Source organism: Spirosoma taeanense (assembly GCF_013127955.1).
GTDB classification, from domain to species: domain Bacteria; phylum Bacteroidota; class Bacteroidia; order Cytophagales; family Spirosomataceae; genus Spirosoma; species Spirosoma taeanense.
Genome location: NZ_CP053435.1, coordinates 3,110,363 through 3,225,705 on the forward strand (window position 1 = coordinate 3,110,363; position 115,343 = coordinate 3,225,705).

Annotated in this window: 96 protein-coding genes and 1 pseudogene (2 of these 97 running past the window's edge); 58 read left to right on the forward strand and 39 right to left on the reverse strand. The window is 53.1% G+C overall.

What is annotated here, in order from left to right:
• Both leuS and HNV11_RS13050 read left to right on the forward strand, forming a co-directional pair.
• Window positions 1-2,405: the 3' portion of a leucine--tRNA ligase gene (gene leuS / locus HNV11_RS13045; RefSeq protein WP_171740082.1), read on the forward strand. The gene continues 490 nt to the left of window position 1, outside the view; only the last 2,405 of its 2,895 coding nucleotides appear in the window; the start codon falls outside the window, past its left edge; it ends in the stop codon at window positions 2,403-2,405.
• 930 nt (window positions 2,406-3,335) lie between these two features.
• Complete coding sequence (locus HNV11_RS13050) at window positions 3,336-3,590, forward strand: hypothetical protein (protein ID WP_171740083.1); 255 nt, start codon at window positions 3,336-3,338, stop codon at window positions 3,588-3,590.
• A 157-nt stretch (window positions 3,591-3,747) separates the two neighbouring features.
• Here HNV11_RS13050 and HNV11_RS13055 read toward each other — a convergent pair whose 3' ends face one another.
• Window positions 3,748-4,659 (reverse strand): DUF4932 domain-containing protein, encoded by a 912-nt coding sequence (locus HNV11_RS13055; protein WP_171740084.1) that lies wholly within the window; start codon window positions 4,657-4,659, stop codon window positions 3,748-3,750.
• 495 nt (window positions 4,660-5,154) lie between these two features.
• Window positions 5,155-5,559 (reverse strand): hypothetical protein, encoded by a 405-nt coding sequence (locus HNV11_RS13060; protein WP_171740085.1) that lies wholly within the window; start codon window positions 5,557-5,559, stop codon window positions 5,155-5,157.
• Between the two features lie 230 nt (window positions 5,560-5,789).
• Between HNV11_RS13060 and HNV11_RS13065 the strand changes: the two genes are divergently transcribed.
• The 12 genes and pseudogenes from HNV11_RS13065 (at window position 5,790) to cobA (ending at window position 18,264) form a co-directional block, all read left to right on the forward strand.
• The gene (locus HNV11_RS13065) at window positions 5,790-6,878 is read left to right on the forward strand and encodes an acyloxyacyl hydrolase (protein ID WP_171740086.1); all 1,089 of its coding nucleotides are present in this window, start codon (window positions 5,790-5,792) and stop codon (window positions 6,876-6,878) included.
• A 24-nt stretch (window positions 6,879-6,902) separates the two neighbouring features.
• A pseudogene (locus HNV11_RS13070) lies at window positions 6,903-7,759 on the forward strand (glycerophosphodiester phosphodiesterase family protein).
• 157 nt (window positions 7,760-7,916) lie between these two features.
• Entirely contained in the window at window positions 7,917-8,996 is a 1,080-nt protein-coding gene (locus HNV11_RS13075) for a sulfite exporter TauE/SafE family protein (RefSeq protein WP_171740087.1), read from the forward strand.
• 109 nt (window positions 8,997-9,105) lie between these two features.
• On the forward strand, window positions 9,106-10,311 hold the full coding sequence (locus HNV11_RS13080) for a trans-sulfuration enzyme family protein (RefSeq protein WP_171740088.1): 1,206 nt from the start codon (window positions 9,106-9,108) through the stop codon (window positions 10,309-10,311).
• A gap of 49 nt (window positions 10,312-10,360) precedes the next feature.
• A complete protein-coding gene (locus tag HNV11_RS13085) occupies window positions 10,361-11,425 on the forward strand; it encodes a Gfo/Idh/MocA family protein (protein WP_240163414.1) in 1,065 nt (354 codons plus the stop codon).
• A 76-nt stretch (window positions 11,426-11,501) separates the two neighbouring features.
• The gene (locus HNV11_RS13090; RefSeq protein ID WP_171742171.1) at window positions 11,502-12,233 is read left to right on the forward strand and encodes a phosphoadenylyl-sulfate reductase; all 732 of its coding nucleotides are present in this window, start codon (window positions 11,502-11,504) and stop codon (window positions 12,231-12,233) included.
• Window positions 12,234-12,331: 98 nt separating this feature from the next.
• The gene (gene cysD / locus HNV11_RS13095; protein WP_171740090.1) at window positions 12,332-13,234 is read left to right on the forward strand and encodes a sulfate adenylyltransferase subunit CysD; all 903 of its coding nucleotides are present in this window, start codon (window positions 12,332-12,334) and stop codon (window positions 13,232-13,234) included.
• Between the two features lie 12 nt (window positions 13,235-13,246).
• Entirely contained in the window at window positions 13,247-13,483 is a 237-nt protein-coding gene (locus tag HNV11_RS13100; RefSeq protein ID WP_171740091.1) for a hypothetical protein, read from the forward strand.
• Window positions 13,480-13,908, forward strand: a complete 429-nt coding sequence (locus tag HNV11_RS13105) for a type II toxin-antitoxin system VapC family toxin (RefSeq protein ID WP_171740092.1) — start codon at window positions 13,480-13,482, stop codon at window positions 13,906-13,908. The genes HNV11_RS13100 and HNV11_RS13105 overlap by 4 nt, the downstream gene beginning before the upstream one ends.
• Before the next feature lie 3 nt (window positions 13,909-13,911).
• Window positions 13,912-15,162, forward strand: a complete 1,251-nt coding sequence (locus tag HNV11_RS13110; RefSeq protein ID WP_171740093.1) for a sulfate adenylyltransferase subunit 1 — start codon at window positions 13,912-13,914, stop codon at window positions 15,160-15,162.
• A gap of 159 nt (window positions 15,163-15,321) precedes the next feature.
• Complete coding sequence (locus HNV11_RS13115) at window positions 15,322-17,451, forward strand: nitrite/sulfite reductase (protein ID WP_171740094.1); 2,130 nt, start codon at window positions 15,322-15,324, stop codon at window positions 17,449-17,451.
• Between the two features lie 60 nt (window positions 17,452-17,511).
• Window positions 17,512-18,264 carry a uroporphyrinogen-III C-methyltransferase gene (gene cobA, locus HNV11_RS13120; protein ID WP_171740095.1) on the forward strand — a complete coding sequence of 251 codons (753 nt, stop codon included), beginning with the start codon at window positions 17,512-17,514 and terminating at the stop codon, window positions 18,262-18,264.
• A 64-nt stretch (window positions 18,265-18,328) separates the two neighbouring features.
• Here cobA and HNV11_RS13125 read toward each other — a convergent pair whose 3' ends face one another.
• The 3 genes from HNV11_RS13125 to HNV11_RS13135 form a co-directional block, all read right to left on the reverse strand.
• Window positions 18,329-19,030 carry an SDR family NAD(P)-dependent oxidoreductase gene (locus tag HNV11_RS13125; protein WP_171740096.1) on the reverse strand — a complete coding sequence of 234 codons (702 nt, stop codon included), beginning with the start codon at window positions 19,028-19,030 and terminating at the stop codon, window positions 18,329-18,331.
• A gap of 97 nt (window positions 19,031-19,127) precedes the next feature.
• Complete coding sequence (folE, locus tag HNV11_RS13130) at window positions 19,128-19,889, reverse strand: GTP cyclohydrolase I FolE (RefSeq protein WP_171740097.1); 762 nt, start codon at window positions 19,887-19,889, stop codon at window positions 19,128-19,130.
• Window positions 19,852-20,283 (reverse strand): 6-pyruvoyl trahydropterin synthase family protein, encoded by a 432-nt coding sequence (locus HNV11_RS13135; protein WP_171740098.1) that lies wholly within the window; start codon window positions 20,281-20,283, stop codon window positions 19,852-19,854. Before HNV11_RS13135 ends, folE begins: the two co-directional genes overlap by 38 nt.
• 236 nt (window positions 20,284-20,519) lie before the next feature.
• On the opposite strand from HNV11_RS13135, the gene HNV11_RS13140 reads away from it, so the two are divergent.
• The 5 genes from HNV11_RS13140 to HNV11_RS13160 all read left to right on the forward strand — a co-directional run bounded on the left by HNV11_RS13140 (window position 20,520) and on the right by HNV11_RS13160 (window position 27,833).
• Window positions 20,520-21,647, forward strand: a complete 1,128-nt coding sequence (locus HNV11_RS13140) for an MBL fold metallo-hydrolase (protein WP_240163416.1) — start codon at window positions 20,520-20,522, stop codon at window positions 21,645-21,647.
• A 133-nt stretch (window positions 21,648-21,780) separates the two neighbouring features.
• A complete protein-coding gene (locus HNV11_RS13145) occupies window positions 21,781-23,859 on the forward strand; it encodes a PAS domain-containing sensor histidine kinase (RefSeq protein ID WP_171740099.1) in 2,079 nt (692 codons plus the stop codon).
• Between the two features lie 109 nt (window positions 23,860-23,968).
• Window positions 23,969-25,351 (forward strand): Gfo/Idh/MocA family protein, encoded by a 1,383-nt coding sequence (locus HNV11_RS13150; protein WP_171740100.1) that lies wholly within the window; start codon window positions 23,969-23,971, stop codon window positions 25,349-25,351.
• 96 nt (window positions 25,352-25,447) lie between these two features.
• Entirely contained in the window at window positions 25,448-26,671 is a 1,224-nt protein-coding gene (locus tag HNV11_RS13155; RefSeq protein ID WP_171740101.1) for a sugar MFS transporter, read from the forward strand.
• Between the two features lie 94 nt (window positions 26,672-26,765).
• Window positions 26,766-27,833: a mevalonate kinase family protein gene (locus HNV11_RS13160; RefSeq protein ID WP_171740102.1), complete on the forward strand. Its 1,068-nt coding sequence runs from the start codon at window positions 26,766-26,768 to the stop codon at window positions 27,831-27,833.
• 11 nt (window positions 27,834-27,844) lie between these two features.
• Here HNV11_RS13160 and HNV11_RS13165 read toward each other — a convergent pair whose 3' ends face one another.
• On the reverse strand, window positions 27,845-29,053 hold the full coding sequence (locus HNV11_RS13165) for an ABC transporter permease (RefSeq protein WP_171740103.1): 1,209 nt from the start codon (window positions 29,051-29,053) through the stop codon (window positions 27,845-27,847).
• 90 nt (window positions 29,054-29,143) lie between these two features.
• Window positions 29,144-29,527, reverse strand: a complete 384-nt coding sequence (gene rbfA / locus HNV11_RS13170) for a 30S ribosome-binding factor RbfA (protein WP_171740104.1) — start codon at window positions 29,525-29,527, stop codon at window positions 29,144-29,146.
• Window positions 29,528-29,833: 306 nt separating this feature from the next.
• On the opposite strand from rbfA, the gene HNV11_RS13175 reads away from it, so the two are divergent.
• Together HNV11_RS13175 and HNV11_RS13180 are read left to right on the forward strand one after the other, a co-directional pair.
• Window positions 29,834-31,243 (forward strand): hypothetical protein, encoded by a 1,410-nt coding sequence (locus tag HNV11_RS13175; protein WP_171740105.1) that lies wholly within the window; start codon window positions 29,834-29,836, stop codon window positions 31,241-31,243.
• Window positions 31,244-31,322: 79 nt separating this feature from the next.
• Window positions 31,323-32,114: a queuosine precursor transporter gene (locus HNV11_RS13180; RefSeq protein ID WP_171740106.1), complete on the forward strand. Its 792-nt coding sequence runs from the start codon at window positions 31,323-31,325 to the stop codon at window positions 32,112-32,114.
• 3 nt (window positions 32,115-32,117) lie between these two features.
• Here HNV11_RS13180 and HNV11_RS13185 read toward each other — a convergent pair whose 3' ends face one another.
• Window positions 32,118-32,891, reverse strand: a complete 774-nt coding sequence (locus tag HNV11_RS13185) for a TrmH family RNA methyltransferase (protein ID WP_171740107.1) — start codon at window positions 32,889-32,891, stop codon at window positions 32,118-32,120.
• A gap of 31 nt (window positions 32,892-32,922) precedes the next feature.
• Here HNV11_RS13185 and tamL point away from each other — a divergent pair, with 31 nt between their 5' ends.
• A complete protein-coding gene (gene tamL, locus HNV11_RS13190) occupies window positions 32,923-35,547 on the forward strand; it encodes a translocation and assembly module lipoprotein TamL (RefSeq protein WP_171742173.1) in 2,625 nt (874 codons plus the stop codon).
• 37 nt (window positions 35,548-35,584) lie between these two features.
• Here tamL and HNV11_RS13195 read toward each other — a convergent pair whose 3' ends face one another.
• Complete coding sequence (locus tag HNV11_RS13195; protein WP_171740108.1) at window positions 35,585-36,190, reverse strand: class I SAM-dependent DNA methyltransferase; 606 nt, start codon at window positions 36,188-36,190, stop codon at window positions 35,585-35,587.
• Between the two features lie 192 nt (window positions 36,191-36,382).
• Here HNV11_RS13195 and HNV11_RS13200 point away from each other — a divergent pair, with 192 nt between their 5' ends.
• A complete protein-coding gene (locus HNV11_RS13200) occupies window positions 36,383-37,948 on the forward strand; it encodes a M81 family metallopeptidase (RefSeq protein WP_171740109.1) in 1,566 nt (521 codons plus the stop codon).
• A gap of 85 nt (window positions 37,949-38,033) precedes the next feature.
• Here the strand turns inward: HNV11_RS13200 and HNV11_RS13205 are convergent, their stop codons facing one another.
• The 4 genes from HNV11_RS13205 to HNV11_RS13220 all read right to left on the reverse strand — a co-directional run bounded on the left by HNV11_RS13205 (window position 38,034) and on the right by HNV11_RS13220 (window position 42,725).
• A complete protein-coding gene (locus tag HNV11_RS13205; RefSeq protein WP_171740110.1) occupies window positions 38,034-38,237 on the reverse strand; it encodes a hypothetical protein in 204 nt (67 codons plus the stop codon).
• A 532-nt stretch (window positions 38,238-38,769) separates the two neighbouring features.
• Window positions 38,770-40,077, reverse strand: coding sequence for an ImmA/IrrE family metallo-endopeptidase (locus tag HNV11_RS13210; protein WP_171740111.1), 1,308 nt, complete (start codon window positions 40,075-40,077; stop codon window positions 38,770-38,772).
• A 56-nt stretch (window positions 40,078-40,133) separates the two neighbouring features.
• On the reverse strand, window positions 40,134-41,531 hold the full coding sequence (locus HNV11_RS13215) for a cyclodeaminase/cyclohydrolase family protein (RefSeq protein WP_171740112.1): 1,398 nt from the start codon (window positions 41,529-41,531) through the stop codon (window positions 40,134-40,136).
• Window positions 41,532-41,864: 333 nt separating this feature from the next.
• Window positions 41,865-42,725, reverse strand: coding sequence for a hypothetical protein (locus HNV11_RS13220; RefSeq protein ID WP_171740113.1), 861 nt, complete (start codon window positions 42,723-42,725; stop codon window positions 41,865-41,867).
• 601 nt (window positions 42,726-43,326) lie between these two features.
• Here HNV11_RS13220 and miaB point away from each other — a divergent pair.
• From miaB to secG, 5 genes are all read left to right on the forward strand, one after another.
• Window positions 43,327-44,814, forward strand: coding sequence for a tRNA (N6-isopentenyl adenosine(37)-C2)-methylthiotransferase MiaB (gene miaB, locus HNV11_RS13225; protein ID WP_171740114.1), 1,488 nt, complete (start codon window positions 43,327-43,329; stop codon window positions 44,812-44,814).
• An 89-nt stretch (window positions 44,815-44,903) separates the two neighbouring features.
• The gene (locus HNV11_RS13230; protein ID WP_171740115.1) at window positions 44,904-46,256 is read left to right on the forward strand and encodes a sigma-54 interaction domain-containing protein; all 1,353 of its coding nucleotides are present in this window, start codon (window positions 44,904-44,906) and stop codon (window positions 46,254-46,256) included.
• Window positions 46,257-46,305: 49 nt separating this feature from the next.
• A complete protein-coding gene (gene lptE, locus HNV11_RS13235; RefSeq protein WP_317167996.1) occupies window positions 46,306-46,812 on the forward strand; it encodes an LptE family protein in 507 nt (168 codons plus the stop codon).
• A gap of 117 nt (window positions 46,813-46,929) precedes the next feature.
• Entirely contained in the window at window positions 46,930-47,775 is an 846-nt protein-coding gene (locus HNV11_RS13240) for a hypothetical protein (RefSeq protein WP_171740116.1), read from the forward strand.
• Between the two features lie 60 nt (window positions 47,776-47,835).
• Entirely contained in the window at window positions 47,836-48,240 is a 405-nt protein-coding gene (gene secG, locus HNV11_RS13245) for a preprotein translocase subunit SecG (RefSeq protein ID WP_171740117.1), read from the forward strand.
• 95 nt (window positions 48,241-48,335) lie between these two features.
• Here secG and HNV11_RS13250 read toward each other — a convergent pair whose 3' ends face one another.
• Window positions 48,336-49,043: a hypothetical protein gene (locus HNV11_RS13250; protein ID WP_171740118.1), complete on the reverse strand. Its 708-nt coding sequence runs from the start codon at window positions 49,041-49,043 to the stop codon at window positions 48,336-48,338.
• 249 nt (window positions 49,044-49,292) lie between these two features.
• On the opposite strand from HNV11_RS13250, the gene HNV11_RS13255 reads away from it, so the two are divergent.
• Both HNV11_RS13255 and groL read left to right on the forward strand, forming a co-directional pair.
• On the forward strand, window positions 49,293-49,589 hold the full coding sequence (locus HNV11_RS13255; protein WP_012925587.1) for a co-chaperone GroES: 297 nt from the start codon (window positions 49,293-49,295) through the stop codon (window positions 49,587-49,589).
• A gap of 53 nt (window positions 49,590-49,642) precedes the next feature.
• Window positions 49,643-51,280, forward strand: coding sequence for a chaperonin GroEL (gene groL / locus HNV11_RS13260; RefSeq protein ID WP_171740119.1), 1,638 nt, complete (start codon window positions 49,643-49,645; stop codon window positions 51,278-51,280).
• 284 nt (window positions 51,281-51,564) lie between these two features.
• Here groL and HNV11_RS13265 read toward each other — a convergent pair whose 3' ends face one another.
• The 3 genes from HNV11_RS13265 to HNV11_RS13275 form a co-directional block, all read right to left on the reverse strand.
• On the reverse strand, window positions 51,565-52,905 hold the full coding sequence (locus HNV11_RS13265; protein WP_171740120.1) for an ammonium transporter: 1,341 nt from the start codon (window positions 52,903-52,905) through the stop codon (window positions 51,565-51,567).
• Window positions 52,906-52,971: 66 nt separating this feature from the next.
• Window positions 52,972-54,180 (reverse strand): porin, encoded by a 1,209-nt coding sequence (locus tag HNV11_RS13270; RefSeq protein WP_171740121.1) that lies wholly within the window; start codon window positions 54,178-54,180, stop codon window positions 52,972-52,974.
• A gap of 331 nt (window positions 54,181-54,511) precedes the next feature.
• Window positions 54,512-54,862 carry a 4Fe-4S dicluster domain-containing protein gene (locus HNV11_RS13275; RefSeq protein ID WP_171740122.1) on the reverse strand — a complete coding sequence of 117 codons (351 nt, stop codon included), beginning with the start codon at window positions 54,860-54,862 and terminating at the stop codon, window positions 54,512-54,514.
• Between the two features lie 135 nt (window positions 54,863-54,997).
• On the opposite strand from HNV11_RS13275, the gene HNV11_RS13280 reads away from it, so the two are divergent.
• The gene (locus HNV11_RS13280; protein ID WP_171740123.1) at window positions 54,998-56,047 is read left to right on the forward strand and encodes an aldehyde dehydrogenase family protein; all 1,050 of its coding nucleotides are present in this window, start codon (window positions 54,998-55,000) and stop codon (window positions 56,045-56,047) included.
• 60 nt (window positions 56,048-56,107) lie between these two features.
• On the opposite strand, the gene HNV11_RS13285 is transcribed toward HNV11_RS13280, so the two are convergent.
• From HNV11_RS13285 to HNV11_RS13295, 3 genes are all read right to left on the reverse strand, one after another.
• Window positions 56,108-57,826, reverse strand: a complete 1,719-nt coding sequence (locus HNV11_RS13285; protein WP_171740124.1) for a hypothetical protein — start codon at window positions 57,824-57,826, stop codon at window positions 56,108-56,110.
• Between the two features lie 337 nt (window positions 57,827-58,163).
• Window positions 58,164-59,021: a glycoside hydrolase family 16 protein gene (locus HNV11_RS13290; RefSeq protein ID WP_205402732.1), complete on the reverse strand. Its 858-nt coding sequence runs from the start codon at window positions 59,019-59,021 to the stop codon at window positions 58,164-58,166.
• A gap of 32 nt (window positions 59,022-59,053) precedes the next feature.
• Complete coding sequence (locus HNV11_RS13295; RefSeq protein WP_171740126.1) at window positions 59,054-59,893, reverse strand: alpha/beta hydrolase; 840 nt, start codon at window positions 59,891-59,893, stop codon at window positions 59,054-59,056.
• A gap of 145 nt (window positions 59,894-60,038) precedes the next feature.
• Here HNV11_RS13295 and HNV11_RS13300 point away from each other — a divergent pair, with 145 nt between their 5' ends.
• The 3 genes from HNV11_RS13300 (at window position 60,039) to HNV11_RS13310 (ending at window position 62,466) form a co-directional block, all read left to right on the forward strand.
• The gene (locus HNV11_RS13300; RefSeq protein ID WP_171740127.1) at window positions 60,039-60,743 is read left to right on the forward strand and encodes an esterase family protein; all 705 of its coding nucleotides are present in this window, start codon (window positions 60,039-60,041) and stop codon (window positions 60,741-60,743) included.
• Between the two features lie 169 nt (window positions 60,744-60,912).
• Complete coding sequence (locus HNV11_RS13305) at window positions 60,913-61,152, forward strand: hypothetical protein (RefSeq protein ID WP_171740128.1); 240 nt, start codon at window positions 60,913-60,915, stop codon at window positions 61,150-61,152.
• A 183-nt stretch (window positions 61,153-61,335) separates the two neighbouring features.
• Window positions 61,336-62,466 (forward strand): ATP-grasp domain-containing protein, encoded by a 1,131-nt coding sequence (locus tag HNV11_RS13310; protein ID WP_240163419.1) that lies wholly within the window; start codon window positions 61,336-61,338, stop codon window positions 62,464-62,466.
• 89 nt (window positions 62,467-62,555) lie between these two features.
• Here the strand turns inward: HNV11_RS13310 and HNV11_RS13315 are convergent, their stop codons facing one another.
• Window positions 62,556-62,771, reverse strand: a complete 216-nt coding sequence (locus HNV11_RS13315; RefSeq protein ID WP_171740129.1) for a hypothetical protein — start codon at window positions 62,769-62,771, stop codon at window positions 62,556-62,558.
• Between the two features lie 222 nt (window positions 62,772-62,993).
• Between HNV11_RS13315 and HNV11_RS13320 the strand changes: the two genes are divergently transcribed.
• The 9 genes from HNV11_RS13320 (at window position 62,994) to HNV11_RS13360 (ending at window position 75,613) form a co-directional block, all read left to right on the forward strand.
• Window positions 62,994-64,637: a TldD/PmbA family protein gene (locus tag HNV11_RS13320; RefSeq protein ID WP_171740130.1), complete on the forward strand. Its 1,644-nt coding sequence runs from the start codon at window positions 62,994-62,996 to the stop codon at window positions 64,635-64,637.
• Between the two features lie 41 nt (window positions 64,638-64,678).
• Entirely contained in the window at window positions 64,679-66,004 is a 1,326-nt protein-coding gene (locus HNV11_RS13325) for a TldD/PmbA family protein (RefSeq protein WP_171740131.1), read from the forward strand.
• Between the two features lie 116 nt (window positions 66,005-66,120).
• Window positions 66,121-67,761: a TldD/PmbA family protein gene (locus tag HNV11_RS13330; protein ID WP_171740132.1), complete on the forward strand. Its 1,641-nt coding sequence runs from the start codon at window positions 66,121-66,123 to the stop codon at window positions 67,759-67,761.
• A 221-nt stretch (window positions 67,762-67,982) separates the two neighbouring features.
• Entirely contained in the window at window positions 67,983-68,600 is a 618-nt protein-coding gene (locus HNV11_RS13335; RefSeq protein WP_171740133.1) for a DUF4159 domain-containing protein, read from the forward strand.
• A gap of 46 nt (window positions 68,601-68,646) precedes the next feature.
• Window positions 68,647-69,630 carry an AAA family ATPase gene (locus HNV11_RS13340; RefSeq protein WP_171740134.1) on the forward strand — a complete coding sequence of 328 codons (984 nt, stop codon included), beginning with the start codon at window positions 68,647-68,649 and terminating at the stop codon, window positions 69,628-69,630.
• Window positions 69,631-69,677: 47 nt separating this feature from the next.
• Entirely contained in the window at window positions 69,678-70,544 is an 867-nt protein-coding gene (locus HNV11_RS13345) for a DUF58 domain-containing protein (protein WP_171740135.1), read from the forward strand.
• A 1-nt stretch (window position 70,545) separates the two neighbouring features.
• Window positions 70,546-71,751 (forward strand): BatA domain-containing protein, encoded by a 1,206-nt coding sequence (locus HNV11_RS13350; RefSeq protein ID WP_171740136.1) that lies wholly within the window; start codon window positions 70,546-70,548, stop codon window positions 71,749-71,751.
• Window positions 71,748-73,961 (forward strand): hypothetical protein, encoded by a 2,214-nt coding sequence (locus HNV11_RS13355; protein ID WP_171740137.1) that lies wholly within the window; start codon window positions 71,748-71,750, stop codon window positions 73,959-73,961. Before HNV11_RS13350 ends, HNV11_RS13355 begins: the two co-directional genes overlap by 4 nt.
• 20 nt (window positions 73,962-73,981) lie before the next feature.
• The gene (locus tag HNV11_RS13360; protein WP_171740138.1) at window positions 73,982-75,613 is read left to right on the forward strand and encodes a hypothetical protein; all 1,632 of its coding nucleotides are present in this window, start codon (window positions 73,982-73,984) and stop codon (window positions 75,611-75,613) included.
• Window positions 75,614-75,642: 29 nt separating this feature from the next.
• Here the strand turns inward: HNV11_RS13360 and HNV11_RS13365 are convergent, their stop codons facing one another.
• The 3 genes from HNV11_RS13365 to HNV11_RS13375 form a co-directional block, all read right to left on the reverse strand.
• The gene (locus tag HNV11_RS13365; RefSeq protein WP_171742175.1) at window positions 75,643-76,842 is read right to left on the reverse strand and encodes an FG-GAP repeat domain-containing protein; all 1,200 of its coding nucleotides are present in this window, start codon (window positions 76,840-76,842) and stop codon (window positions 75,643-75,645) included.
• Window positions 76,843-76,935: 93 nt separating this feature from the next.
• Window positions 76,936-79,806: a PVC-type heme-binding CxxCH protein gene (locus tag HNV11_RS13370; protein WP_171740139.1), complete on the reverse strand. Its 2,871-nt coding sequence runs from the start codon at window positions 79,804-79,806 to the stop codon at window positions 76,936-76,938.
• Window positions 79,807-79,859: 53 nt separating this feature from the next.
• Window positions 79,860-80,549: a 3-keto-disaccharide hydrolase gene (locus tag HNV11_RS13375; RefSeq protein WP_171740140.1), complete on the reverse strand. Its 690-nt coding sequence runs from the start codon at window positions 80,547-80,549 to the stop codon at window positions 79,860-79,862.
• Between the two features lie 275 nt (window positions 80,550-80,824).
• Between HNV11_RS13375 and HNV11_RS13380 the strand changes: the two genes are divergently transcribed.
• From HNV11_RS13380 to HNV11_RS13415, 8 genes are all read left to right on the forward strand, one after another.
• The gene (locus tag HNV11_RS13380; RefSeq protein ID WP_171740141.1) at window positions 80,825-81,925 is read left to right on the forward strand and encodes a carboxylate-amine ligase; all 1,101 of its coding nucleotides are present in this window, start codon (window positions 80,825-80,827) and stop codon (window positions 81,923-81,925) included.
• Window positions 81,926-81,973: 48 nt separating this feature from the next.
• Window positions 81,974-82,810, forward strand: coding sequence for a type 1 glutamine amidotransferase (locus HNV11_RS13385; protein ID WP_171740142.1), 837 nt, complete (start codon window positions 81,974-81,976; stop codon window positions 82,808-82,810).
• Between the two features lie 47 nt (window positions 82,811-82,857).
• Complete coding sequence (locus HNV11_RS13390; protein ID WP_171740143.1) at window positions 82,858-84,054, forward strand: hypothetical protein; 1,197 nt, start codon at window positions 82,858-82,860, stop codon at window positions 84,052-84,054.
• 41 nt (window positions 84,055-84,095) lie between these two features.
• The gene (locus HNV11_RS13395) at window positions 84,096-85,301 is read left to right on the forward strand and encodes an aspartate aminotransferase family protein (protein ID WP_171740144.1); all 1,206 of its coding nucleotides are present in this window, start codon (window positions 84,096-84,098) and stop codon (window positions 85,299-85,301) included.
• 558 nt (window positions 85,302-85,859) lie between these two features.
• Window positions 85,860-86,729 (forward strand): hypothetical protein, encoded by an 870-nt coding sequence (locus HNV11_RS13400; protein WP_240163423.1) that lies wholly within the window; start codon window positions 85,860-85,862, stop codon window positions 86,727-86,729.
• A gap of 102 nt (window positions 86,730-86,831) precedes the next feature.
• Window positions 86,832-87,164, forward strand: coding sequence for a tellurite resistance TerB family protein (locus HNV11_RS13405; protein ID WP_240163425.1), 333 nt, complete (start codon window positions 86,832-86,834; stop codon window positions 87,162-87,164).
• 123 nt (window positions 87,165-87,287) lie between these two features.
• On the forward strand, window positions 87,288-87,971 hold the full coding sequence (locus tag HNV11_RS13410) for an MCP four helix bundle domain-containing protein (RefSeq protein ID WP_171740146.1): 684 nt from the start codon (window positions 87,288-87,290) through the stop codon (window positions 87,969-87,971).
• 334 nt (window positions 87,972-88,305) lie between these two features.
• Window positions 88,306-91,005, forward strand: a complete 2,700-nt coding sequence (locus HNV11_RS13415; RefSeq protein ID WP_171740147.1) for an outer membrane beta-barrel family protein — start codon at window positions 88,306-88,308, stop codon at window positions 91,003-91,005.
• 145 nt (window positions 91,006-91,150) lie between these two features.
• Here HNV11_RS13415 and HNV11_RS13420 read toward each other — a convergent pair whose 3' ends face one another.
• Window positions 91,151-92,737, reverse strand: coding sequence for an acyl-CoA carboxylase subunit beta (locus tag HNV11_RS13420; RefSeq protein ID WP_171740148.1), 1,587 nt, complete (start codon window positions 92,735-92,737; stop codon window positions 91,151-91,153).
• A gap of 209 nt (window positions 92,738-92,946) precedes the next feature.
• On the opposite strand from HNV11_RS13420, the gene porQ reads away from it, so the two are divergent.
• Complete coding sequence (gene porQ / locus HNV11_RS13425) at window positions 92,947-93,978, forward strand: type IX secretion system protein PorQ (protein WP_171740149.1); 1,032 nt, start codon at window positions 92,947-92,949, stop codon at window positions 93,976-93,978.
• Window positions 93,979-94,106: 128 nt separating this feature from the next.
• Window positions 94,107-95,492, forward strand: coding sequence for an ATP-dependent protease ATPase subunit HslU (gene hslU, locus HNV11_RS13430; RefSeq protein WP_171740150.1), 1,386 nt, complete (start codon window positions 94,107-94,109; stop codon window positions 95,490-95,492).
• Here the strand turns inward: hslU and HNV11_RS13435 are convergent.
• The 5 genes from HNV11_RS13435 to HNV11_RS13455 all read right to left on the reverse strand — a co-directional run bounded on the left by HNV11_RS13435 (window position 95,482) and on the right by HNV11_RS13455 (window position 100,050).
• The gene (locus tag HNV11_RS13435) at window positions 95,482-95,931 is read right to left on the reverse strand and encodes a hypothetical protein (RefSeq protein ID WP_171740151.1); all 450 of its coding nucleotides are present in this window, start codon (window positions 95,929-95,931) and stop codon (window positions 95,482-95,484) included. The two genes, hslU and HNV11_RS13435, sit on opposite strands and share 11 nt — an antisense overlap.
• Before the next feature lie 27 nt (window positions 95,932-95,958).
• On the reverse strand, window positions 95,959-97,065 hold the full coding sequence (locus HNV11_RS13440; RefSeq protein ID WP_240163427.1) for an MFS transporter: 1,107 nt from the start codon (window positions 97,063-97,065) through the stop codon (window positions 95,959-95,961).
• A 187-nt stretch (window positions 97,066-97,252) separates the two neighbouring features.
• Complete coding sequence (locus HNV11_RS13445; protein ID WP_171740153.1) at window positions 97,253-98,338, reverse strand: sensor histidine kinase; 1,086 nt, start codon at window positions 98,336-98,338, stop codon at window positions 97,253-97,255.
• Window positions 98,335-99,408 (reverse strand): sensor histidine kinase, encoded by a 1,074-nt coding sequence (locus HNV11_RS13450; protein WP_240163429.1) that lies wholly within the window; start codon window positions 99,406-99,408, stop codon window positions 98,335-98,337. The genes HNV11_RS13445 and HNV11_RS13450 overlap by 4 nt, the downstream gene beginning before the upstream one ends.
• Window positions 99,409-99,708: 300 nt before the next feature.
• Window positions 99,709-100,050, reverse strand: coding sequence for a hypothetical protein (locus HNV11_RS13455; RefSeq protein ID WP_171740154.1), 342 nt, complete (start codon window positions 100,048-100,050; stop codon window positions 99,709-99,711).
• A gap of 547 nt (window positions 100,051-100,597) precedes the next feature.
• Here HNV11_RS13455 and HNV11_RS13460 point away from each other — a divergent pair.
• Window positions 100,598-101,149: a cupin domain-containing protein gene (locus HNV11_RS13460; protein WP_171740155.1), complete on the forward strand. Its 552-nt coding sequence runs from the start codon at window positions 100,598-100,600 to the stop codon at window positions 101,147-101,149.
• A 246-nt stretch (window positions 101,150-101,395) separates the two neighbouring features.
• On the opposite strand, the gene HNV11_RS13465 is transcribed toward HNV11_RS13460, so the two are convergent.
• The 3 genes from HNV11_RS13465 to HNV11_RS13475 all read right to left on the reverse strand — a co-directional run bounded on the left by HNV11_RS13465 (window position 101,396) and on the right by HNV11_RS13475 (window position 103,369).
• Window positions 101,396-101,953 (reverse strand): RNA polymerase sigma factor, encoded by a 558-nt coding sequence (locus tag HNV11_RS13465; protein ID WP_171740156.1) that lies wholly within the window; start codon window positions 101,951-101,953, stop codon window positions 101,396-101,398.
• 660 nt (window positions 101,954-102,613) lie between these two features.
• On the reverse strand, window positions 102,614-102,904 hold the full coding sequence (locus HNV11_RS13470) for a hypothetical protein (protein WP_171740157.1): 291 nt from the start codon (window positions 102,902-102,904) through the stop codon (window positions 102,614-102,616).
• A 27-nt stretch (window positions 102,905-102,931) separates the two neighbouring features.
• Window positions 102,932-103,369 carry a hypothetical protein gene (locus HNV11_RS13475; RefSeq protein ID WP_171740158.1) on the reverse strand — a complete coding sequence of 146 codons (438 nt, stop codon included), beginning with the start codon at window positions 103,367-103,369 and terminating at the stop codon, window positions 102,932-102,934.
• 337 nt (window positions 103,370-103,706) lie between these two features.
• On the opposite strand from HNV11_RS13475, the gene HNV11_RS13480 reads away from it, so the two are divergent.
• Both HNV11_RS13480 and HNV11_RS13485 read left to right on the forward strand, forming a co-directional pair.
• Window positions 103,707-104,426: an outer membrane beta-barrel protein gene (locus HNV11_RS13480; RefSeq protein ID WP_171740159.1), complete on the forward strand. Its 720-nt coding sequence runs from the start codon at window positions 103,707-103,709 to the stop codon at window positions 104,424-104,426.
• A gap of 963 nt (window positions 104,427-105,389) precedes the next feature.
• A complete protein-coding gene (locus HNV11_RS13485; protein WP_240163431.1) occupies window positions 105,390-105,695 on the forward strand; it encodes a LytR/AlgR family response regulator transcription factor in 306 nt (101 codons plus the stop codon).
• Between the two features lie 67 nt (window positions 105,696-105,762).
• Here HNV11_RS13485 and HNV11_RS13490 read toward each other — a convergent pair whose 3' ends face one another.
• From HNV11_RS13490 to HNV11_RS13505, 4 genes are all read right to left on the reverse strand, one after another.
• The gene (locus HNV11_RS13490) at window positions 105,763-107,250 is read right to left on the reverse strand and encodes a serine hydrolase (RefSeq protein WP_171740160.1); all 1,488 of its coding nucleotides are present in this window, start codon (window positions 107,248-107,250) and stop codon (window positions 105,763-105,765) included.
• Window position 107,251: 1 nt separating this feature from the next.
• On the reverse strand, window positions 107,252-108,313 hold the full coding sequence (bla, locus tag HNV11_RS13495) for a class A beta-lactamase (RefSeq protein ID WP_171740161.1): 1,062 nt from the start codon (window positions 108,311-108,313) through the stop codon (window positions 107,252-107,254).
• Between the two features lie 37 nt (window positions 108,314-108,350).
• Complete coding sequence (locus HNV11_RS13500; protein ID WP_171740162.1) at window positions 108,351-109,535, reverse strand: cystathionine gamma-synthase family protein; 1,185 nt, start codon at window positions 109,533-109,535, stop codon at window positions 108,351-108,353.
• Between the two features lie 770 nt (window positions 109,536-110,305).
• Complete coding sequence (locus tag HNV11_RS13505) at window positions 110,306-110,965, reverse strand: phosphoribosyltransferase (RefSeq protein ID WP_171740163.1); 660 nt, start codon at window positions 110,963-110,965, stop codon at window positions 110,306-110,308.
• Window positions 110,966-111,294: 329 nt separating this feature from the next.
• Between HNV11_RS13505 and HNV11_RS13510 the strand changes: the two genes are divergently transcribed.
• Both HNV11_RS13510 and HNV11_RS13515 read left to right on the forward strand, forming a co-directional pair.
• Window positions 111,295-111,822: a hypothetical protein gene (locus tag HNV11_RS13510; protein WP_171740164.1), complete on the forward strand. Its 528-nt coding sequence runs from the start codon at window positions 111,295-111,297 to the stop codon at window positions 111,820-111,822.
• A gap of 62 nt (window positions 111,823-111,884) precedes the next feature.
• Window positions 111,885-112,253, forward strand: a complete 369-nt coding sequence (locus HNV11_RS13515; protein WP_171740165.1) for a T9SS type A sorting domain-containing protein — start codon at window positions 111,885-111,887, stop codon at window positions 112,251-112,253.
• 72 nt (window positions 112,254-112,325) lie between these two features.
• On the opposite strand, the gene HNV11_RS13520 is transcribed toward HNV11_RS13515, so the two are convergent.
• Both HNV11_RS13520 and HNV11_RS13525 read right to left on the reverse strand, forming a co-directional pair.
• Window positions 112,326-113,219, reverse strand: a complete 894-nt coding sequence (locus tag HNV11_RS13520; RefSeq protein ID WP_171740166.1) for an FHA domain-containing protein — start codon at window positions 113,217-113,219, stop codon at window positions 112,326-112,328.
• A gap of 92 nt (window positions 113,220-113,311) precedes the next feature.
• Window positions 113,312-115,343, reverse strand: partial view of an FtsW/RodA/SpoVE family cell cycle protein gene (locus HNV11_RS13525; RefSeq protein WP_171740167.1) — the 3' portion only. The gene runs 1,973 nt beyond the window's last position; the window shows 2,032 of its 4,005 coding nt (coding positions 1,974-4,005); its start codon lies off the right edge, out of view — the gene reads right to left on this strand; its stop codon occupies window positions 113,312-113,314.

Below are 115,343 nucleotides of genomic sequence, written 5' to 3' on the forward strand. Positions count from 1 at the left end.
TTGCCACGAATGGAACGACCGACGTCAACGCGATCTGCGATGAAGACGCCCCAACCTTCACAGCCGCCGAGTGGAACGCGATGTCAAAGCAGGAATCGTATGCGATTACGCTGAAGTATCGCCTGACGTTTCTGGCCGATGCGGTCGTGAACTGGTGCCCGGCGCTCGGTACAGTACTGGCCAATGATGAGGTCAAAGACGGCGTTTCGGAGCGGGGCGGCTACCCCGTCGAGCAGAAGCTGATGCGCCAGTGGATGATGCGCATCACGGCCTATGCCGACCGGCTGCTGGCGGGTCTGGACGTCATCGACTGGACCGAATCCCTGAAAGAACAGCAGCGCAACTGGATCGGCAAGTCGGTCGGCGCCAGCGTGCGGTTTCCAATAATGAAGAATGATGAACGATCAATGATCAATGTGGAGAATAGCACGCATCATTCAACACTCATCACTTCTGATTACATCGAGGTCTTCACGACCCGCGTGGACACCATCTACGGTGTTACGTTCATGGTGCTGGCACCTGAACATGAACTGGTGCCGGACCTGACGACGCCTGAGCAGCGCGAAGCCGTTGAGGCTTATGTAAACGCGGCCAAACTGCGTTCCGAGCGCGACCGCATGGCCGATACAAAAGCCGTTTCGGGCGTGTTTACGGGCAGCTACTGCATCAACCCCCTCAATGAAGAGAAAGTCCCGATCTTCCTGGCCGACTACGTGCTGGCGGGTTACGGTACGGGCGCGGTTATGGCCGTTCCATCGGGCGATCAGCGCGACTGGACATTTGCCCGGCACTTCAATCTGCCGATTGTGCCGGTGCTGGATGCCCAGAAAGATATGGACCAGCAGGCCGATAATACCAAAGAGGGCCACTACATCAACTCGGCCATCATCAACGGTATGACCTATGCCGAAGCGACCGCTACGCTGATTGCCTGGCTGGAAGAACGCGGCCTGGGTAAAGGCAAGGTCAACTTCCGGATGCGCGACGCCGTATTCAGTCGCCAGCGGTACTGGGGCGAACCGGTGCCGGTGTACTTCAAAGACAATGGCAACGGCCAACCGCTACCCTATCTGATTGACGAAAGCGATTTGCCGCTGGAACTGCCCGCCGTGGATAAATACCTGCCGACCGAAACCGGCGAACCTCCGCTGGGCCGCGCCGAAGGCTGGAAATACAAAGGTGAGTATGACTACGAGCTGAGCACCATGCCCGGCTGGGCGGGGTCGTCGTGGTACTGGTACCGCTACATGGACCCGCAGAACGACAGCCGGTTTGCATCGCCGGAAGCCATTCAGTACTGGCAGAACGTAGACCTGTACATCGGCGGTACCGAACACGCTACGGGGCACCTGCTCTACAGCCGTTTCTGGAATAAATTTCTGAAAGACCGGGGTTACGTCCCGCAGGAAGAGCCGTTCAAAAAGCTCATCAACCAGGGCATGATTCAGGGTCGGTCGAATTTTGTGTACCGTGTTAAAGGAACGGGTATGGATGGCGTTAAGCCGGTTTTTGTCTCGCTGAATCGCGTAGACGATCAGGAGGTAACTCCCCTGCACGTAGACGTCAATATCGTGGAAAACGACGTCCTGAACGTTGACGCGTTCCGAAAAGCCCGGCCGGATTTAACCGAGAATGCCGAGTTCATAATGGAACCCGACGGCCGTTACCTGGTCGGGGCGGAAGTGGAAAAAATGTCGAAGTCGAAATTCAACGTCGTCAACCCCGACATGATTGTGGAGAAATACGGAGCCGACGTTTTACGTCTCTACGAGATGTTCCTTGGTCCGCTTGAACAGGCCAAGCCCTGGAACACCAACGGCATCGACGGCGTGTATCGCTTCATCCGCAAGTTCTGGCGGCTGTTCTACAAGGATAATGCTGCCGGGGCATCAGATGCCGGGTCGAGCCAGTGGATCGTAACCGATGAGCAGCCAACCCCTGCCGAGTTGAAAGTTCTGCACCGGACCATTCAGAAAGCCGAGAGCGATATTGAAGCGTATTCATTCAACACTTCGGTATCGGCCTTTATGGTGTGTGTGAATGAGCTGACTAGTCTGAACTGCCACAAGCGGGCGATTCTGCAGGACCTGGTTTTGATTCTGTCCCCTTACGCTCCGCACATCACCGAAGAACTCTGGGCAGCTCTGGGCAATGAACCGGGCACGGTTTCTTACGCGGCCTTCCCCAAATTCAACCCGAACTATCTGGTTGAGGATGCCTTTGAATACCCGATTCAGATCAACGGAAAAGTTCGTACGACGATCAGTTTTGCCATTGACCGCGCCCCGACCGAGATCGAGCGGGAGGTGCTGGCCGACGAGATCGTTCAGAAGTGGCTGGAAGGTAAGTTACCGAAGAAAGTCGTCGTCGTTCCGAAACGGATTGTGAACGTCGTGATTTAAGCCTTCGGCGTAAAACATGGGCATTTAGTCCAACCAAATGGAATGTAAATGCAGGAGACCTTGGGCTTGCTTCATGTAGCTTGTGGGGCTGTCAACCCTGTTGGCGTTGTAATCATCCAGAAACCGGAGACAGTAACAGTTTCCGGTTTCTGCATATCAGGCCCGCTACGGATAAACCGACGCATTACAGGAACCTCGAACGTAAACTCCGTTCGGGTTTTCACGCTTATAATCCCCGACCCCAATGAAAACCAAAAGCCTCCCCACCAACACGGCCAGTAGCAAACCTTTTTTACCGCAGCCACGACCGAACGAGCAGTTACCGTTTACATGGGGTGATGGAGCGATTGACCTGATAACACCGATACGACAACTAACGCTGCCGCAGAGGTAAACCTAAGCCAACCGATAGCGGGCTTTTTGTTGTCGATCGTCGCTGCCGAAGCCTTGAAAACGCCTAATTTTACCCTACAGTCAGGGGCGGTGGATGCCTGAGAAAACCTACGGAGTTTATGACAGTCGGCCCCAAGCATTAACATAGCGTTGCAGACCTCGATGAATATAACATTTGATTATACAACAGATATAAGAGATTGGCAAACTATCCTTGACCGAACGTACCTCCATTCTGGAAACAGGTGAAGGAAGCATACTGCTCTCTTTCGGTTTACTAATTAAACTACCTGCTGACTCGTTAGGAGGCATTGTTGTTTGTATGATTCCTAATACGCTGCTCTGGGCAATACTTATAATGATGCTACAAACACGTATCTTTCGCAAGTAGTGGTTAAATTGAGTAAGAGCCCAGTTACTTAACCTATCGGCACTTATACAACAGCCCTAAGAATAGTTTTAGCTAATTCAGGAAGAATGATGTGGTAATTCTAGTACTTTCGCTTTCAGTTGTTTAACCTATCTCATTTTTTCCTTATGAACTCTAAAATAGCGTTCGTGGCAGGCTTTGCCAGCATCTTTTTTATTGGTTACGCTCTAGTTTGGTACGGGCTTAATTTGGTTAGTGCTTTTTCGTTCTATGGGAACTTGGCTCAAGCTTTAGGCGATAGCCGATTCCATTTAGCAGCCATCACTGATACCTACGAAATGGCTACTCGGTTGATTATGGGAATTGGTTTAGGTCTATTAATCTGGAAAGTGAGAAAGCAAAAGCAACAGACGATAGCTTAATGGGAAGCCACTAACTTAGGGATGTTTTTTTATAACTTAGAATATGTAAAGGGAGTAAAGTAAGAAATCAAAATGTACGAGTCAGCAGTGTATTCTCAAATTATTCCTAAAACAAAAAGCTTCCTAAAACGCCAATTCCTTCGTGTAACTGTCGGATTTATGGCGTAAATCGTAGCTTTTCCAGTGAGCTAATAAGATCAGGAAGAAAATCTGTGAAGGCTGGGTATTTACTCCGATTACTTTCATAATAAGCTAACTGGGTAGTGAAGTGATCGAGGTAAGGCCAATCTTTATACAACTCTCGAAGACGCTGGCTCTCGCTGGGCAACCTCATTTTTAGCGCAATCCGTATTTCACCTGCTCGTACTGTCAATTCATTGAAAAGAGTTAGCCAGTCCGTATACTGAGCCTGATTTGGTACGGGTTTAAATAAGTCTTTATACTGATTGATACGCTCCCTCAGTACCGGTTGCATCGTGTATGGATTGACAAAGGAGTGGCCAAATTCATGTACACAAAGCGTACGAACTGCTTCAGGATCGTTGAAGCCAGGATCGACTACTCGTTGACCTTGTACTTGTTGATCACGGTAAGGGGCGCTAATATTGAAAAGTCGAGCCGCCTGTCCTTCCCCAGTTTGCCAACCCATACCCCATTGAGTAATAAAGAAAGGCATTACCACTATTGTATAGGCCTGCTTTCGACTCCCATAGTACTCTTCCATGGTTGGAATAAAGGCAACAGAAGGACGGTTTCGGCTCACTTGACCTATAGCTTTTTGGTACATTCTGCCTTGCTGAGCTAAAAACCTTGGTATGTGAGCATCTCGATAAAAACGCGCTACTTGGGCCATGTAAGCATTGACTATATATTTCGCCGAATCGGGATTAGAATGGACAGCTGTTAATAGTAAAGGTGACACGGATGACTGCCATCCGGTGGCTGGTAATGGGCGGGCATAAAGCCCTAGTAAATACACACCAGTTCCTATTTTGTCGGATAAAGCTTTCGTCCCCGTAATAGCTGGGTGATTTGCATAGCGCCGAAAAGCATTGTAGTTGATGCGCATTAACCGTGAACGTCGGTAGCCAGCGGGGTCCTTGGCTGAGTCCGGAAGAAATTCCGGAGACAACTGATTCATTAAAGTAGCGATGGTTTCGAGAGTGGGGCTGGCTTGGACGGTAACTTGCCTAGCGATTGGTTGAGCTGTCGCTACGCTACTGATAAGCAGTAGACAACATATAGAACGCATACCGTAATACTTCACCTGTATAACTTACTGTTAGAGTTTTGGTATAAGTGGCTTTTATGTAAAGTTAGCCGTTACATTACAAACTAATCGCTGAATTTCGCTTCCATTATTGAAACTGAGATATAAATAGCTTTGCTCTTCCTAATCATAGGTGGCAAGCAGTTATTCTTACCTTTTCAAAGCGACCTCGATAAAAATCGAGTTAGCTAGTAATGCTGACACGTTAGGCGGTTTGCCGGGTACGCTCACTATCTGGTAGTGAGCGTACCCGGCCCGGTGTTTTAAAGCCATTAACGTAACAATCCGTTACCGTTACTCGCATAAATACATTTCCTCTCTCGATGCCAGGCCCGCCAGAATATAAAGCGTCAGCGAATTGGATGTGGCGGCCCTGATCTCGAAAAAGCTCAAGTTACCCGCTCCGAAAACGAGTCTAACCCGGCAACCCTCTAAGGACCAGCGACCTTGCTGCATCGTCTGGGGCGTGTCGCCGGTGCAATCCACAAGCTTGTAGTTACCATCCGGCATAAAGAACAGCCGTTCACAGGCTTTACCGGTGCTTCCATTGCCGGTTTTACTGAGCCAGCCCGTGGCGCATCGGGTCAGGGTTTCGGCACTGCAGAGCGGTGGTTCTTTATGATCCTCCAGCTCCATGCACGACCAGGGCAGCGATAGCAGCAGGCCACCCGCCACTACCTTTCGAATAAGCGTTTTCATACCTGGTTTTGTTGTTAGGTTCAGAAATATCCGGGCGCAGACTATTGTCTGATTAGTCGCTAATCATCGCTCAATACATCGCCAACAAACTGATAGACAACCAATAAGAAACCGCCGTTGTCAGCTTCCTTATACAAATCAGGTGGTCAAACCTAACTTTATTATTCGGTCAGAATGCTCGCTCAGAACTTATTTATTGTTTATTTGTATCGTCAACTTTTAAGTTCTGAATGCAGGTAATACGTTTACTTCCCGTTTTCTTTTTCCTCTCTCTATCATCTTTCGCTCAACTCGATACGCTCGTTAACGGCCGACAAGCTGGGGTAATCCTGCACCGGGGGCTGTCGGCACCCGACCAGATTATTCCGGCTACGGGCAAGGTGCCACTAGGGGCCGAGCTGACGTATAGCTGGTTACTGCGGAATCGCCGGGCGTGGGAACAGTGCAGTTGCTTTGCCAATGTGGGTGCGTATGCCAACTATTTCACCTTTCGCAACCCAGTTGCGCTGGGGCGTACGGCAGGAGCCGGCCTGTTCTTTGAGCCACTAATATTTCCCCAGCGCCGAACCTTCTATTCGGTGCGGTTTGCCGCCGGCCTAACGTATCTGACTGATGTTTATGATCCGGTAAGCAACCCAACCAACCGCTATTTCAGCCTGCCGCTAAGCGCCCAGATTGGCGTAGCCGCTACGGCAAATCACCGCCTGACCGAACAGGTCCACCTGACGCTTTCGGGTTATTACAACCACATTTCCAACGCCGGGAGCCGTCAGCCCAACCAGGGTCTGAACATCCCTACCCTGGCGATTGGTCTGGCGTATCTGCCCGTGCCCGTCAGCTATCCTAATGTACGCCACTGGCGGTTAAGCGAACCCGCCCGGCGCTGGATGGCGCGCGCATTGCTGCTGGGCTCTGTCCGGGTTATGCCCAGGACGGATAAAAACCTGGAAATGGCCCTGCCGATGTACGGCTTGAACCTCGTGGGTGGCTACCACCTGAGTCGGTCGCACGTCCTGTCGGGGGGTATCGAGCTGGCCGACGACCACTATTTCCGGGAACAGCTCCGACGCTGGTCTTACTCCGATCAGCGGTATCAACAGGGCAGTCTGCTGGCGGGCTATGAATTCTGGCATGGCCGGTATGTCTTTACGGCGCACATGGCCTGGAACGTAATTCGTCCCCGCCCCTACCGCCCGGCAACGTACCAGAAATACGGGTTGCTGTACCGCTTCGGCAATGGTCTGACAGTTGGTTTTAACGTAAAAGCCTATGGCGAAGACACCAAAGGTTTTCAGGTAGCGGGAGGCTGGAGTTTTTAGCCAATCCAGCCCTACTTTTGGGGCATGAAAATTCGTTTGCTGTGTAGTGCCATCGTTGTTATGTTGGCGGCCTGTTCGCCTAAAACCTATACCAACATTAGGGCTGGCGGGGCCTCTGCGTTATTTAAATACCAGCCTGACCAGACCGCCCGCATTTCGGCCCACCGGGGCGGGGGCGACCTGATAGGTTATCCCGAAAACTGTATTGAATCCTTTGCGTATCTGGCTAAGAACCTGCCCGTCATCATCGAATGCGATATTGATCTGACCAGAGACAGCGTGATGGTAATGATGCACGACGCCACCCTCGACCGCACCACCACGGCACGGGCAAACTCATCGACAAGACCTACGCCGAAATCCGGCAGTACCGGCTGGAAGATAACCTGGGCAACGTAACCCCCTACCGGGTTCCGACGCTGGAAGATGTGCTGCGCTGGGGTAGAAACAAGGTTGCCTTTACACTCGATGTTAAACGCAACGTCTCGTTCGAGAAGGTCGTGGACATGATTCACCAGACTAATGCCGGCGACTACGCGGCCGTTATTACCTACAATGCGCAGGATGCCGCCAAACTGCACCGGCTTGACCCGAATCTGATGCTTTCCGTTACGATGCGGAACCAGGCCGAATACGACCGTCTGCGCGAACTGGGCGTGCCGGATAACCGGATGATTGCCTTCGTCGGTGTCAAAGAACCCGACGCTGAACTGTATCAAATCCTGCACCAGAAAGGGATTGCCTGCATCCTGGGGACGCTTGGCAACCTCGACAAACAGGCTATTGCCAAAGGCGATCAGGTTTATAAACAGTTCGCCAGGAAAGGCGCTGATATCATGTCTACCGATCGGCCACTGGAAGTCTGGCAGGCCGTGCAGTAAACATTCAGCAGCAAAACAGGGAGGCCGAAACCGAGTTTGCATCTTTTCCAGTTGTTTTCGTACCTTTGCCCATTCCTTCATCCGAATTAAGGCGGCACTTCAATGTGCCGTTTTTCATAAGAAGATTAATCTATTAAATCTATAGAATATAAGCATTATGGAAAGTCGGGACGAAACAGCGCTGGCATCACTTAATGAACCGGTGCCAGTGACCACGCTTCCACTTAATCTGAACGGCCTGAAAATTAGCCTTCAGGGCGATTTAGCGACCACCTCCCAGCAGGCCGAGGCCATTCGGGCCGCCTTTCCAAAGGCGCATGTTATCACCGATTCCTCGACCGTAAACCCGTTGCTTCGTCGGCGCACCCGCACCGAACTGGCGATATACGTGTTTGCAGCCCTGGCGCTGATGATCGTCGGGCATCTGCTGTTCAGCTACTTTACGCTGGACCGGCTGACGCTCATTGCCGGAACCATTGACATCACCCCCGACATCTTTTATTTCCTGATGGCGGGCTTTGTTGCGCAGATGATTGATGGTGCTTTAGGCATGGCTTATGGCGTTACGGCCACCACCTTTCTGACGAGCGTCGGCATTAGTCCCGTATTCGCCACCGCCAGCGTGCACAGCTCCGAAATCTTTACGTCGGGCGTGTCGGGGTATATGCACCTGAAGTTTGGCAACATAAACAGCCGTCTGTTCAAAGCCGTCCTGATTCCGGGCGTAATTGGCGCTGCGCTGGGTGCATTCCTGATTACAAAGCTGGCCGATCTGGAAGTCGTCGCCAATTACCTGAGTCCCGCTATTTCCGTTTATACGGCCATTCTGGGTATTCTGATCATCCAAAAAGCGCTGGTCAAACGTGCCAAGAAGAAACCCGTCCGGCGCATTGGTCTGCTAGCGTGGTTCGGGGGGTTTGTCGATGCCATTGGCGGGGGCGGCTGGGGGCCGATTGTTAACTCTACGCTGATTGCTGCCGGTCGGCATCCACGCTATACAATCGGCTCGGTCAACCTGGCGGAGTTTTTTGTATCGTTTGCCTCATCGGTGGTCTTCGCACTCTTCGCGGGGCTGGGTAACTACGGTATGGTTATCCTGGGGCTGATTCTGGGTGGTATGATTGCGGCCCCCATTGCGGCTCATCTGTCGCGCCGACTACCAGTTAAAACCATGATGGTACTCGTCGGAATCGTGGTTATCCTCGTAAGTTTGCGAAAAATTATCAAGTTCTTCTAGTTATTCACGGTATGTCATTCACCCGTCACTCGTTGACACCCAGTTCGTATGTGCCTGGAATGGGAATGATCAAGAACTAACCGGAATGACGTTTAATGCCAATCGATCGATGAAAAAACAAACCAAGGCGATCCGCACCCAGGCGAAAAAATCGCTGAACCGGGAGCACTCTGTTCCGCTTTATCTGACCTCCAGTTTTGCCTTTGATAGTGCTGAACAGGGCAAAGCGCTGTTTGATGAAACCGAAGAAGGCAATATCTATTCCCGCTTCTCGAACCCGAACGTAACGGAGTTTGTCGAGAAGGTCTGCATGCTTGAAAACGCCGAAGACGGTATTGCTACCGGCACCGGCATGGCGGCTGTATTCGCCAGTATGGCCGCACTGCTGAAATCGGGTGACCACCTGGTGGCCTGCCGTGCCCTGTTCGGGTCAGCGCACCAGATCATCACGCAGATTCTGAGCAAATGGGGTATAACGCATACCTATGTAGATGCCAGCGCCACCGAAGCCGAGTGGGAAGCCGCCATACAGCCCAACGCTGGAAGGCCGGCCGCCCGTATGGTTTATCTGGAAACGCCCTCTAATCCGGGTCTGGAACTGGTTGACCTCGAGATGCTGGCGCGGCTTAAAGCGAAATATGGCTTCATCCTGAACGTCGATAATTGCTTTGCCACGCCGATCCTGCAAACGCCCATTGATTACGGCGCGGATCTGTCGGTTCATTCGGCCACGAAGTTCATGGACGGTCAGGGGCGCGTACTGGGCGGTATTGTAGTCGGTCGGGCCGATCTGATCCAGCCCATCCGCTTTTTTGCCCGGCATACGGGTCCGTCGCTTTCGCCCTTCAACGCGTGGGTGTTGTCGAAAAGCCTGGAAACGCTGGATCTACGCATGGAACGCCATTGCCGGAATGCCCAGCAACTCGCCGAAGCCCTCGAAGCCCTGCCCGACGTAGGCCGGGTCCTGTATCCGTTCCTGCCCTCCCACCCGCAGTATGATCTTGCCAAACGGCAAATGAAGGCAGGTGGAGCGATCATTACGATTGAGCTGGAAGGCGGATTCGAACGCGTAAAAGCGTTCTTCGACGCGCTGACCATCCCGACGCTTTCGTCGAACCTCGGCGACTCGCGCACTATTGTTACCAACCCCAACACGACGACCCACGCCAAGCTGAAGGCCGATGAAAAAGCTGCGCTGGGCATAACCCCCGGCCTGATCCGGATTTCGGTTGGTCTGGAAGCGGTGGAAGACCTGATTGAAGATTTCACCCAGGCCGTTGAGAAGTCGGCAGAAGTTGTGAACCAAAATGCCTGATATTGATATGAGTCCCATCCAGTACATAGCCGTTCTCCTATTCGTATCTATGCAGCTTGCCAGCGCTCAGGCCTCTCAGAAACCGCTCCGCGTTGGCGTGGTCGGCCTGGTACATTCGCACGTGAACGGCATACTGGGCCGGGCTAAAAAAGGCGATATCGAGATTGTTGGCATTGCCGAGCCGAACCGCGACCTCGCCGAACGGTTAGCCAAACGATACGGCTACAGCATGAGTCTGGTGTACCCGACCATTGAGGAGATGCTGGACAAGACCAAACCAGAAGCGGTTACGGATTTTGGCCGGATTGTCGACCACCTGCAAACTGTTAAAATCTGCGCGCCACGGGGTATTCACGTCATGGTCGAGAAACCCCTGGCGGTGAGCTTCGATCACGCCAAACAGATGGAGGCCCTCGCTAAAAAGCATACCATTCAGTTGCTGACGAACTACGAAACAACCTGGTACGGCAGCAACCACAAAGCCTATGCGCTGGCCAACACCGACAAAGCCATTGGCGACCTGCGCAAGATTGTTGTTCACGATGGTCACCAGGGTCCGAAGGAGATCAATGTCAACAAGGAGTTTCTGGAGTGGCTGACCGATCCCGTTACAAACGGCGCGGGTGCGTTGTTCGACTTTGGCTGCTACGGCGCGAACCTCTCGACCTGGCTCATGCACAACCAGCGTCCGCTGTCAGTCATGGCCGTTACGCAGCAGATCAAGCCCGACATTTACCCGAAAGTAGATGACGAAGCAACGATTATTCTGACTTACCCAAAAACGCAGACCATCATTCAGGGCTCTTGGAACTGGCCATTTGCCCGCAAGGATATGGAGGTTTACGGGCAGCATGGTTACGTCAATACCATCGACGGCACCCGAATGCGCATCCGGCTCAAGGAGGACAAAACCGAACGAACAGCCGAAGCGACCCAGACGGATGCGCCTGCTACTGACCCATTTGCGTATCTGGCGGGCCTGCTGCGTGGTGAAACTAAACCGGACGAATTGACGTCATTAGAGAATAATATGATTGTCGTAGAAATCCTGGATGCTGCCCGCCAGTCGGCAAAAACTGGCAAAGCTGTAACGTTACAGAAACCCATGAAGTAGTATCGAGTAACCTCCTCCTACACCTTGCGGGGCAGGCCCACAAGCGACTACGGATTGACGATTAATGACCCAACACATGATTGCCGAACCTACTCACACGCTCCCGTCACTGACCGAGCAGCTACGGGGCCTGACCAATGTCGAAGCGCTACGCTCACTGGCGGAGACCTTCCCCGGTGAGGTCATTTTCTCGACCAGCCTGGGTTACGAAGACCAGGTCATTACCGATCTGATTCTGGCCAACGATATTCCCATCAAGATTTTCACCCTCGATACGGGCCGGATGTTTTCAGAGACCTACTCGGTCTGGAAGAAAACCAATGACCGCTACGGTTCGAAGATTGAAGCGTATTTCCCTCGTCAGGAAAAAGTAGAAAACCTGATGACCGAAAAAGGACCGTACAGCATGTATGAGTCGGTTGAGAACCGGAAAGAGTGCTGCTTCATCCGTAAGGTTGAGCCGCTGAACCGGGCACTGTCGGGCCAGAAAGTCTGGATTACGGGCATCCGCGCCGAGCAGTCGGCTAACCGCCAGGGCATGACCCAGCTCGAATGGGACGACGCTCATCAGTTGGTTAAATTCCACCCGCTGCTGGACTGGACGTTCGAGGAAGTAAAGCAATACATCAAAGGCCACAACGTACCGTATAACCCCCTGCACGACCGCGGCTTTGTCAGCATCGGCTGCCAGCCCTGCACCCGGGCCATTCAGCCCGGCGAAGATTTCCGCGCTGGCCGCTGGTGGTGGGAAGACAACTCCAAGAAAGAGTGTGGGCTACACACCCACGAAGAAGTATTCAAACCTTAATGAGCGAAAGGCAAAATAGGGATACAACGGACGCGGAAAGAGCGTTTCTCCGGCGTTTATCACTCTTTCGCTCATTCACTCATCCACTCGTTAACTTTATGAAACTCGATTATCTAGACCAGCTCGAATCCGAGGCCATCTACATCATGCGGGAGGTGGCCGGGCAATTCGAACGCCCTGCCCTGCTGTTTTCGGGCGGTAAGGATTCCATTACGCTTGTTCATCTGGCGTTGAAAGCCTTCCGGCCGGGCAAATTCCCGTTCCCGCTGGTCCATATCGACACCGGACATAACTTCCAGGAGGCCCTCGATTTCCGGGACGATCTGGCCAACCGAATTGGTGAGAAGCTGATCGTTCGCTACGTAGAAGATACCATCCGCGAGAAGAAATTGAAAGAGCCGACCGGACGTAACGCCACCCGCAATGGCCTGCAGACGTTCACGCTGCTTGACACCATCGAAGAATTTGAGTTTGATGCCTGCATCGGCGGTGCGCGTCGGGATGAAGAGAAAGCCCGTGCCAAGGAGCGCGTATTCTCGGTGCGCGACGAGTTCGGCTCGTGGGACCCCAAACGCCAGCGGCCCGAACTCTGGAATCTTTACAACGGCCGTATTCACAAAGGCGAAAACGTCCGGGTGTTTCCGATTTCGAACTGGACCGAACTGGACGTCTGGAACTATATCCGTCGCGAAAAAATCGCTCTGCCAAGCATCTATTTTGCCCATGAGCGCGAGCTGATTGTTCGCGACGGGAAGCTGATGGCAACCGCCGGTGGCGTGATCAAACCCGAAGCCGACGATCAGATTGTGACCCGCCGGGTGCGGTTCCGTACCGTTGGCGATATTTCCTGCACAGCCGCTTCGGAGTCGCAGGCTGATACGCTCGACGCCGTCATTGACGAAATTCAGGCTACCCGTATCTCTGAACGTGGCGAAACCCGCATGGACGATCAGTTGTCAGAAGCCGCCATGGAAGACCGGAAAAAAGGCGGCTATTTTTAACGGGAAACGTGTATGCAAATTGTCATCGAAGTTGCCGATACCAAAGCGGATTTTGTACTGGAATTGCTCGAAAGCCTGCCTTTTGTTGCTATCCAGGCCAATCAAAGTGCACCCAGTCAGCAACAGGTAGATTCTAACAAATCCCTGTCGCCTAAAACTGCCCGATTACTGGGAACCTTTCCCCAGTTGGCAAGTCAGGATGATAAACAAAGCAGACAACAGGCTATTCTGGCTAAACACGCACGATGAAGCCAGTTGTTCTGCTCGATACAAACGTAGTTATTGATCTGCTGGCGAAGCGAGAGCCTTTCTGGCAGTCGGCGGCATCGATTTTTGATCTGGCTGAACAAGCCAAAATTGATGCCTACGTGAATTCGCTCACTATGGTAACGGTTTATTACATACTCCGCTCCTATTACAAGATTCCTCACCAGCAGATTATAGACACCTTTACGCTATTAATCAGCTACATTGGGATTTCTGACGTAACAGCAACACATATCCGGCAGGCAATAACATCAGCCTTTACTGATTTTGAAGATGCTGTCATGTACAACAGCGCCACTGGATTGCCTGCTATAACCAGTATCATTACCCGAAATATTGATGATTTTGCGACTGCTGATATACCCGTTCTAACGCCGGATCAGTGGCTCCGCAACTACCATAACTAATCAATGGATCTTCTCCGATTTATAACCGCCGGTTCGGTTGACGACGGCAAAAGCACGCTCATCGGGCGACTTCTCTACGATTCCAAATCCATTCTGGCCGACCAGCTCGAAGCCATCGAGCGCGCCAGTAAAAGCCGCGACGACGGTGAGATTGACCTCGCGTTGCTCACGGATGGACTGCGGTCGGAGCGTGAGCAGGGTATCACGATCGACGTAGCCTACCGCTATTTTCAGACGCCAAAGCGTAAGTTTATCATCGTCGATGCACCGGGGCATATCCAGTACACCCGCAACATGGTAACAGGCGCATCGAACTGCCAGCTGGCGATTGTACTCGTCGATGCCCGGCATGGTGTCGTTGAACAGACCCGCCGGCATTCGCTCATTGCCTCCCTGCTGGGGATTCCCCATATTGTTGTAGCGGTCAACAAAATGGACCTCGTTAGCTACTCGCAGGATGTCTTCTCCGATATCTGCATTCAGTATGCTGAACTAGCTAAAAACCTGAACGTAAACGAAGTGACGTATATTCCGCTGAGTGCGCTCAACGGCGATAACGTAGTCGACAAATCCGGCGCGATGCCGTGGTACGAAGGTCCGGCCCTGCTGGAGCATCTGGAGTCTGTTACCATCGACGACGATGTAAATCTGGAGCAGGCCCGGTTCCCGGTGCAGTACGTCATCCGTCCGCAAACGCCCGAACTGCACGATTACCGGGGCTACGCCGGTAAAATCACCAGCGGTCTGTTCCGCAAAGGCGATGCCGTAACGGTACTGCCCTCGGGTGAAACCTCAACGATTGACGCGATTGAAATTGCCGATAATCACTATGACGAAGCGGTTACACCGATGTCGGTTGTCCTGCACCTCGCTACGGACGTAGACATCAGCCGGGGCGATCTGATCGTTCGGTCGGACAGCCAGCCGGTTAGCAGTCAGACCGTCGAAGCGATGCTGTGCTGGATGGATACCAAGGAATTTAAAGTGGGCAATAAATATGTGCTGCAGATTGGCACGGCCCGTACGCGCTGCTCAGTGCGCGAGATTGTTTATCAGGTAAATGTAAATACCTACGAAGAGACAGAAGGGGTTGAAAGTTTAAAACTAAATGATCTAGCCAAAGTTATTCTCAGGACGGCACAACCGATCAGTTTTGATCCGTACCGGCAGAACCGGGCAACGGGTGGAGCTATTCTGATCGATGAAACGTCGAACGTAACGGTGGGTGCGCTTATGTTGGTGGGCGAAGCATAACTTCTGGTTATGGACGATAATCAATAGCTATCCATTCAGCGAACTGAATCGCCCGAAAATTCCTTTATTATTGTACCTGAATGCCATAAACAGACGCCGGATTTCACCGGCGTTTAGTTTTAATAAATTAGTCTTTTAATTCTATAGACAATATACCTCATGTCTATCCAACTGACCGATAATGTAAGTGCAGCCGCCCGGCGCGACATTCTGGACCTTGAACAAAGGATCAGTTCATTCCGGTCGGGTGAGATTCCTGATGAGGCCTTCCGTAAGTTTCGTCTGACGCGGGGCGTGTATGGACAGCGGCAGCCGGGCGTCCAGATGATTCGTATCAAGCTGCCGCACGGTCGTATCACGGCCGATCAGCTGGTGCGGATTGCCGATTTGTCGGATAAGTACGCAACGGGTAATCTCCACGCCACAACCCGTCAGGACATTCAGTTGCACTTTGTTAAACTGGCTGATTCGCCCCAGCTCTGGGCCGACCTCGAAGACGCGGGCATTACGCTGAAAGAAGCCTGCGGAAACACCGTTCGGAACGTAACGGGTTCGGCGCGTGCCGGTGTTGACCCATTGGAGCCGTTCGATATTACTCCTTACGCTTACTCGATTTTCGATTACTTCCTGCGCAACCCGATATGTCAGGATATGGGTCGTAAGTTCAAGATTTCGGTATCGTCAAGCGAAAAGGATTCAGCGTACGGCTTCATGCACGACGTTGGTCTGGTTCCACGGATTCAGGACGGCAAACGGGGCTTTAAGGTGATGCTGGGTGGCGGTTTGGGCGCGCAGCCCTTCCCGGCGCAGACAGCATCGGAGTTTCTGGAAGAAGAGCGGATTATTCCGTTCATCGAGGGCGTCATCCGCGTATTTGACCGCTATGGCGAACGCCAGAAACGGCACAAGGCCCGGATGAAATATCTGCTCAATGACATTGGGCTGGAAGAACTGCTCCGGCGCATAGCTGAAGAGACACCGGCTTTACGTAATAAAGAGTTTGTTGTTGATCACAACCCGGAGAATCTCCCAGCCGAGCGCCCGGAAGTGAGCAACTACCAGCCGGCGCTTGACAATCCGAAGTTTCAGACCTGGTTTAAAACTAACGTTTTTGAGCAAAAGCAGGCCGGCTGGTATGCCGTTCAGTTGCGGGTTCTGCTGGGCGATATGTCGTCAGATACGGCGCGGGCGCTGGCACAGGTGGTCAGGCAGTACGCGGCCGATGATATCCGCGTAACGGTTAACCAGGGTTATCTGCTCCGGTTTATCCGGCCGGAAGACCTGCCCGCCGTTTTCGAGGCACTCGACGCACTCGGTTTAGCCCAACCGGGCTTCGACACCACCGCCGACATTACGACCTGCCCCGGTACCGATACCTGTAACCTCGCCATTTCGAGCAGCTACGGCATCACCCGGGCGCTGGAAAAAATGATGCATGACGAGTTTCCCGATCTGGTATTCAACGATGACATCAAAATCAAGATTTCGGGCTGTATGAACGGTTGCGGCCAGCATTCGGTCGCCAATATTGGCTACCACGGCTCGTCGCTGAAGAATGGTGCGTTCGTCCTGCCCGCTCTGCAGGTTCTGCTGGGTGGCGGTTTCAACGGCAAAGGCGAAGGCCTGATTGCCGATAAAGTTATCAAGATTCCGAGCAAGCGCGGCCCCGACTCACTGCGGCTGTTGCTACGCGACTTCGAAGCCAATAGCTTCGACGGCGAGTACTATAGCGACTACTACGCCCGGCAGGGTAAGAATTATTATTACCAGTTGCTGAAACCGCTGGCCGACCTGAAAACATTGGTCGACAGCGATTATATCGACTGGGATCATACCGAGCAGTACGTAACGGAAGTGGGTGTTGGTGAGTGCGCGAGTGTCCTGATCGACCTTGTGGCAACCACGCTGACCGAAGCGACCGAAAAGCTGAGCTGGGCGCAGGAAGCGCTGGCCGAAAGCCGCTGGGCCGACGCCATCTACCATGCCTATAACGTGTTCATTACCGGCGGCAAAGCGGCTCTGATGAGCCGTGACATCCCGACGAACACGCAGCACGGGATTGTCAGTGATTTTGACCGGACGTTCGCGGGCGATTTCCACGAAGCGGAGGGCGACTTCAAGACGCTGGTCTTCAGCATCAATAAGCACGAGCCTTCGGAAGACTTTGCCCGCCAGTTCATCGCGCAGGCTGACGCCTTCCTGCAGGCTATTCAGGCGTACCGCGACGCCCAGCTCGAACTGGAAGGCGCACCTGAACTCCAGGAGTTAACCCAGGCGCAGGATAGCTAAATTAAAGAGTGAATAAGTGATGCTGAACACCAGCGTCTTTCGCTCATCCACTCTTTATCCATGAAACTAACCCTCGTAGGCGCCGGTCCCGGCGATCCGGATCTGATAACGCTTAAAGGCGTTCGGGCACTGCAGCAGGCTGATGTGGTCATGTATGATGCGCTCGTGCACCCTGATCTGCTTGAGTATTGTCGTCCTGACGCGCTGAAGGTATACGTAGGTAAACGGCGGGGCGCTTATTCCTGCATGCAGGAAGATATCAATCCGCTCATCGTGCATTACGCCCAACAGCACGGCCACGTGGTGCGGCTGAAAGGGGGCGACTCGTTTGTATTCGGACGGGGCTGGGAAGAAATGGATTACGCCCGGCAGCACGGCATTGAGACGGAAGCAATTCCCGGTATTTCGAGTAGTTACGCCGTACCGGCTTCGGCGGGTGTACCGCTGACAACGCGGGGCGTTTCCGAAAGCTTCTGGGTCGTGACGGGCACCACTAAAGACGGACAGCTTTCGGCCGATCTGCGGCTGGCGGCTCAGTCGTCGGCAACAGTCGTTGTCCTGATGGGCATGCATAAACTGGCCGAGATCATGGCCACCTTCGATCAGACCGGCAAAGCGAATACGCCCGTCGCCATTATTCAGAACGGCACCCTGCCTGACGAACAAATTGTAACCGGCCAGGTAAGCAATATTGTGCAGCGCGTAAGCGAATCCGGCATTGGCAATCCGGCCATCATCGTGGTTGGCGAAGTAGCTGCGCTGGGTGACGCCAGCCGACAGGTAGCTATGCAGGCTCTGAGCGCCGACGAATAACCGACAGCACTTCGGCTTTTCATACAAACACAGCCCACGAGCCTGGCTCGTGGGCTGTGTTGTTTTATTTCAAACTGCCCATCCCACCATCGACGCCGATGATCTGACCAGTAATCCAGCTCGCCTTATCGGAAAGCAGATAAGCCGCCATGCTCGCAATATCCTGTGGAGTACCGTACCGGTTCAGGGGGTGACGCTTATTACCGGATTCGCGTTTTGCTTCATCGGCCAGCAGGAACTGCGCCAGGGGCGTATCGGTTAGGGACGGCGCAACGGCGTTGACGCGGATATTAAACGGAGCAAACTCAGCTGCCAGCGACTTCGTCAGGCCCTCAACGGCCGATTTCGCGATGGAAATGGACGAGTGAAGTCCCATGCCCAGCTTGACCGCTACTGTGCTGAATAGCACTATACTAGCACCTTTTGCTTTCTTAATGGCCGGAAAGGCCGCGTGGATGGCCGCAACAGCGCCTAGTACGTTAATTTCCAGATCAGCGCGGTAGTCATCAACCGTAAGCCGTTGAAACGGCTTGAGATTGATGGTACCAGGACAATATACCAGCCCATGCAGGACATCGGGAAGGGGGCTAAGCGCTTCCTCGGCCGGAGTTCGGGTTACGTCCCACGTCAGGTGGGTAGACTGGATACCTTCGGGTTGACGACGGCCCGCCGTAATGAGGGTAGCACCCTGGGTCTGGAGCTGTTCGGCGAGGGCATGGCCAATACCCGAACTAGCGCCAATAATCAAAATCGTTTTACCTTGCATTCTGCTGAGTTCTAAAGCTTGAAGGGTTGCAGACATACCGGGCGACGGACGTATCCGCTCCACTGCGTATGCCTACAACCCTTCAACCAGCGAACTCTTAAATAGTTACGCCGGGCTGTGCCAGATAGCGCTGCAGTTCCTGCCGGGTGGCTTCCTCCTGAAACTTACCGCCGTAAGAGGCCGTAATCGTCGAGGAGTTGACATCATGCACCCCCCGCGTCGAAACGCATAGGTGCTTGGCATCGATAATCACCGCTACGTCTTCAGTTTCCAGTACCCGCTTCAATTCATCGGCAATCTGAACCGTCAGGCGCTCCTGCACCTGCGGCCGCTTGCTGAAATACTCCACAATCCGGTTCAGCTTCGACAATCCAATCACTTTACCGCTGGAAATATAGGCCACGTGCGCTTTACCAATGATTGGAACAAAGTGATGTTCGCAGTACGACTGAACGGTAATATCTTTCTCCACCAGCATTTCGTTGTACCGAAACTTGTTGTCGAACAACGTAGACTGAGGCTTATTGGCGGGATTCAGACCCCGGAAAATTTCCTTTACGTACATCTTGGCCACGCGCCGGGGCGACCCTTTCAGGCTGTCGTCGGTCAGGTCGAGGCCCAGAACGCTCATAATCTCCCGAAAATGCTCTTCGATGAGATCAATCTTCAGATCATCATCCAGGTCGAAAGCATCGGGGCGCATCGGGGTATCAATCGAAGACGCGCCGTGTGCCTCACCGATTTCATCGGCCAGTAGCTCATCAACGGCTTGCGCGTTATAGTGACCGTTCAGATGGACACCATTCGCCTTGAGGCCATTGTCAGACGGGGTATTCGACGAAGTTCCGTTCAGTTTCATACAATCTGATTTTAAGATCTAAGCCCTCGCTTAGCTGGTTACGTAAAATATTGTAGATGACGATTGCAATGTTTTCCGCCGAAGGATTCAGATCGGCAAACTCTTCCGTATCGAGATTGAGGTTTTTATGGTCAAACCGATTCAGGACGTGCTCCTTGACGAGATCGCCCAGGAATTTCATGTCGATGACGTAACCCGTTTCAGGATCGACCGGGCCGGTCACCTGCACAATCAGATCGTAATTGTGGCCGTGGAAGTTATTGTTGTTGCATTTGCCGTAAACACGGGCGTTTTTCTCATCCGACCAGTTTGGGTTGTTCAGACGATGAGCCGCGTTGAAATGCTCCTTCCGAAACACCGCAACCCGTAGGGCATCTGCCCGGGGAATATCCATAGAAAGCAAATCGAAATAGGGTTCGATCAACCTGTCGTTACAAAGTATGTGTACAACACAGGCAGACGGCAGAACGTGTAGCCAGGACGTTCCTTAGTGTGCGTTTATCGAAAAAATTAACCCAACACCGACTAAATTTGTTCAACTTTTTCGCAAAAAGATTAAACACGTTCGATCGATTCATTTATAGAACATTCATTTTAATGGGTTCGTTCCGCCGGGAACCCTCCCGAAAGATGCCCCGTTCTCGTTTCATCATGCAGCAATTGAAACCCATTATGCTTACCACCGTTCTTATTTTGACAGTATTGGTTGTGGGGGTTACCCTGTTTATGCGACAGGCTACGTTCGGCAGCGATCCGGCCAGCGAACGGCTCGACCGAATCCGGAAGTCGCCAAACTTCCGCGACGGATCGTTTCAGAATCTGACCCCTACGGCCGTCATGCGTGAAAATGCGTCGTATGCCGCCATGCTGACCGACTACGTTAACAAACCCAAAGACAACGTACCGCCCCGTCCGCTGCCTTCCGTCAGGACCAACCTGAAGACTCTGCCGGACTCAACGCCGGCCATTGTCTGGTTCGGGCACTCGTCGTACCTCATCCGGTCCAAAGGCGTAACGGTTCTGGTTGATCCGGTATTCAGCGGCAGCGCGTCGCCGGTATCGTTCTTCGGCAGGTCGTTCGCCGGTTCAGACGTGTACTCCGTCGATGACATGCCCGACATCGATCTGCTGGTTCTGTCGCACGACCACTATGACCACCTCGACTACAAAACCATTACCCAGCTGATTCCGAAAGTCAAAAAATTCTATACGGGTCTGGGCGTTGGTGCGCACCTGGAGCGCTGGGGCGTTCCAGCCGACCGGATTGTGGAATTTGACTGGTGGGAACGCCAGCCCGTAGCCGACGGCATCGACCTGATTGCTACGCCGGCGCGCCATTTTTCAGGCCGTAGTTTCGCGCGCGGCAAAACGCTCTGGACATCGTTTGTGCTGCATCTGAACGGCTCCACGATTTTTCTCGGCGGAGATTCGGGTTACGGTCCGCATTTCCAGGAAATCGGCGAAAAATACGGTCCCTTCGACCTGGCCATTCTGGAATGCGGGCAGTACGGCCGCGACTGGCCCAGCATCCATATGTTCCCCGAGGAAGTAGCCACCGCAGCCGGGGATTTACGGGCCAGAACCCTCCTGCCGGTTCACTGGGGTAAGTTTACGCTCGCCAATCACTCCTGGAATGAACCGATCAAACGACTGCTCAAACAGGCCGCCAGTCAGAAGTTGGACGTTACCACACCCCGTATTGGCGAGCCGGTTCTGCTCGGATCGGTTCACCCGGATTCGGACTGGTGGAATTTTTAATGAATGTTACCGCCATCAGCGCAAACCGAATGGGTAAAATCTGTTGAAATCTGTTATTTTGCGATACTGGAATCATCTGTTGAAATGTTTCGACCAAAAGCGCCTGTCCAGGTAAGTGCTGCGGTTTCTTTTTATGAATAGTAACACGTCCGGGTATGCCTTCCTGACGGGTGGGGGCGAAATGGGGGTTATGATACGCTCCTTCGACTGGTCAACAACTCAACTCGACACCCCGGATCATTGGTCTGCAGGTTTACGTACCACCCTTGGTATTCTGTTGTCGTCCCGTAATCCTATGCTGCTCTGGTGGGGCTCCGATGCGGTTCAGATTTATAACGATGCATACCGGCCTTTGCTGGGCAATCAGGCTCCGCACAAAAGCGCATTAGGACAGCCGGGAGAAGAGTACTGGGCAGATATATGGCCAGGCTTCGAAACCTTTATTGACAACGTCTGTCGGACCGGCGAAGCGGTCTTTGAGGCTCAGTCGCCCGTGGCCGGACAGGCACGGTGGCGGTTCACGTACACGCCCATCCGGGACGATACGGGCCAGGTAGCGGGCGTCCTGGCTACGGGCTACGAAGCCGAACCGTCAGCGCGAACCAATGCAGCGGGCAGCCACATTCACCGGATCATCGGCCAGGCAGCGCTCTATGAAGACCAGCAGCACCTGCTTTCGCTGCTTGAGAACAGTTCCGACTTTATGGCTCTCAGCAACTGGCAGGGGCAGTTGATGTACGTCAACAAAGCGGGTCGGGAACTCGTCGGGATTGGGTTAGACGATGACATCTCACGGCTCCGATCGGCCGATTTTTTCGAAGTCGAACATTTTCAGCCAATCGCGGAAGAAGCCTATACGACCTTATACACGACGGGCAGCTGGTCGGGTACGGTCCATTTTCGGCACTTCATCACGGGCGAGATCATTCCGTGTCATGCTGATTATGTTCGCCTGGACGACCCCGTTACAGGCGAACCAATTGCCCGGGGTGCCACCATTCGCGACCTGCGTTCAGAACTGGCCGCCAAAGCCGCCCTGACCCAGACCAATGCCGAGCTTCAGCAACTGATTCAGGAATTCCGGTTCGTCACGGATTTCATGCCTCAGATGGTCTGGGCAACTCTGCCCGACGGCTATCACGATTTCTATAACAAAGGGTGGTATGATTTCACGGGCCTTACCTATGAGGAAACCAAAGCCGAAGGCTGGAACCGCGTACTGCACCCGAATGACCAGCAGCGGGCGTTGACGGTGTGGAAACATTCGCTTGAAACCGGTGAACCTTATGAAATTGAGTATCGCTTTCGACGCCACGACGGAGATTATCGCTGGTTTCTGGCGCGTGCCCTGCCCTTTCGCAACAGCGAGGGTGCGATTATCCGCTGGTTTGGCACCTGTACGGATATTCACGATCAGAAATCATTTGCAACTGAACTGGAGCGACAGGTAGCCGAACGGACCAGCGCGCTCGCCCGGGCCAATATTGACCTGCGCCGGTCCAACGAAAACCTGGAGCGCTTTGCCTACGTAGCCAGCCACGACCTGCAGGAACCCTTACGTAAGATTCAGTCATTCGGGGATATTCTGAACGCGACCTATGCTCATCAACTGGGCGAGGGCACGGCGCTGGTTGAACGGATGCAGACGGCCGCCATGCGCATGTCGTCACTGATCAAAGACCTGCTCGCTTTTTCGCGCATTGCCAATCACCGGAGCGCCTTCCAGGAACTGTCGCTCAACGACATTCTGGCGAATGTCCTGACTGATCTGGATTATGCCGTGCAGGAATCAGGCGCGCTTGTTGACATCGCCAGCCTCCCTACGGTAGAAGGCGACAGCGCTCAGTTGGGGCAACTATTCCTGAATCTGGTTTCAAACGCCATCAAATTTCGGCGGCCCGGCGAAACACCCCGCATTCGGGTCACCAGCCAGCTAGTCTCCAGAGACCAATTGCCGGGTTCAGCGCGGCCGCTCAATCCGGCCAGCCACTATCATCAGATTTCTGTCGCCGACAATGGAATTGGCTTCGACGAAAAATACCTCGACCGTATCTTCGACGTTTTCCAGCGCCTGCACAGCAAAACCCAGTATACCGGTACGGGCATCGGCCTGGCCATCGTGAAGAAAGTGATCGAAAACCACGATGGAGCCATTACGGCCAGCAGCCAGCCTGACCAGGGAGCCACTTTCGTGGTCTATCTGCCCGCCTGATTCGGTCCCGGTAAAAGGCTCCTGCTGCGGAGACGTGGAATTTATGATTTTTGGGTGGAAACGTCGTTCTTTGAAACACTAACCTTGTCACCCTACGCATTCTGTCGTTATGAAACCCACCCGACGCGAGTTTATCCGAACGGCCGCCCTTACCGGAGCGGCTGCCTCTGCCTTTCCCACCGTCCTGACCGCAGCCAGTTCCGTAGCTTCGTCGTTGGGTGACCCGGCAGCTGATAAAGTACGGCTGGGGTTTATCGGGGTCGGATCGCGGGGCCGCAGCCACGTCGAGCAGGCGCTCTACCGCGACGATGTAGTCATTCCGGCTATCTGCGACATTGACCCGGACAGCATCGCCCGAACGAACGAGATTTTTAAGAAAAAAGGATTGGCACTTCCGGAAGCCTATACGAAAGGCGACGAAGCGTTTTTGCAGATGCTTAAACGCGACGACCTCGACGGGGTCATTATTGCTACGCCCTGGGAGTGGCACACACCGATGGCCGTTGCCACCATGAAAGCGGGTAAATATGCAGGCGTTGAAGTGTCGGCAACGGTTACGCTGAAAGAGTCCTGGGACCTGGTCAATACGTTTGAAAAAACGGGCGTGCCGTGCATGATCCTCGAAAACGTGTGTTACCGGCGCGATGTCATGGCGGTTCTGAACATGATCCGGCAGGGTTTGTTCGGTGAAATGACCTATGCCCACTGCGGCTATCAGCACGACCTGCGCGACATCAAATTCAACGATGGTAAACATTATGCCGGGGGCGGGGTCGAATTTGGGGCGAAAGGCTATGCCGAGGCCCGCTGGCGGACGCAGCACTCCGTCGATCGCAACGGCGACATCTACCCGACCCACGGTCTTGGCCCGGTTGCCCACTGGCTCGACATTAACCGGGGCAACCGCTTTCTGCACCTGACCAGTACAGCCACCAAAAGCCGGGGACTCCATAAGTATGTCGTCGATAAGGGCGGACCGAACCACCCGAACACCAAGGTTAATTTCAAACTCGGCGACATCGTAACGACCGTCATCCAGTGCGCCAATGGCGAGAACATTGTTCTCATGCACGATACCAATTCACCCCGTCCCTACTCGCTTGGGTTCCGGGCGCAGGGCACCAACGGAATCTGGATGGACGACAACGATATGATCTACCTGGAGAACGTAAGCCCCAAAGCCCACGCCTGGGAACCGTTTGCGTCGTATCAGGAGAAATACGACCATCCGCTCTGGAAACGCCACGCCCAGACGGCCGAGAATGCGGGGCATGGCGGCATCGACTTTTTTGTGATGCGGGCCTTTATCGAATCGGTGAAAACCAAGACGCCCCCACCCATCGACGTGTATGACGCAGCCGTCTGGAGCGCCATCAGCCCCCTGTCGGAAGAAAGCATTGCGGGCGGCAGTAAACCGGTCGAAATTCCGGATTTCACGCGGGGGAAGTGGAAAACAAACAAACCGATTTTCGCCCTATCGGACAACTTTTAAAGAGGTTCCTGCGTGGAAAACCAATTTCTATTTTTAATTTGTAAAAATTTTTAAAATATAGGTTCACCCCCGGCTCCAGTTAATCACTGACTCCCAATGACCCCGACCGCGACTCAGACCCCTTCTAAAAACTACGTTGGCCCCCTGCTCATCATTGGTGCTCTTTTCTTTGTTTTTGGCTTCGTTACGTGGGTCAACAGCGTCCTGATTGCTTTTTTCAAACAGGCCTTCAACCTCAGTACGGTCGGGTCGAATCTAGTTGCGTTCGCGTTTTTCATTTCCTATACGCTGATGGCTATTCCGTCGTCGGCGGTACTGAAACGGACCGGCTTCAAAAACGGGATGTCGCTGGGATTGCTGGTCATGGCCGTTGGAACGCTGATCTTCGTGCCCGCAGCGAAGGCGGTTTCTTACCCGCTGTTTCTGGTTGGGCTCTTCCTGATCGGCATTGGTCTCACGGTATTGCAGACGGCCTCTAATCCGTATGCAACTATCCTCGGCCCGCGCGAGAGTGCGGCTCAGCGGATTAGTTTCATGGGTATCGCCAACAAACTAGCGGGGATTATCAGCCAGTTCATTTTCGGAGGACTGCTCCTGACGGGTGCCAATGCGGTATCCGGAGCGGCCTCACTGGAGAAAGTTGTCACGCCATACCTGATTCTGACCGGCGTTCTGGTGTTTCTGGCGGGTATGATTCGGTTCTCAAGCCTGCCTGAAGTGTCGGAAGAGCAGGACGATACGCCGACCGACGTTAGCATTCATACCAGCGTCTGGCAGTTTCCGAACCTGGTGCTGGGTGTACTGGCTCTGTTCTGTTACGTCGGTGCTGAAGTGATTGCGGGCGACACCATCATCAATTACGGTAAGGCCCTCGGCTTTGACAATGATGAGGCCAAGTACTTCACGACGTATACGCTTTACGGCCTGCTGGGGGGTTACGTGCTCGGCATTGTCTTGATTCCCAAGGTCATTTCGCAGCAGACCGCTTTACGTTTTGGGGCGGCTTATGGCCTGGTACTGACCGTCGCTACGTTACTGACCAGCGGTTTTACGTCGGTGCTCTGCGTCGCCCTGCTGGGCTTTGGGTTAGCCCCTGTCTGGCCTGCTCTCTGGCCGCTTGCCCTGAACCGGCTGGGTCGGTTTACCAAGATTGGCTCCGCCCTGCTCATCATGGGCATTTCGGGTGGTGCGCTGCTGCCGTTGCTGCATGGTTACCTCACGGACGTAATCAGCCCAAAAATGGCGTATGCACTGCTGCTGCCCCTATTCAGCTTCATTCTGTACTACGCCGTGTCGGGCCATAAAAAGTCGAGCTGGTAGTATTTCAACTGGTAGGAGCAAAGGTTAACGCAGGTGCTGGCGGAGATTTTGTTTGCCTCCCTGCCTTAGTCTTTGCTTCTCTGCGTTTATCCGAATGACTGCATCTACCCCCGGCCGAATTTGCCTGTTTGGCGAACATCAGGATTATTTAGGCTTACCCGTTATTGCCGCTGCTATTTCGCGCCGGATTGCCATCGAAGCCCACAACGTCGCTACGTCGGGGTTTCGGCTGAACCTGCCCGACATTCAGGACCTGGTACAGATTCCATTTGACAGGCAACCTTTATCTTATCCGAACGACCGGGATTACTTCCGCTCGGCGGTGAACATCCTTCTGCGGGAGGGCTTTACGTTCTCGCGCGGGATTGAGGGCGAAGTGCGCGGCAACATTCCGATCAATTCCGGTACGTCGAGTTCGTCGGCGCTGATCGTAACCTGGCTGAACGTTTTAAGCCAGTTGGCCGACGAGCCGCGTCAGCTCGCTCCCGAGCGGCTGGCCGAACTGGGCTACCGGGCCGAAGTGCTGGAATTTGGCGAACCGGGCGGCATGATGGACCATTACGCGACGGCCGTTGGTAACGTGATCTACCTGGAGTCCAATCCGGACATTCGTCTGCTCGAACTAACCCCTGCCCTCGGTACCTTTGTTTTGGGCGATTCGCAGGAACCCAAGGATACCCTCGGGATTCTAAAACGGGTTAAACTCGGCATGCTGGACATCATCCAGCGGATTACGGTCGTCAATCCCCGGTTTTCCCTGCACAATTCGGCAATCACCGAAGCGGCCGAGTACAAAGACTTCCTGAGCAAAGACGAGTATATTCTGCTGAAAGGCAACCTCGCAAACCGCGATATTCTGCGCGATGCTTTATCACTTTTACAATCCTCCGGCCCGATGGATCACGTTCGATTCGGGCAGTTGCTGACCGACCACCAAGCGAATCTGCGCGACGCTCAGCGAATCAGCACGCCCAGGATCGATCGGATGCTCGACGCGTCGCTGGCGGCCGGAGCACTGGGCGGCAAAATCAACGGTTCGGGTGGAGGTGGCTGCATGTTTGCCTACGCGCCGGAAAACCCCCAGGCCGTTGCCGAGGCCATCCAAAGGGAAGGCGGCAAAGCCTATATTGTGCAGATCGATCGGGGTACAACCCTCGGTTGATTTCTGGCCCTTTATTGAATCTTCGCGGCCCGCTGCGCCGGGAACCACGACGTCAGGATCGTGACCACAATCACGAGAACACCCGTCAGGATAATATCGCTACTGTCGAGCCGGACCGGATACGCATCAATGATGGAACTGACCGTCCCCATCCGGATAAAGCCGTACTGCTCTTGCATCACGCAGATCACGACGCCCAGAACCAGCCCGGCAATCGCGCCCGTCAGAGCAATGATAGCGCCTTCGGTGAGGAAGATTCGGCGCACTAATCCGGTCGTCGCGCCCAGAGCAAAGAGAATCCTGATATCCTCTCGTTTTTCAACGACCAGCATGGACAGAGAGAAGAAAATGTTGATGCTGGCGACCAGGATAATAAACGATAAAGTCAGGGCAACCAGCAATTTTTCGATCCGGATGGTGCGGTACAGATCGGTGTTGAGATCGTCGCGGGTCTGCACAATCAGCTGATCGCCTACTATGTTCTGCAGCGTCTGCCGGGCCTGGTTTTCGTCGGTGCCGGGACGTAATTGAATTTCCAGGCTCGTTACTTCGTCGGGCTGATAGCCGAACAGGGCCCGCGCTACAGTTAGAGGGGCCAGCACAAAATTGTCGTAGCGTGATTCAATGAAGAACACGCCCGATACCGTCAGGCGCTCGCGGTTAAACGCGTCCGGATTCAGAACGCTGAACGCCTGCCCGCTTTGGGGGTACAGAATTTCCAGGGGTGTCAGAATGTCGACCGGCGATATGCTCAGATCGTTTCGAACCCCCTCGGCAACAATGGCATAGTTTATATTGTCCTCATTCAGCAGCAGCTTTCCTTCAAGCATGGCCGAGTCGAGCTGCTGACGATGTAGATACGTACTATCAACCCCCTTAAGGCGCACCACTGTCTGACCACTGGCGTACCGGGCCAGGGCGTTATCCTGCGCCACAGTCGTCAGTAAACTAATCTCCGGTAGTTGCCGCAAGCGGTTCAGCAAGGCTGGCGGAGCCATGAATCGCTTGCCCTGACGGGGCGAAATGGTCATGTCGGCCTCGAACGTCTTGAATATCTGCCGGTTCAGTTCCTCCATGCCATTGAACACCGATAGCACCACGACTAACGCCATGGTGCCGACGCCAACGCCAAGCATAGACAGAATGGACAGCCAGCTAATAAAACTGCGCTTCTTTCTCGAGAAAAAATACCGGCGAGCAATCCAGGCGGGGAGATTCATAGTATAATGGTGAAAGCGAGAAAGAGTGAAAGAGCGAACCAATACAAGCCCTTATCACTCTTTTGCTCATTCGCTCTTTCACTCTTTGCTTTATTCATCGTCTTCGTCATCCTCGGCGGGAGCGGGTGGAATCTCCAGGCCGGCGAAGAGCTTATCCATTTTATCGGCGTATTCGGCGGTGTCGTCCAGGAAGAAAACCAGTTCCGGTACGATGCGAAGCTGGTGCCGGACCCGGTCGCCCAGGTGCTGGCGAATGACCTTGCCTTTTTCCTGAATGCTCTCCAGCAGTATATCCTTGTTCTTCGTTGCCAGAAAACTCAGGTACACGCGGGCTACGCTCAGGTCGGGCGAGACCCGTACACTGGTGACGGTAATGAACGCCCCGTTGAATAAATGCGGTACTTCGCGCTGGAAAATTTCGCTTAAATCCTTCTGCAGTTGCCGCGCAACTTTCTGTTGTCGTTTCGATTCCATTGGTGTTTGTCTTAAGTCGGGGCCTGCCGGTATAACCCCGGCCGGTTGACTTTGTTACTGCCTCACCGCCAGAAGCCTGAACGAGGGTCGTCGCTCTGGCGATGGTGTCTTTACTGTTTGGCTTTTGTCAGTGGCAGCCGCTGCTGTGGGTCTGGCCGCTGCGCAAATATCCATACCTTTTTCCATTCTGCCGAAATTGACCGTAATTTCGCAGAGTAGTTGGCCGGCGCGTTGATCCATTGCTGGCTTATTCATCAAGGTGTCTGACTGCCGCGCTTACTCACCGACGACTGACCATTTTTTGCTTTGCTACGTTTTTTTCGCTCGTATTATCCCTATCTCTACGTCAGCCTGCTCGGATTACTGCTGCTGATTCGGTTACCCCTGCTCCTGAATTCGCTACCGCTTCTGATTCCTGAATTGAACTGGATGCTGGTGGGTGAACAGATAAGCCAGGGCGACCTACTTTACCGGGATATCTGGGATAGCGTCAGTCCGCTTTCAGCCATTGTTTACTGGGGGCTCGATACGCTCTTCGGACGGTCGTCAATAGCCCTGCACGGCGCGGCTACGCTCGTGTCGGTGTTTCAGATCGTTTATTTCAATTACGTGACCAACACCCGCGACGTTTATTCCGACCGGTCGTTCTGGCCGGGGCTGGTTTACATGCTGTTTCTGCACCTCTCGTTCGACTGCCTGACGCTTTCTCCCATGCTGATGTCAACCAGCCTGCTGCTGCTGGCCTTCGGAACGCTCGTGAAGCAGATGGAACGGCGGGGCGCTACCGATGAAGTGTTTGAGGTCGGGTTCTATATCGGGCTGGCAGCTCTGTTTTACCTGCCTTCGGTGCTGTATATTCTGTGGGCAGCCCTGGCCCTTCTGCTGTATACCGGGGCTACGTTCCGCCAGCACTCGCTGTCGTTGTTCGGGTTTCTGTTTCCCATCGCCGTAACGATCCTGTTCTATTACCTCAACGATAGCCTGGACGATTTCAACCGGAACCTGCTGGCGTCGGTATTCCGGGTGAGGCAGTATTCCTTATCCGACGTACAATCGCTGCTGGCTTCCCTGCTGATCCCGCTGGGACTGGGCGTACTGGGTTTTTTGAGCCTGTTCAACACCACCAGCCGTTACGTCAACTTCCAGCAGCGCATCCAGCAGATCATGATGCTCTGGTTCGTTACGGCTGTGCTGACAACGGCGCTGATGCCGTTTCTGGCCCCGATGTCGTTCCTGAGCTTTGTGCCGCCGATGGCGTATTTCGCCGTTTTCTACTTCGAGAATGTCCGGAAAGCCTGGCTCTCCGAACTGGGGTTCTCGCTGGCCTTCGGGTTGATGCTGCTCCTGTTTTATCAGGGTGCGCTGGGGCTGATTCCGGGTGCGGAGTTGGGCCGGTTAAGTAACCTTCAGGTACGGCCCTCGCCCCTGCCCGACAACATCCGTAACCAGCGCGTGCTGATCATTGGCGAAGACCTGAGCGCCTACCGATACAACCGCCCCGCTACGCCTTACCTGAACTGGGATCTGGCCAAGTACGACCTCCGGAACTTGGACAATTACGAAGCCGTAATCAACGTATTCGACCACTTCCGGCTGGACCCGCCCGACTATATCATCGATCGGGAGAATGTTGTCGAGAAATTATTTCAACGCGCCCCGGCCCTGGCGGCTCAGTACGAAAAAACCGCTTCGCCGGGCGTCTATAAGCGAAAATAAATCCTGTCGGCGGTTCATAGCCGGTAGTTCGTGTCATAAATTGCGGTGGTAACCCCAGACACCATTCCTGACCTGTGCCATGCCCAGCTACTCGTTTACCAATAAGCGAACTAACCTCTATATTTTTCTGAGCGCGGTATTCCTGACCAACGCGCTGGTCGCCGAAATTATCGGCGTCAAAATCTTTTCGGCTGAAACGCTGGTGGGAACCCGCCCGGCGCAGATTCACCTGTTCGGCGACTTCGTGCTGGATTTTAACCTGACGGCCGGCGCGGTGATCTGGCCGTTTGTATTCATTACATCCGACATCATCAACGAGTATTTCGGCAAGGCCGGCGTCCGGCGTATATCCTTCCTAACGGCGGGGTTCGTGGCGTATAGCTTCCTGATTATTTACGCCGTAACGACTCTGCCCCCGGCGCAGTTCTGGCTCGACGTCAACGCCAAAGACGCGGCCGGGAACCCCATCAACATCAACAATGCGTTCCAGATGATTTTCCGGCAGGGACTGGGCATCATTATTGGTTCGCTGACGGCTTTTCTGATCGGGCAGATTCTCGACGCATCGGTGTTTCAGTACCTGCGGAAAATTACCGGCAGTCATAAAATCTGGCTCCGTGCTACCGGTTCTACGCTCATCTCGCAGCTGGTCGATTCGTTCGTCGTACTCGGGATTGCCTTCTATGTCTTCGGCAACTGGTCGCTGGCGCAGGTGCTGGCCGTAGGCATCATCAACTACCTGTATAAAGCCACAACGGCCATCGTGCTGACGCCCCTGCTTTACGTCGCGCACTATCTGATTGATCGCTACCTCGGCAAAGAACACGCCCAGGAACTGGCCAATGAGTCGGCCATGAGCAGTTTCATGTAGCGGCTAATGGGGAGCCTGTCTTCGCCAGTTGTCCAGCAGCACCGCCGTGGCGATGCCGACGTTGAGCGACTCGGCCCCGCCATACCGCGGAATGGTTACCCGCTGCGTAACGTACTGCTCAACAGCGGCACTAATTCCGTTCGATTCATTCCCCATGACCAGATAGCCGCCCGAACCAAACGGCATTTTATGTACGTCGGCACCGTTCAGAAACGCCCCGTACAAGGGATGAACAGGCTTACCAGCCTCCGCAGATACCTGCTGATTCAGAAATTGCGTAAGATCGCCGTACCACCAGTTCACCCGCGTAAACGACCCCTTACTGGCCGAAATAACTTTCGGGTTATAAACATCGGCGGTGGTTTCCGAGCAAAGAATCTTCCGGACACCATACCAGTCGGCGATCCGCAGGATCGTACCCAGGTTACCGGGATCGCGGATATCATCTAAAATCAGGGCAATTTCACCGGCTTCGGCGACTAAAGGGCGATTTTCTTTCGTTCTGACGACAGCGAGGGCTGCGTTGTTGCTTTCCAGCGTGCCGATGCGGGTCAGCTCGGCCGCCGACGCGATTTCGACCGGCGTTCGTTGGCGGTCTGTCAGGCTTCCGTTTTCTTTGTAATACGCTTCAGTCGCGACAACCAGTTCGACGTCAAAATCGGACTGCAGCACCTCCTGCACACTCTTGGCGCCTTCGACCAGAAACGCCCCCTGCTGCTGCCGGAATTTTTTCTGATGCAGCGACTGAATGGATTTGATTTGATTTTTGGAAAGCATGAAGAAAACGATGTATGCGCTTCGATATATCATGTATGACTGGCTACCTGACGCGGCATCATACACCATACATCACCCACTTCAACGGATTGTTTTACTGGCGGGTCTGACGTATTTTCTGTCGGGTTGCGTAACGACGGAAAGCCTGCGAAACCAGTATCTGCTCACCGCCCAGACAGTGCGGGGTAACCGCACCGTTTCGACCGAAGAGCTCGAAAGCCTCATTCCGCAAAAGCCTAACCGACGGATTCTGGGTCTGCCCATTACGCCCCCGCTCTGGTTCTATCAGCTTGGCCTGCGTAGGTACAACCGCGAAGCTGCCCTGCGGGAGCTTCAGGCCAAAACTAATGAATTCGATCAGCAAAGCCAGCAGGTAGCCGATGATCCAAAGGCACTGCGGAAGCTAAACCGGCGCTACGGTCGTGAGTTAAAGCGGCTTCGTCTGAAAGCCGAAGAAGGCAACTGGGTCATGCGGAACCTCGGCGAACCTCCGTCCTATTTTTCGGCTCAGGACGCACAGGCCAACGCCGTAAAGATGCAGGAATACCTGAAAAACAAAGGCTTTTTCAACGCCCGGACCACCTACTCACTCGATACGCTCCGGCGGGGCCGACAGGTTCGGGTCACCTACGGCGTTACCGAAAACGCGGGATTCTACCTGCGGACTGTCGACTACGACATTGCCGATCCGCGCGTGGATTCCCTTATCCGGAATTCGCTCGACAACTCGAAGCTGAAGGCAGGCGACCGCTTTGACTTTGAGAACCTGGCCGCCGAAAAAATCCGTCTTGAATCGCTCCTGCGCGATCAGGGGTATTACGCCTTTTCGCGGCAGTACATCCGCGCTACGGACGTAGACACGACCCGCCGGGGCAGCGACCGGCTGATTCCGGGCGACTCCCTGCACCGTTACGTCGATGTGTACGTGCAGGTGCTGAACCCACCCGGCCAGACGGCCCACCCGATCTACCGCATCGGTGACGTTGAGGTACGGATCAGCCCTGGCGAGACAATCACGGGGGAGTCGCAGGCGACGGGCGCACCGGCGGGGCTGGATACGGTTAACCGCAATGGTATCACGTATCTGCTGGGCGGACGTAACATTTCGACCCGGCTGCTGGACGCCAAGATTCTGCTTCGGCCGGGTCAGCTCTACAACCAGACCGACTACCGCGACACCCAGCGGCAACTGTTTCTGCTGAATCAGTTCAAATTCGTTAACCTCAACTTCACCGACACCACCAACCGGCGGCTGCGAACGCTTATTACGGCGACTCCGCTGGACAAATACGAAGCCACCGCCGAAGGAGGACTGACGGTATTGTATCAGAGTCAGGGCTATCCCGGCTATTTCGGCAGCCTGATCTTTCGGGTCCGGAACCTGTTTGGGGGCCTGGAAACGTTTGAAACCTCGGTTCGCTATGGTCTGGAAGCGCAAACGGGCTTCCTGACCAATACCGGCAACAGCCCGGATGTTTATAGCTCGCAGGAGTTAAGTCTGAGTAGTTCGCTGATTTTCCCGCAGATTCTGTTTCCAGGTCGGCTTCGGTTCGGTTTCAGTCGCTATAACCCCCGCACTCAGGTTAGCCTGAGCTATAACAATACCTTCCGCCCCGACTTCCTGCGGTCGCTGCTCCGGGCGACAATGGCCTACAACTGGCAGACAACCCTCACAAAGCAATTCAGCTTTCTGATTGCCGACATAAACCTGATTAACGCCAGCTTTAACACCAGCAAGCCGGAACTGGGCGAAGCGTTCCGGCGGCAACTGGAGCAGCAGCGAAGACTGGGCAGCACGGTGTACCTGAGCTTTCGGCGTTCACTCAGTTCCAGTTTCAGCTTTGCTTATACCTACAACACGAACATTCCCAACCAGAACCGGCGGGCCAACTTCCTGCGCACTGTGGTTGAATCGGGCGGCACCACGCTGAACCTGTTCCCCGATCGGGTGGTCGAACGATGGAGCGATTCATCGGTCACGGGGCTTCAGTTTTATAAATTTCTGCGGCTGAACGTCGATTTTCGGCATTACGTCCCCCTGCGTTCGCGCACAACGCTTGCCTTCCGGGTCAATACGGGCATTGCCTACGGCTATGGTCCGCAGAACGCCGTACCCTACGAAAAATTCTTTTTTGCCGGTGGCAGCAACAGCGTTCGGGCATGGCTACCGCGCCGGTTAGGGCCAGGCGCTGCTTATCCTTATCTGGACGACCCCGCAACGCCCGCCCTCAATGGAAACAACCAGTTCATCTACCGATTCGAACAACCCGGCAACCTTCTGCTGGAAGGCTCCGCTGAACTGCGCGGTCGGCTGTTTCATCTGGTAGCCGACGTCAACGGGGCTTTGTTTGTCGATGCGGGGAATGTCTGGGCGTTACGCAACAGCGCCAGCCGCCCCGGCTCCGTCTTCCAGCTCGACACCTTTGTACCGCAGATTGCCGTGGGGACGGGCGTCGGCCTGCGGCTGGATTTTTCGTTTTTTCTCATCCGCTTCGATGGCGGCATCAAGGTCTGGGACCCCGCCCGACGCTATCTAGACCCCAACGAAGGTGGCCTGGTCGATGATCGGTTCATTCTGCCCAAGTTTTCATTACGTCGACTGACCAGCGGCCCCAACCCCTTAGTGATTAATTTCGGTATCGGTTATCCGTTCTAACAACCACCTTTTCCGTTTCAACACTGCTTATGGTTATTCACCGATTCAGCCTGGCTAGCCAGACTGTGTGATGACCGCAGGTTGCATCGTCCACCACGTGAGAAACGACTTCAAAGCCCTGCTCCTGTAGTAAACTCTCGTACTCAGCTGTATCTAGGCTGGCGTGATACAGCGGATCACCCTGATACTCGCCAATGGCCTCGCCATACGAGGAACCGCTCGTGAATAACAGAGCTGCTTTCGGTGCAGCGTACCTGCGAAAAACCGAAAACATGCCGCGCTGATCGGCGTGATTCAGGTGAAAGAAACTATCCCAGGCCAGAACCCCCTGAAATTGCTTCCCAGGCACTCTATTCCGCATATCCCCCACTATCCATTCCTGATCCGGAAAGCGATTCCGGCATAAATCAATGAACGTATGTGACGTATCGACGCCGGTAACCGAACAACCTTGCTCAATTAAATAACGGGCTATAGGCTCGCCCATGCCGCACCCTAAATCGAGGATGGAAGCATTATGACCGGCAATCGCCAGAAACCGATCAAGCCATGCTTTTTCGAATAGGCTCCGGGTTCGGTCCTTGTCCCAGGTCGAGGCATGCCGTTGATACAACCCAATAATATCTTCTGAACTGGATGGCATATTCGTTTCAATTAATTCATTGAATGGTTTCTAAACCGGCAGTCTGTTAAGTAGGACTATTCGCTTGCCTGTTCATTGAACGCATTCAGGTAAAGCGCAGTGCCATCAGGAGCTGGGACCCGTCGAAGCAGGCACTGGCTCGTAAACAGGCAAACCGTTTGCCAATAAACCGAAATCCGTTAACTTATGGGCATGAAACATCTTCTCCTGGGCATTGCCGCCTGTTTTTTTGCTTCGGCTCCGGGCGTTGCCCAACAGGCCACCAACACGCTGCCCCGCGTTGCCATTGCGGGATTAGGTATTGAATCCAGCACATTCTCACCAGCCGTTACGCACGAAGAAGCCTTTCACGCCCGCTACAGCGGTGAGGTGTTTAACGCTTATCCGTTCATGATGGGCGCAGCGCCCCTGCGTAAACAGGCTCGCTGGTTTCCTGCCGTCGTCGGTAAATCATTGCCGGGCGGGGCTGTCACGCGCGAAGCGTATGAATCGCTGGTGCATAAGATGCTGGATTCACTTAAAAAGTACGGCCCCTACGACGGCCTGTATTTCGACATCCACGGAGCTATGAGCGTTAAAGGACTCGACGATCCGGAGGGCGATCTGATTACCCGCATCCGCGATGTGGTTGGCTATAAAACCCTGATTTCAACCTCCATGGACCTGCACGGCAACGTATCGGAACGGCTGGCGCAGAACACCGACCTGATGACCTGCTACCGCATGGCGCCCCATGAAGACGCCATGCAGACCAAAGAACGAGCCGTCGTTAACCTGCTCGCACGGCTCAAAAGCGGGAAGGGCAAACCCGCTTACAAAGCCCTGATCACCGTACCTATTCTCTTACCGGGCGAAAAAACCAGCACGCGGATTGAACCCGGCCGAAGCCTGTATGCCGACGTAGAGCCGCTGGCCGATAAGCAGCCGGGTGTTGTTGATGCCGGTATCTGGATTGGTTACGCCTGGGCCGATGAACCCCGCAACCACGCAGCCGTTATGGTCGTTGGCGACGATAAAACCAAAGTAACCCAGACCGCCGAAAAGCTGGCCACTAACTTCTGGAACGTCCGGAATCAGTTCGGCTTCGTAGCACCCACGGGTGCGCTGGATGAGGTGCTGACCAAAGCCATCACCAGTACTAAACGCCCGTTTTACATCAGCGACACGGGCGACAACCCCACGGCTGGTGGTGCGGGCGACGTAACCTGGACACTTACAGAGATTCTGAAACGGTCCGAATTCAGGAAGCCAGACGGCCCTACGCTGATCTACGCGTCGATTCCCGACCCCGGATTCGTAAAAAAAGCAATGGCCGCCGGCGTGGGCGGACACATAGAAGGCACGGCCGGCGCCATTGTCGATAATCGCTTTGCGCCACCGGTCTTCCTCAACGGTACAGTCGAGTCAATCGTTAAGGGCGACAAGGATGCCGAGGTGGAAGTGGTGGTAAAAATGGGCAGTGTGCACGCAATCGTTACCCAGAAGCGCAAACCCTACCACGAAGAAAAAGATTTCACGCGTCTGGGTCTCAATCCGCGTACGGCCGACATTGTCGTCGTCAAGATTGGTTACCTCCAGCCGGAATTGTATGAGATGCAGAAAGACTGGATTATGGCCCTGACTCCCGGTGGTGTCGATCAGGATCTGTTCCGGCTGACCTACAAGCGCATTCAGCGCCCCATGTTCCCCTTTGACAAAGAGATGAAAACCCCGGACTTATCCGCCAAACTGATACCCGTTTCAGGAATGGCGAAGTAACGCAGCGCCCTTTTACCGGAGAATAGGATCAGCATCCGGCACAGCGCAACAGGGCCTGTTGCCCTGGTTCAGGTATAGAGGCCCCCTATTTCTTCAGCCAGTCCCTGAAACTTGCAGGCTGGACTGAAAGCCAACTGTGACAAAATGCTAACGAAAAATAAAGTAATGTTCCAGTTGAGAGAATGGATGCTTTACCTGTCAAGTTGGTAGCTCCCCAATAAATAATACCTGTGACCGGAATTATTCCAGTCATAACCACGACAATCATGAATTTAAGCAGGGCAATCATACGAATGGGTGGCATAGACGTGATTGTATTGTTCTATTCCTTTGACTACGGGCTTACTCTTTAGGGCGGTTACGTTGTCACCCGAAATACAGCATAGTAAATCCAAAAATGCGCTATTGTGCCATGCGGACTACCGGCTGGAACTTGCTCATTGCTTTTACGCCTGGCCTCGCAACCAATGCCAACAGGGGTTGATGGGGTGGACGCCAGCTACTTAAAACAAATATAGCTGCGGCCTTTATGCATTCATTTGGCGGTACACCCAAATTACAAACCACTGATAATCAAGAATTACTCAAAGGATAATTTAACAGTTCTTCTGGGTTCGTTCGCCCGCGAACACGGTGGCGGTTGGGCTGCAAACCCTCCTTCGGGACGAGCGTCCTGTCGACGGAGGTTGATTCTACTGACCACAAAGCCGAACTATGCTACTCATTTTAAGCAACCGACTTTACTGAACGGTGTTCTATCGAATGTGATGTACCTAACCGTCTCAGCTATCCTAATCTGTCAACCTAAATCCATACCTCAATTAGTCAAAATTTGGATATAAACGACGAATAATCTGACCAACAGTTTCTTGGCTACGCTCGAATGAAATTAAATTCAATGTTTCAAGCTTAATAGTGGCGCTTGTCTTCGTTGTTCTAAAGAAGGTAGCTAGGTCACCGGTAATTGCATGAAAATCATCAATATTACAGCGTTGCCGATCCACATATAAATTTTTATTAGGACTTAATCCAATGCTGGTTTTTATGTGTTTTAAGCGTTTCAAAAATGCAGGTGTAGGCATGATCAAACTATTGGCAAAAGTATTAGCTTGCCATTCGATCCAGCCTCGATCACTGTTAATTTGATACTTGTCCAAATCATAGCGGAAATCTGAATCTTCCATTGATTCATAAGCTGACTGTGAGATAGAGCATTTATTGTGTAAAAAGTAATGACCAATTTCATGGCCTTTTATAAAATTTAATCGGCTCGAATCTTGTAACGATGTAAGAATTTCAATTCGGCGTTGATTAAAAATACACCTACTCTGAATCATCCTATTACTAGAATCTAAGCCTATATAAGGTACGTAGCTAATCTCCAATTCAAAAACGTCATACAAGTACTGTTCAAAAGTAGGCCAATGCAAGGCATTCTCTCTAGCCTGTCTGTGGGGATAGTAATCGGCAAGTATCTCATTGACAATGTCCTCAATTTCTGAGCGGCTTAAGATGGGGATTATGTCACGTTGTTCTATCACTTCAGCATTTAACCCGAATAGAAATGCTTTTATTAAATTATTCTCGATAACACGCATCCATTTCAGATGGATGTACTGTTTAGTAGGGATGTCTGATTCTAAATCAATTATATCAGGTAGTATAAAATCAATTTCTTCTTCTTGTTGTCGAAAGCGATTTGCCTTATGAAGAATAATATTAAATGTTAATTGAGAAGAAGCTTCGATAAGCATCATTCCGCCTGTTCGAGCGAAATTAAACGAACCTTCTTGAAATCCATTCCGAGTAATGAAAACACCTTTACAATTGACTCCGGTAACCTCCTGAATTTTCTTTTCAAATTCTTCTAAATCATTAATCGGCACTTTCCCTTTATAATCTTTACATTCAATTAAATAAAGTAATGAGAAATTAGCTGCGCCTTCAGGCCATACTTCGATTGAGAGGTCAAATATTATGTCGGATTGCCGACGACAAGAATAATATCCTTTTTTTTGAAAGATACGGCATATACTTGGGAGAGGGCCTAGCTGAAAATTATCTAACAATCGTTTTATTAAAATAAAGCACTCATTTTCAAACTTATCTCCTTTCAAAACGGTGTTCATAAGCAGCCAATATCGTACTCTATTGCATGGTTTTAACGGCTAAGGTAAGCATTTTATCAAAAATCTATCAAGTCTAATTCCTCTAACCTGATAGCCATTGCCTCTATAGAAACTTGAAAAATTTTAGCCATAGAATTGAAAGGCCTAAAATTATAATACTCACATTTTGCTATAATTCGAGAAAGGTCTCGTTTAATTCTTAACTTTTTACGAAGCTCGTAAGCCGAGCCATTTGTAAGCAAACGGGCATTTTCATCAGTAATCGCAAATTGTTCAGTCTGAAACAATTCATAAAACAACTGAACTACGATTTTTCTTGGCATTAAAAATGTCGCTGCAAATCTGTCCGCTTGTATTTCTTCAATTGATCTGGCCCGTCCTGTTTCCGAGCCATCTAATGGTAAATCCCGATGGAGTATAAGTTTGTCGTGTAACAAGGCATGCCCAAGCTCATGAGCTGTTGTAAAATTGATGACATCGGGTTTATACATATCAGAGATTCTAATAGTAAAATCTTCGTTATTAATAATACCAGCTACCTCTTCGTTGCGCTCATTGACACCTAACGTGTGAACTTTATGAAATGCGTACTGTAAAAGCCCGATCACTTTTTCCGGCTTCAAAACGCCAAGTACATTATTGGGAGATTTGGGCCCCCAAATCAATTCTCTGTATTCCCACAAGGCATTCTGAATACGTCTTGCCAAATTTTCTATATCCTCATGGGAGACCTTAGTTTTTCCGTACAACAATTTTCTAATTTCAACAAACTCTGCCAAGAAATCACCTTTTCTATCTGCTTCCTCATCAAGAGTATTCATTAATCTGATGTTCTCTTTGCTGAGGTTTTCAAATTCTTTTTGTAATTCTTTTTTTTGAATTTGTACCGAATTAGTCCATATGCTTTTAGGGAATGATTGAAGATTCAAACTAATAATAGAAATGCAGCCAGTAAGCCCTGAAAGTGAACTTCCCAATGCTACACTAGAATCACCCCTAGCTGATTTGAATCCTTTATCAAAAACAATTGTAGAATATTCCCCAAGTTGAATACATAGTTTTGCGATCTCCATCGGAATTTCCGTTGACTTTCTTAGTGCGCGGAGCGATTCTCCATGAAGGTCATTTTTTATTTTTTGATTTTTTTCATTATCTCGTTCAATTCTTTTTTTTATTGATATATCAAATTGTACTGAATCTTCTTCGAATAAAGCTTCTAATTTTGGACTAATATTTTCTATAATATTGTTCCTAATATCTTCAAACTCACTCTTGCAATGGGAGTAAGTTTTAGTTCTTTTCGGATCAAGTGTCAGTTCGATAACCGTCAGTAAAAGCTTGCAACTTAAAATTCCATTGAGGGCTGCTGCGCTACCAGAACCAGGTTTATGGCTACCTGCGCCAATTTTATCCAGTAGATGACGGGTTGGAAGTTGTAGCAGGTCAAAAGTCATAAGGATATAACAACTTGGTTTATGTAAATATAGCGCATTTTGAGTTTTCTTCAGCTAAAACACGTGGGGCGTCCGCCCTGTCAACCGCAACTCGACCGACGAGCAAAACCTGACCTCCGAGAGGTGCTAATTGTCGCAGCAACGCTGGCAAACAAGCATTTCTTTGACCGGTTCACCCAACACTCCTAAGTGTTGATGGATAATAACATTGCGTCACTGAACAAAACCCACTCCTAACCTTTACACACTCAGTCAGTTGGGCTGAAAACTTTCCTGCGAGACGTGCTCTCTGTCGCTCGAAGGACGTAATTGCGGAAAAAGGATAAAGTGAATTTAACCCTTTGTTTCATTTGTAACCGCGTTTTTGAAAGTCGTCTCTTGCTTTTCAAAAATGTAATACCAAAAAAAACCATTTTGGAACGCTAAGAATCCAGCCTTTATATCGTCTGGAATATCCTTTATCACAAAATAGATTGAGTAAAATACAAGCGGAGAAATGACCACAGCAAGTAAAAAAGATATACCTGACGTACTCTTTCGCATTATCTTCCATAAATTGGCAACATCAACTCCACTAGCTTGTTCTTTCTTAAGAAAGTCCCAAGTCTGTTTAAAAAACATACCAAGGAGCATTACTAAGAAGAATATAATGACCTTAATCCAGTCGGTTTGTTCTTTGGAGGAATAACTAATTGATGGAGTAGTTTGAGGTTTCAGAACAGGGAGACTATCATCTTTGACTCCTGTTGACTGGGCTAAAATTGGAACTGAAAAATCTGCCTCTGAACCTTTAATATTATTGAATGCTAACCGATAACCATCTGTATTTTTTAGAGTAATAACATAACCATGGCCAGCAAAATCATATGTCTGTGACGCAGACGTTACTTGCGGAAACAACTCAAAAGCAACTCTTGATTTTGACACCAGTAAAGGCGTATAAACAGAATCAATAACCTTTTTAAATTTAATTGATTCTGTTTTAGTTAAATTTTTTACTTCATTCTTTAAACGCGTAGAATCCAATTTGATAGTGACTGGTACAGGAGAGAAACTCTCATTAAACCTGTTCACATATTCAATGTTTGGAGAATATGAATTATCCTTGATTAAAGTCTTTAAATACTTATACATCAAAAAACTAACTGCGAATGAAAGAAGCACGAAACTAACTACTAATAAATACTTCTTCATATTTCTGTAGAAGTTTAGAAGACGTTCGATACACTATTTTCTATCAATCTAAGTAGGGAGTTTGGTTCACAAATTCTTAACTGCTTTAACCAGAGCGGTTGGGCTGTCGCACCCAAGCTACCTCCACATCTTAAAGTTTGACTATTGGGGCGTTTCCCATGTCAACCGGAAGCCGCCTAACGAACCCAAACCGCCCTGTCATCGGGACGGGCAAGTTGTCGCCCGCAAGCTTACAAACACTCTCTATTAGCTTAGTGAGCGCACCCAACATATTGTTGTGCGCAAAGTCACTAAACTATAACGTTTGAATAATCAAACAATTAACGTTTAGCGCATCTGTTCTCAAAGCCCTTTGCGAGCATAGCTCATAAGTAACCACTGATAACACAATTATACGCATTTAGACAATTGTGGCAATGCAAAGGCAGAAACTTCTTTTATGAGAATTTAACGGGCATATCCTGCCAAAATGACAGCGTAATCGGGGCATTCTTCGTAAATTTGTAGCTCAGTTGATAAATCGGCGGGCGGTCTGCCTGTCAGCGACCAGTCAGAAAAGGCTGGTCCGTCCTTATTCAACCTGAAGAACTTACGACTTACTATGACGCTCATCCCCGAACTGACCATACTGCAACCCGCTGATAAGGAAGAGATTGACCTGCCGCGCACGTCCGAAGACGAGGCTGCTGTGGGCAAGAAACGGCTCTATATCGAAAGCTACGGATGCCAGATGAACTTTGCCGATAGCGAGGTTGTGGCGGCCGTTATGCGTAACGCGGGCTTTGCCACCACTTCGTCGGCCGACGATGCGGATCTGATTTTTCTGAACACCTGCGCCATCCGCGATAACGCCGAGCAGAAGGTTCGTCACCGGCTCAAGCACCTCAACGCGCTCAAACGCCAGAAGCCCGAACTGCTGGTCGGTATGCTCGGCTGCATGGCCGAACGGCTCAAGACCAAGCTTCTGGAAGAAGAGAAAGTCGTGGACATCGTAGCGGGTCCTGATGCGTACCGCGACATTCCGAAGCTGGTGGAAGAGGCCGAGTCGGGACAGAAAGCCGTGAACGTTTTCCTGTCGCGGGAAGAAACCTACGCCGACATTTCGCCCATCCGCCTGAACTCGAATGGCGTAACGGCCTTTGTCTCCATCATGCGCGGCTGCGACAATATGTGCAGCTTCTGCGTGGTGCCCTTTACACGCGGCCGGGAGCGCAGCCGCGACCCGCACAGCATCGTTCGGGAAGCGCAGGATCTGTTCGACCGGGGCTACCGGGAGGTTACTCTGCTTGGGCAGAACGTCGATAGTTATAAATGGGGGGAGAAAAGGGAGGAAGGAGGAGAGGAAATAGTCCAGGCGGAACCCCTCTCCTCCCGCTCGTCCCTTTCCTCCCCTTCCTCCGTCAATTTTGCCAACCTGCTCGAAATGGTCGCGCAAATCCACCCCGATCTGCGCGTCCGGTTTTCGACTTCGCACCCGAAAGACATTACCGACGACGTTCTGTACACCATGGCCCGGTACGACAACATCTGCAACTACATCCACCTGCCCGCCCAGAGCGGCAACAGTCGGGTGTTGAAGCTGATGAACCGGACCTACGACCGGCCCTGGTATATGGAGAAAATCAACAGCATCCGCCGGATTCTGGGCGACGACTGCGGGATTTCAACCGACATGATCTCGGGCTTCTGTACCGAAACCGAGGAAGAGCACCAGGACTCGCTGTCGCTGATGGATTACGTCCGGTACGATTACGCCTATATGTTTGCTTATTCAGAGCGGCCGGGTACGCTGGCGGCTAAGAAATACGCCGACGATATTCCGGAAGACGTCAAGAAACGGCGGCTCAACGAAATCATTGCCCGGCAGCTGACGCACTCTGCTGAGCGCAACCAGCGCCACATTGGACAGGTGCAGCGGGTGCTGATCGAAGGCCCTTCCAAACGCTCGGACGAGTTCCTCTGCGGCCGGAACGACCAGAACAAGATGGTCGTTTTTCCGAAAGGCAACCACCAGAAAGGGCAGTACGTCAATGTCCTGGTGACCGAGTGTACATCCGCTACCCTGCGGGGACAGGTGGTTAGTCAATAATTGTCAGGTAAGGTCATTGTTCGTTTGTTGCTATCCGAACAATGAATGACAACCCTTGACAAGGCCTGACTACAAATGACCTCTTTTTTATGAATATTCAGGAAATTCAGAGCGTAAAACAACGCTTCGGTATAATCGGTAACGCGCCCGCGCTTAACTACGCCATCAACGTAGCCATGCAGGTCGCGGGTACCGATCTGACCGTGCTCATTACGGGGGAAAGCGGCAGTGGTAAGGAATCGTTTTCCAAGATCATTCACAGCCTGAGCGCCCGCAAACACGGCCAGTTTATTGCTATTAACTGCGGGGCCATTCCCGAAGGGACCATCGACTCCGAGTTGTTCGGTCACGAGAAAGGTTCGTTTACCGGTGCGGTTGACTCGCGCAAGGGTTACTTCGAAACGACGAACGGCGGAACGATCTTTCTGGACGAGATCGGCGAAATGCCGCTCGGTACCCAGGCCCGGCTACTGCGTGTTCTGGAAAATGGCGAGTTCATTCGCGTAGGCTCCTCCAAGACCCAGAAGACCGATGTGCGCGTGGTGGCGGCTACCAACGTTAACCTGATGGACGCCGTCGAGAAAGGTAAGTTTCGCGAAGACCTGTACTACCGGCTGAACACCGTACCAATTTACGTGCCCCCCCTGCGCGAGCGCGGCACCGACATCGAGCTGCTGTTCCGCAAGTTTACGACCGACTTTGCCGAACGTTACCGGATCAAACCCCTGCAGTTGACCGAAGGGGCCAAACAATTGCTGATGAGCTTCCCCTTTCCGGGGAATATCCGGCAGTTGAAGAACATCGCCGAGCAGGTTTCCATCCTCGAGTCGGAACACAACAAGCCAATTGAAGCCGAAACGCTGGCCAAATACCTTCCGCAGACCAACCAGCCCAATCGCACGCTCGCCCTGTTTCCGCATGCCCACGGCGCGGCCGGCACGGAGAATTTTTCCGAGCGCGAACTGCTCTACAAAGTTCTGTTCGACATGCGCCGGGACGTAAATGACTTAAAAAAACTCGTCCGCGACGTACTGGGCAGCGAGCAGGACGGTCGGCAGATTCTGCACAAGCACCGCGATCTGTTCGATTCCATTTCATCAGATAGCGACGGTGGTGCCGACGGCAGCGCCAACCGGTACCTGCCGGCCATCAACGGATCGCCCCGCCCCGAAACGCCCCCGCCATCGGAGACCTATGGCAGCCATCCGCCCGTGCAGATTTTCGACGACGTCGATGAGGACATCAACGACGTAACGGTCGAGGATGTGACCCACGAAACCGAAGAAGATGACTCGCTCTCGCTTGAACGCCAGGAGAAAGAGATGATCCTGAAAGCCCTCCGGCGCAATAATAACAAACGGAAATACGCAGCGCAGGCACTTGGCATCTCGGAGCGGACGTTGTATCGGAAAATCAAGCAGTATGAAATTGATGAAGAGTAGGTTCCTGCATTCTGAATGCAGAATGATGAACGATGGTTTTAAGGCAACCGTGAAACGTATTGCGTTCGTATTCATCGTTCTCAACGTATCATTCGTCATGCAGTCCTGCGGGATTTATTCGTTCAGCGGCACTACCCTATCGCCCGACATCAAGAGTGTTACGGTCAATAATTTCGTGCTGGCAACGGCCGGCGGCCCGGCTAACCTGCCGCTTACGTTCAACGAGAAACTGAAAGAATATTACCAGCGCTACACTAATCTGAAAGTAGTGCCCGCTAACGGCGATATGGTGCTCGAAGGCAGCATTACGGGCTATGACCTGCTGGCCGTAGCGCCCACGGCTCAGGACCAGGCGGGGGTGAACCGGCTCCAGATTACGGTACAGGTTCGGTTTTACAACAACCAGGACGAAAGCAAGAATTTCGAGCAGTCGTTTGCATTCTACCAGGACTTTCCCCAGAACCAGACACTTAGTCAGAACGAGAGCCGGCTGGTCCCCAAAATCCTGGATCAGATCGTTCTCGATATTTTTAACAAAACCGCAGCCGATTGGTAAGTTCTGTCGGTCCGTTGCAGTAAGCCGGGTTAATCAATAGCTTTTGCCGCTACCGCTCCTTGTATAAAATTCGCCGGTTCGGACTATCTTTGGACACCGTAACGCGACCCCCAATCCATGCTGCCACTCGATAAAGAAACCTTCTCGTACTGGGTCACCCATCCCGACGACCTGACCGCAACTGACTTTGTGCAGTTGCAGGAGAGCCTGCAGACGTACCCATACTGCCAGGCGCTGCATACGCTGACGGCCAAAGCGGCATCGGTGCATCTGAAGGGCCAGACCATCCCCTATGTTCGGCAGGCCGCAGCCCACGCCCTGAGCCGTAATGCGCTCCGCAAGTTGATCGACAATGAATTCCAGTGGTCGGAAAACCTGCTATCGAAGCTGAATGAGCTTTCGGCCAAACACGTACCCATTCCGGAAGACTATCAACAGGAAAGTTATGCCCTCTTCAAGTCGAAAGCTGGCTTGAGTACGGCCTTCCCCAAACTGCCGCTCCTGCGGCTACCTGGGCAGATGGAAGCCCGGCCGACCGCGCCGGAGCCGGTTGAAACCATTCCCACGCCGGAAGACCCAACCCTGGCCGAAACGAATCTGCAGCACGAACTTGCCCAGATCGCGGAAGCTCCGGCCGCCGAGCCTGCCCTGTCGGCGGCTGATGTTGAACGCCAGCGCCAGTTCGATCTGATTGATAGCTTTATCAGAAAAGAACCCCGCATCTCGCCCGTACGGGTCAAACCCGGCGAACAGCCCGAGCAGGAAGACTTGACCAAACGAAGTAAGCCCGTTGGAAGCGGGTTTGTCACCGAGAGCTTTGCCAAAATTCTGCTCAAACAGGGCAAAACAGACAAAGCCCGTGAAATCTACCAGCAGCTGATAGTGAAGAATCCAGAGAAAAAGGCGTACTTTGCGGCAAAAATCCGTGAATTAGAGGGAGGTCAGGCGTCAGCAAACGAATAGTTTTAGTCCTTTCCTTGTTCTCCCAACGCATTAACCGAACATTTTTAGAACTGATTTTACATGATAACGGCAACTATTGTCATCACTTGCATTCTCACCGTCCTGTTGATCCTGATTGTGCTTATTCAGAACTCAAAAGGTGGCGGACTGGCCGGTGAATTCGGTGGGTTGGGCTCCAACCAGCTGATGGGCGTTAAGAAAACCACCGATTTGCTCGAGCAGATTACCTGGGGTCTTGGTATCGGCGTAATGGTCCTGTCGCTGGCCTCTTACGTCATGGTTGACCGCAACCAGGCGGGCGGCATCAACAGTGTCAACGTCGACCGGGCGCAAACCCAGACCTTACCGGGTGCCGCAGCGCCTACCCCGGCGCCTAGTGCCGCAAACGGTGCAGCACCCAGTCAGGCCGTTCCCGGCGCTCAGACGCCCGGCGCTTCGACTTCAGCTCTGACGCCCCAGAAGTAATCAGAATTAAATCAACAAAAGCCATTCCGAAGCGGAATGGCTTTTGTTGTTTAGGCTGGTCGTTAAAGAAATATAGAATCTTTAAGGCTTGCTGTCTAAGCCACAGCCTGAGCCAGCAACTGCCGCGCAATGGGCAGCAGCGTTTCCTGCACGGGATACATCCGCTGGCTTTCGAGCATAAACGTAGCGGGGTTAGGTAAATGCCGGTGCCGCCGAATCAGGTCGAGTTTCAGGTTTTCAAACGTAGTGGCCAGACCCTTCCGTACCGCTTCCACAAACTGCAGCTGTACCAGCCGGCCACCCGGCTCCTCGTCTGAATACAACGTCAGACAGAAGTAGTAAACCTGAGTTTCGGCCTGGTTTGTTGCGTGCAGAAACAGGTAGCCTTCTTCGGGACGTAACGGCATCAGGCCAATTGGAGTCAGCATCAGCGACGTAGCAATGTCGAGCCAGCGCTGCTGCCCTTCGGTGAGCATGGTCTGAAAACGGGGCAGCGCAAAATTTACGATGGCATCAATCTCCGTCATAAATTCATCGTCCGTTACCTCAGATTCATAGGTAATCCGGGGTGGTGGCCCCGTAATACCCGTGGCACGCTTGGGAAACGCAGCATTTAACCTACCTTTGCCCCTCGAAAACCGGACACCGCTCTCGTAGTGATGCCGCAGGTCGGGCAGATCAGGGCAAAGTTTGTTCTCGTCGAAGTTTTGTCGAACCGCCTGTAAATATGCCAGGACGACATATTTCTGGTATTCGGCATCAAGCCAATTTTGGGTAAACCAATCAGACTGCAATTTTTTCATAGACGCGGGTGAGTCGCTTTGCCAGCGTGTAGTCTAGTTAAGATAGCGAACAAACGTCAATCTGCCAAATTCTGTTTGCTGAAATTAGGTAAGCGGCAGAATGAACAAAGCGTCAGGCTTACGTTGGCAAACTGTCAGACAATTTCCTGAAATTTTGGCAGTCTGGCGTATTGGCACAAAAATTGGCGGGCTGACAGCGTCGTGTGATGCATTACACAACTAGTTAATAACCTTAATCAACTCATTATCATGGTAGCAGAAACGGAAAGCGTTAAAGTGAACGTGAAACCGCTGGCTGATCGGGTGCTGGTAGAAGCCGCCCCGGCTGAAGAAAAAACCTCGTTCGGGATCATTATCCCCGACACGGCAAAGGAGAAACCCCAGCGCGGTACGGTCGTGGCCGTTGGTGCGGGCAAGAAAGATGAGCCACTGACGGTGCAGGTGGGCGATACAGTGCTGTACGGTAAGTACGCGGGTACGGAGATCACCGTTGATGGTAAAGAGTACCTCATCATGCGCGAATCCGACATTTTCGCGATTCTTTAATTCTCAATGCTTCGGCATACGTTTTTTGTAATCCAAACCGATTTTAAAGTACAATGGCTAAGAAAATTTTCTTCGACACCGAAGCCCGCGAGCGCATCAAGAAGGGTGTTGACACCCTGGCCGACGCGGTGAAAGTAACCCTCGGACCTAAAGGCCGGAACGTAATTCTGGATAAAAAATTTGGCTCGCCGGCCATCACCAAAGACGGTGTGACGGTTGCCAAAGAAATTGAGCTGAAAGATGCCATGGAAAACATGGGCGCTCAGTTAGTAAAAGAAGTTGCATCGAAAACCGCTGATTCAGCAGGTGACGGCACGACGACGGCAACGGTTCTGGCCCAGGCAATCTACTCGATTGGCGCCAAGAACGTGGCCGCTGGTGCAAACCCGATGGACCTCAAGCGGGGTATCGAAAAAGCCGTACAGGTTGTAACGGCGAATCTGGCCGAGCAGGCGCAGACCGTTGGCGACGACTTCAGCAAAATCAAGCAAGTAGCAACGATCTCGGCTAACTACGACGAGGAAATCGGTTCGATGATCGCCGAAGCTATGCAGAAAGTAGGTAAAGAAGGGGTTATTACGGTTGAAGAAGCCCGCGGTACCGAAACGGAAGTTAAAACCGTTGAAGGTATGCAGTTTGACCGTGGTTACCTGTCGCCTTACTTCGTAACCAACACCGAGAAAATGGAAGTTGAACTGGAGCGTCCGTTCATCCTGATCTCGGAGAAGAAAGTTTCGTCAATGAAAGAACTGCTGCCCGTTCTGGAGCAGGTTGCTCAGACCGGCCGCCCGCTGCTGATCATTGCAGAAGACGTTGACGGTGAAGCTCTGGCTACGCTGGTAGTGAACAAAATCCGGGGTGCGCTGAAAGTTGCCGCCGTGAAGGCTCCGGGCTTTGGCGATCGTCGGAAAGCTATGCTGGAAGACATTGCTATCCTGACAGGCGGTCAGGTGATCAGCGAAGAGCGTGGCTTCAAACTGGAGAACGCATCGCTTGATTACCTGGGCCAGGCCGAGAAGATTCTGATCGACAAAGACAACACGACCGTCGTGAATGGTGTTGGTCAGAAGGATGACATCACGGGTCGCGTTAACCAGATCAAAGCCCAAATCGAAAACACAACGTCAGATTACGACCGCGAGAAATTGCAGGAGCGGCTGGCGAAACTGTCGGGTGGCGTAGCGATCCTCTACATCGGTGCAGCTACTGAAGTAGAAATGAAAGAAAAGAAAGACCGCGTTGACGACGCCCTGCACGCAACCCGCGCGGCTGTGGAAGAAGGTATCGTAACCGGTGGTGGCATTGCCCTGATCCGCGCCATCTCGTCGCTGGACAGCATCAACGCCATCAACGAAGATGAGAAAACTGGTATTAACATCATCCGTCAGGCACTGGAGTCGCCCCTGCGCACGATTGTTGCCAACGCCGGTGGCGAAGGTTCGGTTGTTGTGAACAAGGTGAAAGAAGGTACGGGCGGCTATGGCTACAATGCCAAGAACGATTCCTACGAAGACCTGTTCGCAGCCGGTGTCATCGACCCGAAAAAAGTAACGCGTCTGGCACTGGAGAATGCAGCGTCGATCGCAGGTCTGCTGCTAACGACCGAGTGCGTAATCGCCGACGAGCCGGAAGAAACTCCGGCAGCTCCTGGCGGTGGTATGCACGGCGGTGGCATGGGCGGCATGATGTAATCCTTCTGCTGACTGCTAGTCAAAACGCCCCCGGTCGAGAGATCGGGGGCGTTTTGAGTTTATATGGTTTAGCCCGTTACGTCGTTCAACCCATCAAACGACATAACGGCTCTTCCTTTATCTGACCCTAACCAGCTGGCTAGTAGACTCTACATTCTTTTAAAGAGTCTCTGAAAGCAGGAAACCGCCCCCAAGCGGGAGCGGCTCCATGAGTACAACAAAACCACAGTAAAGCTGTCAGCCAGGCTGGTCAGACAGGATGCCTGTGGCTCTATTGTTATATCTTATCCTTCGATCAGGAATTCGTCGTGCTGGCTAACGTCCAGACCTGACTTTTCGTCTTCTTCAGACACACGCAGTGGCAGAATCAGGTCGGTCACTTTCAGCAGCAGCATCGACATGCCAAAGGCGAATACGGATACCAGTACCAGAGCGATCATGTGGTTAATGAACAGTGTCGTCTGACCAAAGGCCAGTCCTTCGCCACCTTCGGCAACGGCCGAGTTCACACTGCGGCTGGCGAAGATACCCGTCATGATCATACCCACCATACCGCCAACACCGTGGCAGGGGAATACGTCGAGCGTATCGTCCAGCGTCGACTTCGAGCGCAGATGCGCTACGTAGTTGGACACCATCGCAGCCACCGTACCGATGAAGATAGCCGTTGGCACCGTTACGAAACCAGCCGCCGGAGTGATAGCTACCAGACCAACTACCGCGCCGATACAGAAGCCCAGGGCCGATACCTTTTTGCCTTTAGCCGAATCGAACAATACCCAGGCCAGACCCGCAGCCGCAGCCGCCGTGTTGGTTGTGGCAAAGGCCGAAGCCGCCAGCGAGGTTGCCCCTACCGCCGAACCGGCGTTGAAACCAAACCAGCCGAACCACAGCAGACCCGTACCGAGCAGGACGAACGGAATGTTAGCCGGGGGAAAGAAGCTGGCTTCCAGATGCGATTTCCGGCGCTTCAGGTAAAGAGCGCCCGCCAGTGCAGCCCAGCCTGCTGACATGTGTACTACCGTTCCACCCGCGAAATCGAGGACGCCCAGCTTGAACAGGAACCCTTCGGGATGCCAGGTCATGTGCGCCAGTGGTGCGTATACAAACAGGCTGAACAAAATCATGAACAGCACGTAAGAGCGGAAGTTGATACGCTCGGCCATCGAGCCGGTTACGAGAGCAGGTGTAATAACAGCAAATTTCAACTGGAAGAAAGCGAACACCACCAGCGGGATACTGGCAGCCAGCGACCAGGGCTTACCATCCAGCACACCCTTGAACATGAAGTGGTCCATAGGGTTACCAATGAAACCGCCAACGGATGATCCAAAGGCCAGGCTATAGCCTACCACTACCCACAGGACACTAATCACGCCCATTGCGATGAAGCTTTGCAGCATGGTCGAGATCACGTTTTTGTTGTTGACCATACCGCCATAGAAATACGCCAGGCCGGGCGTCATCAACAAAACGAGAGCGGTTGCTACGAGCATCCAGGCGGTGTCACCGGAGTTAATACCTTCCGTCACAATCTGCGTCGGAACACCATTGAAACCAGGTAAAATGCCAAGGACAGCGACGATACCCAGCAGAATCAGAGGAACGTAATTAGGTTTTTGCATGCGACTAGAGAGGTTTTTGTTGTACTGACTGTAAAGTATTTAAGTTAAGAAAACGAGATACGTAGGTTAGAACTTGAAGATGGCGGCCATACCGAGCGTAGTCTGGGATTTGGTCAGCGAACCATCGTTTTTCTCAAACTTGTCGCCTGAATAACTATCGATACGCAGCTCAGGCTTTAGCAGAACATGTCCGTCAGCTGCGGTTATGTTACCGGTCAGAGTCAGCGAGTTCACAGTGGCCCCGTTACCGGCCGCGTCTGTCAGGGCACGGGCACCGTCTTTATTATCAAACACTTCGTAACGGGCACCAAAACCAAATTTGTCGGTGAAGGTATAATTACCGTACAGCGCTACACCACTCCAGCTCCGGGTCGTTGCCGGACCGCCATACCCCTGATAATCCCCTTTCTGGGAGCCCTTGGCTGCATTCAGCCCGAGGAAAAACCTGGACGTGATCTGGTACGTCGTTGTCAGGTCAAAAAGCGAATAGTTCGCATCGTCGGCGGCTACTCCGTTCGCATCTTTGGAGGCTTCATTCGAGACGATCGCATTCAGGTAGACATTCCAGCCCGATACAGGCGATACAAAGAATTGACCAATCAGCCCTTTCTTTTTGTTGTTATCGAACAGATTATCGACGTTGTTCACTACGCCCAGCATCAGGTAAACCCGATCGCTGAAGGAGTATTGGCCTTTCAGGCCGATGTGGTAAAAGGGGCCGTTGTTGAACAGGTTCGACAGTGAGTAGTTGTAGTTGACGGGTGCGTCAATGACTTCGTAGCCGATGTGCGTACCAAACTGGCCAGCGGTAAAGGAAAGTTTAGGCGTAGCCTTAAGGGTAATATACGCCTGCTTTATAGCCAGGGCGGTCGATCCCGCTCCCAACGGACCTACAAAATTACCGTAGTTGCCCAGATCAGAATAGGGACCGAAAGTTAAATCCATGACGGCATCCACCTTATCGGCCGAATAAACTGCTTTAGCCTGAATCAAACCAATACCGAACTGCCCAGCCCGCTGATCGAACGCCCGTGCGTTGCCAACGCCTTCACCATTTAGTCCCAGGTTCGACTGGCTTTTGGGATTATTGAAATTACCAAAATAGTAAGTATCCATATAGCCCGAGAAAGTGAATTTTCCCGTAGCTGCCGGTTCAGAAACAACGGTTGTGACGGCAGGGTCTACCGTTTTCTTCATAGCCACGCCTGTAGTATCCTGTGCATTTGCGGCCAGAGTTACAAGCGAAGGAATTAGCAGTAAATATTGCTTTTTCATACAGATAATTTGGCAGAGTATAAGAGAAGACTGTGGTTTGTTCAGGGACAAATTTTATGAGATAATTTATCTTACGCAAGAGATTTGCTTTCAGATAATGCTATTTTTAATGGTTTAATGCAATTTTGTTTAAAATGTGATAATTATTAAAGCCATAATACACTAAAACGCATATAATTTTTCTTCTCAATTAAATTCTGATTATTTCTTATTTTGCCAAATAAAATTTTTCTATAAACAAACAGTAAACCGCGGCTACTAAAACGGTTAAATACAAAAAAGCCTGTCCAATGAATTGGACAGGCTTTTTATTCCTGAATGAAGATAGAAATCAGGCTTCGGCGTGCAGCCAGGCTTTTTTAGCCAGCAGTGTTTCTTCATCCTCTACGTGTTCAGGGTCCGGAACACAGCAATCGACCGGACAAACGGCCGCGCACTGCGGTTCTTCATGGAAACCCATACATTCAGTGCATTTATCACTCACAATGTAATAGAACTCATTAGAGACCGGGCTTTGCGGTGCCTTACCGCTCACGACCGTACCGTCGCCGAAATCTACTTCGGTCAGTTCGGTTCCTCCGCCCCAGGTCCATTCGACGCCACCTTCATAGATAGCGGTGTTGGGGCATTCGGGTTCGCAGGCACCACAATTGATGCACTCGTCGGTGATCATGATTGCCATGAGCAGTACAGTTTTATAAAATCGTAAAAAATGTTCCCTGTAGAATGAACAACAAATATAACTATTTAAAGGTTAGCGCCAAACTAAAATTTAATCACTTCCGTTGATGGGTCATTACTACTGTTTATACTATACATGCTGCAATCAGAACGCCTGCAAACGTTCGTGGCCCTGGGCGATTATCTTCGCTCAGCCAACGCTCAACCTGAATTAAACGAAATTGCCCACCGGGCCTATCTGAAAAATAACTGGTTTACGCCTGACAATACATTAAATGCGCTGCAAGCCATTGCCCAGGAATTTCTGGCAACCGATAAACTAACTGCATGGGTCAATCAGTACCGGGCCGAGCCTGAAACAGCCCGCACCGTCGGTGTCGTAATGGCAGGTAATATCCCGGCAGTTGGCTTCCATGATCTGCTTTGTGTGTTAATGAGCGGCCATACGCTGCTGGCCAAAACAAGCTCTCAGGATTTTGTACTTATCCATTATTTAATACAAAAAATAAAGGACATCAATCCTGCCTTTGCCGATCGGATTGAGGAAGCTGAGCGGCTCAATAAGGCCGAAGCATTCATTGCTACAGGTAGTAACAATACAGCACGCTATTTTGATTATTACTTCGCAAAGAAACCAAACATCATTCGCCGGAACCGCACCTCGGTTGGGATTTTGATGGGCGAAGAGACAGATGAGGAGTTCCTGAAACTGGGGCATGACATCTCCGATTATTACGGATTAGGCTGCCGGAATGTTTCGACTTTGTTGGTTCCCGAGGGACCGAATGGCGAAGCCTATAGTTTTACGCCCCTGCTCCGGGCGCTGGAACCGCAGGCCAGTACATACCTCAATAACCATAAGTATCAGAACAATTACGACTATAACAAGTCGATTTATCTGATTAATACCGTGCCACACCTCGACAACGGTTACCTGCTGCTGACCGAAAACAGCGGTCTCGTCTCTCCGATCTCGGTCGTTTATTATCAGACCTATCGAACGCTGGACGACGCCAGGACCTGGCTCACCGCCCATGCCGGGCAGATTCAGGTTGTGGCCTCGGCACAGTCCAGTTCAGGGCATGCGTGGTACCCTGACAGCGTTGCCTTTGGCCAAACGCAGCGACCCGGCCTCACTGACTACGCCGATGGCGTCGATACGATGGCATTTCTGAGTAAGTTATAGCAGTTTTTACAGAAGTTTAAAACGGGGAGGAGAAGCTAGTAACGACTTTTCCTCCCCGTTTCAGTATCGCCAGCTTTTCAAATCAGCCCCTTTGGGTGCCGACTGTTCAATCCGCCGGAGAATTTTGTCGACGTACATTGTATTGTAGCGCAGGCGGCTAATGTAGTTCGGTTGCGTAGGATCGCCATTCCAGCAGTGTTCGGCCCGGTCGCCGTAAGCGACTTCGCTGCTGGCCGATGGATTCTGAACACTCTTCAGAAAATCCTCCATCAGGTACACCGCATTGTTGAGGTAGTAGTTATCCATGTCGCCACAGTAAATGTGAATCTTGCCGGCGACTTTTGGGCCCAGCGTCTTCCAGTCGCGCCGAAGAATGTGCAGCAGATCGTAATGCTCACGCCAGTATTCAGCAACAGTCGCGTCAATATCGCCGGTCAGCTTGTTCCAGATGCGTTTCGGATACCCGTCCGGTCCAACCGGCGAATAAACTGCCTCCCAGATATCGAACTGATCGCCCGAACGGCTATGGGTACCCATCACCAGTTCACGATGGTTTGTTTCTTCGAGCGTGCATTTGACCTGCCCGAGGTAATTGCGCTGGCCGGGCCGGGGTGTCCGCCGAAACGGTCCTTCCGAGTAATACGCATTCTTATCTTTATACAGGTTAAAGACGGTATAAGCGTCGAACGCAATCGGGTCAGGGCAGGCCGCAAAGCAGCCGTTGAATGCATCGGGATAGAACACCTGCGCAGCCAGGGCCTCCCAGCCACCCGTTGAGCCACCATACGTAAACCGCGCCCAGCCCTGCCCAATACCACGGAACTGCCGTTCAATTTCCGGCAGCAGTTCATACATAATGGCGTCGCCGTACGGTCCCAGATTCGCCGAATTGACGGCGTAGGAATCGTCATAATACGGATTGGCGTGCTGAATTTCGACGATCAGCATCCGCGGAAAATCCTTGCCTGTCCATTTCTTGTAAAAATCATAGGCCTCCTGCGCCACAATTTTCTTGTAACCATATAGTTTAAACCGTTCGATATAATCGGTCGTATCCATATTGGCGGGCGGGGGTGTTTCGCTGAAGCCCGAAAAATCGTCGGGAAAGTGACCATGAAACAAACAGAGCGGGTAACGGGCCTCCGGGTGCTCGTCGAAACCAGCGGGCAGCAGAACGTGAGCCCCCAGGAACATGGGGCGGCCCCAGAACTCGGTCAGTCGTTTGCTCTGAATGTTGATGTGCTTAATGAATTTCGTGTCTTTCGGCTCCGGTATCGGCGGATTCACCTGATCCAGGAGCACGGCAATCGCCTGCCGTGAGCCAGGTTTAAGGCTGATTTTCTGCGGTTTGCTGAACAGGTTGCCAGGGGCCGTCCGCCAGTTCTGGCCTTCGCCCCGATCCATTGGCAGCTTGACCGTATGCCCGTCTTTCCGTTTAAACGTTTCGTATTTGTGCAACACTGCCTGTACGTAATAGTCGCCGGGTTTCAGATTCCGCAAACTCCGCTCAGGATACCCAAACACCGAAGCGTCAATGAGCGCGGCCTGCCCCGGCTTCAGTCCGTTGACATCCACGCCGAAGATCTGCGCGGTTTCGACGGCATCGCTGACCTGCAACCGTGGTTCTGTCTTGTCAGTTTTGGCGATGATGAGCAGCACCCGGCCATCCAGGGGCTGGCCACTTTGCGAAGCCGGAAAGGACACTGAAAACGTAGTCTGGGCCCGGACGATGCTAGGGAGCAAACAAATCAGAACGAGAAACGGTATCTGGTAGCGCATGGCCATGCTTCAGGTTGATGGTTTGTGGGTAAGATAGCAATTTGCCAGAACATGCGTCAAGTATGTTCCCTGAAACAAAAGCGGCCACCCCGAAGAAGTGGCCGCCCGTCATAGTTGGATAGTAAGCAGAAGTACGTTCTCGGTTAATCAGAGAGTCCGGACAGAAAAGTGGAGCCGAAAACTAACGCTTTGACTTTTTCAGCGGGAAACTTCCTGAGTAAACGGTAATGCGCTCGACTCATACACAGGATTAGTCGCGCCCGGAAGCCCGGTCGGAAACACAAGCGCCCGGCAGCATTGGATGCTGCCGGGCGCTTAGCCGGAAATCAATCCAGAACTACTGGTACACCCGAACGTAATCCACCTCCATCCGGCGTGGCCAGATGGTTTCGTCCACGCCTTTCTGTCCACCCCAGTTTCCGCCGACGGCCAGGTTCAGTATCAGGTAGAACGGCTGCGCAAACGGCCACTGCGCTTCTGAACTGCCCAGCACCGATCGTTGTACCGTATAGTATTTGGTATCATCCACAAAAAAATCGATCTGGTCGGGCGTCCACTCGATCGCGTAAAGATGAAAGGCGCTCGTTGCGTCCTTAACCAGGATGGTCTGGCCTTTCTGCGTTCCCTTCACGTGGTTGTAAGCCTCCGTATGGATGGTTCCGTGCACAGCGCCCTCATCGTAGCCAACGTGTTCCATGATGTCAATTTCGCCACCTTTAGGCCAGCCAGCACTCGAAACGTTCTTCCCCAGCATCCAGACGGCCGGCCAGGTACCGCGCCCGGCGGGTAGCTTGGCCATGGCCTCAACGCGGCCATACATCCAGGTAGCTTTGTTACGGGTCAGGAGCCGGGCCGACGTATAGTTCTTACCCTGATAGGCTTCTTTACGGGCTTCAATGATGAGTTTGCCGTTTTCAACCCGGGCATTATCGGGCCGACGGTTGGTGTAAAACTGCAACTCGTTATTGCCCCAGCCGCTGCCGCCCACTTCATAGCCCCACCTGGTTGAATCGGGCAGACCGTTTCTGTCAAATTCATCGGCCCAGACGAGCTTGCGGCTGGCTGGCGCGGCTGTCGAACTGACCGGAGACGTAACGCTTACGGGGGTCTGGGTAACCAGCGAGATCGGATCTGCTTTGCAGGCCAGCAAAATCGCCAGGCCCAGCGACGTAAACAGAGAAAGTTTCATTTGCATAGGCAATAAAGCGTTTCCGGCGGCTTTCCTCCTTATGGATGACCAAAGGCCCAGGTCAGGAAGTCCGGCATGACGGCGCTCCACGTTTCCTGGTTATGCTTGCCGCCAACCACTTCTACGTACCGGATTGCCGTTTCGCGGGCGTAGCCTTTCCGAACCAGCTCGTCAATCAGATCGGTGGTATCGTCAATGGCGTCAATGATTCCGTTATTGTTACGGTCACTGGTTTCATCTTCGGTGCCGGCTTCGAACCAGAACCGAAGCGACTCATGATGCGAACCCTTCCGAACCAGATCGTGCATGATCCGGTCGGTTTCGTCGCGGTAACCGTCCTCGGTACTTTTGCTGCGCCACCAGAACGAGCCGGAGAAGACGCCTGCCCGGCTGAAGTGCTCGGGATGATGAAAGACCAGATCAAAGGCCGACAGCCCGCCGAGCGAAAAACCGGCAAAAACCGACTGCGCCGGATCAGTACTGACGCGGTAGTGTTTGCTGACGTAAGGCAGCAGTTCCGTCAGGACAAAATCGGTATAGAGTCCGGCCTTGCTGCCGCGGTGCATATAGTCGGCGCGGGCGGCCGTGCCATACTCCTGAATCCGGTCGCCAGCGTGAATAGCCACCAGCACAAACGGTTTAATCGCCCGTTCGCGATAGAGGGAGTCAAGCACGGCCCGCATGTGCAGGCGGGGCAAATCCTGCCCGTCATTCAAATACAGAACCGGATACCGGGTGGTGGAAGTATCGTAGTCCGGAGGCAGAACAACGTCTAAATGAACCGTTCGCTTTAGTGGAACGGAATACAGCGAATCGTCGCGCCGGACCGTTACAGTCGAGTGGCCGACGCCAATCAAGGCCGGAGAATTTTCAGCCATAAGCGCAAAACAGATCAACAATAGATAAATCACAAGATGCAAAGTAGCTAATTTTTTCGGCTCATTGCCCCGCCCCTTTTGCCGTTACGTGTGAATTCCTCTATTTTCAGCCGAATTTTCAACGTTACTCTAACCAGACACCATTTTGCAGGAAGACTATCGCAGGTGGTACTCACACCACCTCGGCCGCGACATTGAAATGCTGGTTTATGGCAACTGGGGCTACCCGGTCGTTCTGTTTCCAACGTCAATGGGCCGTTACTATCAGTATAAAGATTTCAGCATGATCGAGACCGTCCGCTGGTTTGTCGAGACGGGTAAGGTCAAACTGTATTGCATTGACAGCATTGATCGTGATAGCTGGTACGCCAAACACCTGCACCCCGGCACCCGTATCTGGAATCATGTCCTGTATGATCGGTTTCTGCACGAAGAACTGGTGCCCGGCATTCAGCGCGAGTGCAACGTACAGAAGATTGGCGTGGCGGGCGCGTCCTTCGGCGGCTATTATGCGCTCAACTTCGCCTTTCGGCATCCCGAACAGGTGGGGCATCTGCTGACTATGGGCGCAGCCTTCAACATCCGGTCGTTTCTGGGGGGATATTACGACGAGAACGTTTATTTCAATAACCCGCCCGACTTCATGCCGAATGCGCACAATGACGATTTCTACCGCATGAATATTGTGCTGGGCACTTCGGAATACGATTTCTGCAAAGGCAGTAACTACCAGATGTCGGAGATTCTGAACCGCAAGGGCATTCGGCACCGGCTCGACGTAATGCCCTGGGGCGATCATGACTGGCCGGTCTGGAAACAGCAGTTTCCGACGTATCTGAGTATGATCTGACGGAGGATGCCGGATTGATTTTCCCGAAGATTATCCGGCTTACGTAGAACATCTTCCGAAAACATTGTTGTACTGAAAACCGGCCGATCATAACCGGCTGCAGGACAAATCAGGGTTGTGCTCTGTTTACCGTAACTAGCTAACTCGCCCGAAACAAGTCTTACAACTCATGGACAAGCTCGAAAAATTATCATTTGCCGATCTTGAGTCATTACGTCAGTATTACACGTCTCAGCTAACGGATGAGCGGAGAATGAATAAACCGGGTAACAAAGAGGTGATCAATCTGTATATCGATCTGATCTCTGAGGCCATTGAAACGAAATTCCAGGCGCTTGTCACCGTAGATGAGCCCCGGTCGAGTGCGTCTTTTGTTCGTATGGCCAGTAAGAAATCAAAGGGGGTATGAAACTATAATCCTCCACTGCTAGCCGGGGGCTTTTCTCATGGTCTCATTCTCCTAAAAGTTTAACACGCCTGAACAGAGCTGTTCCTTATTTATAGGTTTGTCCGGCCAATTGGCAGCGAGTAATGGCCAGATTGTCCTCTAGTTGCACCGACATCCAATCAACTTAACGTTAACCAATTCATTATGAGCAATCAACGTAAGATAGGTATTCTTTTTGGACAGGAAAATACATTCCCGCAGGCGTTTGTCGATCGCGTTAATGAAAAGCAGAGCGAGTTCCCGGCCGAGTTCGTGAGCATCGATCGGGTCGAGCAGAGTGTTCCGACGGACTATGCCGTCATTATCGACCGGATTTCGCAGGACGTTCCGTTCTACAAAGCCTTTCTCAAGAACGCAGCCCTGACGGGTACGGCCGTGATCAACAACCCATTCTGGTGGAGCGCCGACGAGAAGTTTTTCAACAACGCGCTGGCCGTGCAGCTGGGCGTGCCGGTTCCTAAAACCATTCTGCTGCCCTCCAAAGAACGTCCAGACGACACCAACCACAACTCCTTCCGCAATCTGCAGCATATGAACTGGGACGCCATTTTCAACCACATCGGCTTTCCGGCATTCATGAAACCCCATGCCGGGGGCGGCTGGAAAAGCGTCTATAAAGTCGACAATCCCGAACAGATGTTCCGGGCGTATGATGAGACGGGGCAGCTTGTCATGCTTTATCAGGAAGCCATAGATTTTCAGGATTACTTCCGGTGCTACTGCATCGGCGGCAAGGACGTACGGATCATGCCCTACGAGCCCCGCAACCCGCATCACCTGCGCTATGCCGCCGAGATGAAAACTACCGGCGACGCCGGCAGGAAGCTGATGGAAACCATGACCGATTATATCCTGAAACTCAATCAGGGGCTCGGTTATGACTTTAACACAGTGGAGTTTGCCGTGCGCGATGGCATTCCGATTGCCATTGACTTCTGCAACCCCGCTCCCGATGCCGACATTCATTCGGTAGGTCAGGCGAATTTTGAGTGGGTTGTGGAGGCAGCTGCCAATATGGCTATCGAGCGGGCCAGAAAGGCACAAACGGGCAAAGACAACCTGACTTGGGGAACGTTTGTACGCGGCTCAATAACGGGTCAGGGTCAAGTCCAGGCTCCGGCAAAAGCATCGAAAGTCGAGAAAGACGCGAAGGTTAGCAAAGAAGAGCCCAAGGCTGAAAAGGAGGCAAAACCCACGAAGGCCGTAAAAGCGGGGACTACCAGGAAAGAAGCGGCCCCCGCCAACGAGGGGAAAGCTAAGAAAGCCAAGAAATAACGGTTTACGTTCTCACCTTCCGTACCGGCTCCGGGTTGCGGAAGGTGATTTTTTTAGCGCTATACCCAAAGTCGGATGCCGGGTTGGGTTCACAAGCCAATGGATTTCGGATCAATGCCCGCATCTCCGGCCGACGCCCGTAGAATGGCCAGCATCTCGATATAGCTGAATAGTCGCCCGTCGATATAATCCTGCTCCTCCGGATCGGCAAAACTCTTCTTCTCTTCCAGATCTCGAATGTTGGCGTGGATGCTGATCAGCACATCCTGAATAAACTCTTCCATCTGTCGTTCGTAGGTTGTCATCGGTTAGTACGCCTTAGTTTCTTTGCCGTTAATCAGTCGCCCGGTTTGTTTTACTTACAAAATTTTATTTCGCATTTCCCTGTTTTGCGGCTTACCGTTCATCACAAAAGGCACGGTCAATGCTGCTCTATTTGGCTTTTTTAACCATATTCGCGTTTCTTCTTCTGCGAGAAGCAATCCAATCATCAACGAATAACTGCTTTTTATCTGTAAATCAAATCAATGAAGAGACGTGATTTTATTCAGTTGTCTGGCTTAGGCATTGGTGCGCTCATGGGCGCGTCAATACCGGTTATGGGCAACGCAGTCCCGTTGGAACACCTGCTCGAGCCGGGCATCGACGTCGCCACAAAAAAACGGCTGGCCGATATTGCCCTGAACGCAGCTAAAAGCAAAGGCGCTACATACACCGACGTTCGCCTTGGCCGTTATTTGCAACAGTACCTGTTTACCCGCGAAACAAAAGTTCAGAATGTGGTCAACGCCGAGTCCTACGGCATCGGTATCCGGGTTATTGCCAACGGAACCTGGGGTTTTGCCGCCACAAGCAACGTAACGCCCGAGGCCATTGCCAAATGCGCCGAAACCGCCGTGGCGATTGCCAAATCCAATGCCAAACTGCAGAAGGAACCCGTGCAGCTGGCACCACAAAAAGGGGTTGGCGAAGTAAGCTGGAAAACGCCTATCAAAAAGAACGCGTTCGAGATTCCAATTCAGCAGAAAGTTGACCTGCTGATGAACGTAAACGGCGCGGCCCTGAAAACCGGCGCGGCCTTCGTTACGTCCAACCTGTTCTTCATCAACGAGCAGAAGTACTTTGCCTCAACCGACGGGTCGTATATCGATCAGGATATTCATCGGGTCTGGCCGACGTTTACCGTATCGGCCATTGACCGGACAACGGGCAAGTTCAAAACCCGCGACGCGCTTAGCTCGCCGATGGGCATGGGCTATGAGTATCTGGACGGCCTGGCCTCCGAAAAAATTGCGGCCCCAAACGGTCTGGTCGGTTATCGCAATTCCTACAACATGGTCGAAGATGCGACGCTGGCCGCCAAACAGGTAAAAGAGAAGATTACGGCCAAAACCGTGCAGCCCGGCAAGTACGACCTGGTACTGGACCCCAACCACCTCGGCCTTACCATCCACGAATCCGTCGGGCACCCGCTCGAACTCGACCGCGTGCTGGGCTATGAAGCCAACTACGCCGGAACCTCCTTTGCCACCCTCGATAAGTGGAAAACCAAGTCATTCAACTACGGCAGCAAACTCGTCAATATTGTGGCCGATAAAATCCAGCCTAATACGCTGGGCAAAGTCGGGTACGACGACGAGGGCGTGCCGAGCAAAGAATGGGACCTTATTAAAGACGGGGTTCTGGTTAACTACCAGGCTATCCGCGATCAGGTGGCTATTCTAGGCGAGAACGAATCCAACGGCTGCTGCTACGCCGACCACTGGAGTTCCGTGCAGTTCCAGCGAATGCCAAACGTATCGCTCAAGGCAGGTACCGAAAAACGCTCGGTGTCCGACATGATCAAAGGGGTCGATAAAGGCATCTACATCATTGGCCGGGGGTCGTATTCCATCGATCAGCAGCGCTATAACTTCCAGTTTGGCGGACAGTTGTTTTACGAAATCAAGAACGGCGAGATCATCGGCATGCTCGACGACGTAGCCTATCAATCAAACACCCAGGAATTCTGGAACTCCTGCGCGCAGCTCTGCGACAAAGACGATTACCGCACCTTCGGCTCGTTCTTTGATGGCAAGGGCCAGCCCTCGCAGGTCAGCGCGGTGTCGCACGGCAGTGCTACCACGCGCTTCAATGGCGTGAATGTAATCAATACCGGACGTAAAATCTGAGCCATTCCGTAGCCGGGAGCTACGGAACAATCCTTCACAATATGCTAACCAAAGAAGAAGCCAAACGAATTATCGATAAAGTTCTGGCGTACTCAAAAGCCGACGAGACAAGTATCAATCTGTCGGGTGGCCGCACCGGCAACATCCGGTACGCCCGCAACTCGGTTTCCACCAGTGGGGAATCCGACAACCAGTCGCTGTCCGTAACGGCGGTATTCGGCAAACGCTCCGGCACGTCGACCGTCAATGAGTTCGACGATACGTCGCTCGAAAAAGCCGTTCGTCGGGCCGAGGAGATCGCCCGGCTGGCTCCAGAGAACCCGGAATATATGCCCTTGCTGGGACCGCAGACGTATCTGCCAACCAATACCTATTCGGCTAAAACGGCCGCGATGGATCCAGCCTTTCGCGCCAATGCCGCGTTCGACAGCATCAATCCCTGTCGGCAGAAGAACCTGACGGCCGCCGGTTATATGGAAGATAACTCGGGCTTTACGGCGATTGGCAACAGCAAAGGTCTGTTCGGCTACAACCAGAATACCGACGTTAATTTTTCCATCACCGTTCGGACCGCCGATGGCCTGGGATCGGGATACGCCACCCGCGACGTCACCGACGTATCGAAACTAAACACCCACGACGTAACGGAGATTGCCATGCAGAAGGCAATGGCCTCAGTCAACGCACGGGCACTCGAACCGGGCAAGTACACGGTCATTCTCGAACCGGCCGCGCTGGTGTCCAACACGGATGCATCGCTGCTGGCGGCTATGGTACGCGCTATGGACGCCCGTAATGCCGACGAAGGCCGCAGCTTCCTGAGCAAGAAAGGCGGAGGAACCCGCCTGGGAGAGAAACTGGTTGATGAGCGGGTAACCATCTATTCGGACCCGACGAACCCCGAAATCCCCACGAGTGGCTTCAGTGGCGACGGCCGGCCGCAGGAAAAGGTCGTCTGGATCGACAAAGGCGTGGTCAAGAATATGCCTTACTCGCGCTACTGGGCCGAGAAAAAAGGCGTTAAGGCGATTCCGGCCCCGAGCAGCTTCATCATGGAAGGCGGTACGCAGTCAATTGCCGATATGATCAAGAGTACGGAAAAAGGGATTCTGGTGACGCGTTTCTGGTATATCCGCCCGGTTGATCCGCAAACGCTCCTCTACACGGGACTGACCCGCGACGGGACGTTCTATATCGAGAACGGGCAGATCAAGTTTCCGGTCAAGAACTTTCGCTTCAACGAGAGCCCCATCATCATGCTCAACAACCTGGAAGCGTTGGGCCGACCGGTTCGTATAGGGGGCAATCTGGTCCCCCCGCTCAAGATTCGGGACTTTACGTTTACGAGCCTGTCGGACGCTGTTTAATCAGTCATTCATTGTCATTGGCTGCGCTATCATTTGTCTTCATTCGTTGTTGGCCAGTGAATGTTCACGCCTGACAGCGCAGTCAACGGCGTAACGTAAATGCCTCGTCACTAACTATGAACCGCCGAGATTTTAATCAACTTTTAGGCATGGGAGCCGCCGGGCTGATGCTCCCCTCCCTGCCTGCGTTTTCCCGTACTGTTGCGCCGGAAGTGCTACTCGAACCCGGCCTTGACGTCGCTATCAAGAAACGGCTGGCCGACGCAGCTCTGAACACGGCGAAAAGCCTCGGGGCGACCTACGCCGATGTGCGCATTGGCCGCTACCTGAACCAGTTTGTGCTTACCCGCGAAAACAAGGTGCAGGGAATCATCAACTCCGAATCTTACGGCGTTGGCGTCCGCGTAATTGCGAACGGTTGCTGGGGTTTTGCCGCTGTGGGTGATGCCCGCGATGAGTCCGTTGTGGCGAAAGCTGCCGGGAAAGCTGTAGCGATTGCCAAAGCCAATGCCCGGCTGTTAACCGAACCGGTGCAACTGGCTCCGCAGAAGGGTTACGGCGAGGTGAGCTGGAAAGCGCCCATCAAGCGCAATGCCTTTGAAGTGCCCATTAAAGAAAAGGTAGATTTGCTGCTATCGTGCAACGCTGCGGCCATGCAGAACGGTGCCAACTTCGTGAACAACGTCCTGTTTCAGGTGAACGAACAGAAATACTTTGCTTCTACGGATGGGACCTATGCCGATCAGGATATTCACCGCATTGGACCGAGCTTTACGGTAACGGCTGTTGATCCGCAGAACGGGCGATTTGCTACCCGCAACTCGCTGAGCGCGCCCATGGGCATGGGCTACGATTATTTGCAGGTCAATCCAGGCGATAAAGTTACCGGCGTAACGACCCGCTACAACAAAGGGTACGATATGCTGGAAGATATTACCGCTGCGGCCAAACAGGCTAAAGAAAAACTGTCGGCCAAGTCGGTCGAAGCGGGTAAATACGATCTGGTGCTGGACCCGTCGCACCTGTGGCTGACCATCCACGAATCCGTCGGGCACCCGCTGGAACTCGACCGTGTGCTGGGCTACGAAGCCAACTACGCCGGTACGTCGTTCGCTACCCTCGATAAGTGGAAGTCGAAAAACTTCAACTACGGCAGCAAACAGGTAAATTTAGTAGCCGACAAAACGCAGGTTGGTTCGCTTGGGGCCGTTGGCTGGGACGATGAAGGCGTTAAGACGAAGCAGTGGGACTTGGTGAAAGACGGGGTTCTGGTCAACTACCAGGCCATTCGCGACCAGGTTCACATCATCGGCGAAAATGAATCGCAGGGTTGCTGCTACGCGGACAACTGGAGCTCCGTGCAGTTCCAGCGGATGGCTAATGTATCGCTGGCGGCCGGCAAAGCGCCCCTGTCGGTACAGGATATGATCAAGGATGTCAAGAAAGGCATCTATATCATTGGCGACGGTTCGTTCTCCATCGACCAGCAGCGCTACAACTTCCAGTTTGGCGGACAACTCTTCTACGAAATCAAGGACGGCCAGATCGTTGGCATGTTGAAAGATGTAGCCTATCAGGCCAATACCCTCGAATTCTGGAACTCCTGTGTGGCCGTTTGCGACGAGCGTGACTATCGTCTGGGTGGTGCCTTCAATGATGGCAAAGGTCAGCCACCCCAGTCGAGCGCAGTGTCGCACGGCAGTGCCACGGCCCGCTTCAATGGCGTCAACGTAATCAATACGGCCCGGAAGATTTAAAGAGCAGGCGAAATGTCCCGACGGTTTCTTGGGACGTTTCGCCCATCTTCTGCTAACCACTTCATGAACAATGGCAGTCATCTTAACTACAGCCGAAGCGAAGGCCGACAAGTGCGAAGTCATTTTATCGGGCGAACTGATTGATAAATTTGGCGGTATTCCAGGCGTTCGGGATAATTATTAATTCCAAAGTTCTCATCAACAACGTCTCAGCGTTCATTTTGAAACCATTTGTTTTCACCCGCATTCAGTACACCTCCGGCGACTGGGACACCGACCAGCGGATGCCGTCCAATCTGCTGCATTCGCTGGTGGAATACACAACAATTCCGGTCGATCAGAAAGAGCGCGTGGTGCAGCTGAGCAGCCCGGATCTGTTCAAAAGTCCGTTCTGTTACCTCAGCGGGCACAAACTGGTTGAGTTTTCGACCCAGGAGCGGGATCACTTCAGGCGTTACGTACAGAACGGCGGATTTGTGTTCGTGGATGACTGCAACCACGACATTGACGGGCTGTTCGCTAAATCGTTCGAACAGGAAATGGCCCGTACGTTTGGGCCGAAAGCCTTGCAGAAAATCCCGAATAACCACCCGATTTATACGTGCTTTTTCAAGTTTGAGGAAGGGCCACCCACCACCTCGTTCGAGCTGAACGGCTGGGGCGATGACCTGGTCCACGATTATCTCAAAGCGATACGGGTCAACGGCCGCATTGGGGTTTTATACAGCAACAAAGATTACGGCTGCGAGTGGGATTACGACTTTCGCAACAAACGCTTTCTGGCCGAGGACAATACAAAGTTCGGCGTCAACATTGTTACGTATGCTCTGACGGCATAGCCAGGAAGCGGCCATTAGCGTTTAGAAATACAACCGGATAGAACTGTTGGAAACCCAGGAATTAACACATTACAAAACGCTGGTAGCCCGGCTACCGAAACTACGACAGGAAATAGGCAAGGTCATTATCGGGCAGCAGGAAGCCATCAGCGAGGTGTTGATTTCGCTCCTGGCGGGTGGCCATTGCCTGCTCGAAGGCGTACCGGGGCTGGCCAAAACGCTCATGGTCAAGACGATGGCCGACGCGCTGGCCATGCGCTTTAAACGCATTCAGTTTACGCCCGACTTGATGCCCGGCGATATTGTCGGCACCGAGATTCTGGAAGACGACCACGAAACGGGGCATAAAGTGTTCGTTTTCAACCAGGGACCCATTTTTGCCAACGTTGTGCTGGCCGACGAAATCAACCGCACTCCGCCCAAAACCCAGGCGGCTATGCTTGAGGCCATGCAGGAATACAAGGTTACGTATGGCGGCAATGACTACGCCCTGCCCCGCCCGTTCCTGATCATCGCAACACAGAACCCCATCGAGCAGGCCGGTACGTACCCGCTGCCCGAAGCCCAGCTGGACCGGTTTCTGCTGTACATCAAGCTTAGCTATCCCTCTGAACACGAAGAGCTTGAAGTCCTCCGCAGCACCACGGGTACCGCGCGGCCCGAACTGCAAACGGTTCTTTCGGATCAGGATATCATCGACCTGCAAAGTCTGACCCGGCAGGTTCACATCAGCGACGAGCTAATCGGTTACATTAACCGACTCGTTCGGGCCACGCGCCCGGCCGACAGTCCGGTGGCTTTCGTGAAACAGTGGGGCGAATGGGGCGCCGGTCCCCGCGCCGGTCAGGCGCTGGTGCTCTGTGCCAAAGCCCGCGCGGTGCTGAACGAGCGGTTTTCAGTTATTCCGGAGGACATCAAAACGCTGGCGTATCCGGTTCTTCGTCACCGTATTGCCCTCAACTTCCGGGCAGAGGCCGAAACTATTACCACCGACAAGGTCATTACCGAACTGCTGGCGGCCGTCCGCTAAACAGTCAGCCTCAGGGTTAATTGCTGCCCATCTCTTTTTTTGAAACTATGCTCACCTCCGAACTCATCAAGCTCAATAACCTGCAGTTGGCTGGCAGACTGGTCAGCGATGAACTGTTGCTGGGCATCCAGACCAGCCGACGGTCGGGGATAGGAACGGAGTTTGAGCAGTTCCGGCATTACGCCCCCGGCGACGATCCGAAACGAATTGACTGGAAGCTGTTCGCCAAAACCGACCAGTATTTAGTTCGCGAATCGGCGACGGAAAGCAACCAGACTGTCCGGCTGCTGCTCGATTTGTCGGGTTCGATGAATTACGCCGAATCGGGCATTAGCCGGTTGGGGTACGCCAAGATTCTGCTGGCCTCCCTGGCTTACCTGAGCAACCGACAGGGCGATCAATTGAGTCTATACGGCCTTAAGCAGGGTGTGCTGCAGGCTCTGGTGCCAGCCGGAAAGCAGGCGTTTCAAAAACTTGTCGCCACCCTCGAAACGGCGCAGGCATCCGGTCCCTGGCGACCCACTACTGGTGACCGCTCGCAGGCTACGTTCCCGGAGTTTAGCCGTAAGCAGAGTGAGCTGCTGATTCTCGCATCCGACTTTCTGCAGATTGATGATGAGTGGTTAAGTCTGATTCGTAGCGTAGCCGGCCCTCGCCGGGAGATCGTCATTTTCCAGATTCTGGGCGATCAGGAGCTTGATTTCAACCTGCAGGGCTTTTATCGCTTTCAGGATCTGGAAACCGGGCAGGAGGTCGAATTGCAGGCCGACGCGGTTCAGGATACCATCCGGCAGCGGGCAGCCGCCTACATGACCTATCTGGAAGAGAACCTGCGGATACCGCACGTACGGCTAATCCGGGCGCGGCTTAGTGAGCCGATAGCCCTCGTTTTAAAACAGTTTTTATTGAGTTAAGATGCAGTTTGCTGAGCCATTCTTGCTGTGGGGTGCATTGGCCGTCGGTATCCCGGTGGCTATTCATTTCTGGCACCAGAAGCGCGGGAAGCCCCTCCCCTGGGCAGCGACCCAATGGCTTATAGAAAAAGATCAGCAGCAAAGCCGGGGTCTGCGACTTGACAACATTTTTTTGCTGCTTATACGGTGTCTGCTCCTGGTTCTGCTGGCTTTTATGTTGAGTCAGCCGCTGATCAACTGGCTTAATAAACCCCAGACTATACAACGCATTCACCTGGTAGAACCTAATGCGTTCGTTACTGATAATTTCCGGTTTGAGTTGGACAAAGCGCGACGAAACGGTGAACAGCTATACTGGGCCAATGACGCCCTGGAACCGATAGGCGACAAACTGAATGCAGCTGCGCAGACTAACGTAAAACCAGCTCCCTATTCACCCCTAACGCTCCAAAACGCCATCAACCGGCTTCCGCCCGACCAGACCGAACTGCATCTGTACGTTCGGAACTGCCAGACCCTGGCCGACGTACCGGCTATTACAGTTCCGGCCCGATTCCGGCTGCATAGCGTGCCTGATTCGGCAAACGTACTGGGTGTCTATTTGACAGTGCGAGATAACAAAAAGCTGTTTATCAACCGAGCCGGTAAACTGACAAGCGGGGTTACGCTCGATCCTACATTACGGTTTCGCTCGTCACCCGTCCATACGGGTCCGATCCGGGCGCTGCTTCACTACCAGGATGCACGGGAGCGGCAAACCGTCCGGGCTGCGCTGGCTGCACTATCGGATGTATACGGCCTTGACCTCACGACTATCGATAAACAGCAGCCCGACCAGTCCTACGACTGGGTCCTGACCGATCAGGTACCTGCGCGGCCTGGGCCCGAAACGCTGTATATAGTATCCGGCACGGAACCGCCCCGAACGGCTGACAACCTTGTTTTTACCCCCCAGCAGCTGACCCCGCAAACCTCTGAGCAGGTCGAGTCGGGTCAGTTACCGGAGTGGCTGGGGGAGCAGTTGTTACGTCATTATACCATCCGGCCCACCGATGGAATACTCAGCCAGCAGGAATTAATGGCCCTGTTCGTGCCGACGACCCGACATGATACTGCCCAACAAGCTCGTTTTCAACACATTCTTGGCCTTCTGTTCGTTGGTTTAATAGTCCTCGAACGTTGGCTGGCTTTGACTAAAAACGCATGAACGATCTTAGAAAGCTACTCGCCACGGTTACGTACCAACTTTACGCCAATGCGTTGCTGCGTTGCGTTCTGCTGGGCGTAGCGGCTTACGTGCTGACGGCCACCTTCGCCGACACGTTTCTCTGGCCGGCCTTAATGGGGATGGCGGGCCTGATCGTGGGCGCAGCGTTAACCAGATTATACGAAAATAAAAAACCGCAGGCTGTTCAGCTAATTCACCAGACCGTTGGCGACGTCGAGTATAGTTTACCTCTGCTGGAAAAAGCGCACCTGAACCTAGCTGAACAGTTGCAGTTGGAGCGGCTCAGTGAACGCGCCCGTAACGTACGGGTGCCGACAGCAGTCCTCTGGGCAAAGGCAGGTTGGTATGTCACTCCCCTTCTGATCGCTCTGGGGGTTTATGTAAGCTATCCTTATATCCGGCAAACCGACTCACCCAGCCCCGAAAAACGGCGTAGACTGGCCGCATTATTACCTGAGCGCAAGCCTGCTGCGCCCCGATTCCAGACGGCTAGCCTGCATATTCAGCCTCCAGCCTACACACACCTGCCCGCAACCCACTCCACCGATCTCAACGCGTCGGCGCTGGTGGGGTCTGTGCTGACGTGGCGACTGCAGTTCAGCGATCCTCGTCAGTTGTCGGTTCAGCTGGCCAACAACCGGGGCCAGGAGCTGCCCTTTCGGCTGTCAGGGGAGGCCTTTACGTACCAGGACAAATTATTAAACGCGGGTCTGTATACAATAAAGGCTTACTGGCACGACCAGCCCAATCATGATTCGCTGGTGTATCAGTCCGACTTCTACCGACTCGACGCGAAGCCCGATCTGGCGCCCAAAATCCAACCGGACAGCAAGGAGTTATATCGGTTTCATTATCTGAAAAATGCCAGGACGCTGCCTATCGGAGCCAAAATCTCCGACGACTTCAGCGTAGCGCGGGCATTTATTGTGGCAACGGTAGCCCGGGGCTCGGGAGAGAACGTAAAGTTTCGGGAGGTCAGAATCCCGCTCAGCCGGGCTAATTTTCGCGAAGCCCGGCTCACCAAAACGCTTGATTTGAACGCCCTGCAATTCGCACCGGGCGATGAACTCTACTATTACTGGGCCGCCTTCGACAACCGCCAGCCCGAGCCCAACTTCACGAAGTCCGACACCTATTTCGTGGTATATAAAGACACGACGAAGATGGAGGAAAGCGAACTGGCAACGATGGCGGTCAACGTCATGCCCGAGTACTTCCGGAGCCAGCGGCAGATAATCATTGATACGGAAAAATTGATCGCCAATCGGAAACGGATAGCCGACAAGCCGTTCAAAAGCGCATCCAACGAGATTGGCTTTGACCAGAAAGCGCTGCGGCTGCGTTACGGTCAGTTTCTGGGCGAAGAGTTTGAAAACTCTATCGGCGGAGGCAACGCTCTGCCCGACGATGAGGACGGCAATCTGCTGGCGGGTTATATGCATGACCACGATAAGGGCGAAGGCGAGCATACGCCCATTCAGCGCGAAACGCATGCCGAGGAGCACGATCACCACAATCATGGAAACAGTGGAGCCGACGAAAACAAAGACCCACTGGCGGCTTTGATGGAACAGTACGTCCACCAGCATGACGATGCCGAGGTCAACACTTTTCATGAGCAGTCGACGCGGTCGCTGCTCAAGATGGCGCTCGAAAACATGTGGCAGTCGGAACTCCATCTGCGATTGTATGAGCCGGAAAAAGCACTTCCCTTTGAGCACAAAGCCCTAGAATACCTGAAGCTATCCCAGCAGAAAGCCCGCTCCTATGTCCGAAAAACCGGCTTCGATCCGCCCCCGATCAAAGAAAAAGAACTTCGGCTCACCGGCGAGCTGAAGAACGTTACCCCGGCCTTTACGCAGGAGCGCATCTATACCCAGCCGCAGTTGCAGAAGCTGGTGAGCGAGGTGCTAGGCTACGCTGATTTGCCGCAGCTTTCGCAGTCGCAGCGGTTCCGGGTGCAGCAGCTCGGCAACGCCCTGGCCAACCGGACACTGAGCAGTGGGCTTACCAACTGGTTGGTGCTGACTGACTTACAACAGTTGGCCAGCGGCAAACCGCTCTCTGAATCCGGGAAGACCCGGCTCAAAACCAAACTATACGCTTTGGCAGGGACATCGGAACAACGAGGTCCGGCGCATAGCAGCGACCGAACGCTGGAACGAGCCTTCTGGCGGCACATGAACTAATCCGAATTAATCGAGTACGAATGATAACGCTTGGCGTTGACCAAACTGATTGGATAAACTGGCTTATTGGACTGGCCCTGGTGATCCTGCTGGCCGTGCAAATCTGGCTTCTGATACGCCAATCGCTGCCACAGGGCCGGAAGTGGTTAAGATCGGGTCTGAACGTTCTGCTCTGGCTGATCCTGACGGGCTATTTTTTGCAGATCAGCTGGCGAACTCCGCATCCGGCGACCCATGCGCTGCTCGTGGGCGACGAGGTGCCTTCGTCCGTTGCCCGCAGCCTGGCCGACAGCCTGCATATTCCGGAACGCTTCACCGCCCGAACCTTCAAGGCTACCTACGACTCCGTTACGTTAGTAGGGCAGGATTTTCCGGTTGAAACCCTCACCCGCCTGAGCCGCGCGGCTGTACAATGGATACCGTACGACCAGCCCAATCAGCTACAGACTATTCACTGGAAAGGAATCGTGCCGCTTGGCGGGATGCAGCGCGTAACGGGCCGTGTTCAGTCGACTGGCAGGCAGATGCTGGCTATCCGTTACGGCAATCAAGGACTGGACAGCATCAGGTTGCGCGAAGGGACAAACGCATTCGCACTCCAGTTCCCGGCTTTTGCGCAGGGGCGGACCGAGGTCGAACTGGTTCTGGGACAGACGGTGCTCGACACAATCCGTTTTTTGGCCCACCCGACCCCGCCCATCACCGTTCGATTCCTGCTGGATAGCCCTGATTTTGAGAGCAAAACACTAGCCGACTGGCTCGGCAAACACGGACATACCGTGGAGTTATCGGCAACGCTCTCCAAAAACCTGAGTAGTACGGTTCAGATCAATAAAGCGGGAAAAGCCCCGGCGAAAACGCCGGATCTGCTCATCACCGACCCAGCCAATGCTGCCAGTTCGATTATTCGGAAAGCTTATACGGAGGGGAAAGCCGTATTGTTCATCAATCTGACCGAGCCGGAAGCCGACAGCCGGCGTGTCAATCAGGCACTGGGCAGCCGCTGGCAGGTCCGGAAGATTTCAAACGAAGCCCTGGTTCCGATTAGCGCTAATCTGAACGCGCTCCCCTATAAGTTTGCCGATGGCCTGAATCAGTTTTCGGTGCCGGGCTATCCGGTGGCCGTTCAGCAAACCGCCGGGCGCATGGGCATGAGTCTGCTGAGCGAAACGTTTCCTCTCTCGCTTAGTGGCGACAGCCTTACGTATAACCGCATCTGGACGGCAGTTTTAGCCAGGCTACAGCCAGCCAGCAATGGTGTTTACGTCAATGCGCCGGTGTTCAGGAAACTTCCGGCAACCATCCGGGTGAACACACTGACAACGCCCCCAACGACTGTAAAGGTTGGCCAGGACACCGTCAAACTGGTTCGCTCGCCCCTGAACGACCACTCGGCGCAGGGTTTCTTTCGGCCGAATCAGCCGGGCTGGCAGTCCGTTCAGGATTCGCTGGCGGTTTACGTTGAGACAAACACAGCAGAAGATCCAATGGCAGGAAGGCAGTTGGTCAGCCAGTTCCTGCTGGCGCATTCCCGGTATCCATCAACCGCTAAACAGGCAGCGCGTCAGACGGAAGCCCGGATTCCTAACTGGGTCTGGCTAACGTTATTCGTAACCTGCCTGACAGCTCTGTGGATTGAGCCGAAGCTGTAAGTTACGTCGTTAGCTCTCAACCAACACCTCTATCTTTTGAGTCTGTTTTCGAATAAATAAACGCCGTTTTTGTTCGCTACAACGACATCGGGCTTGCGATCGCCATTCATGTCCTGCGCCACAATGTTCAATCCCGCGCCGGAATCATTGTCAATGACGTGCTCTTTATAATACGGCGCCTGACCGGGCGTAAACTCAAACCACATCAGAATAGGCGCTTCGCTATCGCCGGGGTCACGGCCATGATGGGCCAGGAATCGCTTGCCAGTAATATAATCCTTCTGTCCGTCGCCGTTCAGATCGGCCATGATAGACGAGTGAGTCTGGGCGGTTGTGTTGCTCATCAGGTGGGTTTTAAAGTCGATTTTACCCTGCTCATCCGCCACCTGCTCGTGCCACCAGACGCCCAGCGCATGAGCTGATGCACTCACGACGTCGTTTTTCCCGTCACCATTTACGTCCAGCACCTGCATATGCGAACAGGGCTCGCCCAGATTGGCCGGGTGAAACACCCAGTTCCCCGAAGTTTTATCTGCAGTTCCTTCAAACCATCCTTCCCGAATCACGACATCGTTAAAACCATCCTTATTTACGTCTCCATAGCCGATGCCGTGCGAAAAGATTTCCGTTCCGGGTACGTTCTCCTGACTGAGCGCAAAGCGTTTCCATTCGGTCTCACCGGGCTTCGACGGCGCCTTCAACCAGACAATCTGTTTTTTTGCCTTGTCTCCGCAGAGAATATCCAGCCGCCCATCGCCATCAATGTCAATAAAACCCGGGGATTCATTGGCAATCCCTACTGAATCGGCCAGGATGTGTTTTTTCCATTGGCCGGCCTGATTTTTGGGGTTCTCAAACCAGAAGCCAGGCAAGCCGGGAAAATCAACCACCACGACGTCGTCCCATCCGTCCTGATTGACATCCATTCCCAGGTTCAAAAACGAGTTGCTATACTCTTTTCGCGGATCGAACAGGCGGGACGGAGCCATTTCGTGTCGGGTCCAGTTGGGGGCTTCGAACCAGTAGTACCCCGCCACGATATCCAGTTTACCATCTTTGTTCAGATCAGCTACGGCGACGCCTTCCGAAATGAAATCGCCGGTGATTTTTGTCTTTTTGAAGTCATTGGAAGGCACAACGGTTTTACTGGATGGGGTCGTCACCGTTCCCTCGGCCATCTGCTGACGCATCTTAAACAGCGGTTTCGCCTGGCTGTAGGCGTTTGTCATCCAACAGACAAGCAATAGTCCGCTCAGAACGCGTCGGCCCTGTTTATCTATTCGTGTGTTCATACCAGACACATTAAAGGTTAGTCCCGACTCTTACTCGCCCAGCGCCTTCGCCAGCGCCATCTGCACGTCATGATCCTCAGGCGAGTGTCCCCGTTTGCCAACCCGCTCGTTCAGCTCTTTCAGCAGATTTTTAGCATCGTCGGTGCCAATGGCCGCGATACGCTGGATAGTGTAGGGCAGGTGCTTCGGCATTTTTGATTTCTGTGCTAAGGCCAGTGCCCGTTTCATGTCGATGGTAGCCAGGGGCTCGCTGGCGTACCAGAGCATGAGGGGCAGATTATGGTCGTCTTTATCCTCAACTTTCTGCACGAGTGCATCCAGGACGTCCCACCGCTGGCCGGGTTCCAGTCGAAGCATGGCCGACGTCAGGTACATCCGGACAAGCGCCGACTTGTCAGTCTGGGCCAGTGCGGCAAACCGCTTCAGGGTTTCCGGCGAAACGGCTTTGTCTTCGGCCAGCAGTTGAATAGCCCAGCTTCTGACGTATTCATTGTCGCTGGCCAGCAGGTCGGTCAGTTCTTTTTCCGAGAGTCCTTTCGTTACGTGCAGTGTCCAGAGCGCGCGGAGTTTGCGGGTTGCATCCGGGTTCTTCGCCAGGATTTCTTTCAGGGCTTTATGCACCTTTTTGCTGGGTCCGCGCTCCTGCAACAGCAACCGGGCCTGACGCACGTACCATTCATTCGGGTTCAGGTGGTAGTTCACCAGTTCCATATCCGACGCGTTGGCCAGATCTACCGGTGTCCATTTGTCATTCTCGTGACTGATCTTAAAAATCCGGCCCATCGTTTTGTCGTGGACGTCCGGGTTCGAGCTATGGCACTGGTTTTTATCGTACCAGTCAATCGCCCATACCGAGCCGCTGGGGTCGTACTTCATATTCAGCCATTGCGACCAGGAGTCGTTCATGGCCATGAAATCCGGTTTGTGCGTCACCAGGTAGCCCGACCCTTCCCGAACCGGATGATCGTGGTTCAGCTTGGCCCCGTTGATATTATTCATGAAAATATCATTACGGTACTCCTGCGGCCAGCTATTACCCAGGTAGATCATCGCTCCCGAATGGGCATGCCCACCACCCGCCGAAGCCGACCGGAAATTACCGGCATGCGGCCCTCGTTCGCCTACCCAGTGGACGTGGTCGGCATGGGTTTTGATGTCATCGTAGGTATAGGGGTTAAAATGCTTACCGGCCTGCCGCTGGTAGCGCCCCCCCTGGATCATGTGGTACATGTGCGGAATCACGCAGGCCGTAATGAAGGCATGGCCGTAATCATTGAAATCAAGTCCCCAGGGGTTGCTGGTGCCTTCGGCGAATAGCTCGAACTGATGCGTCGTTGGGTGATACCGCCAGACGCCCGCGTTCAGTCTGGTCCGCTCCGAATCGGGAGCGCCCGGTTTGCCGACGTTCGAATTGGTAAATACACCGTGGTTGCCATACAGCCAGCCATCCGGTCCCCAACGTAAGCTATTCAGGGTTTCGTGAGTATCCTGCGTACCCCAGCCGTCGAGGAGTTTCTGGGGCGCTCCGGTCGGCTTATCGGTTTTGAAATCGGCAGGGATGAACAGCAGATACGGGGCTGCACCGAGCCAGACGCCACCCATGCCGACCTCAATGCCGCTTACGAGATTCAGACCCTCCGCAAAAACTTTACGTTTGTCCAGCGTACCATCGCCGTTGGTATCTTCGAAAATAAGAATGCGGTCGCGCCCCTGCCCTTCCGGTGCCGGAACGGGATACGTATGCCCTTCAACCACCCAGAGCCGACCGCGCCAGTCGATGGTAAAACAGATCGGGCGAATAACATCCGGCTCAGCGGCTGCAAGTGTAATCTTAAAACCCTTCGGTGGGGTCATCGCCTGGGCCGCTTTGATGCCCGAAAGGCCCGCATTGAGCACGGGGTCGAGCGGGGGCAGGATAATGATGTCTTTTTGCTTCAGTTCGTTCGGGAACGTAGGGCGCGTGGCGTAAAAGCGAAAGTCATCGAAGTTGATGTGCGCCCATTTGTCATTGGGGATGTAGGGAATCTGCGAAATCCCCGTCTCGTTATCAATGATCCGGATGAAAATTTCCTGATTCAGGTACGGCTGCAGATCGACAACGACCGGCTGAAGGGTAGCCCGGCCTTGTCCGGTGCTGTGAAAAATAACCTTGTTGGTTCCAGCCTGCACCAGTTCGACCCGCGTATCCTGCAAGGCCCCGCCCGACACGTTAAATGCAGCAAACGGCTGGGTTACGGCAAACGGTACCGAGGTTAAGCTGCCCGTCAGTTTGTAATTGGTCGTGCCTCCGCTGCTCAGGAAATGTTTCCCCTCAAAGCCGATGTGCATGTCTTTTTCGTGAACCGGCGACGGATCATCCTGTGAGAAAAGCGGGCTGGTAAACGCATCGCCGGTCGCTGTCCAGTCCTTCAGGCTACCCGTTTCGAAATTCAGGTTTACCGGCTGACCATTCTTCATGGGTAGTTGGCCGGCAACCGTCGCATTGGAAATAACGCCCTCGACCACTTCAAAGCTGCCCACCATACCGGCCGCCCGGTGCCCCGGCACGGTGCAGAAGTACGTATCGCTTTTATCGGCGGTAAACGTAATGCTCGTTCGGGCTCCCTTTTCCTGAAGCGTCTTGCTTTTCAGTCCGAGTTTTTCCAGGGCAATGTCGTGCGTCATCTGCTCGCCATCAGTAATGGTGATACGCACCCGGTCGCCTTTGTTGGCTTTCAGGACAGGGTTACGGGCACCATCTTTCGAAAAATAGCCCAGCATGGTCGCTTCCAGGGCGTAATCGCGGTCGACCGTTACGGTGTCCCGCCCGGATTTCACTTTGGAAACCTGCCCCAGACAGTCCGTTTCAGGCAGCAATAAAACGACAGAAAAGAAAGGTATGAGCAAACAGGACTTGTTCATAGAATCAGTCGCAATTGCGGAAGTTAAGGATAGGAATAAACTGGGGCAGGGCGTTACAGTTCCGATATGGTCAGGTCTCTGAACTCCACCTGAGCAACTCCACCGCTGTGAATCTGAACGGCAATAACTCCTTTTTGCGGAATCCGGCTGTCCTGCTCGGTGTAGTCACAGGTTTTTACCCCGTTGATATACAGTTCATGACGGTTGCCTTTGCAGCGAATGATGTAGCTGTTCCAGCCATCTTCTTTCAGGATGCGTTTAAGAACGCTCAGATCACCACCAGCGAGTTTGCCACGCCGGTGTTCATCGTAAATATCGCCCCAGTACCCATTGCCAATATCGGCCTGATAACCAACTATTTTACCGCCTTCCAGGATGGATCGGTACTGAATTCCGCTGTTAATCATGCCCGTTGCCGGATCGCCCGACAACCGGAACAGGCAACGAAATTCAAAATTGCCGTAGTCTTTCAGCGTATGCAGATACGTATTCTCCGGTATTTTTTTCAGCCCGTCACCGCTGCGGATAACGCTGTCTTTAACGAACCACAGTTTCTCATGGGACGGATCAACGGTCTTCCAGCCGGTCAGGGTTCTTCCGTCAAATAAAGACTCAGTTTTTCCAGCCAGTTGGGCAAAAGCCGGCGCACTGCAGCCCATTTGAATCCACAAGAAGACAGACAGCACTAAAAACCGCTTCGATACACCTGACCCAGCGAGGACGTCGTGCCAGTTACATTTCATTCCCGTACAGGTTTAGGTAAACGCTCCGTATCTAAAGCACAGAATCCGGGAAAATCTCCTTGTTGAGCCTTATCTAAATAACTCTTGAGCCTTACTTTACAGCCGCAATCGGGTCGCGCTACTTTACGCATTTACAAAACCCTGAGGCTCAAATCCGTCAGGATTTGTTTTTCTGAAAACCCTTAGCCCACCCGTCAGGTTTTTGAAAAAAAGGTATCTTACCTCTCAGTTTGTTCAACCTGTACAAACACGTACTTTTCTAACCCAACGCACCAATGCCCGTATTTACGCTCGGAATCGAAGAGGAATTTCAGACAATAGACCCCAACTCCGGCGAACTGCGTTCGCACATGTCGAAGATTGTTGACGGCGGTAAAATCATCCTTCAGGAGCGCGTTAAAGAAGAAATGCACCAGGCGGTCGTCGAAGTGGGCACTAACATCTGCCGGAATATACAGGATGCCCGCCATGAGGTTACCTACCTCCGCAAAATGATCATCGACCTGGCGGCTCAGCAGGATCTGAAGATAGCAGCCGCTGGCACGCATCCCTTCTCGGACTGGCAGACCCAGCTTATTACGCCCAACGAGCGGTATGACCAGCTCATCACCGAAATGCGTGACGTGGCGCGTTCCAACCTGATTTTCGGCCTGCACGTTCACGTAGGCATCGAGAACCGGAACGAGGGTATCCAGATTATGAATGCCGTCCGGTATTTTCTGCCGCACGTTTACGCCCTTTCAACCAATTCGCCATTCTGGCGGGGACGTAATACGGGCTTCAAATCGTACCGCTCGAAGGTGTTCGACAAGTTTCCCCGCACGGGTATTCCCGACTTCTTTGCGTCGGCCGCCGAGTACGACGAGTATATCAGTCTACTTGTTAAAACGGGCTGCATCGACAACGGTAAGAAAATCTGGTGGGACATCCGGCTGCATCCCTTCTTCAACACAATCGAGTTCCGCATCTGCGACGTGCCCATGCGCGTTGACGAGACTATCTGCCTGGCCGCCATTATGCAGGCGCTGGTAGCTAAGATTTATAAATTACACCAGCAGAACCTCAATTTCCGGCCCTACCGGCGCATTCTCATCAATGAGAATAAATGGCGGGCAGCCCGCTACGGCATTGAGGGTAAACTCATTGATTTTGGCAAACAGGCCGAAGTGCCAACGCATGAGCTTATTCACGAACTGCTCAATTTTATCGACGACGTAGTGGACGAACTGGGTAGCCGTGCCGAATGTGAATATGCCCTCAAAATCCTTGACATGGGCACCGGCGCCGACCGCCAGCTGGCCGCTTTTCAGGAACACAATGATCTGAAACGCCTTGTGGATTATATAGTTGAGGAAACTTCTTTCGGAATCGGGTAGTTATCTTCTGAACGGTCATCAACACTTCATTTACCGTAACTGACACCTATGAGTTTAGTAAAAATTGCCGTTCTGGATATGAACAACAACCATGCGAACGAAGGCATGCGTTGTATTTTGCAGCTGATCCGGAACGTACAGGGTAACGACCATGCCGAACTGGCCTTTGACGTTTTTAACGTTCGCGCCGGCAACGAGATTCCTGGATTAGCGTATGATGTATATATCTCGTCAGGAGGTCCGGGCAGTCCGCTGGCGTCCGACGAACCCTGGGAGCAGCCTTATTTTAAGCTGATTGACCAGCTTTTTGACTGGAATCGCCATAACGAGCGTAAAAAATTCGTTTTCCTGATCTGTCATTCGTTTCAGCTGGTGACGCGGCATCTGAAACTCGGTGAACTGAGCCGGCGTAAATCAACATCGTTCGGTATTTTCCCGATTCATAAGACCGACGACGGCCACTTTGATGCGGTGCTGAAACCGCTGCCGGACCCGTTCTACGCCGTGGACTCACGCGACTATCAGGTTACCGAACCGGATCTGGAACGAATGGAAGAGATGGGTGCGCGGATTCTTTGTCTGGAGAAAATCCGGCCGCATGTTGATCTGCCCCGGGCAGTCATGGCGATTCGCTTCTCCGACGAGATTGTAGGGACGCAGTTCCACCCCGAGGCCGACAACGAGGGGATGCTGCGCTATTTTCTGACCGACGAGAAACGCAATCAGATCGTAACAAATTTCGGGCAGGACAAATACGACGACATGGTTGCTTACCTGCAGGACCCCGACAAGATTGCCCTGACCGAGTCGGTGATCCTGCCCGGTTTTCTTCGGCAGGCCATTCGTTCATTGTCGCCCGCAAGAGAATATATCCGACAGGCTTAACCGGAATCTTGGTATTCTGGTTAAGCCTGTACTCCATTTCGATTCTTATGCTCCAGCCTGTCCGCCAAGCCTACAACCACGCTTTCAGCCCGGAACTTTACCGGAGCTTTCTCGACAAAATTGAAGCTGACTTTCCCGGTCAGCTGGATTTTCGTATAGCCGAAACGCCGGTTTTTGTCCCGAAACGCCTGACCGATAAATTGCTGGCAGCCTGCGGGGATATTGTCTCGGTTCTTACGCGCGACGATTTTAAGTCGTTGACGGATAAGGCGATTCCGGACGAACTGCGGGTCCCGAACGAAGACGCGCATACGCAGTTTCTGGCGATTGATTTCGCCGTCTGTACCGATGAGTCTGACGAGCTAACCCCGCAGTTGATCGAGCTCCAGGGATTTCCGTCGCTATACGGTTTTCAGCCTTACGTTGCCGATCAGTTCCGCGCTCATTTCCCGATACCGAGCGATCTATCGCATCTGTTTAACGTGGATAACAACGCCGACTACCTGGAGAAGATGCGTCAGTTACTCGTAGGGGATTGCAATCCGGAAGAAGTGATTCTGCTGGAGATTTATCCCGAAAAGCAGAAAACCCGCATTGACTTTACGCTGACCGAACAGTATACAGGCGTTGCACCGGTTTGCTTGACTAAAATTCGGAAAAACGGCCGGCAGTTGTTTTACGAAAAGGACGGTCGCCAGATTCCCATTAAGCGAATTTACAACCGCTTGATTTTCGATGATCTTCGTCACTTTCCGGATCTGCAAACCGATTTTAAGCTGACCGACGACGTTGATGTTGAGTGGGTAGGGCATCCGAACTGGTTCTTCCGCATCAGTAAATACACACTGCCTTTACTGAAAAGCCCTTACGTTCCCGACAGCTTTTTCCTGTCGGATTTAGACGAATATCCCGGCGATCTGGACAATTACGTTCTGAAACCGCTGTTTTCGTTTGCGGGTAGTGGCGTCAAACTCCACATCGCCCCCGCCGACCTCGACGAGATCCCGGCCGAGCAACGAAATGGGTATCTGCTTCAGCGTAAGGTTAAGTACGAACCCGTCATTCAATCGCCCGATGGCCTGGTCAAATGCGAAATCCGAATGCTGTTCATCTGGCCGAAGGAAGACGCTCAGCCGACGCTCATCACAAACCTTAGCCGACTGAGCCGGGGCGAGATGATCGGCGTTAATTTCAACAAAAATAAAGATTGGGTTGGCGGGAGCGTCTGCTTCTTCGAGAAGTAGTGACGTGGTTTCTGTACGCCAACGCGCAATAGTTCTGGCTTATGCATTCGGTTACGCACCGGCAATTGTTTTTTCAGCACGTCGCACAAACTTCCGAGTTTCCCTTAGCCCTGGAAATCGAGCGGGCCGAAGGCATTTATCTCTACGGCACCGACAGTTTCTCGGCGGGTGATAAGCGATATATCGACTTAATTTCGGGTATTGGCGTCAGTAACGTGGGGCATCGTCACCCGCGGGTGCTACAGGCCATTCAGGCCCAGCTGGACAAGTATCTGCACCTGATGGTGTATGGCGAATACGTGCAGACGCCCCAGACGCAGCTTGCCCACGCGCTGGCTCAGACCCTACCGCCTGGCCTGGACAACGTGTATTTTACCAACTCCGGCACCGAAGCCATCGAGGGCGCGATGAAGCTGGCTAAACGCTATACCGGCCGCAGCGAATTCATTAGCTGCTTTAATGCCTACCACGGCGCTACGCAGGGCGCTTTATCGCTTTCCGGCGACGAGAATTTTAAACAGAACTACCGGCCGCTGCTGCCGGACGTTCGGCATATTCGACACGGCGCGTGGGAAGATATTTCGAAGATCAGCGCCCGCACCGCAGCCGTCGTAATTGAGGTAGTAGCCGGCGAAGCGGGAATCCGAGTACCCGACGCGGCATATCTACAGGCCGTTCGCCAGCGCTGTACCGACATGGGCGCACTGCTGATCTTCGACGAAATTCAAACGGGTTTCGGGCGGACCGGCACCTTCTGGGCGTTCGAAGGGTTTGGCGTCCAGCCCGACGTACTGGTCTGCGCCAAAGGCATGGGGGGCGGTATGCCCATTGGGGCGTTTATTAGTTCGGCGGAGGTGATGAGCGTGTTTAAGAACAACCCCATTCTGGGTCATATCACGACCTTCGGCGGGCATCCGGTTTCGTGCGCGGCCTCACTGGCAACCCTCCACGTTATCCAGCAGGAAAAACTGCACGAACAGGCCGAGGCCAAAGGAGAGTTATTCCGGCAATTGCTCAACCATCCGGCCATTCGGGAGGTACGCGGCAGAGGGCTGATGCTGGCGGCCGAGTTCGACTCGTTCGACACACTCAAGCCTGTCATCGACCGCGCCATTACGCAGGGCGTTATCACCGACTGGTTCCTGTTCTGCAATAATTCGATGCGTATCGCCCCGCCCTTAATCATCACTGAAGAGCAGATTCGGGAAGCCTGCGCCGTGATTCTGGACGCTATTGATGCCACGTAGCAACGGCATTTTCTTCAGAGAAAGAATTCGCTTTGCAGAATAATTACGCTTTCAGGCACCAATAAATCAGGCCAGAACGTAATTGAAGAGTTTTATTACCTACCCGAGGCTGTTCTAAAACAGAATAGACAGTTACAGCTCTCTGCAGTGCCCGCTGGCTGCTCATTAACGTAAGCATCGTTTACAAGCACCTGCTGCCGTTTCATTTCCGCCCATAAACTGGCAAATAAGGTTGTGCCTATCAATAGTAGGTAACTGATTGGCAACCAGCAATCCGTATTAGCCCTCAACTCCTGATTATTATCTAGACTGGTCATAGCTTTACGGTTAAAACTTTACCCCTATTCTATATCAACACGTATAGAGAGCAAGCCTAAACTATAAAAGACAAATAGCTTGCTTTACTAAAAATACGATTGCAAATTTACAATTGCAAAAATACAGCCGTAAATTATGACATCCATTAGCTCTCAGCCGCGGTCTACAGATTCCTGGGAAGACATATGCTTTCCGGTTGAGCCTGTCTGGCTTGCCGACCTATTGCCGGATTACGAAATTATGGCAACGGATCGTCAGCAATTAGTTGTGGGCCAGCCGACTGGCGGCCGAAAGACTATTTACGGGATTCAGAGCGCCGATTATACGATTATCCCTAACCGGGTAATCCAGCAAGTTGTCGATAATTTACTAACTGATTATACGCTCCAGATTAAATACACAACCACGGGTGAATTCAGTATCAGTATTATTCTGCCCGATGCGCAGTCGGTGGGTGGCGAGTGGCTGCAACGCAGTTTGATTCTAACGAACAGTTACAACGGCAAAACTCCGTTCAGCATACAGGGTCAAACGCTTACTACACTCCTGGATACAACCTCCTCAATGGGCAGCAGTATGTACCGGGCCATCTGTCAGAATGGGTTGATGGGCTGGGCTGACTTATTCGATAATTTATCTGCTTATCAGCATTGGCTCGGCCAGCAGTCGGACGGAAGAAAAACACGAACTACTAAAAGTCAGTCGGGGGAGAGCCGATCAGCGCAGACTGGCCCGGCCATCCGCAAAATCCATCATAGCCGAATCACACTTGAGCTGTTTCAGCAGCGATTGCATGATTTGCTGGCCGATCACCTGCGGGCAACTCAAACGTTAACGACTACAGTTTATGACCACTTCCAGCAGACAGGAGTCGCCGGGGCGACTGAGGGGCTCCTGCGCACCCTACCTATTCCGGTTCAACTGGCTAAACAGGCGCAGGAACGATTACGGCTGGAAGAGCGTCTGCTGGGGTCACGTCCCTCCTACTGGCTGGTTTACAACGCGGTGAACTACGCCTTATTCACGGCCCGAAGCAGTCTTACGCTGAACGACCGATACCGGCTGGATGAACGTGTATTTCATCAGTTAGCAGCTTCTTCCTATGCCTGAACGTATCCTGAGCAGCCAAGTCATTGTTTCTTCTCACCCCATAAACAGAGCATCCGTATGGTTTCCAAGTCGAACTCACCCATGTATTCTCCTGACCTTTGTATGGGTTTAGGCAGTCTTGTTTATGCACTGTCCAAACTGGACGGCTCTCTGCAACGGGAAGAAATACAGACTGTCCGGGAGCTGTTCGCCAGCGACCCCCATGCCGATTTAGTCATTTACGCCTATTTTATTCGGGAAAACACGGGTGAATCGGTCGATGAGGCCTATGCGTTTGGTATGCGCCGGCTAATGGCTCAGCGGGTAGAACTAAACGAACAAACCAAAAAACGATTTGTCAGCATCCTGCGCCGGGTTGCCCGAGCCCACGAGGGTATCTCCCGTCAGGAACGAGCGTTTATCCGACGGTTCTGGCACGAGATTCGACACCTTTAAGTCGGTTGGGTCTGCCGGTAAATCACGGACATTCATCAACTGTTCAGATTTTTCAGGTTTGGCAGGCTTCAATCAGTATGCGGACGTTAAAATATAAACCCAACATGCTTTATCCAATACGTTATGAAAGTATCCTTTGGTATTCAGCAGAAAGTAAAAGCGTCCGGTTTGCTTTTGGGAATTATGCTCGTGCTTGTGCTTACTTCCCTGAGTATGAAGCAGGTTGTAAGGGATCTGGATCAGGTTGTCGCGTCAGTGTATGTAGACCGGCTGCAGCCTGCCGTAGATTTGGTGTATCTGAGCGAAAATTTACATGCCAAACGGCTCCTGCTGGATAGCTACCTGGCAGACCAGTCGACGGGGTCAGCATCCGTCCTGAAAGCTCAGTTAAAGCGTTACGATACGGGTAGCTCTCAATTAATTCATCAACTCGAGCGGACGAAACTTTCGGCCAGCGAAGCCAACTGGTTACGGACGTTCAAGGCCAATCGAAATCAGTATATCCGTCTGGAACATAATGTGCTGCATCTGGAAGCGAGTGGTCAACACCAGGCGGCTGTTCACCTCTTTAAAACACCCGGGGAGGAGTTATTCCACCAGGGCGTACTGGCCCTTCATGAGCTGGCGCACATTCAGGACCAGACCGGTCAGAACGAAGTAAAAGTAGCTCACCGCCAGGCTGCCGGTAGCTCCATCCACGCTACGTTGCTGCTGGCCGTTGCCCTAATTATCGGTCTGCTGCTGTTGAGTCTGATTCATACCGCAAAGCTGCCGGATCGAAAGCCTCAACCGTTCCATCTGAATTAAGGGGACGCCTGTCAACTGTTTCGCTCCCTGGCGTTCTGGTGCGTAACGCATACCGTATTCCACATCTTAACGAATAGAAATTCCGGATAGGAACGGCCTCCTGAATAGTCTTAGATCACCTGATTCATCGATTTAAAACGGTAAGACGAGACAGTGGTTAGCCTGACCAAAGTCCTCGCCAAGGTGGTTTTCATGACCCGGTTTTAAGCCTTTGCTTGAAAGTGTGGCCACGGATACTGAAGCGAACCGTCTGATTTATAAGCAAATTCTAAGGAAACAGAGCCCTCAAATATCGGTTAGGAAAGAATAGGGTTTCTATTTTTTCTGTTTACTAATGAAGTTTTCGTTCCTGCTTTGTACCGGTTCTATTATCTGTTTAAGTCTGAGCGCAGCCAGTGCCCAGCAGCCATCGGCTGCGAAGAATGGTCTGCTCCAGGCAATCGGTGTGCAGCCGGATACAACCCGCCCCGGTACCTCGACACTTGCGGATTCCACCCTACTGAACCCGACGAATCAATCGGATGCTCAGACCGCGCCCGGCCAGTCTTCCCCGGCCATCAACGGCCTCGATACGCCTTCAACCGCTACGGTACCGCAGCCCGCACCCGGCAACGCTGCTACCGATGACGATGAAGCCACTGCGCGGATAGGAACACTCAGCGGGCGGCTGGTCGCTACGCAGGATGGTAAAAAACTCCCCGTCGAGTTTGCCAGCATTGGCGTTTTCCGGGCCAGTGACTCCAGCTCCGTTACGGGCGGTCTGACCGATGAAAAAGGGTTTTTCTCCATTCCCAATCTAGTACCTGATACCTATTACGTCCTGGTTCAGAGCCTTGGGTATGCATCAAAGCAAATACCCCGGGTTACGATTGGGGCGGCTAACCCGGCTGTGAATCTGGGGAACATCGTTATTGCGCAGGCCACCCGGCAGTTGGCGGAAGTTGTTGTGCAGGGCCAGCGGCAGGCCTACGAATACTCGCTCGACCGAAAGATTGTCAACGTCGATCAGTTGCCGATTGCGCAGGGTGGTTCAGCGGTAGATATTCTGCAGAATGTACCGTCTGTTACGCTCGATGTGGATGGTACGCTCAGTCTGCGCGGCAGCAGCAACGTCATCGTTCTGGTAGACGGTAAACCATCGGGCCTGACGGGCCTCGACCGGCAGGCGGTGCTGGATCAGATTCCGGCCAGCAATATTGAGCGCATTGAGGTGATTACGAACCCTTCGTCCCGCTACGACGCCGATGGTGCCGCCGGAATTATTAACATCATTCTGAAGAAAGAACGCGCCCCCGGCTTTAATGGCACGGCTCAGGTTAATATCGGTACGCGCGACAAATACAATGCCTCGGTTAACTTGAACGCCCGGTTTAAAAAACTGAACGTATTCGGCAGTTATAACTTCCGGGCTGACCGGCGGTTTCAGTACCGGATCTCGGACCGCCAGAACTTGTTCGCCGATTCGGTCAGTTACCTGGCCCAACGTAACGATGCCATTCGTCGGCGGGTGAACAACAACCTGCGGCTCGGTTTCGACTACGCACTGTCGCCCCGCGACAACGTCAGCATATCGGCGCTGTACCGGCCTGAATACAGTTATGACTCGGAGGTAGAAACCTTCGATACGCAGGATGCCAGCCGCCGATCGCTGGGGCAAACGCTCCGTTTGAACGAAGAGCGTGAACCTGAACGTGGCCTGGATTATAAAGCCGGCTATCGCCGTACCTTTGGCAAGGAAGGCCGGGAGTTAACGGTCGATGGCACGCTCTCAACCAATCGTGGAATGGAACGGCAGGACTTTGTCAATACCACAACCCTGCCTGAAAACCTGCTGACGCCCAGCTTTCTGATTGGCCAGCAACGTGCACAAAACAGCCGCAACAACCGCATTATGGTGCTCCAGGCCGACTTCATTGAGCCGCTGAAACGCAGACAGCGACTCGAAACAGGGCTTAAATACACGTCGCGTCTGCTGGGTGCCGATTACGTCTTTGAAAACCTGCAGAACGGAAGCTGGGTCCTGAATACAGCAATCAGCAATAACTTTATTTATAATGAACGTACCAGCGCAGCCTATGTCAATTATGGCAACGAACTGAAGAAATTTAGCTACCAGGTAGGCCTGCGGACAGAACACACCCTGATCAACACCGATCAGCGGACAACCAACCAGCAGAATACCCGGCAGTATATTTACCTGTTTCCCAGCGCTTTTGTCAATTACAACCTTAGTCAGGCGCAGAAACTCCAGGTGAATTATACCCGGCGGATTAACCGCCCCTCGGTGCGTTCACTGAACCCGTTTATTGACTTACAGGACCCTCTGAACATTCGTTTTGGTAATCCGCTGCTCAATCCGGAACTGATCAATTCGTTTGAGCTGAGTCATCTCTGGACGGGCAAGACAACCGCTCTAACGTCGTCGCTGTTCTATCGGCAGACCAATAATGAAATTACCAGTTACCGCACCCTGCGCGAAGACGGCATAACGGAGCAAGCCCAGCTAAACCTGAACCGTTCGCAGAATTACGGACTGGAGATTGTGCTGGAGCAGGAAATTACCCGGTGGTGGAAAGCCAATGGCAACGTTACGTTCTTTCAGCGGTCTATTCAGGCCAGCGCCGACGTACCGGGTATTCTGACCCGAACTAACCGTAGCTGGACGGGCCGCCTGACCTCAACAATGCGCCCCGTGCGCGGAATGGCTATTCAGGTTGCCGTCAATTACCGTTCGCCGTTTCTGATTGCACAGGGTACGATTAACAGCTTTTTCAACGTCGATATTGGCGTAAAACAGGACGTGCTGAACGGGCGCGGCACGGTGAACCTGCGGGTGAGCGACATTTTCAACACGCTGCAATTCCGGAGCGATACGTTTGGCCCGAACTTTCAGGCAACCAGCCTGGGCAAGCGTGAAAGCCGGATTGGGCTCATTGGCTTCAGCTACCGCCTGAGTCGCCAGAAAGCCCGCAGCCGCGATGATGACAATGAACGTCAGCCCGATAACTCAACGCTCGATCCGGACCTGAATTAAACCCGCTACTCCATCAGGGGAACAGGACGGATAATGTGCCGACGATCAGGGCCAGACTGAAGATGATCAGCAGACCAATCAGAACGGTTCGGAGCAAACTGCCGGACTTTTTTGGGGATGGATTTGCCATACAATCTATCTGGACTTATAACGGAATATTTCCGTGCTTTTTTCGAGGCAGTGTGGCTACCTTGTTTTCCAGCATTGTAAACGCCCGGATGAGTTTCTGGCGGGTCTGGTCGGGCATGATGACCTCGTCGATGTAGCCCCGGTGTGCGGCCCGGTACGGATTGGCAAATTTCTCGGTGTACTCCTGCACTTTCTCCTGCAGTTTTGCCTGTGGATCTTCAGCCTCAGCAATCTCCCGTTTGAAGATGATCTCGGCGGCTCCGCTGGCACCCATTACGGCAATCTCGGCCGATGGCCAGGCAAAGTTCATGTCGGCGCCGATATGCTTGGAATTCATGACGTCGTAGGCGCCACCGTAGGCCTTGCGGGTGATAACCGTTACGCGGGGTACCGTGGCCTCGCAGAACGCATATAGCAGCTTCGCCCCGTTCGTAATGATGCCGTTCCATTCCTGGTCGGTGCCGGGCAGAAACCCCGGCACGTCTTCCAGCACCAGCAAGGGTACGTTAAAGCTATCGCAGAACCGCACAAACCGGGCGGCTTTGGTGCTGGCGTGAATGTCGAGTACGCCCGCCAGAACAGCGGGCTGGTTACCTACCACGCCGATACTTCGTCCGGCAATGCGGGCAAAGCCAACGACAATATTTTCGGCAAAATTTTTGTGTACCTCCAGAAACGAACCCGCGTCCACTAGTTCCTCGATCACCTCCCGCATATCATACGGCTGGTTCGGATTGTCGGGGATTATGGTACTCAGAGTCGGGCGACCTTCCTCCGCCGGTTCATACGGGAGCATCGGCGGTTCATCCTCGCAGTTCTGCGGGATATAGCTGAGCAGTTTTTTGAGTTGCTGAATACAGGCCAGCTCATTTTCGCAGGCGAAGTGCGTTACGCCCGACTTAGTGCTATGGGTGCTGGCTCCGCCAAGTTCCTCAGCCGTTACGTTCTCGTGCGTAACGGTCTTGACTACGTTGGGACCCGTCACGAACATATAGCTCGTATGCTCAACCATGAAAATAAAGTCGGTGATGGCCGGACTGTACACTGCCCCACCCGCACAGGGCCCCATGATGGCCGAAAGCTGTGGAATTACGCCCGAAGCCCGCGTATTCCGGTAAAAAATGTCGGCGTAACCCGCCAGCGACAGAACCCCTTCCTGAATGCGGGCCCCGCCTGAATCGTTCAGACCAATGATGGGCGCGCCGTTCTGCATGGCCAGGTCCATCAGCTTGCAGATTTTTTCGGCATGCGTCTCCGACAGAGCACCCCCGAATACCGTAAAGTCCTGCGCAAACACATACACCAGTCGTCCCTCGACCGTGCCGTAACCCGTCACGACGCCGTCGCCGAGGTAATGCTCTTTGTCCAAACCGAAGTCGCGGGTGCGGTGCATGACAAACTTGCCGATTTCTTCAAAAGAGCCCTCATCAACCAGCAGCGCGATACGTTCACGAGCCGTTAGTTTTCCTTTGGCGTGCTGGGCGTCAATGCGTTTTTGGCCCCCGCCCAGTTCGGCTTCGGCGTTTTTCTGGGCAAGTAGCTGCGGCTTAGTCGGCTTGGTATTGGTAGCGGGCTGGGTATCCGGACGGGTTTCGGTCTGCATGAGTTGGTTTGTTGGCGTCAAGTGTGGGCAAAGTTAATTTTTCTTTACAATTCCAACCGACTCGATTGCATTTGGTCATCCGTGCACATTCTTTTTCTAGTTTCAGGCTCATCAGGTTCCAGTACACTGCACCGGTTAAGAAGTTAAGCTCGTTATATAACGGGCCGAAAAATTGGCTTTTCTTTGTAGCGCACTGCTCATCTCCTGACTTGAAAGCATTTTTCGCTTCTTTATTGATTCTGATCACCTCCTCGGTAGTGAACGCCCAGCCCTTCGGCGGGCAGCGTGTTTTTTCGTTTCTGGACTTACCAACCCACGCCCGCGTAGCGGCTCTCGGCGGTCAGGTAGCTACGGCAACGCGCCCGGATGGGTCGTACCACCTGAACAACCCCGCCCTTACCGATTCGTTGCCTGACAATCAGCTTTCCATTAGTCTAATGCCGTATCTGGCAGCGGCTAAATATTATACGCTGCAGTATGGCTTGCCGATTAAAAGCCGGGGAACGTGGGCTATGGGTTTGCAGTATCTCAGCTATGGTCAGTTTGACCTGACCGATCCGGCCGGGAATCTGCTCGGCACGTTCCGGGCCGACGACTATGCCCTGAGCCTGAGTCACGCCCGCACGGAGGGCAACTTTACGCTGGGGGCAACAATCAAAGCGGTGGGGTCAGCCATTGAAACTTACTCGGCCTTTGGCGTTCTGGCCGATCTCGGTGGTATCTGGCGGCATCCGAAGCAGGAGCTAACGTTCGGATTAGTCGCCAAAAACGTCGGGTATCTGATCAACAACTTCGGTCCCACCGATGCCGACCTGCCGTTCGATCTGCAGGCGGGGGTTACGCTCAAACCTCGTTACGCCCCTATCCGGCTGACCCTGACGGCTCATCATCTTCAACGGTTCGACATCAGCTATAATGATCCGAATCTCAATGTGCGTTACGATCTGAACGGCAACCCAATTCCGCAAACCGTTAGCATCGTTGAGAAAGCCGCCCGGCACCTGAGCGTCGGCATCGAGTTTCTCATCAGCCGTAACGTGCATCTGCTCGCTGGTTATAACCATCAGAAGCGACAGGAAGGCAAACTCCTGACGGGTGGCGGGGGCGCAAGTATTTCGTTCGGGGCGTCGGTGCAGGCGCATGGGTTTCAGTTAACTTATGGCCGGTTTTCGGCCGTGCCAACGGCGGGCGGTAGCAGTCAGTTGTCGCTGCGGATAGACCTGGATCGGCTGCTCAACTAGTGCTGGTTTTCCGTCACTGCCTGCCTACTTTTGCCGGCATTATTGGGAATTTGAGTTCATCACCGACACATTTTCCTGTTTCCTGTGTTTGTCTAGATAAATGCGCGCAAAGCGCGTTCTGCTTTTCAATGACTCAGTTACTCAAAGACCTTACGCCCCGGCAGATTGTTGCCGAGTTGGATCAATACATAATCGGGCAGAATGATGCCAAACGAAACGTAGCGATTGCGCTCAGAAATCGCTGGCGCCGGATGAACAGCGCAGCCGACATGCAGCGCGAGATTACGCCCAACAACATCCTGATGATCGGCGCAACGGGCGTCGGCAAGACCGAAATCGCCCGACGGCTGGCAAAAATCGCCGATGCGCCCTTCATTAAAGTCGAAGCTTCCAAATTTACGGAAGTCGGTTACGTCGGCCGCGACGTCGAGAGCATGGTGCGCGACCTGGTCGAGCAGGCGGTCAATATGGTGCGGGCGGCCAAGAAAGAAGCCGTCAAGGCGAGGGCGCAGCAGATGGTCGAAGATGCCATTCTGGACATCCTGATTCCGCCCGTCAAGCCCGCCAACGGTCAGCATCTGGGCTTTGAGAACGAAAAGCTGGACCCGGATGCCGAACTGAACGAGCGTACCCGCGAGCGTTTCCGCGAGAAAATTCGCTCCGGCGAAATGGACGACCGCAAGATCGAAATTGATGTTCAGCAGAGCCAGACACCAAACATCGGGATTATGGGCGGAGCCGTCGATGACTTGTCCATGATGAACCTTCAGGAGATGATTGGCGGGATGATGCCCAAACGCGGCAAAAAACGAAAAGTGACCATCGCCGAAGCCCGCACAATCCTGCTGGAAGAAGAAGCCGCCAAGCTCATCGACATGGACGAGGTGAAGGAAGAAGCCATTCGTAAGGCCGAAGACGCCGGGATCATCTTCATCGACGAAATTGACAAGGTAGCCTCCAGCCGCGCCGGTGGCTCAGGCGGGCCAGACGTCAGCCGCGAGGGCGTACAGCGCGACCTGCTGCCGATTGTCGAGGGCAGCGCGGTCAATACCAAGTACGGCGTCATTCATACCGACCACATTCTGTTTATTGCAGCCGGGGCCTTCCACGTCAGCAAACCCAGCGACCTTATCCCGGAGTTGCAGGGTCGTTTCCCAATTCGAGTGGAGCTGCAGAGCCTGTCCGAAGATGATTTTTACCAGATTCTGAAGGAACCGCGTAACGCCCTGACGAAGCAGTACGAGGCCATGCTGGCGTCGGAGAACGTCGAATTAACGTTCGACGACGATGCCCTGCGCGAACTCGCCCGGATTGCATTTGAGGTCAACAGCGAGGTGGAAAACATTGGCGCGCGCCGGTTACAGACCGTCCTGAGCCACCTCATGAACGATTTCATGTTCGACATCCCCGACGTCATCGGCGCGAATGCGCATGTTGTCGTTACGAAGGAGTTGGTCGGTGAAAAGCTGAACAGTCTGGTTCAGAACCGGGATTTAAGCCAGTTCATTCTATAAGGCGTGTCTGGCCGGGCGGGATTATCAGCCCGGTCAGACTTTGCACAACTTGCTCCACGGCCCGGTCGGTATCCGCCCGCTTACGCTCGGGCGGGTCGAACCGGTTGAAGGGCCGCAGTTCGAGCACGAACGTTTCCTCAATCGTTACGTCATCAATGGGCGTGTACAGCTTATACCCGATCAGGTTTATTGGAATCAGGCCATGCCGTACCTTGAAGCTCGTCAGCAGCCCGGCTAGTAGCTGTTCAACCCGCTCCATCGAAACGCCTGGTATGGGTACGAACCGAACTTCGGCCCGATTGCGGTCAACGAGCGTTTGGTCGTGGGGAGCGTAGTGACCCTCGCAGCTTGAAAACGTCTGAACCAGCCCCGTCGCGTTCAGGGCATCGACCAGCGGCCTGATTCGGGGCTCAATAGCGTCGGTGAGTTTAGCGTCCATTCGTCGGCTATGGGCGTAATGCGATGATCAGTCGGCTATGGGCTGACGAACCGTTTTACGTTGGAAGAAGACCAGGTAAATGACTGCTACGACAGCCAGCATGCCCGCCATACCAAAGGAAGCATCCAGCCCTGCTTTGCCCGCGACATGATTCAGCAACCAGCCCGCCACCACCGCGCCAATGCCGATACCGGCTTCGAGGGCAATGTACATGGTTGCCATCGCCCGGCCGCGCGTCTGTTCATCGCTCAGGTCGGCGGTCCAGGCCTGCACCGTTGGTGAGTTCATTCCCCACGACATCCCGTAAAAGATAGCCGCCGTCCAGAACCAGACTGTCGAGTTGGTCAGCATCAGCATACCCATCGAAATAGCCAGTACCACGGTTGAGATCAGCAGGACCGGCACGCGCCCGTGCCGGTCGGACGAACGGCTGAAGGCCAGCCGCACGGCCAGCGAGGCAACCGTATAGACCGTAAAAAAGAGTCCTTTGTTGGTAATACCCAGCGAAGAGCTTACTGTTGAAATAACGGTCAGAATCACCCCCGACGAGAACGACTGCAGCAGCAGGACGATGAAAGGCGGCAAAGCCTGCTTGTCGAAAATTTCGTTCTTTTTCAGCCGCAGCAGACTAAACCGGAAAGGCTGCGTATTGACCAGCGTTTCAGGCATCCGGAGCAGAATCCCAATCGACAGCAGGGCAAAGGCCGACGAGGTCCAGAACATGACGTTCATGGAATACGAATCGGCAAGCCAGCTGCCAATGGCTGGCCCAAGCGACATGCCCATGGCTGTAAACAGGCCCAGCATGCCCATGGCTTCGCCCCGGCGCGTGGCCGGCACGACATCGGCCACGTAAGCCGATGTGGCTGTAGGCTTGGTGCCCGTCGAAAAGCCGTGAATGAGTCGGAGCGTCAGAAAACCCCAGACCGTAATCAGATACGGATACAGAAACCCGCAGATAAAGCAGACCAGTGAGCCGAAGGCCATGACGGGTACCCGCCCGACCGTATCGGTAAGTTTGCCGCTGAATGGCCGGGAAACACCCGCAGTCAACGTAAATAAGGCGATGATTAAGCCGACGTATTCGCGCCCGCCGAGTTGCGTCAGGTACTCGGGCAATTCGGGAATCATCATGGAAAAACTCGCTGAGAACAAGAAGTTACTGACGCACAGCAACCAGAAGGAAAGCGTATAAAGCGAGGGACCGCGCGATACTCGGCGAATGAAAAGCGGGCGAACGACCAAAACAAGTTGATTTAGTTCACCCAAATTTACGCATATATTCGGTAACGAATTGGCTATCCTTAGTGAACGGCTGCGTTTATTTAGCCACGCTCAGGGGGGCCAGCAGGGGCAGGACAACCGTAAAATAGCCATTGTCGTCGCTAACGATGGGGTCAGCCTGCGCCAGCAGCCGGTATTTTGCCGCGATATTGGTCAGGCCAATCTGGTTCGACGCAACGCGGCCCGTTTTACGCTGAAGATTATTCCGAACCTGCAGCCATCCGTCGTCCGTCGTGGTAATGGAAATGTGCAGCGGACGCCCCGCCAGAATCACATTATGCTTCACGGCGTTTTCCAGCAGCATTTGGAGGGTTAAGGGCGGTAACTGATGCTGGCGGTAATGGGGCGGCACATCAACCGTCAGATCAATACCCGCCCGGTAGCGGGTCTTCAGCAGGTGATAATACGAGTCAATGAAGCCTAATTCCGTTGCCAGCGTTGTCAGCTCCCCTTCGTTGGTTTGCAGCAGATACCGGTACGTTTTCGCCATTTCATCCACAAACTGTTCGGCCTTGTCTGGTTCGTCGGCAATGAGCGAGGAAAGCGAGTTCAGGCTATTGAACAAGAAGTGCGGGTTTACCTGCGCTTTCAGACTTTCGAACTGGCTTTGCAGATTCACCTTGCGTAACTGCTCGCGCTCGATGGCGTTTTCCCGCCATTGGTTGAGCGAATAAACACTTTCGTCAATCCCTACCGACAGCACGTTCGCGCCTAAATTCACGACCAGAATCAGCTGGGTGGTGCTCCAGTCATGCTGATACCCGTATAAATGAAAATACGAGTACAGGGCTATTGGCCCAAGGATGAAGAACGGGGTAACAAGGATAAAAACGAGCAACAGCCAGCTCACGCGCGGCCAGGTCTGCCCAATTCCGGGGTAATGTCGAATAACTTTCTGCGTCAGTTGGTCGAGCGTCAGCAGGCAGCAACCCGCAATGCTCAGGTTCAGCAACGTAGACGATACAAACGTCCAGCCATCCGTCAAGTACTTCGGACCGACGACCCAGTACGTCAGCAACGGAATAAACCACGGGAACAGCAACGCGAAGTGCCATTTCGTCTGCTGCCGAATCGAGGGCAGACTTCGCCAGAAGAGGACTATATTCTTCACGAACGGCTTCATGATATGGTAGTCGGCAGCGGCCCGGTCAGCAGAGGTAACGTAACGGTAAAGTCGGTATCGGTCTGTTCAATCCGCACTGATTCATTCCCGATCAGCCGGTATTTGGCCAGCAGATTCGCCAGCCCCGACTGGCTGGTTTCGACCCGGATGGTTTTCTGCTGCCGGTTGTTCTGCACCCGAAGCTCGCCATCGGTCGTGGTCGAAATGGTAATCAGCAATGGCTTGTTCGTCAGCATTACATTGTGCTTGATTGCGTTATCAATCAGGGTCTGAAGGCTCAGGGGCGGCAAACTTCGCTCCAGATAAGCCCTTGCCACCTGCTGCTCGATACGCAGACTTGACCCGTAACGCGTCTGGAGCAGACCGGCATAAATGGTTATAAATCTTAATTCGGCCTGCAGACTAATCCACTGGTGGTTACCTGCCTGCAGCAGATACCGATATACCTTCGACAAATCGTCCACAAACTGCTCGGCCCGGGCCGGATCGTCGCCGATGAGCGAGGAGAGCGAGTTCAGGCTGTTAAACAGAAAGTGGGGACTCAACTGCCCTTTCAGGGTGTCGAACTGGTGCTGCAAGGCTGTTCGTTTTAACTGCTCATTTTCGGTCTGGTACGTTTTCCACTGCGCATACGTATAAAAAACGCTGAGAGCAATGCACAGAAACACATCGAAGATAAACCCCAGAATCCAGATTGGCTGCACGGCCGCCCACGTAAACCGAACGCCCGTTACCGGTATCAGGCTATATGTCCAGACATCGAAAATGGCCAGCACCACCGTCAACCCACCCACCACCGCCAGCATGACCAGCGTACGGGGTAGCGCCTGACGCACGTCGGGAAACCAGCGGATCACCTGTTTCACGGCCAGAGTCAGTACCACAATCGACAGCCAGTACAGGCCACACACCAGCGCTGTGCCGACGGCAAACGTCACCGGATCGCGAAAGTAGCGCAGGCCAATGAAGTAGTAGTTGCCAAGCGGGAACAGCACCGGCATCATCAGCAGGTGATACCACCACTCCAGTTTAGAGAAAAACCGAGGACGTCTCAGGCGTACTGAACTCATGGCCGCCTTAGTTAGCCCAACCGGACACTATCCGGAACCTTTGTTTCCAAACACTTCTCAATTCTATCGTCTGCCACTGGCCGAAAAATTGCCCTAACCAGGCCCTGTTTTGTCTCATCTGTCCGGTTGATCGTAAACGCTAAAATAGCAGTATTTGACCTGAAACCGACAATGCAGAGCGTATACCCCAGTAATTTGCACGCCCTTGAGTCTGGCTCCACGCCGAAGTCCAAGGGCTTCTGATAGTCACTGATCACGTACTGAATACCATCAACTGGCCGGAGCCGGGATTCAGAATCACTATGCCCACCTTAACCGGATTATTCGTTTACGGGTTGCTTTTGCCCAGTGCATTGTCTCAACGGCCTGTATCGTAATGACCGTCTCCCTGCTGACAGCCCCGGCTGGAAACGTCAGCGAAAATTTACCATCGGGCGTAACGAGTGAGCCGCCTGATAGGCCGATCGTTTTGGTAACCGGAGCGCCAATCAGCTGACCAACGGCGGTGGGTGTGCCTGGCGACGGCAATTGTACGTTCGGATCGTCCGAGGTGATTACATTGTCGGTTTTCGGTTCGCAGGCCAGCAGGCTTAGCAGTGCGAAAGGTAAAAGTTTAGTCAGAGAGTACCGGGTTAATTGCATAATCGGAAGAAGGACTAACGGATTGATCTGTGAAGACGGAGCAAAGTTGAGGTCAGATTGGGGCTGGGTCAATGTTGCTCCACCTTAACTAGCCTATTCACGGGATGAATTGGGCGCATCTATGAGCGAACTGTTTCATCCGGAAGAACAGGCAATGAACACCTTCAATATAAAAGCCAGCGGCACGGCTGGTGCGCCTGCCTTTACCTTCCTGGATTACATCACCAATCTTCCGGCCTGAATGATACGGCACGACTATCCACCTGATACGTTCGGAAGTAGACTCCTTCCCAAAAGCCGTCGATGGCTGACGCTTCATGAGAGACTTATTCCGTTTCAGAGGGGTTGTCATTGGCTTTGGGCATAGCTGGACGCAGTTTTACTCTGGCCCCGGCTTTCGAATCACAAGAGCAATCATCTACGCCGGAGTTACTGGCCTTAGCTTAGAGTAGGTATCCGCAAGTCTGTCGGGCGAACGGATATCAGTCCTGCTGAGCGAACTCCAGCGCGGAGCTTATGTAGTCGATCCCTTATTAAACCTTATATCATGGCTTATCAGAACAAAACCATTCAGAATCGGATAACCGGACAGACTATCCGATTTATCCATACGGCTCAGGACACCGGCGGGCAACTCCTGGAAATGGAGGCTCTTTTTCAGCCACAGACGGTTGAACCCGCCCCGCACTATCACCCCCGGCAGGAGGAAAACTTCAAAATTCTGTCCGGCGAGCTAACTGTCCGAATTGATGGGCAAGTAAAAACATTCCGGCCGGGCGACGAACTGCATATTCCGCCGAAGACCGTCCATTCAATGTGGAACCAGTCTAGTCAACGAACTATCGTTAACTGGCAGGTGCAGCCGGCGCTGGATACGGAATTTTTTCTTGAAACCGCAACCGGACTGGCTAACGACGGGAAGGTCAACGCAGCCGGCAGACCGCCCCTGTTGCAGGTTGCGTTGCTGGCCAACCGGTTTTCGGACGTATTTCGGCTGGAAAAACCCAGTCGGTCGGTTCAGAAGGTGTTGTTTCTCCTGCTGACCCCGCTGGCTTATCTAAACGGGTACAGGCCAACCTATAAAAAGTACCTGAACTGATGCTTCAGGTTGGCTGGTAACCTCCGCTCAATTCCGTATTTTGCCCGACCCGATGCCGCCCTGTCTGGCCCAGTCGGCTCCTGTATGCTGTTTTAAAATTTTGTCATGATGGCCTTGGCGATCAGCCCGGCCGCAATAAGTCCCGGTTGAACATTTTTTAGGCCGGTCAGCCCCATGATGTCTTTCAACGGCACGTCAAGTCGGTGAGTAGGCTTATTTCAGTGGCTTCAGCCTTTGGCCGGGATATTACACGACGGGCTGGAGCCGATGAAGTAATTTAGCCGAATCGCGGGCGCGTTTTAGCCGCATCTTCATAGCACTCACGCTAACTCCCTCCTCGCTGGCCAGCGTTGCAATCTCTTTATCCATCAGGTATTTGACCCGCAGAAGCTGCTCATCACGGACGGGCAGGCGGGCCAACGCTCCTTCGGCTAAGCGCCAGCGTTCGTCCAGCGAGGGTTCGTCAGACGTAGTTTGCCCCATGAACATCTCTCCTACTTCTTCCAGCGACAGATGATGGCGTGAACGCTTTCTCGACTGCTGGACATCGAAACAGTGATTGCGGGTGAGCGTATATAACCAGGTGGAAAACCTGGACTGATGGCGGAAACCCGACAGACGCGTAAAGACTTTGCAGAATATCTCCTGAGTCTGATCCTGCGCTTCGTCAGAATCGTTCAGCAGCCGCAGACAGGACTGGTAAACTTTACGGTGGTAGCGCTGATACAGCGCGTTGAAATATTCATCGCGATGGGTCGCTAAAAATTGATTTACAAGTTCCTCATCAGTACGGCTGCTCTTCATTGAAGTGTATTGTTTTAAAAAGTACGGTGGTGTCTTGTTAACTCAGCCGGGATGATATTCACCTAAGTAAAGCCCCGGCAAGGCTGTCATTTATTGGTGTCTGATTCAATGGATTGAGCCTGCCGGGGCAAGTACAGTTACGGCGAAATCGTAAGTAGTTCTACTTACGACGTTAAGACGGCCCGAAATAGATGTAGTTACATTAAAGTTCAATTAAGAATTAGTTGTTAATATCAAGAGGCAGATATGGCTTGGGAAGCCACCTTAAATAGATCAGAAAACGTTTTGCCTCGCTCGCAACCCATTTAAAGCCACTTGTAATCAGGTGACTAAGCGCAGGGCAACGATGCCGCCAGTAAGAGCGGCCATCTACTCAACAAAGCTGGGCCGCAGCCACTTTTTTTATAGATTAGTTCGTGTGAGTTGTCGTAGACTATCAGCAAACATAGCCGTTAAATATCAGCTCCTGAATCAGCCGGCTCCGCTTATTGAAGAATGCGAAGGCTGGTTTCAGGTGACGCTCCCTCCCTGCAGTCTCGCCTTTGCCGGTTTCCAACGTTAACCAGGTTAGCAGCCGCGAACGTTCGTAGGGTTAGAACAAACAAAAATCCCCGGCGTAAGTGCACCGGGGATTCCTATCTTCTCAACCTAACCTAACTTCTATTTCTGATTGACTTTTTCGGAAGCAACCGGCGTCTTCTGAGCCGTTACGCTGCGCTGCGGCTTATAGATAGCGCCCGTTGCAAAGTCCACGATAGCGCCGGGCCAGAACAGGATGATGTCGGCGACTAGCGCCCCTACGCGCACCTGCCGCTGCTGTTCGCCGGGCATGGGCTTACGTTTCTGATGTTCGGTTACGCGTCCGCCAAACACGGTAGCGCAGCTGGTCAATGAACCCGACAGGGTAATAGTGGCCAGAGCCAGCAGAGTAAATTTCTTAATGGATTTCATGCTCGTGTTTTTGATTAAAAAGAGGAGTTATTTAGCCAGAATAAGGGTAAAGGGCACATCTTTGGCGTCGCTGGTTTCAATCATCAGCTTTCCTTTTTTGGTGTAGGCAATCTGCTCGCCGTCTTTTCGGAAATCAACATCGCCGTTGCCGGTTTCGCTAACCGTAATGTCGTCAATCGTTCCACTCAGGAACGACTCGTTAGACGAGCGCTGGATGATGTCAACCTGAATCGATACGGTTGTAGCTGTCTCGCGGGCGATCGTACTGCTGCCCGTTAACTGAGTCTCACCAACCGCATACGTTTTTCCGCTCACCGACAACTGAGCGAGGTTGTAGTGTCCGGCTACCCGTGTAGCCAGATCGGCGGCCGGAGCCGGATCGTTTTCTTTTTTGCAGGCCGTTAGGGAGACAGCGGCCAACAGGAGCAGCAGCGCTGAGCGACGGAAAAGAGTTAAGGGGTTCATCGTATTGTTGTTATGTTCTGGTAAAAGAGGAAGATTCTGCCCGACCCTGTTCCGGTTGGGTGATACAAAGTTGGCCGGTCGGGCAGGCACAAGGAAGCATTGGGTGCATCAACCGACAGGAAGAGGTTCCGAACTGCCATATTAATCGGTTGAGTTGACCAAAACGCATCTCAGCAACCCCCGCTCATTTCTCTAAAATTCGTAGCAACTAATCTGTCTCACAACCCATGTATGCTCTGCGACAACTGGCGTCAGAAACGGGGCAGTTCATACGGAATATGGTTTTGGACAAGACGAAGTCAGGCCACTTTTGGCGAACAAAACCAAACGTTCGCTCATGAAAATCCGCTGTTTTCAACTCCTTACCGCTGCCCACCTGCTAATTGGGCTCTTTCTATTCACCGCGACCAACGGTCTGGCTCAGTCGTCTGGCCGAAAATTCAGCTTCGGCGTGAAAGTGGGAGCCAACTTCTCCCAACTGAATAACCTTAGTTTCTCAACGCCCCGGCTAACGGCCAATGGCTTACCGGTGATGTCGGGCGGGCAGGTCGTGTATGATTTTTTCCAGCAGAATGACGCCCGCACGACGGGCATTGTTGGCGGGTTGTTTGCTCGTTTCGGCAATCGGCTGTATCTCCAGCCCGAACTGCTCGTTTCGGCAAAAGGCGGTAAGTTCGATGTGATCCGGCAGGGGCTGGCCACTCAGTCCGTGGACGTAAAGCTGACGACGGTTGACCTGCTCCTGCTGATTGGGGTACGTCTGGGGCCGCTTCGGCTGAACGCGGGCCCTATGGCGTCTCTGACGGTTTCGGAAAGCGGCAACCTGAAAGCAACCGTTCAGCAATACACTAACCAACCCATTAGCAAGACGGCTAAACAGGCGGTGTTTGGGTACCAGGCCGGGGGCGGTATAACGTTGGGTGGTCTGCAACTGGATCTGCGCTACGAAGGGAACCTGTCTGACCTGTCGTCGGTCGGTATTCAGACGCCCAATAACGACACGCGCTTTTCGACCAAGGCCAGTCTCTGGCAGTTAACTGTTGGCTTTGGCTTTTAACCCTTGCCATTCTGACCGATTCCGCGTACCTCTGGCATGTACCCCTTGAGTACGCGGAATACCTCATGCAAAACATTACCGTCACTGACCAGTTTTCAGGCAAAACAGATTAGTCCGTTTCGACATAATCGCTGCCATCATACTCAGAAATTTAGCGCCGGATGGCGAAACCAGCCCCGGAAGTCCGGGTCAGCGCTCTTCCCGGACCGATGAGGATGTACCAACCCGACTTAAGCGACGATGAAACCGCTTACCGGGAACGGGGCCAGATTCGGTGGGGCTGCTGGACGAGGACGATCGAACCGAAGGCCCGTTGACGCTTGATACCCATACCGGCGACAATGAAACCGTAACACCGGGAGCCTGATCTGCACGCGAATATTGCGGCAGATGGATGGTGTGAGCTACCTGCTACGCGAGTTGCAGGTCATTTTTCTTGTCCTGATGTTTCTGCATCCGGCGTAAGCACCATTCAGGATTTCGACCGTGCGCACAATGTGGAACCTTTGTTCAGCATGACACATTCGACGCGGTGCCCCATGGCGGCATCGGCGATCTCGGCCCGCGACGGCAGGCCGGTTTTGGCTATTCCTTCCAGAAGCTGCGTCGCCCAGATGATGCCAGACCATCCGGTCCAAGAAGTCCTAAGAGGGCATGCCGCTGAAAACTGCTCAAGAAAGGTCTGCTTACAGCGACCATACTTAGCGCTGAATATCATTTTGCCTAACTTGTTTGGTTACCAGTCAATCAGTATTGAATGACTCATGGCAGCCCGCCCCCCTACCAACAGCCCCATAATGTTATCCTGATTGAGAGTTAGCCGGGCAGTCAGTACACTTGATGAGGGCGGAGGCATCAGATGGCCTTGTTCAATCAGGAACGTCGTCTTTTTCTGGTGGAGAAACGCATACAGGTAGCAGGCCAGCGGTCCAGCAGTGCTTTCGGGACCGGTTTCTGGCGCACATGGGCCAGCGGCTCCTGCCCATCGACGTAGCAGAGGTCGCTTATTACTTCTCGGCCAACAAGCTAACGTACCTGAAGACCTACGCTGATAAGCAGTACGTGCTTGATTATTCGCTGGATGAACTCGAACACATCCTCGACCCACGCCGGTTCTACCGCGCTAACCGGCAGTTCATCGTCAGCCTTAAAGCCGTGCAGAAGATTTATCTTTACTTCACCAGCAAGCTGAAAGTGGACCTCAATCCGGCGGCTGAAGAAGACTTTGAATTATCTGCTTGGCGACCCACTCCTTTGGTAGTGGCTTAGGTGCGTTGAAACAGGAGACTGCTTTTGAGACCATTCACAAAGATGCCGACTCAACGCACCTAAGCCACTACCGTCGAAACATTAACCCACCAATCATTAACGTTTCGACGCGTCCAGAGACATTCAGGGTAAAGTGGGCCGTTGCTTTGCCGTTCCACGCTTTATCGTAGGTACCGCGAAATGTGTCGTAGTGCCAATGCGGCAACGTCGCTTTTAATACATTGTTGATGTTGAACGATAGCCGATCTCCTGTAACCAATACTTCTGCTTCACCGTACAGCGGACTGGTATATCGTCCCGCGTAAGCGTCTAGCGGTAAAGATGGTTTCGTGTTGGCCACCCGCTTCGCGTTTACAGCAACTTCCGCTTTTCGCTCCTGAGCATTTAAATTATCGTAGAGTGTTTTAAACTCGGTGTTCCAGTCGCGGGTGCCACCCAACGCAAACCAGTCAAGCGTTTTATAAAGCAGCGCATGTCGTCCTTCGGCATGGTCGAGGTTCCCAAAGGCGAACACACCTAACTTGGCTTCGGGGAGTTGAGCCGTAATGGCAGTCAGTCCTGCTAGGCTACCCGTATGGAAATTCACCTTGTGGCCCCGATAGTCGTGCTGATACCAGCCTAGGCCATACGTAAACCAGTTGGGTTTAAGAATCTGCATGGTTGCATACTCGTCATCAGGTACCATCGTTTGTGGTCTAAAGATTTCCGTCCAGGTAGCTGGTTTCAGCAACCGTCCACCGGCGTATTTGCTACTGTCGAGCATGCAGATAAGCCACTTGCTGATATCGTCGGCTGACGACCAGACTGCTCCTGCCGAGCCAACTTCGCTGTCGGGGCCAAAGTCAATGACCCGGATAGTATCGTTGATACGGAAGTGCGGCCGGGTCAGGTTATCGTCTTTGATATAACCCCGTTTAGGCACCGTCCGGGTCATGCCCAGCGGCTGAAAAATCCGTTCGCGAATGGCTTCCGCCCAGGTCTTACCCATCAGCCGTTCGATGATACGTCCGGCGGCCGAGTAGAGCGTGTTCTGATAAATAAAACCCGATCGCATTGAGTAGCTTGGCTTCACCAGCACCATGCGCCGAAACATTTCGTTAACCGGAATATTCATGGCACCTGTAAAAAAGTCGGTGCCACCTACGCCCGTATCATGAATCAGTAAATCGCGGATGGTCACTTGCTGGGTTACGTACGAATCCTGAAACTGCAACTCGGGCAGGTACTTATAAACCGGGTCATTCCAGCTCAGCTTACCTTCATCGACCAGCATACCCATCAGTGCAACGGTCATGGCTTTTGTGGTCGACGCACACGCGAACAGCGTCTGGGTATCGACCAAATCGGGCTTGGCTAGTTCACGCACGCCGTAGCCTTTGGCGAAGATGACCTGTCCGTCTTTCACTACTGTAATCGACAGCCCAGGTATATCCCACTGCTTACGAACGGTTTCAACATACTGATCGAAGGCCTGAACCTGTTTCGAAATGGACGTTTTCTGAGCAAGGGCGTTATGGAAGACAAGGGCAATAAATAAAAGAAAGTAGGATTTCATATCAGCGCGAGGAGGTGGATAAAGCCGTGGGCTGAAACAAAAAGAAATCGTAGAGGGTGCGGGTCAGGTGGGCGATTGTTTGCTCCCGTTCGGCCAACGGCCGGGTCGAATACCCAACAAAGACAGCAATAGCCAGGTGCCCTGCGTCGCCCGGCAGGGTGATGATGCCTACATCGTCGGTGGCGGTTTCGTCCAATGAACCGGTTTTATGGGCTATGATGGTTGCTGGCGGCAGGTACCCTTTTAGTCGGTTAACCCCACCCCGGCAGCGTTGCATAACAGCCAGTAAGGTATCCCGGCTAGCCGGTTGAAGCGCCTTACCCCGGTAGATTTGGGCCAGGAGGTTAACCATCGCTTCGGGTGTTGATCGATCGCGCGGATCGTTGTTAAACTTGGTAACGGCCGCTTTGCGCGCTTCTGGTGTGAGGCCCTTGCTCAGCCGGTCGTAAAAGCCAAGCGTCCACTGATCGGCGGGCGGTAAGGTAACGCCTTCGAGATCGGCCAATAGCTGAATAATTGACCGGTCTACGGACATGCCTTGAATGCCCAGCGTCCGTAATCGGTTCATTACTGCCTGCGGGCCACCCGCCAGCCGAAGCAGAATATCCGTTGCCGAATTGTCACTAATGACCATCATCAGCTCTAGCAGGTTCTGTACCGACAACTGAACACCGGGTTTGGCAAACAACACGTCCAGCGTACCGCTACCCGGATGCAAGTCGGCAGGTTGCAGATTAGTCATGGTCATCAGCGACAGTTCGCCCTGCTCGATGCGGTGGAACAACTGAGCAGCAATGGCTACCTTGACCGTACTTGCCATTGGAAACGCCTGTTGAGCATTCAGATTGATCTGGCGACCGCTCTCCAGGTGCAGGGCACAGACACCAACGGGTCCCTTTGCTAATTTGGCAATGCGTTCCAGTTCCTGCTCCAACCGTTGGGTAGCTACGTCTATGCTCTGAGAATGAGTAGTTTTAGTTTGGGCGCGAGCTGGCAGCGTCGTGAGCAATATACCCACCGCTACCAGGCCCACTCGAATAGACGAGTAGATGGCTTGTTTCATAGTCAGAAAAAAAGTGAATGAATCTTACCTTAATAGCTTATGGCAGCTTCGCCAAGGCCTGATCGAGATCAGCAAGTAGATCGTCGACGTTTTCGATACCAACCGAGTAGCGAACTAGCCCTTCGGGAATACCCAACTGAGCCCGTTGCTCCGAAGTAAGCTCAACGTGGCTGGTAGTGCGCGGAGGTCCGGCCAAGGTACTGACTGATCCCAGGCTGGCCGCCAGATGCACGAACCGTAACGCTGGCAAAAACTGCTTTACGGCTTCATAACCCGCCTTAAGCGAAAAGCTCATCATACCGCCAAATCCCGACATTTGTGCCTTAGCGATAGCATGCCCAGGGTGCGTTTCCAGTCCAGGATAAAAGACGGCTTCTATTTTCGGGTGGTCGCTCAGGTAACGGGCAATCCGCATCGCTGACGCGTTCTGGCGCTCAATGCGCAATTCCAGAGTTTTCATTCCTCGTGCGATCAGATAAGCCGGTTCAGCCTGCAAACTGGCCCCGTTGATTTCCCGAAAGCGAAAGACTTTTTCGACCAGTTCCTGCTTACCGCACAGCACACCACCCATGGCGTCGGAGTGGCCACAGAGAAATTTGGTGGCACTATGCACTACTAAGTCCGCTCCGAATTGAAGTGGGTTCTGGTTGATCGGTGTCGCAAACGTATTGTCAACTACAACGCCCGCACCTACTTGCCGGGCCGCTGCTGCCAGGCGTTTTATATCGACAATCTTAAGCGTTGGATTGGTGGGTGTTTCCAGGTAAAGCAAGTCACAACCCTGGGCAATTTGTGCTTCTATTTGCTCATGGTCGGTCGTATCGCAGAGCATTACCTCGACACCATAATGGGGTAGGAAATCCAGAAATAATCGACTGGTGCCGCCGTAGGTATCTTTAAGCGATACCACCCGCTTGTCAGGGCCTAACAAAGCAAACAGCGTGTTGCTGATGGCACCCATGCCCGTTGCAAAGGACGTAGCCGCTTCAGCTCCTTCCAGAATACGAACTTTCTCTTCGAGGACATGCACCGTTGGGTTAGTGTTACGGCTGTAGATGTGTCCTTCCACTTTTCCGGTTGCTACAGCGTGCCACTGATCTAAATCGCGGTACGCATAGGTAACACTGTTGACAATAGGTGGGGTAGTGGCTCCCTCAACAAAAGGCTTGGTTTCTCCCGCCCAGACGGATGCGGTGCCTTTTTGGGCGTCAAATTCATTCATGTAGTGCGTTTCAGGTTATTTGATCAACAAATTAGGCCCAAAACGAATTAGACTAGTGAGAGATAACAACTTTATTTTTAATGGCAGAAAGCAAACTTAGGCCGGGTTACAGGCTTACTTTACTTATAACTTCCATAAAAGCTGGGTTCTTTTTGTGTTGTCTGGGGAAAATTTGACGTAATTATTAAAAGAGAAGCAAAAGTAAAGTATCAATAAGCTATTTTCATTTAATGGATTGCCTGTTTATTTGCATACCATTAAAGCGGCAACCTTAAGATGGTCCAGGTTTGACGCACAGTCTAGGTGCTTAGTTTAGTCGTCTATGTCGAAACCGGCCCATCTCAAGGTGGATGGCTGATCATAAGCAGGTTAGCCAACGTAAAGCCTGCCGATGGGTGGGTCTCAGCCGCAATGTCTTTGCTGAACCAGTACTCATCAGAGAAAAGATAAGGCGCTGATAAGCCAGATTGAGCAGTTGGCTCGACGGCACAAACATTGGGGTGTACCTAAGATTTATCGTCAGTTGCGTAAGAAAGAAGCCTTCAGTGAGATAGGTAATAGCCTTGTTTACTGACGTTCGCCTACTCGTTATCCTTACCGGAGATGGTCCGGCTACCCGATACATCACCGCCGGTTGCCCCCGGATTATCGCCCATGTTCCCACCCGATCAAGTCGGACCATCAGGAGCCTACTGTCTGATTAACATTTTCATAACCATACATTGATTGTTGTTCTTTCGACTGGTTCTGGTAGATGGTTTACGTTGAACTCAGACCATTTGTCGCGCTTTTTCCAATAAATCCATGACCTCCTTGTCGGTTGTCTGGGAGAAGTCTTCGTACCATTCACCGACGCCGTAGAACGGTTTAGGCGTCATCAGGCACACCATCGCATTCGCTTCCCGACGAAACTCGGCGCATACCTCCTCTGTAGCGACAGGCACGGCTATTACCAGTTGCGCGGGCTGCTGCTGCCGTAAAGCCAGGGCCGCTACCCGCATGGTTGCCCCGGTGGCCAGTCCGTCGTCTATGAGAATAATGGTCTGCCCCTCCACTACGAGTTCGGGCTGGCCGATCCGGTAGGCCCGCTCACGCCGTTCCAGTTCGCGGCTTTCGCGTTCGGTCACCTGCTCAATCTGTTCATCCGTAATTTTTCCTGCGTTCACAATGGACTGGTTCAGTATCCGGATCGGTTTACCCGTTGTTCCACCCGAAGCCACGGCCCCCATCGCCAGTTCGTCAAAGCCAGGGACGCCTAGTTTCCGCACAATAAACACGTCGAGCGGTGCTTTCAGCCGCAGAGCCACTTCATAGGCCACCGGTACGCCCCCCCTGGGCAGGGCCAGGATCAGCACGTCGGTCTGGCCGGCATAATTCAATAACTGCCCCGCCAGCAGGCGGCCAGCCTCGCTTCGATCAAGGAATTTCATACCTGCTTTTCCGGCGTTTTAATCCGGTTGAAACGGCTTCGATAAGCAATCAGATACTCCTAGCCGTATCAATCGGTACGGAGGCTGATTGTTGCCGAACAAGGTCAAAAATTTATTCTTATTTCACCTTCAACAAATTCAATATACTGACGTACAGAGCTTTGCCAGTAAGCATGACAAACCAGCTGATCAGGCTTTTTAGCCGTTTCAGGCGCTTGTTTTATCAGTTGATGATTCAGAGAGTGGGTTCCGGCGGGGTTAATTGAAAACTTTGCATCGTCAGTTTAACGAAGAGCTGGCGAACGTAAACAACCCTAGAACTACCGAAAATGAAAACCCCTTTCCTCTTTTCAGCTCTCAAGGCAGCATTAATTGGACTATTACTGGTAACGGCCTCCTGCAAACACGACACAGACGTTGTTACGCCCGATGGCAGCACTAGTGGCTCATCGCTGGCCTTCGTTGGCAAGAATCTGCGCATGACAGCCCTGGCGCTTGAGCCCGCTCAGGACCTCGACGGCGATGGCAAGATAGACAACGACCTGCTCCAGTTCCTGCCCGACTGCGCCCGCGACAACACCATTCGCTTTGATAAAGACGGCCGACTGTCCGGCGACGAAGGGAAGCAGGTTTGCCCGAGCACAGGCGACGAGGAAGGCCCAACCAGCGTAGAGCCCAGCACCTGGTCGTACAATGCCCAGACGCACATTCTCCGCATTGTCAACAACGGCGATGCGACAAACGTAACCGAGTGGGAGGTTGTCGAGCAATCGGCCAGCGGCTTAAAAGCTAAAATACGGATGACTTCCGATGAAGGCGCTACGCTGAAGATGGTGATGACCTGGAAAACAGCCTAATTGATTGACAACTGATTGCATTTCGTAAAACAACATCCATAAACCTCTGAACAACAAAAACTATGAACGCCTTTTTTGCCCTGTTACTGGTCGGCACGCTGCACACCAGCCTATCCGCCGAAACGCCTTCGCATACAACCTCTTCGTATGTTGCCAATGAAAAAATGGCCGTTTGGGTCTCGTCCGACCAAAAGGTTCATCTGGTTCTGGGTCCTGAAAGCACCAGCGCCGAAGTTCGCTTGGTTGACAAGCACGGCGAATACCTCCAGCAGCGGATTAAGGTGCACGATCGGGCGGTTCGCCAGAATTATGACCTGTCGGCGCTGCCAAACGGTACGTATGAACTCCAGGTGCGGACTGGCCAGCAGACTATCCGCAAAGCGATCGTGATCAGTCAGCCAGCTGCCCAGCGCGTCGTTACGATCTCGTAAGCTAACGTACTCAATACTAAAAAACGCTTCCTGATCAATCAGGAAGCGTTTTTTAGTATATCAGACAGGGATTTACACCAGTTCAAACAGCAGCTTTGCCTCACCGCCCAATTCAATCTGATCGCCGGGATTGAGGACGTAGCCCATACCGGGGATGTCGGCCCGCTCGATGGTATCGTCCGGGTGCAGGATTTTGGTTTTATTCCCGGCGGTTGGCAGCCCGCCCAGATCGGCAAAGAGCCGGTAACGGTGCTGAGCTGCATCGTAGCGAATGCTGGCGTGCTGCCGGCTGACCGCCAGGTTCGGATCGCCCCGTTCGGGGTCGAAGTCTGGATCGTTGGCATCCACAAATACAATGTCATTGGTGCGCACCCGACCGGTTGCCGTCTGCACGGTATGCCCGCGCCCAATGCAGTAGTCGGCTTTAACTGCCGGGTCGAGCAGGTAGGTTTCTTCGGCAGTCTGCCCCGTCAGTACCCGCACTTGCCCCCGGGCTGCAACCTCATATACCTTCGTTTTAGGATGAACAACTGTCAGCCCCAGATTGCCCGACCGGTGAGTAGCCTCGGCGGGCAGCGCATCCCGAACGATTTGCCACTCAAACTGCCAGTTAGGCGCAAGCCGGATATAGTGATTCGCCAGATGCCGGTTCAGCTCCTCCTGAAAATGGCCGGGCTGGCTGGCATACAGCACCACAGATAACAGTTCCTCCTCATCCGGATTGGGGCAAAGGGCCCACAGCCGCAGCGCAACCGGCGGGTTTTCGGTCTCAGTAGCGTAGGGAGCCAGCTTCTCCACAATAAAGCGAATCAGGGCTTCCCGCTTCTGCGGAGCGGGCGGCAGTTTCGGCACAACGGGTGGTGCAACGTCTTCTACGGGCGTTGGCGCGGGCTCACGAACGGCCGCCGGTTCATTGGGGACCGCACCTAAGCCAAACAATCGTTTAACGTTTTCAAGTAAACTCATTGTGAATGATGTTCAGATTAAGAATCGGTTCGGGGTACCAGACCGCCAGGCAATCTGCCGAATCAATAACGGATACTATAACCTTTGTCTGATCAAAATGACCCTAAATATCCCTTCTCTTTTAAGATTGGCGCCAGAGTTGTATTAGCTAGCTTTACCGCATCCGCCGACGACTCGCCCAGTTCAATTCGGACACACACGACTGTGTGCGACCGGCCGTTCGGTGTCGGTGCGAAGAAGACATACCAGCCGTCGTTGCGCGTCTCGCCCAGTACCACCCGTTCGGGCGTTCCGGTCTTTCCCGCCACCCGGCTGATGCTGATCTTGGGCCGGCCCGGCGGGTTCGACTGTTCGATCATAAAATCACGCATCAGATCGGCGTACTCCGGCTCCCGCATCAACGGCAGGCCTGGCTTCAGCGCCACCTGCTGTCCACTCCGGCGCAGGACGTAACGCGAGGGCTGCATAACGCCCCGGTTCGCAATAGCCCCGGCCATGCGGGCCATCGACGCGGGCGTTGCCGTCAGCTGCCCCTGCCCCCAGGCCAGGCCAGAAAACTCGCTGCGGTACCGCTTGGGATACTGCGTGCTGCGATACAGCGACCGCCTGACCACAAACGAGGAGTCGCGCCAGTGTTGCCGGATTCCTTTCTTTTCGACCTCTGTATGCGTATCGGCGAAGGAGTATCCCCCGACATAGTCCACGTTCATGCCCGTGGCCAGATATAGGGCGGCCAACTGATCGTCCAGAGTCTGATCATTCGCCAGACGGATAAAATAAACGTTACTCGACCGGACGATGGCTTTTCGCATATCGACCCGCTCTCCACAGGGTTCGCTCTCATACTGACCCCGGCGAATAATCTCTCCGCAGCTAATGGCGTAACTCGTCTTTGCCCCCTCTATACCCAGCTTGTTCAGGGCGGCCGTCGCCGTCAGGATTTTAGCCGTTGAGCCGGGAGCGGTCGGATAGGTCAGAGCCAGATCCCGGTCGGTGACCAGATACGGTAAGCGAAGGCGGTCCCGGTCAGATAGCTGCATTTCTTCGGGCTTCTGCAGGTTCGGCAGAGGGTGTATGGCCGAGGCCAGCACTTCGCCCGTAGCGGCATCCAGCACGGCAACAGACAGCCGTTTATCATTATATTCCGATTCGGCCAGCGCCTTTTGCAAAGCGACCTGCAGCCCTCCATCAACGCTCAGGTATACGTCGCGGTCGCGGGATTTTCGTTCGGCCACCACCCGGCTGTCCAGTCCAGCCCGCAGGGCCGGGGCCAGTTCACTGTAGTCGTAAACGGGCAAGGTCAGCGGTCGGGCAACGGCAGGCGTAAACCGGTCGGCCCGGTACTTACTCGCCAGCAACGTATTCTGTCTCGGCCGGTTGTTGAACCCCCGCAAATCACTCAGGTGGGCCGCTTCGGCAAAATACCCGTTCTGCTGCGACCAGAACAAACGGGTGTTGGCATCGCCTACCCAGAAAAACAGATGCTCACCAAAAGGATAATAACGCTGGACACGCCGTTGGGTCAGCTCGGTTATTCGCTTTGCGTCAAGCCCTGTTTTACGGAGTTGCGGCAGATTGCGCCGGACCGTATCGGGCGAGCTGGTCGCCAGTACCCGACCCGCCCGGTCATAAATCGTCCCGGCCGACAGGGTTTCTGTCAGGCGGTCCAGACGGGGATTGTAGCTATAGACCGGCAGACCGTTCCGGCTCACTACCCGGGCAGGCCGGACGATATAATCATCCCACCGAACAAGCGCCACATCGGCAGCTTTCCCTACCAGCACCAGCGTACCAACCAGAAAGCCGGCAATGCCCGTTGCCAGAACGGGATCGTAGTGCTGTTCGAGATACGCGTGCTGGCGGGCTTCGCCGGGACGACTGGCAATGGCAAACACCACCCCCATGGCCGTCAGGTTGATAATCAGCGACACCTTCCCGTAGCTCAGAAACGGAACTGAAATGCCCGTGAGGGGCAGCAACCCCAGCGAGCCACCCGCAATCAGCAGAAACTGCACACCCGTTGCCAGCGCAATACCCGCGCATAGATAAAAACTGAACGGCTGTCCGGCCCGGCGGGCGTGCAGCAGCGTCCGGTGGAGGAGGATGAACAGCAGCAGGCAGACC

Bases quoted from the DNA above. Each gene is read 5' to 3' on its own strand.
- HNV11_RS13505 (WP_171740163.1), bottom strand. From the start codon at position 110,965: ATGAAATTCCTTGATCGAAGCGAGGCTGGCCGCCTGCTGGCGGGGCAG.
- HNV11_RS13380 (WP_171740141.1), top strand. From the start codon at position 80,825: ATGCCCGTATTTACGCTCGGAATCGAAGAGGAATTTCAGACAATAGAC.
- folE (WP_171740097.1), bottom strand. From the start codon at position 19,889: ATGAAACTGAACGGAACTTCGTCGAATACCCCGTCTGACAATGGCCTC.
- HNV11_RS13080 (WP_171740088.1), top strand. From the start codon at position 9,106: ATGAAAAAACAAACCAAGGCGATCCGCACCCAGGCGAAAAAATCGCTG.
- HNV11_RS13375 (WP_171740140.1), bottom strand. From the start codon at position 80,549: ATGAAATGTAACTGGCACGACGTCCTCGCTGGGTCAGGTGTATCGAAG.
- HNV11_RS13415 (WP_171740147.1), top strand. From the start codon at position 88,306: ATGAAGTTTTCGTTCCTGCTTTGTACCGGTTCTATTATCTGTTTAAGT.
- HNV11_RS13285 (WP_171740124.1), bottom strand. From the start codon at position 57,826: ATGCGCTACCAGATACCGTTTCTCGTTCTGATTTGTTTGCTCCCTAGC.
- HNV11_RS13050 (WP_171740083.1), top strand. From the start codon at position 3,336: ATGAACTCTAAAATAGCGTTCGTGGCAGGCTTTGCCAGCATCTTTTTT.
- HNV11_RS13325 (WP_171740131.1), top strand. From the start codon at position 64,679: ATGCTAACCAAAGAAGAAGCCAAACGAATTATCGATAAAGTTCTGGCG.
- HNV11_RS13210 (WP_171740111.1), bottom strand. From the start codon at position 40,077: ATGAACACCGTTTTGAAAGGAGATAAGTTTGAAAATGAGTGCTTTATT.
- HNV11_RS13165 (WP_171740103.1), bottom strand. From the start codon at position 29,053: ATGAATCTCCCCGCCTGGATTGCTCGCCGGTATTTTTTCTCGAGAAAG.
- HNV11_RS13140 (WP_240163416.1), top strand. From the start codon at position 20,520: ATGCCCCGTTCTCGTTTCATCATGCAGCAATTGAAACCCATTATGCTT.
- HNV11_RS13390 (WP_171740143.1), top strand. From the start codon at position 82,858: ATGCTCCAGCCTGTCCGCCAAGCCTACAACCACGCTTTCAGCCCGGAA.
- HNV11_RS13115 (WP_171740094.1), top strand. From the start codon at position 15,322: ATGTCTATCCAACTGACCGATAATGTAAGTGCAGCCGCCCGGCGCGAC.
- cobA (WP_171740095.1), top strand. From the start codon at position 17,512: ATGAAACTAACCCTCGTAGGCGCCGGTCCCGGCGATCCGGATCTGATA.
- HNV11_RS13450 (WP_240163429.1), bottom strand. From the start codon at position 99,408: ATGAGTTCAGTACGCCTGAGACGTCCTCGGTTTTTCTCTAAACTGGAG.
- HNV11_RS13105 (WP_171740092.1), top strand. From the start codon at position 13,480: ATGAAGCCAGTTGTTCTGCTCGATACAAACGTAGTTATTGATCTGCTG.
- HNV11_RS13510 (WP_171740164.1), top strand. From the start codon at position 111,295: ATGAAAACCCCTTTCCTCTTTTCAGCTCTCAAGGCAGCATTAATTGGA.
- HNV11_RS13320 (WP_171740130.1), top strand. From the start codon at position 62,994: ATGAAGAGACGTGATTTTATTCAGTTGTCTGGCTTAGGCATTGGTGCG.
- HNV11_RS13410 (WP_171740146.1), top strand. From the start codon at position 87,288: ATGAAAGTATCCTTTGGTATTCAGCAGAAAGTAAAAGCGTCCGGTTTG.
- HNV11_RS13345 (WP_171740135.1), top strand. From the start codon at position 69,678: ATGCTCACCTCCGAACTCATCAAGCTCAATAACCTGCAGTTGGCTGGC.
- tamL (WP_171742173.1), top strand. From the start codon at position 32,923: ATGTATGACTGGCTACCTGACGCGGCATCATACACCATACATCACCCA.
- HNV11_RS13520 (WP_171740166.1), bottom strand. From the start codon at position 113,219: ATGAGTTTACTTGAAAACGTTAAACGATTGTTTGGCTTAGGTGCGGTC.
- HNV11_RS13185 (WP_171740107.1), bottom strand. From the start codon at position 32,891: ATGCTTTCCAAAAATCAAATCAAATCCATTCAGTCGCTGCATCAGAAA.
- cysD (WP_171740090.1), top strand. From the start codon at position 12,332: ATGAAACTCGATTATCTAGACCAGCTCGAATCCGAGGCCATCTACATC.
- HNV11_RS13065 (WP_171740086.1), top strand. From the start codon at position 5,790: ATGCAGGTAATACGTTTACTTCCCGTTTTCTTTTTCCTCTCTCTATCA.
- HNV11_RS13195 (WP_171740108.1), bottom strand. From the start codon at position 36,190: ATGCCATCCAGTTCAGAAGATATTATTGGGTTGTATCAACGGCATGCC.
- groL (WP_171740119.1), top strand. From the start codon at position 49,643: ATGGCTAAGAAAATTTTCTTCGACACCGAAGCCCGCGAGCGCATCAAG.
- HNV11_RS13200 (WP_171740109.1), top strand. From the start codon at position 36,383: ATGAAACATCTTCTCCTGGGCATTGCCGCCTGTTTTTTTGCTTCGGCT.
- HNV11_RS13405 (WP_240163425.1), top strand. From the start codon at position 86,832: ATGGGTTTAGGCAGTCTTGTTTATGCACTGTCCAAACTGGACGGCTCT.
- HNV11_RS13440 (WP_240163427.1), bottom strand. From the start codon at position 97,065: ATGATGATTCCCGAATTGCCCGAGTACCTGACGCAACTCGGCGGGCGC.
- HNV11_RS13305 (WP_171740128.1), top strand. From the start codon at position 60,913: ATGGACAAGCTCGAAAAATTATCATTTGCCGATCTTGAGTCATTACGT.
- HNV11_RS13395 (WP_171740144.1), top strand. From the start codon at position 84,096: ATGCATTCGGTTACGCACCGGCAATTGTTTTTTCAGCACGTCGCACAA.
- HNV11_RS13255 (WP_012925587.1), top strand. From the start codon at position 49,293: ATGGTAGCAGAAACGGAAAGCGTTAAAGTGAACGTGAAACCGCTGGCT.
- HNV11_RS13330 (WP_171740132.1), top strand. From the start codon at position 66,121: ATGAACCGCCGAGATTTTAATCAACTTTTAGGCATGGGAGCCGCCGGG.
- HNV11_RS13060 (WP_171740085.1), bottom strand. From the start codon at position 5,559: ATGAAAACGCTTATTCGAAAGGTAGTGGCGGGTGGCCTGCTGCTATCG.
- HNV11_RS13360 (WP_171740138.1), top strand. From the start codon at position 73,982: ATGATAACGCTTGGCGTTGACCAAACTGATTGGATAAACTGGCTTATT.
- HNV11_RS13270 (WP_171740121.1), bottom strand. From the start codon at position 54,180: ATGAAAAAGCAATATTTACTGCTAATTCCTTCGCTTGTAACTCTGGCC.
- HNV11_RS13230 (WP_171740115.1), top strand. From the start codon at position 44,904: ATGAATATTCAGGAAATTCAGAGCGTAAAACAACGCTTCGGTATAATC.
- HNV11_RS13455 (WP_171740154.1), bottom strand. From the start codon at position 100,050: ATGCAATTAACCCGGTACTCTCTGACTAAACTTTTACCTTTCGCACTG.
- HNV11_RS13205 (WP_171740110.1), bottom strand. From the start codon at position 38,237: ATGATTGCCCTGCTTAAATTCATGATTGTCGTGGTTATGACTGGAATA.
- HNV11_RS13155 (WP_171740101.1), top strand. From the start codon at position 25,448: ATGACCCCGACCGCGACTCAGACCCCTTCTAAAAACTACGTTGGCCCC.
- bla (WP_171740161.1), bottom strand. From the start codon at position 108,313: ATGAAACAAGCCATCTACTCGTCTATTCGAGTGGGCCTGGTAGCGGTG.
- HNV11_RS13465 (WP_171740156.1), bottom strand. From the start codon at position 101,953: ATGAAGAGCAGCCGTACTGATGAGGAACTTGTAAATCAATTTTTAGCG.
- HNV11_RS13125 (WP_171740096.1), bottom strand. From the start codon at position 19,030: ATGCAAGGTAAAACGATTTTGATTATTGGCGCTAGTTCGGGTATTGGC.
- HNV11_RS13145 (WP_171740099.1), top strand. From the start codon at position 21,781: ATGAATAGTAACACGTCCGGGTATGCCTTCCTGACGGGTGGGGGCGAA.
- HNV11_RS13220 (WP_171740113.1), bottom strand. From the start codon at position 42,725: ATGAAGAAGTATTTATTAGTAGTTAGTTTCGTGCTTCTTTCATTCGCA.
- HNV11_RS13280 (WP_171740123.1), top strand. From the start codon at position 54,998: ATGCTGCAATCAGAACGCCTGCAAACGTTCGTGGCCCTGGGCGATTAT.
- HNV11_RS13315 (WP_171740129.1), bottom strand. From the start codon at position 62,771: ATGACAACCTACGAACGACAGATGGAAGAGTTTATTCAGGATGTGCTG.
- secG (WP_171740117.1), top strand. From the start codon at position 47,836: ATGATAACGGCAACTATTGTCATCACTTGCATTCTCACCGTCCTGTTG.
- rbfA (WP_171740104.1), bottom strand. From the start codon at position 29,527: ATGGAATCGAAACGACAACAGAAAGTTGCGCGGCAACTGCAGAAGGAT.
- HNV11_RS13075 (WP_171740087.1), top strand. From the start codon at position 7,917: ATGGAAAGTCGGGACGAAACAGCGCTGGCATCACTTAATGAACCGGTG.
- HNV11_RS13055 (WP_171740084.1), bottom strand. From the start codon at position 4,659: ATGCGCATCAACTACAATGCTTTTCGGCGCTATGCAAATCACCCAGCT.
- HNV11_RS13445 (WP_171740153.1), bottom strand. From the start codon at position 98,338: ATGAAGCCGTTCGTGAAGAATATAGTCCTCTTCTGGCGAAGTCTGCCC.
- HNV11_RS13350 (WP_171740136.1), top strand. From the start codon at position 70,546: ATGCAGTTTGCTGAGCCATTCTTGCTGTGGGGTGCATTGGCCGTCGGT.
- HNV11_RS13110 (WP_171740093.1), top strand. From the start codon at position 13,912: ATGGATCTTCTCCGATTTATAACCGCCGGTTCGGTTGACGACGGCAAA.
- HNV11_RS13160 (WP_171740102.1), top strand. From the start codon at position 26,766: ATGACTGCATCTACCCCCGGCCGAATTTGCCTGTTTGGCGAACATCAG.
- HNV11_RS13100 (WP_171740091.1), top strand. From the start codon at position 13,247: ATGCAAATTGTCATCGAAGTTGCCGATACCAAAGCGGATTTTGTACTG.
- miaB (WP_171740114.1), top strand. From the start codon at position 43,327: ATGACGCTCATCCCCGAACTGACCATACTGCAACCCGCTGATAAGGAA.
- HNV11_RS13310 (WP_240163419.1), top strand. From the start codon at position 61,336: ATGAGCAATCAACGTAAGATAGGTATTCTTTTTGGACAGGAAAATACA.
- HNV11_RS13400 (WP_240163423.1), top strand. From the start codon at position 85,860: ATGGCAACGGATCGTCAGCAATTAGTTGTGGGCCAGCCGACTGGCGGC.
- HNV11_RS13370 (WP_171740139.1), bottom strand. From the start codon at position 79,806: ATGAACAAGTCCTGTTTGCTCATACCTTTCTTTTCTGTCGTTTTATTG.
- HNV11_RS13435 (WP_171740151.1), bottom strand. From the start codon at position 95,931: ATGGACGCTAAACTCACCGACGCTATTGAGCCCCGAATCAGGCCGCTG.
- HNV11_RS13420 (WP_171740148.1), bottom strand. From the start codon at position 92,737: ATGCAGACCGAAACCCGTCCGGATACCCAGCCCGCTACCAATACCAAG.
- HNV11_RS13150 (WP_171740100.1), top strand. From the start codon at position 23,969: ATGAAACCCACCCGACGCGAGTTTATCCGAACGGCCGCCCTTACCGGA.
- HNV11_RS13290 (WP_205402732.1), bottom strand. From the start codon at position 59,021: ATGCAAATGAAACTTTCTCTGTTTACGTCGCTGGGCCTGGCGATTTTG.
- HNV11_RS13475 (WP_171740158.1), bottom strand. From the start codon at position 103,369: ATGAACCCCTTAACTCTTTTCCGTCGCTCAGCGCTGCTGCTCCTGTTG.
- HNV11_RS13090 (WP_171742171.1), top strand. From the start codon at position 11,502: ATGATTGCCGAACCTACTCACACGCTCCCGTCACTGACCGAGCAGCTA.
- HNV11_RS13470 (WP_171740157.1), bottom strand. From the start codon at position 102,904: ATGAAATCCATTAAGAAATTTACTCTGCTGGCTCTGGCCACTATTACC.
- HNV11_RS13240 (WP_171740116.1), top strand. From the start codon at position 46,930: ATGCTGCCACTCGATAAAGAAACCTTCTCGTACTGGGTCACCCATCCC.
- HNV11_RS13180 (WP_171740106.1), top strand. From the start codon at position 31,323: ATGCCCAGCTACTCGTTTACCAATAAGCGAACTAACCTCTATATTTTT.
- HNV11_RS13385 (WP_171740142.1), top strand. From the start codon at position 81,974: ATGAGTTTAGTAAAAATTGCCGTTCTGGATATGAACAACAACCATGCG.
- hslU (WP_171740150.1), top strand. From the start codon at position 94,107: ATGACTCAGTTACTCAAAGACCTTACGCCCCGGCAGATTGTTGCCGAG.
- HNV11_RS13085 (WP_240163414.1), top strand. From the start codon at position 10,361: ATGCAGCTTGCCAGCGCTCAGGCCTCTCAGAAACCGCTCCGCGTTGGC.
- HNV11_RS13355 (WP_171740137.1), top strand. From the start codon at position 71,748: ATGAACGATCTTAGAAAGCTACTCGCCACGGTTACGTACCAACTTTAC.
- HNV11_RS13460 (WP_171740155.1), top strand. From the start codon at position 100,598: ATGGCTTATCAGAACAAAACCATTCAGAATCGGATAACCGGACAGACT.
- HNV11_RS13490 (WP_171740160.1), bottom strand. From the start codon at position 107,250: ATGAAATCCTACTTTCTTTTATTTATTGCCCTTGTCTTCCATAACGCC.
- HNV11_RS13215 (WP_171740112.1), bottom strand. From the start codon at position 41,531: ATGACTTTTGACCTGCTACAACTTCCAACCCGTCATCTACTGGATAAA.
- HNV11_RS13250 (WP_171740118.1), bottom strand. From the start codon at position 49,043: ATGAAAAAATTGCAGTCTGATTGGTTTACCCAAAATTGGCTTGATGCC.
- HNV11_RS13135 (WP_171740098.1), bottom strand. From the start codon at position 20,283: ATGGATATTCCCCGGGCAGATGCCCTACGGGTTGCGGTGTTTCGGAAG.
- HNV11_RS13515 (WP_171740165.1), top strand. From the start codon at position 111,885: ATGAACGCCTTTTTTGCCCTGTTACTGGTCGGCACGCTGCACACCAGC.
- HNV11_RS13295 (WP_171740126.1), bottom strand. From the start codon at position 59,893: ATGGCTGAAAATTCTCCGGCCTTGATTGGCGTCGGCCACTCGACTGTA.
- HNV11_RS13500 (WP_171740162.1), bottom strand. From the start codon at position 109,535: ATGAATGAATTTGACGCCCAAAAAGGCACCGCATCCGTCTGGGCGGGA.
- HNV11_RS13480 (WP_171740159.1), top strand. From the start codon at position 103,707: ATGAAAATCCGCTGTTTTCAACTCCTTACCGCTGCCCACCTGCTAATT.
- HNV11_RS13485 (WP_240163431.1), top strand. From the start codon at position 105,390: ATGGGCCAGCGGCTCCTGCCCATCGACGTAGCAGAGGTCGCTTATTAC.
- HNV11_RS13275 (WP_171740122.1), bottom strand. From the start codon at position 54,862: ATGGCAATCATGATCACCGACGAGTGCATCAATTGTGGTGCCTGCGAA.
- HNV11_RS13365 (WP_171742175.1), bottom strand. From the start codon at position 76,842: ATGACAAACGCCTACAGCCAGGCGAAACCGCTGTTTAAGATGCGTCAG.
- HNV11_RS13265 (WP_171740120.1), bottom strand. From the start codon at position 52,905: ATGCAAAAACCTAATTACGTTCCTCTGATTCTGCTGGGTATCGTCGCT.